Origin of the sequence: Reyranella sp. (assembly GCF_030651995.1) — a bacterium.
In the GTDB taxonomy this organism is placed as follows: Bacteria; Pseudomonadota; Alphaproteobacteria; order Reyranellales; family Reyranellaceae; genus Reyranella.
In genome coordinates this window covers 1-112538 of the sequence record NZ_JAUSBN010000054.1, presented here as the reverse complement: position 1 = coordinate 112538, position 112538 = coordinate 1, and the positions used below count along the sequence as shown (strand labels likewise).

Genomic DNA, 112538 nt, shown 5'->3' with positions numbered 1-112538 from the left:
GAAGCCCATCTCGAGCCGCTTCGCCTCGGTGAACAGCGCCGCCGTCTCGTTGGACGGCATCTCCTGCTCGAAGAAGGAATCGACCTCGGCCTGGTCCTGCATCCACCAGCGCGGAAAGAACGTGGTGAGCGTCAGCTCGGGAAACACCACGAGCTCGCAGCCCATGCGCCTGGCCTCGCGCAGATGGGCGATCAGCCGCTCCACCACGTCACGACGGGTATGGCTGCGCTGGATAGGACCCATCTGCGCCGCACCGACAGTCAACAATCGCGTCATCGTCACCTCTCGACGGCGAGTATAGCGCCTAAGGGCCGGCGCGCTTCACGTCGTTGGTGAACTCTGCCGAGCAAAAACTCCCACCCTGGAAGAGATCGCCGACCGGATCTGGTCCGATCTTTGCCTGTTCGGCCTCGGCGTGGGCGCGATGATCCTCGGCCTTGTCCTGCGGACGATAGCCGAACCGATGAGCCCGCGAATTGTCCCACCAGCCCGCCGCATTGTCGGAGGCCCCGTAGAAGATCTCGTAGCGAAGATCGGGATGGGCGAGACCGATCTGGAAGAGCTGCACGAGATCGCGCGGCGAGATCCAGATGGACAGGCGCCGCACGTCCAGAGGCACCGGCCCGACATTGCCGATGCGGAGGCAGGTCACGGCGATGCCGTGCTTGTCCGAGTAGAGCGCGCCGAGGGCTTCGCCGAACACCTTGCTGACGCCGTAACGGCTGTCGGGACGCACGGTGACATCGGTGCCGATGCGCTTCTTGCGCGGATAAAAGCCGATCGCGTGGTTGGACGAGGCGAAGATCACGCGCTTCACGCCCGCCTCGCGCGCCGCCTCGAAGACGTTGTAGCAGCCGATGATGTTGGCCTGCAGGATCTGGTCCCAGGTGCCCTCGACCGAGTGGCCGCCGAGATGGATGACGCTGTCGGCGCCCTCGAGCGCGGCGGCCACCTCATCGGGCCTGGTGAGGTCGGCCGCGACGAAGGTCTCGCCCGGCTGGAGGTCCTTGGGCTCGACCCGGTCGCTCAGTACGAGGCCGGGATAGAGCCCGGCCAGCAAAGGCCGCGTCATGGTGCCGATGCCGCCGGCAGCGCCGGTCAAGACGATGCGGCGCGGGTCCTTAGCGTCGGCCATTCCTGTTTCCTCCTGCCAGAGTTCGATAGCGGTCGAGCGAGCGCGTGAGATGATCGCGCATGGCGCGCCGCGCCTCGGCCACGTCCTTGTCCGAAATCGCCGTCACGATGCGCGCGTGTTCAACCTGGATGCGTTCGAGATAGAGCCGGCGCTCGGCCGGCGTGTCCATATCCAGCCGCACGCTCTGGCGCGGGATCACGTGGCTGCCGAGATAGGCCAGGAACCGGGGGAACTGGTCGTTGCCGGTGGCTTCGGCGATGGCGCGATGAAAGGCGAAATCCTCGGCGACGGCGCCTTCGCCGCGCTGGAGGGCGTCGTCGATCGCCCGCCACGCCGCCCGGATCGATGCAAGCTGCTTGCGGCTGGCGCGCTCGGCGGCAAGACCGGCCGCCTGAACCTCGACCGCGAGGCGCAGCTCCATGACGTTCAGGACATCGGCCAATGACGTGTCGCGCGGCGGCACGATGCGGAAGGGCCCGGCGGCGGGATCGGCGACATAGGCGCCGGAGCCGCGACGCGTCACGATCAACCCGTCGGCGCGCAGCGCCGCCACGGCTTCGCGCACCACCGTGCGACTCACGCCCAGCTCCGTCGTGAGCATCTGTTCGGTCGGCAGGCGCGTGCCCGGCGCGAGGCGACCGCCGCGTATGTCGCCGCTCAGCCGTACCATGACCTGCTCGGCGAGGTTCTTCTCGGGCTGCTTCACCGCCTACCTGGCCAGTTCCAGCATCACGTTCAGCAGCACCTGAGCGCCAGCCGCGAGGTCGGCCGCTTCCGTGTGCTCCTTCACATTGTGGCTGAGGCCCGCCACCGACGGCACGAAGATCATGGCTGTCGGGCAGAGGCGCTGCATCATCTGGGCATCGTGGCCGGCCCCCGACGGCATGCGCCGGGTGCTGAGCGACATCGCCCGGGCGTGATGCTCGACCCGGTCGACAAGGGCGGCATCGAAGATTACCGGCTCGAAGCGCGCCAGCACCTTCGCCTCGACCTCGACCCGCTCGGCCTTCGCGACCTCGGCGATGTGTGCAGCCACCCTCGCCTCGGCCTCCTTGAGCTTGGCCTCGTCGGTATTGCGCAGGTCGACCGAGAAGATCGCGCGATTGGGCACGACGTTGATGAGGTTGGGGCGCAGCGCCAGCGAGCCCACCGTGGCCACCTGGTTGCCGCCCATTTCCCAGGCGAGCTTGCGCGCGAACAGGTTGACCGATGCCGCGAGATAACCGGCGTCCCGGCGCAGGCGCATCGGCGTCGTGCCGGCATGGTTGGAGACGCCGGTCACAGTGTATTCGGTCCACGAGATGCCCTGCACGCTCTCGACGACGCCGATCCGAACCCTCTCCTCGTCGAGGATCGGGCCCTGCTCGATATGCAACTCCACGAAGGCATGCGGCTTCACCGCGCCCGGCTTTGAGGGCCCGAGATAGCCGATGCGCCGCAGCTCGTCGCCGACCGAGGCGCCGTCCTTGTCGGTTGCCGCATAGGCCTCGTCGACGCCGAGGCCGCCGACATAGACCAGGCTGCCCATCATGTCGGGCTGGAAGCGCGCGCCTTCCTCGTTGGTGAAGACGGCGACGGCGATCGGGCGGCGCGTCGCCACGCCGGCCTCGTTCAGAGCCCGCACGACCTCGAGCCCCGCCAGGACGCCATAGTTGCCGTCGTAGCGGCCGCCGGTGCGGACCGTGTCGATATGGCTGCCGGTCATCACGGGCGCGAGGTTCTCAAGGCCGGCGCGCACGCCGATCACGTTGCCGATCGCATCGACCGTCACGGCGAGGCCCAGCGCCGTCATCCAGCCCACCACCAGATCTCGGCCGGCTCTGTCCTCGTCGGTCAGCGCCAGTCGGGCGCAGCCGCCGCCCTCGATGGCGCCGAGGGAAGCCAGCTCGTCCAGGGCGCCGAGCAGGCGCCGATCATCCAGTCGCAACATGAATTCTCCCGTCGGACCAGGACCTTAGTCGTTCACGGAATTCCGGGCAAAATATCACGGCGGCTTGATCCGGATTGCCTTGCAAGCGCCGCGACCCGAGGTCACTTAGAAAGTCGATGACGCGTCTTCTGGTCCTTCTTTTCGTGCTTCTGGCCGGTCCGGCCTTTGCGCAGGCGGTCGTGACGACCGACAACGTGCGGTCCGAGCTCGTGTCCGAAGTCGCAACCGTCAAGCCCGGCGAGCCGTTCTGGGTCGGTCTGCGCCAGACGATAAGGCCCAAGTGGCATACTTACTGGAAAAATCCGGGCGACTCCGGCCTGCCGACCGAGATCACGTGGAAGCTGCCGGAGGGCGCCAAGGCCGATCCGATCGTCTGGCCGGCCCCGACCCTGTTCGAAATCGGCGGCATTACCAATTACGGCTTCAAGGACGAGTCGGTGCTGCTGGTGCGCATCACGCCGCCGGCCGATCTCGCGGGTCCGCTGACCTTGGCCGCCGACGCCAACTGGCTGGTCTGCGAGGATGTCTGCATCCCCGAAGAGGGCAAGTTCGAACTGGTGCTGCCCTCGGGCAACGCCGTAGCGCCGGCGCCGCCGGCCACGCGCACTCTGTTCGAGCAGGCGCGGCGTGCCGTGCCGACCGCCAGCCCCTGGCCTGCGCGGTATGGCCTGTCAAAGGCCGGCGATCCGACGCTGCTGGTCGAGGCCAGGGGCCTGAAACCCGACGCCATCAGCGATGTCTATTTCTTCCCGGCCGAATGGGGGCCCATCGCCACCATGGCGAGGCAGAACGCCTCGATCACCGCCGACGGCATCCGCGTTCCCCTGAAGAAGGGCGACGCCAAGACCGCGTTGCCCGCCGACCTTGCCGGAACACTGGTCCTCACCGAGAAGACGGCCGACGGCAACGTGAGGCAGGCCTTCGACCTCTCGGCCAGGCTCGATCCGGCGTTCGTGCCGGCGGCCACGGCATCTCTGGCCAACGCGGTGGGCGCCGAGCAGCTTTCGCTCGTGCAGGCGCTGCTGTTTGCGCTGCTGGGCGGCCTGATCCTGAACCTGATGCCCTGCGTCTTTCCGGTGCTGGCCATGAAGGCTGCGGCCTTCGCCCGGCTTGCCGGCCACGAGCGCAGCGAGATGCGCCGCGACGGGCTCGCCTATACCGCCGGAGTCCTCGCCTCCTTCGCCATCATGGCCGGGATCGTGATCGCGATCCGCTCGAGCGTCGGCGAGGTCAATTGGGGGTTCCAGTTCCAGTCGCCGGTCTTCTCGCTGCTGATCGCCTACCTGTTCTTCGTGGTCGGCCTCAACCTCTCGGGCGTGTTCGAGGTCGGCAGCCGGCTGGCCGGCGTCGGTCAGGGCCTCGCCTCTCGCGGCGGTACCACGGGCGCCTTCTTCACCGGCGTCCTGGCGGTGATCGTGGCAACACCCTGCACGGCGCCCTTCATGGCCGCCGCGCTGGGCTTTGCGCTCAGCCAGCCCGCACCCGCCACGATCGCGGTTCTGCTGGCCATGGGTCTCGGCCTCGCTCTGCCCTATCTCGCTCTGTCGATGACGCCCGCCCTGCAGCGGCTGATGCCGCGGCCCGGCCCGTGGATGGACCGGCTGCGCCAGTTCCTCGCTTTTCCGATGTTTGCCTCGGCCGTCTGGATGATCTGGGTGTTGACCCAGCAGACCGGCGCGGACGGCGTGCTCTACGCGCTGGGCGGCATGATCCTGATCGCCTTCGCCATCTGGCTGCTGCGGATCGGCAGCGGCGCATCGGCGGCCACGTGGCTGCGCCGCGGGCTGGCTGCCGCTTCCGTCCTGCTGGCCTTTGCCGCCACTCTCAAGCTCGACGACAGTCCCGCGACCGCCGCCTCGGCTTCGGGGGGGCCCGCCGCCGGCGTCAGCTTCGAAGGCTGGGAGCGCTTCTCGCGCGCCCGCATGGCCGAGGCCGTGGCCGCCGGCAAGCCGGTCTTCGTCGACTTCACTGCCGCCTGGTGCATTACTTGCCTGGTGAACGAGCGGGTGGCGCTCGAAACGCCGGGCAGCCGGAAGGCGTTCGAGCAGGCAGGCGTCGTCAAGCTCAAGGGCGACTGGACCAATCGCGACGCCGAGATCACCGGCGTCCTGAAGGAACTCGGCCGTGCCGGCGTGCCCCTGTACCTGTTCTGGGCGCCGGGGGCGGATCGGCCGAAGATCCTGCCGCAGGTCCTCACCGAGTCGCTGATCCTGTCGGAGTTGTCGTCAATCCAGCAAGCCAAGCGTTAGGAGGCAGTCATGTCGAAGCTGAATGTTCCCCGTCGTTCCCTGATGATCGGTGGCGCCGCGCTCGCCCTCGCCCCCGCCGCCGCTTTTGCAAGCTCGAGCCCCGATGTCGGCAAGCCCGCACCGCAGTTCACCGCCGTCGACAGCAATGGCAAGAGCTGGTCGCTGGCCGACCTCAAGGGCAAGGTCGTCGTCCTCGAGACGACGAATCACGACTGCCCCTACGTGCGCAAGCACTACACGTCCAACAACATGCAGGACCAGCAGCGCGAAGCCGCCGCAAAGGGCGTGGTCTGGCTGACCGTCGCCTCCTCGGCCACCGGCGAGCAGGGTCATGTGACGGCCACGCAGGCCAACGACCTCACCAAGAGCCGCAATGCCGCGCCCGCCGCGGTGCTGATCGACCCGCAGAGCAAGGTCGCACGCGCCTATGGCGCCACCGTGACGCCGCACATGTACATCATCGATGCCAACGGCATCCTGGTCTACAAGGGCGGCATTGACTCGATCCCCTCGTCGAGCGCGGCCGATATTCCCAAGGCGACGCAGTATGTCCGCGTGGCGCTCGACCAGGTCTTGGCCGGCAAGCCGGTGGCCGACGCCTCGACCCGCGCCTATGGCTGCTCGCTGAAGTACCCCAAGACCTCGAGCTGACGGACCGGCCATGCCGCACGACGGCTGGCATCCGCACGACGAGTCCGCCCCTCACCACCACCATCACCACGGCCCGCCGACCCGGCGGACCGTGCTGGCGGCGGCAGCCCTGCTGCCGTTCGGCAGCGCAAGCGCGCAGACGGTCGATGCCGCCCAACGCATCGCCGAGGCCGCCAATCGGTTCCTGGTATCCCTCGACGATGGGCAGCGCCGGAAGACGCTGATCGCCTTCGACTCGGGCAATCGCCTCGACTGGCACTACATTCCTCGCAGCCGCGCGGGCCTCGCCTTGGGAGAACTGCGCCCCGACCAGGCCGACGCCGCCCGCGCGCTCTTCGCCTCGGTGCTGAACCAGCGCGGTCTCGAACTGCTCGATGGCGTGCGCCTGCTCGAAGGCGTCCTGCGCGAACAGCAGGGCAGTTTCCGCGATCCCGCCCGCTACTATGTCTCGGTGTTCGGCACGCCCGGGCGCTTTCCCTGGGGCTGGCGCTTCGAGGGCCATCACCTGTCGCTGAACGTGGCGCTGCCCGCCCCCGGGCACGTCGCGGTGACGCCCTTCTTCACCGGGGCCAATCCCGCCACGGTGCGCGAGGGACCCCATCGTGGCTTCCGACTGCTGGGACCGTCTGAGGATCTCGCCCGCCAGATCATGGCAAGCCTCACCGACCCGCAGCGCCAGGCGGCGATCATCGCCAACCGCTCGTTCGGCGAGATCGTGGCCAGCCCGCAACGCGAGCGGGATCTCGGCAATCCCAGAGGCGTGGCCTTGGGCGAAATGACGGGCGCCCAGCGCACCCTGATCGAGGCATTGATGGACCGCTTCCTCGGCACGCTCGCGGCCGACCTGCTGGCCCAGCAAGAGCAGCGCGTCCGCGAGCAGGGGCTCGCCACCTTCCGCTTCGCCTGGGCGGGATCGCTGACGCCGGGCGAGGCCCATTATTTCCGGGTCCATGGTCCGGTGACGCTGATCGAGCACGACAATACCCAGAATGGCGCCAATCACGTCCACGCCGTGTGGCGCGACCTCGCCGCCGATTTCGGCCATGACGCGCTGGCCGATCACTACCGCCAGCAGAAGCACCGTTGAGTCCGGCTTACGGGGCCGGGTGGACGAGCCGGTGGATGAAGCCGAGCTTTTCGATCACCGGCGGCGACAGCACGAACGGATACACGTCCGGCTGACCCATGCCGCGGTTGAGGCTGTTCAGCGCCAGCGACAGAGGCGTCCAGCTGTCGATGAGCTGGCCGATCTCGGAAGCTCGATAGGGATCGAAGTCGACGGTGGCATCCAGCTCCTCGCCCTTGGCCAGGTGGGGCTGGGTCGACAGGCCGAAGGCCCGCGCGATTTCGAGCGTATCGACGATGTGCAGATAGTGCGCCCAGGTCTCGGCGAAGTCCTCCCACGGGTGGGAGCTCGCGTAATGGCTGACGAAGTTCGCCTGCCAGTCGGGCGGGGCGCCGTTGGCATAATGGGCCTGCAACGCCTGGGCGTATTCCTGGCTGTCGTCGCCGAAGAGGTTCCGACAGCCGTCGAGTTGGCCCCCGTTGCACACCAGCCGGTCCCAGTAGTAGTGCCCGATCTCGTGCCGGAAATGACCGAGCAAGGTCCGGTAGGGCTCGTGCATGGCGACCCGGTTCTGCTCGCGCACCGCATCGTCGGCCTCGGCCAGGGCGATGGTGATCAGCCCGTTGTCGTGACCCGTCATGACCCGCGGCGCATTGGACTGCGGCAGCTCGGCCAGGAAGTCGAAGGCCAGCCCTTCCTCCGGCGATTCGACCTTGGTCGGTACCGGTAGCTTCAGGCGCAGCAGCGAATAGAAGAGCCGGTGCTTGGCGATCTCGATCTTCTGCCAGTGGGCCAGATTGTCGGGAATGGTGAGATCGGGGATCGTCCGGTTGTGCCGGCAGGACAGGCAGAAGGTCTCGGAAGACGTGGACTCGACCAGCCAGTTGCAGGCGGCCTGCTGGGCATTCGCGCAGAAGCGGTAGAGCACGTCCGGCGAGGCAAGGGCACGCCACAACTCGCCCTCCGGCTCGAGCGCCGAAACGGTCGCGACTTCGGGGACGTATCCGAGCTTGTGTCCGCATTTCACACAGACATCGTTCTCGAAATACAGGATCTGCTGGCAGCTCTGGCATTTGAACAGTTTCATCGCGCCGGTAACGCGGAGCATGGCCGAACTGTTGCCATGTCTTCCTGCCGCAGGAAGGGGGAGGAAAGCGAGGTCGAGGAACTTTCACCCCGTCCCGGCCGTTCATGAGGCCTTACAGGGGGAGATGCGCATGAGCGCCCGGACCGGAACCGAAACTGCCGCATCTGCCGGGGAGTCCGTCGAGGCTCCCTCCGTCTTCGTTCATGGCGGCCGTGTCCTGCCCGCCGTTACCGTCGATACCTACAACGAGGAATTGCGCGACGAGGAGGGCTTCATCGGCGATCGCGCCAGTCGCCGGGCCTTCCATGCCATCCTGGCCGATTGGCGGGACCGCTTGAAGGAGCGCGGAGAGGACCCGTTCGGCGACGTGCCGATGGAGGAAATCTCGAAATCGAAGCTCGACAAGATGCTGTCCAGCGGCGACGCAGTCTCAGCGGGTCTGGTCCACACCGTCGTCGAGGAGTTCGCTGGCGAGCTGACGACGGTGATACGCCGCTTCCTCCGGCTGGACACGTGGAAGGACACGCAGCGCATCGTGATCGGCGGCGGCATGATCGGCAGCCGGATCGGCGAACTGGCGATGGGACGAACCGGCATCATGCTGGCGGCCGACGGCATCAAGATCGAACTCGCGGCCATCCAGAACGATCCCGACGAGGCCGGGCTTATCGGCGCCGTGCACCTGGCCCCGAGCTGGGTGATGGCTGGGCACGATGCCATCCTCGCGGTCGACATCGGCGGCACCAACGTGCGGGTGGGCGTTGTCGAGCTCAATTCGGGCAAGCGCGGCGACGTCGAGGAAGCAGATGTCTGGAAGCGTCAGGTCTGGCGGCATTCTGACGACGAGCCCGACCGCGACGAGGCCATCGAGAAGATCGCCGCGATGCTGAACAAGCTGATCGACCGCGCGAAACAGGAAAAGATCAAGCTCGCGCCGTTCATGGGAATCGGTTGCCCCGGCCTGATCGACGAGCACGGCTCCATCCTGAAGGGCGGCCAGAACCTGCCGGGCAACTGGGAAGGCAAGTCGTTCAACCTCGCCGCTGCCCTGTCGACTCATCTGCCCAAGATCGACGGTCACGAGATCTTCATACAGATCCACAACGACGCCGTCGTTCAGGGGCTGAGCGAAGTGCCGAACATGAAGGACGTCGAGCACTGGGGCGTCATGACGATCGGCACTGGCCTGGGCAATGCCCGGTTCACGAATCGGGAGTGACTCGGGTCCAACCGAAAGAGCCTAAAGGTCCTTCGCTTCGCTCAGGACGACAATAGGGCTGTGATCGACGCAGTGCGCCGATGCAAGGAATGTTGTCATCCCGAGCGTAAGCGAGGGACCTTTGTCTTTGCCCCTACCCCATCTGATAGCCGGGCGTGGACTTCGAGATGGCGATCTCGGACTCGTCCATGTCGTCGATGATGCCCTCGAACAACGGCGTCGTGAGATAGCGCTCGCCGGTGTCGGGCAACATGCAGAGAATGACCGAGCCGGGCGCGGCCTTCTCCGCCACCTGGAGCGCGATGGCGAAGGTCGAGCCACCGGAGATGCCGGTGAAGATGCCCTCCTTCTGCGCCAGCGCCTTGGCGCATTTGATCCCCTCGGCCCCGACGACCGGCAGCAGCTCGTCGTAATACTTCTTGTCGATCGACTCCTGCAGCACGAGCGGGATGAAGTCCGGCGTCCAGCCCTGGATCGGATGCGGTTCGAACGCGGGATGGCTGACGGCGGGTGACCCGTCGGCCGCCCGCTCCTGCGCCTTGCCGCTGCCGAGGAGCTGGGCGTTGGCGGGCTCGGTCAGGATGATCTTCGTCTCCGTCCGCTCCTGGCGCAGCACCCGCGCCACGCCGGTCACCGTGCCGCCGGTCCCGTAGCCGCTCACGAAATAGTCGAGCCGGCTGCCCTCGAAGTCGGCGAGTATCTCGCGCGCCGTCGTGGACTCGTGAATCGCGGCGTTGGCCTCGGTCTCGAACTGGTGGGCCAGGAACCAGCCGTTCGCCTTCGCGAGTTCCACCGCCTTCTGATACATGCCGAGCCCCTTCTGGGCGCGCGGCGTCAGGACGACCTTGGCGCCCAGCATGCGCATCAGCTTGCGGCGCTCGATCGAAAAACTGTCGGCCATGGTGACCACCAGCGGATAGCCCTTCTGGGCGCAGACCATGGCCAGGCCGATGCCGGTGTTGCCGCTGGTCGCCTCGACCACGGTCTGGCCAGGCTTCAGGGTGCCGTTGCGCTCGGCCGCCTCGATGATGTTGACGGCGAGGCGGTCCTTCACCGAGCCGCCGGGATTGAAGGACTCCACCTTGACGTAGATCGTGACATCCTTGGGGGCGAGGGCGTTGATGCGGATGCAGGGCGTGTCGCCAATCGTGTCGAGCACATTGTCGTAAAGCCGGCCGCGTCCCGCCGTGGTCCGGATCTTGGTGCCCATGTTCGTCTCCCTGTGCGTGGGCGCAAATTCTACGCCGGTTAGGCGTGGCCGCGAAGAACTCGATGCACAATCCGTATCGACCTCGTCCACTTCGCGCATCCATCGATAGGTTAGTCTGGCAGACGCGGCGACGGGCCGCCTGGAGTTTCGACATGAGCACGGCAGCCGCACGACCGGACATCGATGCGCCTTTCAACGACAAGAAATCGGCCTCGCCCGGCGAGACCCTTGGCCGGTTCGCCGCGCCGCGACGGTCGGTGAGCGAACGCAAGGCAGCCGGCAAGAGCCTGCGCAAGGTGGTGCCGCGAGAGAGCCACGCCACCTTTCACGAGAGCGCCGATCGACCCGATCCCGTAGCGATCCTCGAAGCGCAGAACCTGAGCCGTGCCCAGAAGCTCGTGCCGGTGCGCTTCGCGCGGATGCTGGCCTCGCCCTTCGCCTTCCTGCGCGGCTCGGCTGCGGTGATGGCCTCGGACCTCGCCACGACGCCGGTGACCGGCCTGCAGGTGAACGCCTGCGGCGACATGCATGTCTCCAACTTCGGCGTCTTCGGCTCGGCCGAGCGCGACCTGGTGTTCGCCATCAACGACTTCGACGAGGTCTTCCCCGGCGCCTGGGAGTGGGACCTCAAGCGCCTGACCGCCAGCGCCGCCGTGGCGGTGCGCTTCATGGGGGGCGACAAGCAACAGGCCTCGGACGCTGCGGCGGAAACCGTGAGGTCCTATCGCGAGCATATCGCCCGCTATGCGGAGATGGGCCATCTCGCCACCTGGTACGACAGGATCGACGAGCACGCGGTGCTCGCCGGCCTGTCGCCCCGGGCGCGCAAGAATGCGCAAAAGCTGATCGACAAGGCCCGTGCCAAGGGACACCAGCGCGTTCTCGGCAAGCTGGCCGAGCTCGTGGAGGGGGAGCATCGCATCGTCGAATCCATTCCCCTCGTGGTTCGTGAGAGCCACACCGAAGACGGGACCCCCATCGAGCAGGCGTTGGATGCGATGCTCAGTTCGTATCTCGAGTCGTTGACCTACGATCGCCGCCGCCTCCTGTCGCGCTATCGCATCGTCGATGTCGCTCGCAAGGTCGTCGGCGTCGGCAGCGTCGGCACCGGCTGCTGGGTCGTGTTGCTCATGGGCAACGACGGCGACGATCCGCTGTTCCTGCAAGTGAAGCAGGCCCAGCCGTCCGTGCTGGCGGCCTATTCCGACTACCGGATGCCGTTCGAGAATCAGGGCCGCCGCGTCGTGGTCGGCCAGCGCATGATCCAGGGATCACCCGACATCTTCCTGGGCTGGGGACAGCTGAACGACCGGGACTTCTATGTCCGCCAGCTCGCCGACATGAAGGGCGGCATCGAAATGGAGGAAGGGAACACCCGGGGCGTCGCCGGCTTCCAGGAATATTGCACGCTGTGCGGCTGGGCGCTGGCGCTGGCTCATGCGAAGTCGGGCGATGCCGCCGCCATTGCCGGCTATTGCGGCAACAGCGCGGCCCTCGACGAGGCCATCGCCAGCTTCTCCCTCGCCTATGCCCGGCAAACCGAGCGCGATCACGAAGCGCTCGACAAGGCCCGCCGCAGCGGACGTATCCGTGTCGCGTCGGAACGACTGGCCAAATAGGATCGCCGTGAAATTCTGGAGCCTGCTATGAAGCGTCGGTCGTTGATGATGGGCATGGCGGCGGCCGCCGGGGCGGTGGCGGCCGGGGGCATGGTGAGTCCGGGATTCGCACAGGCCGACGCGCTGCCTTCCTGGAACGACGGGCCCGCGAAGCGGTCGATCCTCGACTTCATCGCGCGCACGACGACCCCCGGCGGGCCGGACTGGGTGCCGGTGCCGGAGCGCATCGCCTGCTTCGACAATGACGGCACGCTGTGGACGGAGCAGCCCATCTACGTCCAGATCGCCTTCGCCGTCGATCGCGTGAAGGCACTGGCGCCGCAGCATCCCGAATGGCGCACCCTGGAGCCCTTCAGGTCGGTACTGGCCGACGACCGGGCCGCCCTGGCGGCGCTGGGCGAAAAGGGCTTCCTCGAGATCATCGCGGCGACGCATAGCGGCCTGACGACGGAGGCCTTCGCGAAGGCGGTGGCCGACTGGATCGCGACCGCCCGTCATCCGCGCTTCCAGCGGCCCTATACCGATCTCGTCTACCAGCCGATGCTCGAGCTGCTGGCCCTGCTGCGCGCCCAGCAGTTCAAGACCTTCATCGTTTCCGGCGGCGGCATCGAGTTCATGCGGCCATGGACGGAGCACGTCTACGGCATTCCGCCCGAGCAGGTCGTGGGCTCCTCGGGCGTCACCCGCTACCGGCTGCGGCCGGACGGCAGCCCGGAGCTGGTGAAAGAGGCCAAGGTCATGTTCATCGACGACGGCCCGGGCAAGCCGGAAGGAATCAACCAGTTCATCGGCCGGCGCCCTGTCTTTGCCTTCGGCAATTCCGACGGCGACAAGCAGATGCTCGAATGGACCGCGGCGGGCAGCGGCGCGCGTTTCATGGGCCTCGTACACCATACCGACGCCGTCCGCGAATACGCCTACGATCGCCCCTCCGCGGTCGGCCAGCTCGACAAGGCGTGGGACGAGGCGCTGCGCCGCCACTGGACCATCGTCGACATGAAGAACGACTGGAAGGTGATCTACCCGTTCGAGCTGCGCTGACGTCCGCGCGACCGGCTAGGGTCTTTCCGCTTCAACTTCATCCACACACCACCCTCATCCTGAGGAGCACGCCAAAGGCGTGCGTCTCGAAGGATAGGCAACAAACGTGGTGCTCGTGCCCATGCTTCGAGACGGCCCTGCGGGCCTCCTCAGCATGAGGTTGGTGGCAGGGGTGATTCTATCTCGATCGGAAAAACCCTAGAGATCGAACTCGACGAAGACCGGCCAGTGGTCGGAGGCGACGATGCCGTAGCCGATCCAGGCCCGCCTGACCTTGGGCGTCAGGTCGTGCGTAACGAAGACATGGTCGATCCGGCCTTCGCGGGGAAACGACTCCACTTCCGCCTCGCTGTTGCCAGCGGCGATCCAGGCGTCGGCCAGGTGCATCGTGGTGCCGAGGCGGCCGTAGTAGCTCGTCTCGCCGCAGACCAGCGGATACTCGGGATGGTCCGGCGTGAAGTTGAAGTCGCCGGCAAGAATGGCGGCGCGCGACACGTCGGGCCGGCGCTCCTGGAACATGAAGGTCGAGCCGGCGGCGCTGTCCCACGTCGCACCGATCCGCTCGGCATTGAGGACCGTGTCCATCAGGGCGCGGACCTGCGGCAGGCGCTGCTGCGGGCCGACATGGCTGAGATGGACGCTGTAGACGCGTAGCGGTCCGGCCGGCGTCGCGATCGACGCCTCGACGAAGCCGCGCTGCAGGTCGAAGCGGTCGACGAGCTGCGTCTTGGGCAGGAGATGGCCGCGCGCCCAGATGATCGGCCAGCGCGAAATGACCGCGTTGCCGAAGCTGCGGCGGCGATTGACGATCCGCCCGTCGGCGCCGACCTCGCTGGCGTCGGACTCCATGGCGCCGTGATACCAGTGATAGCGGTTGAGCCGGGAGGCGATCTCGGCGGTCTGGTCGGCGAAGTCGTTCTGCGGCCAGCCGGAAACGGCTTCCTGGATACAGACGATGTCGGCCTCGGCCACCGCGTCGGCGATGCGGGCGACGTCATACTGGCCGTCGGAACCGACGCCGTAGTGGATGTTGTAGGTAGAGAACAGCATGTGGCTCTACGCGGTTGATTTGATTGGACCAAGCTTACGACTGGAATTGTACCATCCCCTGTACGACAGGGACTGCGGCGTTTACCCAAGTCGTTCCCCATTCCGCAAAGGGAAGCCCTCCACTTGGCGGATGCGGCAGACGACGCGACCTGTCACAGTGGGCCAATGCTCAATTCCGCCGAGTCGCTCGCCCGCAAGATCATCCGGGACATGCATATCTATACCCGTGGCCGCCCCATGCACTGGGTGCCCATGGACACGGTCATGCGCCGCCTCGACCTGAAGGAAGACGCGGCCACCGAGGCTGCGTTCAGCCATGCGGCCTCGAGCGGCTGGCTGGAACTGAAGGACGTCCGGGGCGCCTGCCTGACCAACGCCGGCCGCCGCCTCACGAAAGTCTGACCCCAGGGCGCGGCCCGGCCCTCAGCCATACCGGTTGCGCAGCGTGCCGATGCCGTCGATGACGATCTCGACCTCCGTGCCGGCCTTCATCGGCAGCACGCCCAGCGACGTGCCGCAGGCGATGACGTCGCCCGGCACGAGGGTCATGTCCTGCGAGAGGCGGCTGACCAATTCGACCGGCGGGAAGATCATGTCGTCGACCCGATAGTTCTGGCGCTCCCGGCCGTTGACCAGAGTACGGACCGTGAGCGACGCCGGATCGAGGCCGGTCGCGACCGCCGGCCCGAAGGCGCCGAACCCATCGAAGTTCTTGGCGCGGGTCCATTGCGCGAAGGACGGATCCCGCTGCAGCAGTTCCATCGCCGTGACGTCGTTCACGCAGGTGTAGCCGAGGATATGGTCCGCGGCCTCCGCCACAGACACGCCGGAGCAGGTCCTGCCGATCACGATGCCGAGCTCGCCTTCATAGGCGACACGGCCATCGTAGGATTTCGGCACGGGGATCGCCCGGCCGTGCGCGGTGAAGCTGTTCGGCGCCTTGAGGAAGGTGAGCGGCTCGGCCGGGATCGCCCAGCCGTTCTTGTCGGCAGCGGCGCGGAAGTTGTTCCACAGCGCCACCATCTTGGTGGGTTCCGTCGGCGTCAGCCAGCTCGCGTCGGCCGCAACCACCGTCTCGCCGGTCGCCGGGCCGGGATCGAAGATCGTGCCTTCGTGCAGGCGAATGCGGTCGCCGTCGATGGCGCCGAGGCGCGCACGTCCCTCGTGCTCGATGCGGGCCCAGAGCGTCATGCCGCGTCGGGAATACGCTTGCCGGTCTGCGAATCGAACAGATGGAGATGCCCGGGATCGGCCTTGAAGCGCAGCTTCTCGCCGGGCTTGGCGAGGATGTGACCGCTCTGGCGGACGGTGACGACCTCGCTCGCCTCGCCAAATCGGCCATGCAGCAGGGTGTCGGCGCCCAGCGGCTCGGCCAGCTCGATCTCGAACTCCAGCGGACCGTCGGCCGCAGGATGCAGATGCTCGGGCCGGATTCCGACGGCGACCGGCGTGCCGTCAGCAGCCGTCGTTGCGAGACCGATCGGCAGCACGACACGGGCGGCGCCGGTGCCGGCCAGCTCGATCGCCCGGCTGCCCTCGACCACCTTGCCCGCCAGGAAGTTCATGGCCGGCGATCCGATGAAGCCCGCGACGAAGACCGAGGCCGGCCGCTCGTAGACGTCCATCGGCGTGCCGATCTGGTCGGCGACGCCCGCGTTCATGACGATCAGCCGGTCGGCCAGGGTCATCGCCTCGACCTGGTCGTGGGTGACGTAGATCGAGGTGACGTCGAGCTCGCGCTGCAGGCGCTTGATCTCGAGCCGCATCTGCACGCGCAGCTTGGCGTCGAGGTTGGACAGCGGCTCGTCGAACAGGAAGACGGCCGGCTCGCGCACGATGGCGCGGCCCATGGCGACCCTCTGGCGCTGGCCGCCCGAAAGCTGGCGCGGCTTGCGCTGCAGGAACGTACCCAGTTCGAGGATCTTGGCCGCCTTCTGGACGCGCACGTCGATCTCGGCCTTGGAGAGGCCGCGGATCTTCAGGCCATAGGCCATGTTCTCGTAGACGCTGAAATGCGGGTAGAGCGCGTAGTTCTGGAACACCATCGCGATGTCGCGATCCTTGGGCTCGAGATCGTTGACCACGCGGTCGCCGATCGCGATCGTGCCGCCGGTGATGCGCTCCAGCCCCGCCACCATGCGCAGCAGGGTGGACTTGCCGCAGCCCGAGGGGCCGACGATGACGACGAATTCGCCGTCGGCAATCTCGATGTCGACGCCGTGAATGACCTCGAGCTTTTCGTAGCTCTTCCTCACGCCGCGGAGGTGGACTTGCGCCATGGCCCTGCTTCTCTCTCGCCTACTTCTCGGTTTCGACCAGGCCGCGCACGAACTGGCGCTGCATGAACACGACGACCAGGACCGGCGGCAACATGGCGAGCATCGCCATGGCCATCAGCAGGTTCCAACTCGGCACGCCGTCGACCACGTTGGCCTGGCGCGAGACGGTCATGACCACCGTGTAATAGCTTTCCTTGGTCGTGATCAGCAGCGGCCAGAGATACTGGTTCCAGCCGTAGATGAACTGGATCACGAACAGCGCAGCGATCGAGGTCCGGCTCATCGGCAGCAGAATGTCCCAGAAGAAGCGCATCGGGGAGGCACCGTCGACCCGCGCTGCCTCGGTGAGCTCGTCGGGCACACTCAGGAAGAACTGGCGGAACAGGAAGGTCGCCGTTGCCGAGGCGATCAGCGGGATGATGAGGCCGTAGTAGGAGTCGAGCATGCCGAGCGAGGCGACGACCCCGTAGGTCGGCACGATGCGAACCTCGACGGGCAACATCAGCGTAACGAAGATCGCCCAGAAGAAATACATCCGGCCGGGGAAGCGGAAATAGACGATGGCGAAGGCCGAGGTGATCGAGATCGCGATCTTCCCGAGTGCGACGCCCAGCGCCATGATCATGCTGTTGGTCAGTGTCATCAGGACGGGAGTGTTACCGATGCGGCCATAGCCCTCGGTCAGCACCTTCGTGTAGTTCTCGATCAGATGCGGCCCCGGCAGCACCGGAATCGGCGACTGCAGCATGGTCTGCTGGCTGTGCGTCGAGGCCACAAACGTCATCCACACCGGGAAGGCGATGATGATCACGCCGATCAGCACGACGAGGTGGCTCAACAGCGTGAGGAAGGGCCGGTTCTCGACCATCAGTAGTGCACCCGGCGCTCGATGAAACGGAACTGCACGACGGTGAGCGCGATGACTACGACCATCAGGATGACCGACTGGGCCGAGGAGCCGCCGAGATCCTGGCCGCGGAAGCCGTCGTTGAAGACCTTGAACACCAGGATTTCCGTGGACTTGCCCGGTCCGCCCTTGGTCAGCGAATCGACCACGCCGAAGGTACCGAAGAAGGCGTAGATGATGTTGACCACGAGCAGGAAGAAGCCGACGGGCGAGAGCAGCGGGAAGATGATATCCCAGAAGCGCCGGCCGGGGCCCGCGCCGTCGATCGCCGCCGCCTCGATCAGCGACTTCGGGATCGACTGCAGGCCGGCCAGGAAGAACAGGAAATTGTAGCTGATCTGGTTCCACACTGCGGCGATGACCACCAGCAGCAGGGCCTGGTTTCCGTTGATCACGTAATTGAATTCGATGCCGATACCCTGGAGCATCCAGGCGATGATGCCGACCGAGGGATTGAACAGGAAGCCCCACAGGACGCCGGCGACGGCCGGCGCCACGGCGTAGGGCCAGATGAGAAAGGTCTTGTAGGCGGTGGCCCCCCGGATGATGCGGTCGGCCATCACCGCCAGCAGCAGCGAGATGCCGAGCCCGATGGCCGCCACCAGGAAGCTGAACACCACGGTGATCTGCGCCGAGTGGGCGTAGCTATTGTCCCTGAAGAGCTGGGCGAAGTTCTCGAACCAGACGAACTTGGAATTGCCGCCGAAGACATCCTCGATCAGCACCGACTGGTAGATCGCCTGGCCCGACGGCCAGAAGAAGAACACCAGCGTGATGATGATCTGGGGCCCCAACAGAAGGTAGGGCAGCCAGCGTTCGTTGAAGGTGACGCGTTTTTCCATGGCTTAGAGACGCGCCCCGCTCTCAAGTCTCCTCTCCCCCGTTCGGGGGAGAGGCTGGGTGAGGGAGCGACGCACCTCCTGTAACCCCCTCACCTAACCTCTCCCCCGAACGGGGGAGAGGAACATGAGGAAGGGCACAGACAAGGTCACCTTACTTGTTCGCCGCTTCGAAGCGCTTGAGCTGATCGTTGCCCGCCTTGACGGCGTCGTCGAGCGCGGTCTTCGCGTCCTTCTTGCCCGACCACACGTTCTCGAGCTCGCCGTCGACGATGTCGCGGATCTGCACGAAGTTGCCGATGCGCAGGCCCTTGGAATTGGCCGTCGGCGGGTTGAGCGTCAGCTCCTGGACGCCCACTTCGCGGCCCGGGAACTTCTTGTAGAAGCCTTCCTTCTCGGTCACCTCGGCGGCGGCCGTCGTGATCGGCACGTAGCCCGTCTCCTGGTGCCACTTGGCCTGCACCGGCGTGCTGGCGAGGTAGCTCATGAACTTGGCGACGCCCTTGTACTCGGCGGCCGGACGGCCCTGCAGCACCCACAGGGTGGCACCGCCGATGATCGAGTTCTGCGGCTTGGCGATGACGTCAGGCGAGTAGGGCATCATGGCGATACCGTACTTGCTCGTGCCGCCCAACGCCTTGTCGATGCCCGCGGCCGAACCGGACGAGGCGACGTGGAACACGCAGTCGCCGCCGGTGAACAGCGCCGTCGACTTGCCCTCGCGACCGCCGTAGACGAACGTCTTGTCCTTGGTCCAGTCGGCCAGCATCTGGATGAACTTGACGCGCGCGGGGTCGTTGAACTTCAGCTCGATGTCGGTGCCGCCGAAGCCGTTGTCCTTCGTGGCATACGGCAGATTGTGCCAGGCGCCGTAATTCTCGATCATGGTCCAGGTCTGCCACTGCGGCGTGAACCCGCACTTGGCGCCGGCGGCGACCGCCTTCTTGGCCATCTCGCCCAGCTCCGGCCAGGTCTTCGGCGGCGTGTTGGGATCGAGGCCCGCCTTCTGCATCAGCTCCTTGTTCCAGTAGAGAACCGGCGTCGAGGAGTTGAACGGCATCGACAGCAGCTTGCCGTCCGGCGTCGAGTAATAGCCGTAGACCGGGCCGATGAAGGCCTTGGGATCGAACGGCTCCTTGGCGTCGGCCATGAGCTGGTAGACCGGATAGACCGCGCCCTTGGCGGCCATCATGTTGGCCGTGCCGACCTCGAAGACCTGCACGATGTGCGGCGCCTGCTTGGCGCGGAAGGCGGCGATCGCGGCCGTCAGGGTCTCGGTATAGGAACCCTTGTAGACCGGGTTCACCTTGTACTCGCTCTGCGACTTGTTGAATCCGTCGACCAGAGTGTTGACGGCTTCGCCCAGGTTGCCGCCCATGGCGTGCCAGAACTGGACTTCGGTCTGCGCAAACGCGGTGGACGCGCTCGCCAGCACCGCCGCAGCCGCGACGGAAGACAGTAGAATCCGTGTCATGTCGAACAAACCTCCCAGAAATAATCCCCGGCGATGTATCGTCGGGCCGCAAGACTGCGATGTGTCTCTTTTGTTGCGGTATGATGACAGTCCACCAAGACTGCGGGGCGAATGCAACCCCAAAGGCCAATATTAAGTGAGGGCGGCCAGAATTACGTCCGGCGCGTCGCTGATGACGCACTGCACGCCCATGCCGACGAGCGCCCGGGCCACGTCGCCGTCGTTGATCGTATAGACGCTGAGCAGGTAGCCGGCCTTGCGGATCTCGAGGGCCCGGACCGCCGTCAGGCGCTTGCCGTTGGTGTTGATGCCGGCCGCCGCCACCGCTTCGGCGCGTCCCCGCCAGTCGTCCTTCACCTCATCGATCAGCAGCGCCCGCACAAATTCCGGCGCTGCCTCGAGGGCCGTGGCGAGGGACGGGTCCCTGAAGCTCGACAGCAGCGGCGCCGGCAGCGCGGCCGGCCACAGGCGGCGCAGGGTCTCGACGGTGACCCTCGCGGTCTCCGCCTCGCGGCCCTCGCACGGCTTGATCTCGACATTGCAGCCCAGGCCCAGCTCGCCGAAACAGGCGATCGCCTGCTCGAAGGTCGGCACCGACGGCGGCAGCTCGGACGCGCGCATCTCGGATGCCAGCCGGTCGACCCCGGTCGTCCGCTTGAGCGACGAATCGTGCAGGACGATCGGCACGCCGTCGGCCGTCAGCTTGACGTCGATCTCGACCCAGGCAGCCCCGCGCCGCCGGGCTTCGCGGAACGATTCCAGCGTGTTTTCCGGGGCGTAGGCCATGGCGCCGCGATGGCCGATCACTTTAGGCAGTTGCAGCATCCACGAATCCAACGCTAACTGAGCTGTCGCATAGCCTAATGTAGCGTCCCCGTTCCACTTCCATCTGCAGCCCCCCTCGATCCTTGTCGACCTTCCCCGAAAAGTTCCGCCTCGACGGCCGCACCGCGCTGATCACCGGATCGGCGCGCGGCCTGGGCTGGGAGATGGCCAGGGGCCTGGCCGAAGCCGGCGCCCGGGTGCTCCTGCACGGCCGCTCGCCGGAGCGGCTGGCGCCGCGGGTGGCCGAGCTGCGCGCCGCCGGCCGGGCGACCGATGCGGTGGTGTTCGAGATGGCCGACCGCCCCGCCATGAAGCTGGCCCTCGCCGGGGCGGGGCCGGTCGACATCCTGATTCACAATGTCGGCGAGCGTGACCGGCGGCCCTTCACCGAGATCGGGTCCGACGATTTCGCGCGCCTGGTCGACACCGACCTGTCCGCGGGTGAGGCGCTGATCCGGCTGGTCGTACCGGGCATGGTCGAGCGCGGCTGGGGACGGCTGATCCTGGTGACCTCGATCGCCGCCACGCTCGCGGCGCCCGGCGCCTCGTCCTACATCGCCGCAAAGGCCGGCCTCGAAGCGCTCGCCCGCGCGCTGGCCTCCGAACTGGGCGCCACTGGCGTCACCGCCAACGCCCTCTCGCCCGGCTTCTTCGCGACCGAAACCAACGAGGCGCTGATCCGGTCGGCCGCCGGCGAGAGGCTTCGCCTGCGCTGCCCGGCCAGGCGCTGGGCAGACCCTTCTGAAATCGCCGGCGCGGCGATCTTCCTCGCCTCTCCTGCCGCGAGCTACGTCAACGGCCATACCCTCACCGTCGACGGCGGCGTCACCTCAACCTACGTGGGCTGATGAAACTCCGACACTTCCTCCCTGGCCTGCTCACCTTCGCCTTCGCGCTGCCGGCACTGGCGGCCGGCGCCGACGCCCCGGCGATCGACGGACGCCATCTCGGCCTCGTCTGGATGATCCCGTTCGCCGGCATCCTCCTGTCGATCGCGATCATGCCGCTCGCCGCGCCGAGCTTCTGGCATCACCATTTCGGCAAGATTTCCGCCGTCTGGGCAGCGCTGATCATCATCCCGTTCGCGCTGATCCACGGTGTCCCGACCGCCGTGTACGAGGTCGTCCACCTGCTGCTGCTCGATTACATCCCCTTCATCGTGCTGCTGACGGCGCTGTTCACCGTGACCGGCGGCATCCATATCAAGGGCAACCTGCACGGTTCACCGTCGATGAACACCGCCCTGCTGGCGATCGGCACGGTGCTGGCGGGCTGGATGGGCACGACCGGGGCGTCGATGCTGCTGATCCGGCCCATGATCCGCGCCAACGACGATCGCCGGCACAAGATCCACGTCTTCGTGTTCTTCATCTTCCTGGTGTCGAACATCGGCGGCGCGCTGACACCCCTCGGCGATCCGCCGCTGTTCCTGGGCTTCCTCAAGGGCGTGAGCTTCTTCTGGACGACGACGCACCTGTTCTCGGAAATGCTGGTCTGCGCCATCGTGCTGCTGGCGTTGTTTTACGCCATCGACAGCTACTGGTACCGCAAGGAAGGCCGTCCGAAGCCCGATCCGACACCGGAAACGCCGGTGCGGATCGAGGGCGGCGTCAACATCATCCTGCTGGCGGCCATCGTCGGGGCGGTGCTGGCGAGCGGCACGTGGAAGCCCGGCATCCACTTCACGGTCTTCCACGTCACGCTCGAGTTGCAGAACGTCCTGCGCGACCTGATCCTGGTGGCGATCTGCTTCCTGTCGCTGCGATTGACGTCGCGGGCGTCCCGCCTCGACAACGGCTTCAGCTGGGCTCCCATGCTCGAAGTCGCCAAGCTGTTCGCCGGCATCTTCATTACGATCGCCCCGGCGCTGGCCATCCTGCGCGCCGGCAAGGACGGCGTCCTGGCGCCGCTGGTCGCCTTGGTGACGGGCCCCGACGGCCAGCCCAACGACATCTGGTATTTCTGGCTGACCGGCATCCTGTCGAGCTTCCTCGACAATGCACCGACCTATCTCGTCTTCTTCAACCTGGCCGGCGGCGACCCCAATGTGCTGATGGGCGCGCTCGCCAGCACGCTCGCGGCGATTTCCTGCGGCGCCGTGTTCATGGGCGCCAACAGCTATATCGGCAACGCCCCGAACTTCATGGTCAAGGCGGTGGTCGAGGAGGCCGGCATCCGAATGCCGAGCTTCTTCGGCTACATGGCGTGGTCGAGCGCCATTCTCCTGCCGCTCTTCCTGTTGCTGACCCTGATCTTCTTCTGAGAGGAAACGACAGCGGGCTTGCGCATCAATTCGGTCGTTTTGCCATCCGGATTGTCTGGCACAGTGAAAAAACGGCATTAGAATGGCTAGTGTCTGACAAAAAATAGGCGAGGACAGGGGGGCTTCGAGATATGGCGGCACTTCTCAAACTGAGTGCAGCGATCGACCGCATAACGGAATTCGTTGGGCGTTCGCTCTACTGGCTGATCCTCGTCATGGTGCTGGTCAGCACCCTGAACGCCATTTCCCGCAAGTTCCTGAACGTGAGCTCCAACGGCTGGCTCGAACTCCAGTGGTACATGTTCGCCGCCGTCTTCATGGGTTGCGCCGGCTATGCGCTCCTGCGCAAGGAGCACATCCGGATCGACATCATCGCCAGCCATCTGTCCGACCGGGCCAACCAGCGCATCGCCCTGTTCGGCCACATCTTCTTCCTCGTGCCGCTCTGCCTGATCATGATCTATTTCTGCTGGCCCTATTTCCTGGAGTCGGTGCGGATCAACGAGCATTCGAGCAATGCCGGCGGCCTGGTCCGCTGGCCGGTCAAGCTGATGATGGTCGTCGGCTTCGCCCTGCTGCTGATGCAGGGCGTTTCGGAAATCATCAAGCAGGTGGGCGTGATGCGCGGGGTCTATGTCGACCCCCGCACCGCACCGTCGACGCACTGAGGCCCGCGCCATGAAAATTCTTCGCGGGATCTTCTATCTCTTCCTCGTCTTCATCGCCGTATTGGTGGTGTCTTCCTTCTTTGCGCCGCAAAGCGTGCTCGCGGGCTGGGTCAAGGCCGAGATGGCCCCGATCATGTTCGTGTCGCTGATCTTCTTCCTGTTGCTCGGCTACCCGGTCGCCTTTTCGTTGAGCGCGCTCGGGCTGCTCTACGCGATCATCGGCATCGAGCTGGGACTGTTCACGCCCAACCTGATGCAGGCGCTGCCGAACAGGCTCTATGGCGTGATCGAGAACGAGACCCTCCTGGCGATCCCGTTCTTCACCTTCATGGGGCTGATCCTCGAACGCTCCGGCATGGCCGAAGACCTTCTCGACACGATCGGCCAGCTGTTCGGACCGTTGCCCGGCGGTCTTGCCTATGCGGTCATCTTCGTCGGCGCGCTGCTGGCGGCGACAACCGGCGTGGTGGCGGCGTCCGTGATCTCCATGGGCCTGATCTCGCTGCCGATCATGCTGCGCTACGGCTACGACCGGAAGCTCGCATCCGGCGTCATCGCAGCCTCCGGTACCCTGGCGCAGATCATTCCGCCCAGCATCGTGCTGATCGTGCTCGCGGACCAGCTCGGCCGGTCGGTCGGCGACATGTACAAGGGCGCCATCATTCCGGCCTTCGTCCTGACCGGGCTTTATGTCGGCTACGTCTTCTCCCGGACGATCTTCACGCGGGGGGTGGCGCCCGCGCTGCCGCCGGAAGCACGTCAGCTCAAGGAGGACAATGGAAGTGCTGGCTACACGTCCCTGCTGGTGCTCGTGGTCTGCGTCGTGGCCTGCAGCCTGGTGCTGGCGTACGGGCTGCACTGGGACGGTATCTGGGCCGCATCGCTGTCGGGTTTGATCGCCTATGTGCTGGCGCTTGCCAATCGCACCTTCAAGCTTGGACTGCTGAGCCGGCTGGGTCAGCAGGTGGTCATCGTGATGATGCCGCCGCTGGCGCTGATCTTCCTGGTGCTGGGCACGATCTTCATCGGCCTCGCGACTCCGACCGAGGGCGGAGCGATGGGAGCCACCGGCGCCGTGCTGATGGCGATGGCCAACCGGCGGCTGGATTTCGCCCTGCTGCGGCAGGCGATGGACGTGACGGCCAAGCTCACGGCCTTCGTCATTTTCATCCTGGTGGGCGCGCGCGTCTTCAGCCTGAGCTTCTACGGCGTGAACGGCGATCAATGGGTCGAGCACCTCCTCCTGGGATTGCCCGGCGGACCGATCGGCTTCCTCATCGTCGTGAACATCCTGATCTTCCTGCTGGCCTTCTTCCTCGATTTCTTCGAGCTGGCCTTCATCATCATTCCGCTGCTGGTCAAGCCGGCCGAAGCCCTGGGCATCGACCTGATATGGTTCGGAGTGCTGCTGGGGGTGAACATGCAGACGTCGTTCATGCATCCACCCTTCGGCTTCGCCCTGTTCTACCTGAGATCGGTCGCGCCCGAGGGAAGCTATGTCGACAAGGTGACGGGCAAGCTGATGGACGGCGTCACCACGGCGCAGATCTACTGGGGCGCGGTGCCGTTCGTGTGCATCCAGGTCGTCATGGTGGCGCTGGTCATCGCCTTTCCCGGCATGGTCACCTCGAGCCTCGACAAGGGCAACGGTGTCGATCCCAGCAAGGTGACGATCGAGATCCAGGCACCGCCATCGGTCGACGACGCCCCGCCGATCTCTTTCAAGTAGCCTCGATACGAGACCCCCGCCCGGTGAGCCGGGCGGGGCTTGCCGGCCGCGCACCCGACGACCGCAATGCGACCGATGTAACGGACAAAAAACCGCGGGATCAGCCGGAGGCTATTCTGTAGGCTACCCCTTGCCCCGGCCCCAGGCAGTCCCCCGGCCCGCCTTCTCACGCCGAGGATGCCAAGCCCATGCTCTCCCCGCTGTTCGTTCTGCTCACCGTGATTTTCTTCCGCGGAAAGGTGTCGCAACTGGCGATCGGATGACCAAGCGTCCACGAACGACCATCGAGAAGCACAGCGCGATGTTGCTTCAGCGCCTCTCGGCACCCGAGACCGCTTCGCATCTCGCAGCCAATCCCGGAAGCATGGTGCGGCTGGCGAAGGCCCTGAACGAGGGCGGCGAGAGGGAACGCGCCGCCGAACTCGCAGCCCAGGCACGCCGGCTCGCCCCCGAGGATCCTGAAATCGAGCGGATCGCGTTGCTCGTCCTGGAAGGCAGCGTGCCGGACTGGCACCACGCGATCCTCGCGGACACGGCGCGCAACTCGGCCTTCGACGCCGCCTTGCGTCGCAGCGTCGTCCCGGGTTCCCGCGTCCTCGACATCGGCGCCGGATCGGGCCTTCTCGCCCTGATGGCGGCCCGGGCGGGCGCAGCCGAGGTGGTGAGCTGCGAACTGAATCCCGCCATGGCGGCCGCCGCGACGCAGATCGTCGAGCGCAACGGCTATGCCGACCGCATCCGGATCGTGGCCAAGCATTCGCGCGACCTCGAGATTGGCACCGACCTCGCCGGCCCGGCCGACATCATCGTGTCCGAGATCGTCGCCAACAACCTGCTGGGTGAAAACATACTCGGGACGATGGAGGACGTCGTCGGGCGGCTGGGGCACCCCACCACCCGCGTGATTCCCTCGCATGGTTCCGTGCGCATCGCTCTCGCCAGCTATCGCAACCTGGCTTTCAGGCAGACGAGATCGGTCCAGGGCTTCGATCTCTCGCTGATGAACAGCTTTTCCGCGCGCATCGCGCTGTCGCCGGGCAATGAGGCGCTGGAGCTGCGGAGCGCCCCGGAGGACCTCTTCTCCTTCGATTTCAGCTCGGGCGGTCCGTTCAGCGACGATCGGGCCGCCGTCAGCCTGACCAGCACAGGTGGCACGGTAAATGGCATCGTCCAATGGTTCAGGCTGACGATGGATGCCGAAGGGGCCTACGAGAACAGGCCGGCACCCGGCGCGTCCTCATCCTGGTCCGTGATGTTCCAGCCATTGCCTTCCGTCATAGAATCACAGCCGGGCGATCGGATCGTCGTTCGAGGGGGCCGGGACCGAACGTCGGTGTGGATCTGGGTCGACCCCTCTGCCAGAGAAACGCCAATATCGGCAAGTACATAGAGGAAGGAAAGTCGCACGATGAATCCTCTGCTTTTCCTCTAGATTGGCAGGACGCCCTCCAGGTCTTCGGCAATCCCGGTATGCCCTCCCCCGATGAGGACGCCAGGCATCGAGGCGAGAAGCTGTAGAACCATTCCGTGGCCCACGCCGTAAGCGCCTTCTCCTACCGTTCCGACCGCATGTCGCCCGTCGCACTCGCGCTGGCGATCCTGCTGCATGTCCTCGTGGTGGCGGTGCTGTGGTGGCTGGCGCAGCAGAAGCCGCCGGTGCCGCCGGTCGAGGAGGCGATCACCGTCTCGTTCGAGCAGCCCAAGCCGCCGGACCCTCCCCCGCCCGAGCCGCCCCCGCAGCCGCCCGTGGCCCAGCCCCCGCAACAGGTTCCGCTCCCGCAGACGCTGCCGCCGATCATTCCCGGGGTGCGCCCGCCGGCGCCCGTCACGGGGGACCGGCCGACCCAGGCACCGCCCACCGACCAGGTGTCGAAGCAACCGCCGGCACCGCCGCCGCCGCCCGAGAGCAAGGAGGAGCCGAGTCTGCTCACCGAGCCGGAAGCCGCGCCGCCCCCGCGCGAACCGCCACTGGAGGCGCGCGTCCAGCCTCCGCCCGTGCCGGCCGAGAAGCCCACGCCGGAGCCGCCGACGGAACAGGGGCTGAAACCGGCGCCGATCCCGCCGCCGCCCCAACCGGCGGCGGCGGCGAAGCCGGCCGAACCCGTCCCGGTGCCAAAGCCTCTGCCGCAACAGCAGGCGCTCGCCTCACCGCCGAGGCCGCCTCCGCCCGCGCCGAAGCCTGAGCTGAAGCCCTCACCGCTCTCGACGGCGCCGGCACGGCGGCCGCCCTCCGCCTCCTCCGCCGAGCCGCCGTCGCAGCACCGCTTCGTCAATCCCGCGGACAGCTATGCGCGCGCCAAGGTCGCCGACAATTATCTCTCGGAGGTCCTGCGCAAGATCGTGGGCTACCGCTACCAGTCGAACACCCAGCGACGGCAGGGCGTGACGGTCGTGCGAATCGTCATCGCCCGCGACGGCCGCCTGCTCGGCGCCACCGTCATCAGCTCGAGCGGTGAACCCGAGTTCGACGAGGGCGTGCTGGCCGGCGTCCGTGCCGGCGCGCCTTACTCGCCGCTGCCCGACAACATCAAGGGCGCCAGCGCCCCCTTCGACCTGCCGCTGGTGTCGATCCGGCGGTAGCAGGCTGTTGAAACAACCTTTTTTGCAGGCACCGCGAGAAACAGCGGCCCGCCAACGGTACCATGATACCGGCTTCATGGGAGCGACATTCGATTCATTTGTTTCGTTTATTTTGTTTGTTTCGAATATGCGCCCCGCACCCCGTGGAGCCCAGCTACACAAAGGAATCAGATCAACACATCAAAGGGTATCCCTTTCGATTCCTTCTCAATTCATGACGCTCTGGACCAGGTCCTCTCCGTATCGCTTCGAACCATTCACCTCATCTGAGGAGGCTGGCCGGAAATGAATTGAATCGATTCAAGCACTTACCTCATCCTGAGGAGCGCCGCGAAGCGGCGCGTCTCGAAGGATGGGCAACAGGCAAGGTGCGCGTTCCCACCCTTCGAGACGCATCGCTGCGCGATGCTCCTCAGGGTGAGGTTATCGGGGCTGTTCATAGCCCCTTGTTTTAGCTGCATTCATTTCGAGTCAGACTCTGAGGAGGCCCAAAGGGCCGTCTCGAAGGATGGGCAACGGGCCCCTTCATTTGCTACCTCTTTTCGCGAGCGCCCGAAGCGCCCCGAAATCGCCCCTGATCAGGGCTTCCTTCTTGGCGCGCGACCAGCCTTTGATTTGCCTTTCAACCGCGATTGCATCGGTGATGTTTAGAAAATGCTCCGACCAAACTAAGACCACCGGAAGACGTTTAGAGGTATAGCCGCCGTAAGTGCCAGTATTGCGCTCCGAAAGACGTCGCTCCAGGCCTCGCCGTGCCGAGCCGACATACTAGCTGCCGTCTGAACAGCGCAGCATGTAGACGTGCGCTCCCTCCTCGTTGTCCATGGTTCCAGCCAGCTCGACCTTTGCCCATCCTTCGAGACGCGCCGCTTCACGGCGCTCCTCAGGATGAGGTAAGTGCTTGAATCGATTCAACGCAATTCCGGCCAGCCTCTGAAGAGCCGCGCAAAGCGCGGCGTCTCGAAGGATGGGCAACAGACGGGGTGCGCGTGCCCACCCTTCGAGACGCTCACTGCGCTCGCTCCTCAGGGTGAGGTCATTGTTGAGACGCTCGACTCGATTCATTCTCGCCCGGAAAAACTCCAGGCACGGGCGTTACCGCTCGTAGCCCATCAGCTCGAACGTCTCGCGGCACGATTCGTAGATGGCCTTCTTCTGCCGGTCCGTCAGGATTTCCGCGGCGGGCCGGCGATCGGCGCGCTGCACCGTCTTGGCGCGCGGCAGCTCGCCGTCGAAGCGAAGTCCGGACTTCGCCAGAACCGCATGGAACGACGCGGGCAGGTCCTCCTGCCGGATGATCTCATCGAGGGCGACCCTGCCGTCGATCGTGTAGAGGTCCCTGTTGTCGATTTCGTCGTGGGCGATCAGCTCGTCGAGCACGGCCTGGAAGTCGCCGGCGGGTCGCCCCATGAACCACATCTTGAAATAGGCCTGTGAAACCGCCTTCTCGTACGGGTGCCGTTCGATCGTCCACTTGTGGGCCTTCTGCCAGAAGGCCTCGCCGAGCATGCGGCGCGCCAGGCTCGCCGGCATGTGGTTGTAGTACTCGTTGCCCGCGTGGTTTCCCTTCATCATCTCCCGGTAGTCCGCCTCGTCGCCCCGATCGAGAATGCCCTCGTGGGGGCTCGTCGGTCCGGGCCCGATGCGGAAATTCTGCGGTCCGCGCCAGCCATGCGCCTGCCGGATCTTCTCGTCGTCGGGATGGATCGGCGTGATGATGTCGGCCTTGCCGCAAAGGCTGCTGAGCACCAGCTCGATGGCCGTGCCGGCCGTCTTTCGCGTCTTGATGAAGATGAAGCCGTGTTCGAATGATGCGATCATGCCGGGCATGCCTCTCCGCTTTTCCGTCCCCCGTGCCCAGCGCAGATCCTCCTGCCGCTCGGCGTCCGGACGAATCCGGACCTGGGCCTTCCTGCTGGCGATGCTCGCCCTTTTCCTCGTCCGGACGCAAGCGATGGCGCAGCCGAGCGCGGACAATCTCCAGAACCGGTCCAACGATCCGCTGACGCCCCGGATGGCGTTCGAGTTTCACAACTACGCCCAGCCCGTGCTCGCGGAGCGGCCGGCCAGCGGCGCCGATCAGGGATACTTTCGCTTCGTCCTGCCCCATGCCCTGTTCGGCGTAGACCAGATGATGCGCGCGTCCATGCCGGTCGTGGCCAGTGCCTGGGACCCGGAGAAGGCGGTCAACGGCGTGGGCGATTTCACGATCTTCGACCTGGCGATCTTCTATTTCGGCTCGGTGAAGACCGGTATCGGTCCGCTCCTGGTCGTACCGACGGCCAGCTCCCGCGCACTCGGTACCTCCAAGTGGCAGGCCGGGGTCGAAGCGGTCGTCAGCGCCCCCCACACCTGGGGCCTGACGACGCTCCTCGCCTCGTGGCAGCAGACGTTCGACGGCACGCTCCAGACCGTGACCGCGCAGCCGCTGCTCTTCTACAACCTCGGCGACGGGTTCTATCTGCGCTCCTCGGGCATCGCGTCGTTCGACCTCGGCAGGAATGCCGTGGTCCCGGTCGGCCTGGGACTCGGCCGCGTCTTCGAGCTTCCGAACGGCGCCAGCCTCAACACCTTCGTCGAGCCGCAATACTCGGTGATCCAGAGTGGCCCGGGCGTGCCGTCGTTCCAGGTCTTCGCCGGCGTCGTCGTCCAGCTTCCCGTCAGGCTCCGCTGACGGGACGGACGTCAGGTTTCGGCGCCCGGCGTCGAGGCAATCCTGGACAGGGCATAGGAGATGTCGTCGGTGAGGGTCGAGAGGAGTTGGAGCTCCTCCGTGTCGAACGCCTGCGGCTCCGCCGCATACATCATGAGGGCCCCCACCACCGTGCCGTGACGGCGCAGCGGCAGGGCGATGCTGGAGCGGTATCCGTGCCGCAGCGCTTCGTCGTGCCACGGCCGTGTCTTCGGATTGTTCTCGAAATCCTGGTTGACCTGGACGGCGCCCGTCTTGATCGACATGCCCAGCGGCCCGTTGCCCGTGGGCTCGTCGTTCCACGTGATATGGGCGTGGGCGAGATAGCCGTCGTCGTATCCTGCAACTGCCGGGAAGCGGAAAGTCTTGCCCGGGTCATCATTGGCAATGCCGATGGCCACCATCCGGTAGTCCCCGAATTCGACGAGAACGGTGCAGATCTGATTGAAGATCTCGGCCTCGTATCGGGCTCGCAGCAGGATGCTGGTTGCCGCCTGCAGCGAGCGCTTCACGCGCGCCAGCCGCAGAACTCCTGCTCCAGCCTCACCCGATCGCTGATGTCGACGCCTATCGCCTGACGATAGGCCTGGCCTTCGAGTTCGAAGGAGCTGATCCGCACCTCCGCGGGAAACGTGCTACCGTCCTTGCGGCGCACCACGGTACGAAATGCTTGACTCCCGGTCGCTGCCACGAACCCGGCCTGCCGATCGTCTTCGTCCGTCCGGCCAGGCGCTCTGAGGCGTTTTACGTCCATCCCCCGGAGTTCCCCGGCACTATACCCGACAGCCTTCTGCGCGGCCTCGTTGGTCTCGAGAATTCGGTCGTCCTCGTCGACTACGATGAACATGTCCTGAATGGCATGAACGAACCGCAGATTGCGTACCGTCAGGTCATGCGCTTCGTCGCGCTGGCTTCGCCAGAGCGACCAGACCAGAAATGCCGCCACCAGAATGGTGGCCCCGAACACCAGTACGATCTTCTCGGACCGGCGATCGATCGGGCGCATCACCTCGTCTTCGTCCGACTTGGCGTTCACGATCCAGGGAACGGCCTTGGCGGCATACGACGCCGCAAGGACCCTCTCACCGCGATAGTCCACGCCCTCGCGCGCACCGTCTCCCTGGCGGATCGCGGTGGCGGCCACCAGGTTCGGCGTCGACAGGGGCAGGCGGAGCCCTGCGGGCGGGACGGGGCTCTCCCAGAAACGCGGTGCAACCAGAAAGACGATGTCGTCGCCGTCCTGACGGAACAGCGTGACTTCCGATGTCGCGCTCTGTGTGGGCCAGGCCTGAATTTTCCGGAACAGGTCGACAGCCGGGTCGACCACGAGCACCACGACGAACTGGCGCGAACCGGGCGCACCGGTGCCGAGCGGTTGCGCGAATGCCATGCTGGGGCTCGGTGGCGTTCCGGCATCGAGTCGAAGCGGTCCGATCTTCAGCTTGCCGTCGCGGGCCGCTTCACGCACCAAGGGTTCGAGCTGGTCGTGATCCTTGTGACCGGGAGCGCCGCCCACCTCCACCAGCAATTTTCCATCGGCCGAGAAGAGCATGATTTCGCGCCGCTCGGGATGTCCGATCAGCATCTGATAGAACATGAGTTCAACGAACTGCCGCAGCTCCGGACCCGCCTCGATCTGGCCAAACGGCAACCCCTTGAGGGACGTGACCAGAAATCCCAGGTCGATCGCTCTTTCAGCGACCCACTGGTCGATCTGGTGCGCCTTGAGGCGGGCGATACCTTCCTGCTGGGACAACCGCTCATCGCGGAAGGCGGTGCGCAGATCGTTGTTGAGAAGGTATCCGGCACCAGCGATGCCCAAGGCAAAGGCGGCGAACACGGCCACGAGCAACCGCTTTCTGATGGCGAGGACCGCCTCGGGAGCTAGCCCCCGCCGCACACTCCTGCTCAACAAACGCTGGAAGAAGACGCCGAAGGCGATCAGGGCGATCACGAGGCCAAGTGTCAGCAGCGCTCCCCGCGAAAACAGGTCCTCCATCGCCCGCTGGAACGACGGGATCAACTCCAGCCATTCATCGACCGTGAGCATGGCCGCGAGAAGCATCAATCCGACCAGCGCCGCGAGTGAGATCGAAAAGACCCGCCGTGCAGAACCGGTTTCGACTTCCGTCCTGGACCGAGGAAGCTGCTGCTGTTTCATCGTCCCCCGAGTTGGGTGCATCTACCGTTGCCTGAACGCACCACGGAACTTGTTCCCCCCCAGTATAGACAAAGCGCCGACGGCGTCCTTGATCCAGCGCAATCATCGGGCTGACACCGATGACTCCAAGAGGGTTGGTGAATACAGAAGTAATTGCATGGTACATTTTTTCACCGACGCTGGGAATTCTTCCCGGGCGTTGTTGAGACATGGGTGACAAGCGTGACGCACTCCGAACCGGTGGCAGCGCCCGGTGGCCGAGATGCCTAGATGGTTGTGGGCCTTTGCGATCGGCTTCCTCTGCTGGAGCGCCGAGCCGGAGGCCCATGCCTTCAACATTACCCTCGACAGCAAGTCGATTCCCGGACTTTCCCCGAAGGCGCCCCTGGTCGCCCACACGCTTCGCATCACCGGCCCTTTCGGACAGGGCGATGGCGACAAGCTGCGGGTCATGCTGGCCGGCCTCAAAGCCAAGACCGCCAGGACGGCCGGTCAACCCCTGGCAACCGCCGAACTCAGCAGCAGCGGTGGCGACCTGCTCGAAGGTCTGAAGGTCGGGTACCTGTTCCGCGAGTTCGAGGTCGCCACGCTCGTGCGCAAGGGCGACATCTGCCTCTCCGCCTGCGCCATGGCGTTCCTGGGCGGTACGGCCAGCCGGCTGCCACCCACGCCCGTTCCCAGCCGCACCATCGAGATCGGCGGTCAGGTCGGCTTCCACAACTTCACGCTGGATGCCACGGCCATCCAGAACGAGACGAAGGGCGACGCCACGGCGGGAATCGCCCGCGGCTTCGGACTGGGCAGGGCCGGCGCGTCGGCGCTGATCCGCTACGCTGCCGACCTCGGCGTAGACCCGGGCTTTATCGCGCAACTGCTCGGGCGTCCGCCCGACACCTGGCTCTACATCGATACCAACGAGATGTTCCTGACGGTCGGGGCCTGCCCGAGCGGGCGCGAACCGCCGCTGGGCCGCATCGAACAGCAGGCCGTGAATATCTGCAATCACGCAAGCGGCGGGGCCAGTGTCGCCGAAGCATCCCAGGCGCGACCGACCACGGCCCGCGAGGCCAAGCGCTACCTGCTCGAGCAGGTCCAGCGGAACATCGAGAGTGTGAACATCAAGGGTCCGCTCGTCGGACAGCTCGCGGGCGTCCTTTCCTCGAAGGACGACCGGCTGATCGAAAGTGTCTATTCGGACCTGCGAGCCGCGGGGATCGCGTTGCCGGAGCCGGTGGGCCGAAGCTTCATCGTCAGCGGCTATGCCTTCGGTGAACTGCAGGCCGAGTGCCACGTGAACCTGTCGGGGGGCGAGCCCAACAAGTTCGACTTCGTCCTCATCATCAGCGGAGTGGGCCTTTCCCGCCCCCTCGCCCTCCCGCCCCCCATGTGCCCGGCCCTCTTCCGGTACGATGGCCAGGAAGTCTTCAATCCGAAACGATGAATCGATCTGACCCGGCAAGCCTCTTGGCTCTTTCCGTCTCGAATCGCCCCACCGGCCTCATCCTGAGGAGCGCCGCGACGCGGCGCGTCTCGAAGGATGGGCAACAGACGTGGTGCTCGTGCCCATGCTTCGAGACGCGCTCCTGCGGAGCGCTCCTCAGCATGAGGTGGAGTTCGGTGATTCTATCGTGCTCGGAAAGACCCTAGAGGGGCGGCAACGCTTGGGTCAGTGGACGGTCCGACAGTCGCACCAGGCCGCTGAAGGGCTCCGAGAGTTCGAGGAGCAGGAACAAGGCTGCCGCAATCGAGAAAGCAACGAGGACGAGCGCGACGATCGATGTGTGTTTGAGCGGAGAGAACAGGCAGAAGCTGACGAAGAGACACACCATCCAGGCCGCGAGAACGACGATCAGCGATGTCGGCAGATCCGGCTCCGACCGCTCGTACAGCCTGAGACGGGATTGGGCGATCTGGCCGTACAGCTGTACGGCCCGCGCCTTCAGCAACACCTGAACCTCGTTGCCCGGCACCAGGCCGAGGATCGACAGGTAGGCCTTTTCCGCCGTCGAATTTGGCTCGGCGAACCTGTTGATCGTCGGCCTCGACCACATGCGATCCACCGTCTCGGCCACGCCCACCCGCATCATCTCACGGACCGGCCGCGCCTCTTCGCCGTACAGGCGCAACGTCGCGTCGAGATTGATCACGTCGGCCGCAAGAATGCGAAGGTCGTTGCGCTGCCCTTCGTAGACGGCATAGGAGGAGCTGATCAGCAGACTGAGGACGAGGGCCGCGATGGTCGACAACAGCCCCATGCCGAGCCGCACGACATCCTTGGCCTGCTCATCCAGCAGATGGTCCGGCATGCGCCGCCGCAGGCTCACGCCCAGACCGGCGCCGGCCAGCAGGAGACAGAACACGGCAAGCGCGGACCAGAGATGAGTCAGCATTCGCGCTACTCGGGCATCCGGATCCGGCGAGAAGCGGCAGGATCCATGAGACGTGCAAGTTCGCGCGCCACGCGATCCGCAACAATATCCTCGCCGCGCTGGGTCCAGTGGCCGTCGAGCTTGCGATAGGTGCCCGGAATTCCGGCGAGGTCCGGACCGAGATCGATGAGCGGCAGTCGCTCGCGGACAGCAGCGTCGACCAATTGTCGATGCAACTCCGTGCAAAACCGGTTCCATGTATCCGTCAGGGGCCATGACTGCCAGAAACGCGCGTAGTCCGGGTCGACACTGCCGACCGGGATCGCGAAGAAGAGTATGGGCACTCCCTGTGCCTGGGCTTCGCGGTTCATCGCAGTGAGCCAGGACAGCGTCGCCGGAATATAGCCACGCCCGGCCATCTCGCGGATTTCCGCCTCGTCTCGCGGTCCCAGGATGGCACCGGTCTCCCAGTTCATCAGGATGCGCAACATCCAATCCAGCAGATACTCCTGGTCGACCGTGCCGGCAGGTTCGGCGATGTCGAGATAGGCACCATTTCCACGCCCGAGGATCTCGGCCACTTCTTCATCGGAACTCTTCGGCGGCAGCCACTTGCGCACGTAGGCGACCAGACGTTGCTGGCGTTGCTCGCGCGGCCCGCTGACGATGGCGAACAGCTGTTCCGCCTCGTCGGGAGGCGCCTGCGTTCCCGATCCGAGAAGCGATGGAAGTCTGATCCGGTTGGCCAGCAGCCAGTTGGTCCGAGGCATGACCGACGCGAGAAGGGAGCCACCCGGCGAGGCATCGACCAGACGGAGGGGACCGGGGAAGTCCTCACCGCCCAGGAGGAAGTCGTTGCCCGAGTAGACGAAGACCAGCAGGGCGTCCGGGCGCAGCCGCATGGCCACGTCGCGCAGGCGATAGAAGTATTCGCGCGGTCCGGTCGCGGAGACCCCGAAATTGATAGCCTCCAGATGCTTCTCCTCCGGGTCGAGTTTCTGCTGCACCAGCGCCGGCAGCGATTTCGGCGTGAAGCGCGATTCCACGAAGCTGTCGCCAATGAAGACGGAGCGATACACGTCCGGCGGTTTGTCGAAAGAGCGCTCGCGGTCGCGCATGCCCCAGGAGTTGTCGGGATCGGCCAGCCACGGCTGTTGCCGAAAGGGCTCCGCGAGAGTGCGAGGCTCCCAAGGCAGTCGAGGCACCATCGCCCGGGCTGGCCAGGATGGTACGAAGGCCGATGCCATCACCTCGATACCCACGAGCGTAGCGACCGTCAGAAGGGCACCGAGCACCAGCCCGAATGCCAAATGGCGTTTGCTTCTCCTGCGCACGGTCATACTGATCGCCAGTTTCCCACTTCTCCGAGATCAGACCCGAGCGCCACGCGGCGTTGGAATCGCGCCCAGCTATGGATTCTCACACTTGCGGCTCTCGTCTGCCAGCCAATACTGGCAGCAAGCCTGCCGAGGGTGAACATGACCGAAGAAGGTCTCGAACTCTTGTTCTCGGCCAGGCCACAGGCCGTTCCAAGGGGCTCATCGCCGACATGGCCTTCGACAGCAACGCCACTTGACCGAGAACCTCTTCGGCAAGCCCAAGGAGTTCAGGCGTATCGCCATGCGCGCCGACAAGACTGGCGAAAGCGTCACTGCAGCCATCTACCCCGCCGCCGCTGTGATAAGCTCCCGATGAATCTCAACAGACCCTGGTCAGACACAGAGGATCCGAAGCGGAGCGGTCCATGCCCGACGTCCACACCCAGCATCTCGCACCCTATCGGCAGATGGCGGAGCTTCTCGACACGCTTCATGTTGGCTTGTGTCTCTTCGACGAGATGGACCGGGTGCTGTTGTGGAACCATGCGTTTCTCCGGCTGTTTCCCGAGCACACGGGCCACATACGGGTGGGCGAGCCCTACCGAGACAATCTGGCTCGTTTCTATCGCGGACGACTGCACGCCACCGAACTGAACAACATCGAAGAGTACATCGCGTCGGGGATCCGGAGGCATCGGTCGCAGACGATGCCGTTCGTCTTCGAGCACCATGGCAAATGGGTCAAGGTAGCGTCGGACCCCATTCCCGGCATCGGTCGCCTGCGTGTCTGGACACCCATCGCCCGGCCCGACTCGATGCTCTCGCCCCAGTCGGGCGAGGATGCAATGATGCCCTTCCTGACCGACGATGGCGATGCCGCGATACAGAGCGATGCAGGGCACCGGATTGTCCGGGCCAACTCCAGATTTCTGCAGCTGTTCGACCTCAAATCCGAAGAAGAAGCCAGGGGACGAAGCCTGTCTTCGCTTTATGCAGACGCATGGTCTCGCCTCTCATCCGACGAAGAAGCTTCGCGACACTGGCGGCTCAGCCTTGCGGAAGCCGAACGGTTTTGTGGCAATCCCTTCCAGTTGGCCTTGCCGGGAGATCGATGGGTACGCTGCCTTCAGAAGATGATGCCAGATGGCGGCAAGCTGACAACGATGGCCGACATTTCCGATATGAAGCAACTCCAGCGCAAGCTGGAGGAGGCCAGGAACGCGGCCGAAATTGCCAACCGTGCAAAAGATCATTTCCTCGCCATCGTAAGTCACGAGTTGAGGACCCCCATGAACGGGATCCTTGGCATGCTGGATCTGCTGAATGAAGAAGAGCTCGACCAGCATCGAAGCGAGAAGGTGGAAGTCGCTCGTCAATCGGCACAGGCACTCCTTGGCCTGCTGGACGATATCCTGGCGTTCTCCCGCATGGCTTCGGGGAGGATAGAACTCGAGTGGTCCGCCACCGATCTCAGCAGTCTCATTGCAACCACGGCCCGCCTCATCGAACCGCGAGCACTGAAGAAGGGGATCACGCTTCGCTGGACAGTGTCCCCGGATGTCCCCTCCGAAGTAATGATGGATCCGGACCGGCTACGCCAGGTTCTGCTGAATGTACTGGGCAACGCCGTCAAGTTTACCGAGAAGGGCGAGGTCGTCCTGTCGGCGCGCATGGAATCCCCGCGTCCAGGCAGGCGCCCAGTCTTGCACATTGCGGTGAGCGATACCGGGATTGGCATACCGCTGACGGCCCAGCAGCGAATCTTCGAGCCTTTCGTGCAAGCTGATAGCCGTGTCGGCCGGCGCTTCGGGGGGACCGGCCTGGGGCTGGCAATCTGCCGCCAGGTTGTCGAGGCGATGGGCGGTAGCATTTCGGTCCAGAGCACAGAGGGTATTGGCAGCCGCTTTAGTGTCACCATCCCATGTGATTTGCCTGTGGACTCCAGCGCCATCGAGACACCGAAGGCAAGACGGGAGCTGCCACCGCTCAAGATTCTTGTGGTTGACGACAATGCCGTGAACCGCGAGGTCGCGAAGTTGCTTCTCGAGAAGCTGGGCGCCTCTGCCACTACCATCGCGGACGGTGCTGCTGCCGTAGTTGCAGCCAGTCAGGAGCCTTTCGATCTCATCCTGCTGGACATCGAGATGCCAGAGATGGACGGATATCAAGTTGCGCAGGCGATCCGCGATACCGCTTTGGTCAATGCAAGCACCCCTATTGTCGCCGTCACCGCACATTCGGGGGAACACTTCAGGGCATTGTCTCAGGGAGCTGGCATGCAAGGGTTCATCACCAAGCCACTCCGCCTGGCTTCTTTGGCCGATGAAATCAGCAGCGCGATTGGACTGTAGTTGAGGGCTCCGTGCTATTGGAGCCCTTCACGGCTTGAGAGAACCGAGGGGGCGTCGGAAGCAGGCGCGAACGCGCTTCAGGATGCTGGCCGGGCAGGAGGCGAGGGACATCGCTGCATCGCCACGCCCCAAGCCGGTCCCGACGTTCCAACAGCGCTTGCGAGCGAAACACAGCGCAGGACCACCCGTCTCACCCGCCTGGCCGGTCAGCCGCACCAGCGCCCTGCTCTTTGAACCAGTAGTTTATCAGACCACCCGGAAGTTCTTGAACTGCCAAGGGTCGGACTTGTCGAGGTCCTCGGGGAAGAGTTCGCCGCGGCCCTGCAGCGGGGTCCAGTCGCTGTACTTGCCGACGACCGGGCCGAGATAGGGCATGCAGATCTCGAGGTTGCGCTGGAAGTCCATCTCGTCGGCCTCGACGATGCCCTCGTTAGGATTCTCCAGCGCCCAGATGATGCCCGAGAGCACCGGCGCCACGACCTGGATCGAGGTCGCGTTGTTGTAGGGCACGAGCTTGCGCGCCTCGTGGATGTCGATCTGCGAGCCGTACCAGTAGGCGCCCTTCTTGTGGCCCATCAGCAGCACGCCCAGTTCGTCGCGGCCCGAGGTGACCTCGTCGACGATCAGGCGCTGGCGCTTCTGCTGCTTGAGGTTCTTACCCGCCAGTTCGTGCATCGACATGATCGCCTGGTCGCACGGGTGATAGGCGTAGTGCACCGTCGGGCGATAGACGGCCTTCTTGCCATCGTGGACCGTCAGGTAGTCGGCGATCGAGATCGATTCGTTGTGGGTGATGATGTAGCCGTGGAACGGCCCCTCGATCGGCGTCCAGGTCCGCACCTGGGTGAGCAGGCCCGGACGGTTCAGGTAGATCGCCGCGTCGCAGCCGAACGTGTGGCGCTTGCCGTCGGGCGGCAGCACCTTCTCGTGCGTGCCCCAGCCCATCTCGGCGGGCTGGCCGCCCTCGGAGACGAAGCCGTCGATCGACCAGGTGTTGACGAACTCGCCCACTTCCTTCGGCTTGGGCGAGACCTGCGTGTCGCGCTCGGCGATGTGGATCACCTTCACGCCCAGGCGCTGGGCGAGCTTGCCCCAGCCCTCGCGCGTGGCCGGCACCGGCGTCTTCACGCCGGTGTCGCGCGCCACGTTCATCAGCGCCTGCTTGGTGAAGTGCGAGACGAGGCCCGGATTGGCGCCATGGGCGACCACCGCCGTCGTGCCGCCCTTGTGGCGCGACTTGAGCTTCATCATCGTGTCGCGCAGCGCGTAGTTCGAGCGGCGCGAGACCGACAGGTTGGGATCGGAATAGCCGCCCGGCCAGGGCTCGATGCAGGTGTCGAGGTAGAGGACGCCCTTCTTCTGGCAGAGCTCGATCAGCGCCGTCGAGGCGACCTCGACCGAGAGATTGAGAAGGAAGTCGCCCTGGCCCAGCCGGTTGTCGAGGGTCGAGCGGACGTTGGACTCGGTCAGGCGCTTCTCGACGAACTCGACGCCGAAGCGCTCGGCCTCGTCCTCGCCGCCGCGCATGTCGTCGGTGATGATGGTGATCTGCTCGGGCTTGATGCCGATATGGCGCAGGATCAGCGGCAGCACGCCCTGGCCGATCGAGCCGAAGCCCACCATGACCAGGCGGCCCTGGAAATCGAGGTACTTTTTGGTGGAGGGCTTGCGTGCAGTCTTCTTCGCCATTTCAGCGTCCCCGTTCCCTTCGTTCAGCAGTCAGTAAAAACAGCAACGGGGCCTTTCTCAAGGCCCCGTCGTTCCGTACGCCCGAATTGTGTCAGTTCAGATGCAGACCGACTTGAGCGGCGCAAAGCCGTTGAACGCGACCGAAGAGTAGGTCGTCGTATAGGCGCCGGTCGAGAGAATCTCGACCTTGTCGCCGGGTTTGAGAGACAGGGGCATCTTGTACTCCGTCTTCTCGTAGAGGATGTCGGCCGAATCGCAGGTCGGGCCGGCCAGCACGACCGGGCCCATGCGCGTGCCCTCGCCCGGTGTGCGCAGCCGGTACTTGATGCTCTCGTCCATCGTCTCGGCCAGGCCCGAGAACTTGCCGATGTCGAGGTAGACCCAGCGCTTGCGGTCGCCCGCCGCCTTGCGCGAGACCAGCACGACCTCGCTCTGGATCACGCCGGCGTCGCCCACCATCGAACGGCCGGGCTCGATGATGACCTCGGGCATGCGGTTGCCGAAGTGGCGCACCAGCGCGCGGGTGACCGCCTCGCAATAGGCCTCGATACCGCTCACCTCGGCGCGATAGCGCGCCGGGAAGCCGCCGCCCAGGTTGACCATGCGCAGGTCGACGCCCGCCTCGGCCAGCGCGAAGAACATCTGCGAGACCTGGGCCAGCGCCTTGTCCCACTGGTCGAGGTCGGTCTGCTGGCTGCCGACATGGAAGGAGATCCCGTAGGCATCGAGGCCCCAGTCCTGCGCCTTGCGCAGCAGGTCCTTCGCCATCTCGGGCGCGCAGCCGAACTTCTTGCTGAGCGGCCATTCGGCGCCGCCGCAATCGACCAGCACCCGGCAGAACACGCGGGCGCCCGGGGCCACGCGGGCGAGCTTCTGCAGCTCCGCCTCGCTGTCGAAGGCGAACAGGCGCACGCCCTGCTGGTAGGCCCAGGCGATGTCCTTTTCCTTCTTGATCGTGTTGCCGAAGGAGACGCGGTCCATCGAGACGCCGGTTGCCTGGATCATCTCGATCTCGCCGCGGCTGGCCGTGTCGAACTTGGACCCCGCCGTGGCCAGACGAGCCAGCACCTGTGCGGCCGGGTTGGCCTTCACGGCGTAGAAGATGTGCGCCGTCGGCAGCAGCTCGCGCATGCGGCGGAAATTGTTCTCGACCACGTCGAGGTCGATCACGAGGCAGGGGGTCTCGGGCTGCTGCTCGCGCAGGTAACGGAAAATACGCTCGGTCATCGCTGGGGGGTTCCCCGTCTGGATAGTCAGCTGTCGGAAGAGATCGAACGACGACGTACGGCGCCAAGCGTGGCGCGATACGTCAGCCGATACTCGACTGAGCTAAGATCCGTTTATGCGGCTGAGCGAGGAAGGAGGCCCGAGCGAGAGTCGGGCAAATGACATAATAGCAGGGAACGCGCCCCGCGCGGTAAGCAACCATCTCAGAAGCTCCTTCCCGGACCCGGCTCGAAACCGGCACTGCCAAAAAGAACACTTTCCGTCGTTGCGTAACCACAGAGGGCCAGCGGCACGTGCGTTGGGCGTCTTGTTTGAGTGCTATCTACAACTAATCGACCTGGTTACAAGCGGAATCTGCCGCGCCTCGATAATTTCGACGGTTCGTGACGCCGGCACGACAGGCTCGCGTCAGACGCGCGGCACCGATGCCCCCGGAAGCTTGATCGATGCGGCCAGTACCGTGAGCGGGACCAGCATCACGACGGAGCCGATGAGCGCGGTGCGGACATCGAAGAAGTTGGCGATCTTCCCCCACAGCAGCGCGCCCGCCACCATGGCGCCGAAGAACACCATCTGGTGGACCGCCATGCCGCGCGCGCGCATGTAGTTGGGCAGGATCATCTGCACCGAGGCGCCGTTGTTGGCGATGAAGGTGATCCAGCAGGCGCCGTTGATGGCGACGACGGCGCCGACCACGAGCGGCGTCATGACGAGCGCCGCGACCAGGGTGGCGGCCGCTGACACGCCCATCGCCCAGATGTTGGCGCGATCGGGGCCGAGCAGCCGGTTCACCGTCGGCAGCGCGAAGGCCGCGACGACCGCACCGGTGCCGAACACGCCGTAGAGGATGCCGAAGGTGAACTCGTCGAGGCCGAGTTCGAAGCGGCCGATCACCGGCAGCAGGGTGCCCATGGCGATGCCCGGCACGAAGAAGCAGAGGCCGCGGGCGAAGATCGCACGAAGCTCGGCCGAGCCGCGGACGAAGGCGATGCCGGCGCGTGCCGCCTCCCCCAGGGTCTCGCGGCGCTGGGCGGCGCGCGCCTCGGCCGGCCGCTTCCAGGCCCGCATGGCCAGGATGACGCCGACATAGGTGAAGGCATTGATGGCGAAGAGCAGGAAGACGCCGACCAGGCCCAGCAGCAGCTGGCCGATGACCGGGCCGATGGTGCGGGCGAGGTTGAAGCCGGCGCTGTTCAGGGCGATGGCCGGGCGCAGCTGCGGGCCGCTGACGATCTCGGGCACCACGGCGTGCCAGGCCGGGGCGTTCATGGCGTTGCCCAGTCCCATGCAGAAGGACAGCGCCAGCAGGTTCCAGTGGTTGAGCTGTCCGAGGAAGGCCAGCACCGCCAGGGTCGCGGCCACGCCCATCATCCAGACCTGGCAGCCCATGATGTAGCGGCGGCGGTCGAACCGGTCGGCCAGGATGCCGGCGAAGAAGCAGAACAGGAACATCGGCAGGGTGCCGGCCGCGGCCAGCAGGGCCACGAAGATCGGCTCCTGCGTCAGGCTGGTCATTTCCCAGGCCGCCCCGGTGGTCTGCATCCAGCCGCCGACGTTGGACATCAGGTTGGCGATCCACATCGCCAGGAACGAGCGGTTGGCGAGCGGCGCGAAGGCGGAGGGCGGCTTCGGCGGCCGCGACGGCGCCGACGGGTTCACCCGGCCAGCACCTTCTCGTAGATGCGGTGGGTCTTGTAGTGCACCCCGCCGACCGAGCGGATGATGTTGTTGGTCGCCTTGTTGTCCTCGAGGATCCAGCCCAGCTCGGCCGAGGTCTTGCCCAGCCGCTTGCCGTTGGCCCGCAGGGTATCGATGGCGATCATGGCGAGGCCGGCGCCCAGCAGCGGATGGTTGCGGTACTTCTTCTTCACCCCCATCAGCGGCACCCGCGTGCTGCCGACACCGGCGATCTTGAGGCGCCACAGAAGCTTGGCGAGGTTGATGGGGCCCAGCTTGCCGCCGAACTCCGCGACCGCCTCGTAGATGTTGGTGAGCGCCACGATGAAGGCCACGCTCTCGTCATCGACGTCCACGAACACCGCGAGCTCGGGCACGATCACCGGCCCGAAGGCCTTGGAGGCATGGTCGATCTCGGCCTGGGTGAAGGGCACGAAGCCCCAGTTGTCGCTCCAGGCATCGTTGAAGATGCCGACCAGGGTGCGCACCTCGGCATCGAACATCTTCATGTTGGCCGTGCGCACCTTGACCCGGCCTTCGAGGCCACCGCGCTTCAGCAGCTTGGCGCCGATCGTCTCCGGCGCGTTCTGGACGTCGTAATCGTAGGAGAAGACGTCCTTGGCCTTCGCATAGCCGCAGGCCTCGACTCTCGCCCCGGCGTAGGGCGGATCGTAGGGCACCAGCAGGACGGGCCGGCTGTCGAACCCGTGGATCAGCAGGCCCACCTCCTCGTTCACCGAGAGGCTGAACGGGCCGGTCACGTGCTTCATGCCCTTGGTCCGCAGCCAGCTCTCGGCCGCGGCGAACAGGGCGGTAAAGATCGCCGGATCGTCCTCGGCCGCCAGGCAACCAAAATGGCCGGTGCTGTCGTTGTACCGATCGAGATGGGCGCGATCGACCTGGGCGGAGATGCGGCCGACCACCCTGCCCGCGCGCCGCGCCAGGAAGAAACGCACCTCGACATGCTCGAACAGCGGGTTCTTGCCCGGCGCAAAGGCTTCCCGGCGCTCGAGATCGAGCGGCGCGACATAGCCCTTGTGGCCGGCATAGAGGCGCTTGGGGAGCGCGATGAAGGCGTTCAGGTCGGCCTTGGACTCGACCGGGGTCACTATCGTGTCGAACGAAGCCATTGACGCCTCAGGCTGCCAGGGCGGACGGCGCGCCGCCGTTGAAGACGATGCGGCCGTCGGGTTCGCAGCCCGTGCCGTCGGCCTTGAGCGCGCGGATGTCGAGGGTGATCCGCCAGCCCGCGGTCTCGCGCTCGATGCCGATCAGGTGATAGCGCGCGCGGCCGTACTTGCTTTCCGGAGCAGCCGACGCCGAGGTGACGCCGACCACCGGGATCGCGCCCTGCGGACCCATGATGCGCGCGACTTCGCTGCGATGGTTGTGGCCGTGCAGCACGATCTCGCAGCCGACCCTGCGGATCATCGCCTGGAAGGCGGTGGCATCCGTCAGCCGCTTGAAGCGCGACTCGGTGGTGAGCGGCGGATGATGGATCAGCACGACGCGGCACAGGCCTTCCCGGCCGAGCTCGGCCAGCAGCTTTTCGGCGGCGGCGATCTGCGCCTCGCCCAGGGTGCCGGTCGCCAGCAGCGGCGGCTTCGGGACGCCGCTGTTCAGCCCGACCAGCGCCACCGGCCCGCGCCGGCGCAGGGTGGGAAACACCTTGAAGTCGGCGGCCGGCGGCTGGCCGTCGCCGGCGATGTAGGCGCCCCATTGGCCGAGGCTCTCGCGCCACTGAGTGGCGACGTAGACGTCATGGTTGCCGGGAATGACCGTCACCCGGTCGGGCGTGCCGAGGGTCGCCAGCCATCTGGACGCACGGGCGAATTCGTCGGGCAGCGAGATGTTCACGAGATCGCCGGTCAGCGCGATATGGTCGGGCTTCTGCGCCTTTATGTCGGCCACGATGCCGGCCAACGCCTCGGGGCGATGGAGCTGCACGCGATTGCGCCACCAGTTGAAGTAGCCGGTGGCGCGTTTGCCCACGAGATCGACGGCGCGCGCCTGCGGCATCGGCAGATGCGGATCGGACAGATGCGCGAGGGTGAACATGGCGGATGCGCCCCTAGCGGGCGCCGCCCACCACGCGGAGCGTGCGGTCGTCGAGGACGCCGAGCTGGCGGCCGATGCCGGTCATGACCTCGATCATGTGCTCCAGCTGTTCCTTGGTGTGCACCGCGCAGACGGAGCAACGCAGCAGCGACACGCCGTTGGGCGTCGCGGGCGGGATGGCCACGTTCACGTAGATACCGGCATCGAGCATCGCCCGCCAGAAGCCGATGGCGGTCATGGGGTCGGGCAGGTGCACGCCCACCACCGGCCCGTGCTCGGGCCCGAGCTTGAAGCCCTTGGCGGCCAGACCTTCGTAGAGCGTGGAGACGTTCGACCAGAGCTGCGTGCGCAGCTCGGGCTTGGCCTTCACGACCTTCAGCGCCTGGCGCACCGAGGCCACGATCGACGGCGGCAGCGACGCCGTGAACATGTAGGAGCGCACCGTGACGCGCAGGATGTCGAAGTCGGGATCGTCCGAGACGCAGTAGCCGCCGATCGCGCCCAGGGTCTTGGAGAAGGTGCCGACGATGAAATGGCAGTCGTCGATCACGCCGGTCGATTCGCAGAGGCCGCGGCCATTGTCGCCCAGCGCGCCCAGCGAATGGGCCTCGTCGACGATCACGTAGGCGCCGTACTTCTTGCAGACGTCGATGAACTCACGCAGCGGCGCGCTGTCGCCCAGCATCGAATAGATGCCTTCCAGCACGACCACGCGGTTGCCCGGACGGTCGCCCAGCCGGCGCAGGCGTGCATCCAGGCTGGAGGGATCGTTGTGCTTGAAGCGCACGACCTCGGCCTGCGTCATCTTGCAGGCGTCATAGATCGAGGCGTGGCTGTCGGCGTCGATCAGGAGCTGGTCGCCCTCGCCCGCAAGGGTCGAGATCAGGCCGAGATTGGCCTGGTAGCCGGTCGTGAAGACCATGCAGTGCTTCTTGCCGTAGAACTCGGCGATTTCCTGCTCGAGCGCCACGTGCTCGCTGTAGCTGCCGTTTGCGATGCGCGAGCCGGTCGTCCCGGTGCCCTCGGCACGGATCGCCTCGATGGCGGCTTCCATGCAACTCGGGTCGAAGGTCAGGCCGAAATAGTTGTTGGTGCCGACCAGCAGCATCTTGCGGCCGTTGATGATCGCTTCGGTCGGCGACAGCACCCGCTCCATACGAATCTGGAACGGGTCGTAACCGGTGGTCCGAACGTCCCGATAGGCCTCGAGCAGGCCCGCATGCCGGTCGAAAAGGCCCATGGCTAACGCCGGGCGCAGAGCTTCTGGATGGTGTCCGCGAGCTGGTCGACGGTGTGGATTTCGGCCACGACGTTCATGGGAATCGAGATGTCGAAGTGATCCTCGAGCTCCATGACCATGTCCATGATGGCGAGCGAATCGATGGTCAGGTCCTTGGCGATCACCGTGTCGCCCGTGATCGGCCGCTCGCCGGTCTGGAACGGCACCAGGTGACGACATATTTCACGAATGACTTCCCCACGCGACTGGCCGCTGACGCGGGCGCGTTCGAGGGTATCGGTCATGCCGTCGGTTTCGACGATCATTTGATGGGCAGTGCGCAAAACGCTCTCCAGCGCCCGGGGGTGGGCGGTCACCTTGTGCCAGAAACAGTGATCCCGAGTGAAATGACAAATTGTTACGCCGTGTTTCACGCGTCCTATAGCCAGTGCTTCGCGCGATACCACAAGATCGTGTCCCGGAACCCCGACCTGAGGTCGTAACGGGGCTGGAAGCCGATCGCCGCGGCCAGCCGCCGGTCAGGCGCCGACCAGTCGGGGTGGAAGATCTCGTTGACCTTCCCCCGGGTCAGGATCTGGGCGCCCGCCCCCAACGCCTGCCGCAGCTCGTTCCAGCGGGCGACACAGGCCATGACGCCGCGGGGCACGGAGAGCCGCCACGGCCGCCGGCCCAGGGCCTCGCCCGCCGCCGCGGCCATGTCGCCATAGGTGTAGGTCCGCCCATCGTCGATTTCGTAGATCGAGTTCGGGGGCGGCCGCTCGATGCTCAGGGCCAGCGCCTCGGCCAGGTCCGCGACATGGATGAGCGACAGGCGCGCCGACGGCAGGCGTGGCTGGGGCGCAATACCCGACTTAATTGCTCGGAAATATGCCAGCGTTTCGCGGTCGCCCGGCCCATACACCGCCGGCGCCCGGACGATCGCCCAGGGGCCGCTGCGGCTGGCGACGACTGCCTCACCCGCGCGCTTGCTCGCTCCGTAGGCAGAAAGCTGAGGCTCGCGGGCGGCCAGCGACGAGAGCAGGATCATGTGGGCGTCGGGCGCCAGGGCCGACAGGAGCGCCGCGCTGTCCCGGTTGACCGACAGGAAGTCCCCCGCCGCCTTCGCCTTGATCAACCCGGCGGCATGGACCACGGCGTCCGCCCCGTCGACGAGCCGGCGCAGGGCGGATTCGGAGGAGAGGTCGCCCAGCACGAGGTCGGCATCGACGCCGGCCAGCGAGGGCAGCGGCGACCAGCGGCGGACCAGCAGACGCAGACGCCAGCCGCGACGCGCGAGGGCTGCCACGAGATGCGGTCCGACGAAGCCGGTGGCCCCGGTGACGGCGACCAGCCTGCCCATGACGAGCCGTCAGGCCGCTTCGGGCTTCGGCGCGTAGTGGCCGGCGAGGTAGTTGGCCTTGGTCCGGGCGCGCGACAGCTTGCCGGACGAGGTGGTCGGCAGGCCCAGGGTCGGTGGTACGAGGGCCACGTCGCAATCGACGGCGATCGCCTCCCGTACGGCCCCCGCGACGTCGCGCGCCAGATCGCTGCGGCCCGGCTCTCCCGAAACGCGCGCCAGCACCGCCACGACCACGCGTTCGCCCTCGCCGGTATCGATCGAAAAGGCTGCCGCATCGCCGTTCTTGACGATCCGCTTGGCCTCGATCGCCCATTCGATGTCCTGCGGCCAGACGTTGCGGCCGTTGACGATGATCAGGTCCTTCGCGCGGCCGGTGACGACGATCTCGCCGTCCAGCATGTAGCCGAGGTCGCCGGTATCGAGCCAACCGTCCACCAGGACCTCGCGGCTGGCGTCGGGCTCGCCGAAGTAGCCGGGCATGATGCTGGGGCCCGACACGAAAATGCGACCGACCTCGCGATCGGCCAGCGCGGCACCGTCGGGACCACGTACTTCAAGGCGATGGCCCGGCAGCACGCGGCCGCAGATCACGAAGCGGCGCGCCCGGCTCTGGTCACCGGGGTCCGCCGCCGGCACGGCGCGCTGGGCTTCGGCCAGCGCGGTCCGGTCGACGGCATCGGTCCGCACGCCCGTGTCGTGCGGGCAGAAGGTGATGGCGAGGCAAACCTCGGCCATGCCGTAGCTCGGGATGAAGGCGGTCGCGTCGAAGCCGAACGGCTGAAAAGTCGTGGCGAAGCGTTCCAGCACGTCGGCCCGCACCATGTCGCCACCGATCCCGGCATGCCGCCAGCAACGCAGATCGAGATCGGGCGGCACCTGGGCCGCCCCGCGGCGCACCGCGAGGTCGTAGCCGAAGCTCGGACTGTAGGAGATGGTGCTGCGGTTGCGCGAGATCAGGTTCAGCCACTGCATCGGCCGGCGGGCGAAGTCGCGCGGCGTCAGGTAGTCGATCGAGAGCTGGCTGGCCAGCGGTCCCATCAGGAAGCCGATCAGCCCCATGTCGTGATAGAGCGGCAGCCAGCTTATGGCGCGATCGCCTTCGACGACGTCGAGGCCGGCCGGCCCGACCATGCCGGAGAGATTGGCCATCAGCGCGCGCTGGGTGATCTGCACGCCGTGCGGATGACGCGTGCTGCCCGACGAAAACTGGATGTAGCACAGCTCATCGCCGCCGAGCGGCCGCAGATCGACCGGTTTCTCGGGGAGCGAATGGAGCACGTCCATTCCGCCGTGGAGGCGGATGGCGGGGAATTCCCGCGCCGCGTCGGCCAGGTAGCCCGCGAGATCGTCGAGGCCGACCGCTGCGACCGCCCCGGAGGCGGCAAACTGGCGGCGCAGCTGATCGAGGTAGGCGTCCTTGCCGCCAATGCCGACCGGAATGGAGACCGGTACGGGCAGCAGCCCCGCATACTGGGCCCCGAAGAACGAGTCGAAAAAGCCGGGCCAGGTATCGGCGGTGATCAGGATGCGTTCGCCGCGCGCAAACCCGGCGCCGATCAGCTTGCGGGCGACCACATGCGCCCGGTCGCGGACCTCGCGCCACGGCAAGACCGAGAGCTGCTCGCCCTTGGCATTATAAAAGGTCACCCCCGTCTCACCCTTCGCCGCATAGTCGAGCATCGCGGGAACGGAGGCGAACCCGGCGCGATGCAGGGGCAGCGTGGAATTGCGAGTCGGCAGCAGTTTCATCGGAAGGCGGGTCTCCTAGCAGAGGGGTCGAGGCCCCTCAAGACGGCCGCCGCCGGCCGACCACCCCAAGTTGACACACCCGGACCCCGGTAAGATAGTGCCCGCCCCTCGCCAAACCCCGGAGTTTCCATCCCGGAATCGTCGGATCGGCGGGGGTTTTTGGCTTTTGAGGGAGGCTCGCTGTGATTACGGCTGTGATGCCGACGTACGGTCGCAAGGACGTCGTGTTCGAACGCGGAGAGGGTAACTATCTCTACGCGGTGGACGGCCGACGTTACCTGGACTTCACGTCCGGTATCGCCGTGAACGCGCTGGGCCACTGCCATCCCTACCTGGTCAAGGCGCTGACCGAGCAGGGTTCCAGGCTCTGGCACACGTCGAACCTGTTCCGGGTGGGCAACGGCGAGAAGCTGGCGAAGCGGCTGGTCGAGAATTCGTTCGCCGACACGATGTTCTTCTGCAACTCCGGCGCGGAAGCCATCGAGGGCGGCATCAAGCTGATCCGCAAGTATCAGTACATGAACGGCCAGCCGAAGCGGTACAAGATCATCTGCTTCCAGGCGGCGTTCCACGGCCGCCTGCTGAACGCGCTCGCCGCCACCGGCAACGAGAAGTACCTCGAAGGCTTCGGCCCGCCGGCGCCGGGCTATCTCCACGCTCCCCTGAACAACACCAACGTCGTCCGCGACATGATCGACGACGAGACCGCCGGCATCCTGGTCGAGCCGATCCAGGGCGAAGGCGGCATCCGTGCGACGACCACGCAGTTCCTGAAGGACCTGCGCGCCATTTGCGACGAGTTCGGCCTGCTGCTGTTCTACGACGAGATCCACACGGGTTTCGGCCGCACGGGCAAGCTGTGGGGCTACGACTGGTCGGGTGTGAAGCCCGATGTCGCGGCGATCGCCAAGGGCATGGGCGGCGGCTTCCCGATCGGCGCCTTCATGGCAACCGAGAAGGCGGCGGTCGGCATGGTCCCCGGCACGCACGGCTCGACCTATGGCGGCAACCCGCTGGCCACCGGCGTCGCCAATGCCGTGCTCGACGTCCTGCTGGCGCCCGGCTTCATCGAGGACGTGCGCGAAAAGGGCGAGTACCTGAAGGGCAGGCTCGAGGAACTCTGCAAGAAGCATCCCACGGTGTTCGTCGAGCAGCGCGGCACGGGTTTCCTGCAGGGCCTGCAGTGCGCCCCGTCGGTGCCGGCGGGCGACATGGTCAACAAGCTGCAGTCGCTGGGACTCCTGGTCCCGCCGGCCGGTGAGAACGTGATCCGCATCTTCCCGGCGCTGATCGCCGACAAGGCGGCACTGGACGAGGGCATCGCGATTCTCGGGCAGGCAGCGGAGTCCTTCGAGGCGGCGTCCAAGGCCGCCGGGTAGGCCCCCATGGCAACGCCCAAGCATTTCCTCGACCTCGACCAGGTCGATCCCAGGACGCTTCGCCAGATCCTCGATCACGGCAAGGCGATGAAGAAGGCACGGTCCAGCGGCGGGCACGACCAGCCGCTGGCCGGCAAGACACTCGCCATGATCTTCGAGAAGCCCTCGACGCGCACCCGCGTGTCGTTCGAGGTCGGGATGCGCGAGCTCGGCGGCCAGACGATCATGCTGGGCCGCACCGATACGCAGCTCGGCCGCGGCGAGACCATCGCCGACACCGCGCGCGTGCTCAGCCGCTACGTCGACATCATCATGATGCGCACCACCGTCGAGGAGAAGCTCCTCGAGATGGCGAAGTACGCGACCGTGCCGGTGATCAACGGGCTGACCGACAAGACCCATCCGTGCCAGCTGATGGCCGACGTCATGACCTACGAGGAGCATCGCGGTCCCATCCAGGGCAAGTCGGTGGTCTGGTCCGGCGACGGCAACAACATGGCGACGTCCTGGATCCATGCGGCGGTCCAGTTCGACTTCGAGCTGCGCATCGCCTGCCCGCCCGAACTGACACCGCCGGCCGACGTGGTCCAGTGGGCCGAGAAGTCCAGGGGCCAAATCTCGATCGGCCACGACCCGGGGTCGATGGTGAAGGACGCCGACTGCGTGGTCACCGACACCTGGGTGTCGATGGGCGACGAGGATCCCGACAGCCCGAGCGCCGCGCGACGACACAATCTGCTGCGCGCCTACCAGGTCGACGAGCGCCTGATGAAGCAGGCCAAGAAGGACGCGATCTTCATGCACTGCCTGCCCGCGCATCGCGGCGAGGAAGTGACCGCGGAGGTGATCGACGGTCCGCAGTCGGTCGTGTTCGACGAGGCCGAGAACCGCCTGCATGCCCAGAAGAGCATCCTGGCCTGGTGCCTGTCTTGAGCTCGCCATCGGGAGGACCTCCTTCCGATGACTGGGACCGCGTCCTTCCTTTCCAACTGGACGCGCTCGGCGTGCGCGGCCGGCTGGTCCGGCTGGGTCCCGCCCTGGATGAAGTGATCGAGCGCCACGGCTATCCATTGGCCGTAGCGCGGCCGCTGGCCGAGTCGATGGCGCTGTGCGCCACCCTCGCGACCTCGCTGAAGTACGACGGCATCTTCACCCTGCAGATCACCGGCGACGGGCCGATCCGCCTGCTGGTCACCGATCTCACCAGCGACGGGGCGCTGCGCGGCTATGCGCAGTTCGATTCCTGGAAGCTGGCCATCGCGCTGGGCAGCGGCAACGAGGACGTTCCCGACGGCTACATCCCCAAACTGTTCGGCCAGGGCCGCCTCACCTTCACCGTCGACCAGGGCCAGCATACCGAGCGCTACCAGGGCGTCGTGCCGCTTGAGGGCGCGACCCTCGCGGACTGCGCCCACACCTACTTCCGTCAGTCCGAGCAGCTGCCGACCGGCATCAAGATCACGGCGCGCCGCGACGAAACGGGTGACGGGCACCGCTGGCTCGCCGCCTCCCTCATGGTCCAGCAGATGCCCGAGTTCGACGCCGGCCGCGTCGACGTCGATGCCGAGCAGCGCGAGGACGACTGGCGCAAGGCCGTGATCCTGATGGCCTCGGCCACCGAGAAGGAAATGCTGGATCCGGCGCTGCCGGGCACCACCCTGCTGCACCGCCTGTTCCATCAGGAGGGTCCCAGGGTCTTCGACCGGCGGCCCTTCGAGGCGCGCTGCCGCTGCAGCCGCGAGCGCATCGACAGCGTGCTGCGCTCGATCCGGCGCGAGGAACTCGTCGACCTGCGCGACAAGACCGGCCGCGTCTCGGTGAAGTGCGAGTTCTGCTCGACCGAATACGCCTACGACGACGGCGATCTCGACCGCCTCTACGCCGCGGCGGATTAGACCTCAGTCGGCAAGCGCCTTGTCGTAGAACACCGACCATTTGACGTCGGCGTAATCGAGAACCGGACCACAGCGTGTGAAGCCGGAACGTTCATAAACTTTCCAGGCCGCGTAGTGACGGTCGCCGGTCTCCAGCACGAGACGCTTCAGCCCCTCGGCGCGCGCCATCGCCTCGATGCGGGCCACGATCTGCTCGCCGATCCGGCGGCCACGATGGCTCGGCCGCGTGTACATGCGCTTGACCTCACCGATGCCGTCGCCGTGTCGCTTCAGCGCCCCACAGGCGATCGCCACGCCGCCCTCTCGCGCGATGAAGACGGTGGTATCGTCATCGGCCATCTGCTCGACCGTCAGATGGTGGCAGTGTTCGGGCGGCGTCAGTTCCAGCAGCACGGCGTTTAGCTCGGCAACGAGCGTACGGACCTCGTCCTGCAATGGAGTCTCTGTGGCGATCTCGAGGGACATCGACGGACCTGAAGATGTTTTGCAAGTTCTGTCGTCATCCGTGCGGCACCAGTATCTGCCGAACGGTCGCCACATCCTGCAGGCGGTCGAAGCCTTCGTTCAACTCGTCAAACCCGATGCGCTGGCTGACCATGCGGTCGACCGGCAGCTTGCCCTGCTGGTAGAGCGCGATGAAGCGCGGGATGTCGCGCACCGGCACGCAGCTTCCCATGTAGGAGCCCTTGATCGTCTTCTCCTCGCTGACCAGCATGCTCTGCTTGAACGAGAAGTCGGCCACGATCGGTGACAGCCCCGCCGTCACTGTCGTGCCGCCCCAGCGGGTGACGAGATAGGCCGTCTCCATCGCCTTGATGGTGCCGGCGAGATCGAAGGCATAGTCGACACCGCCGTTGGTGAGATCGCGTACCTGCGTGACATGGTCGACGTCCTTGGCATTCACCGTGTCCGTCGCACCGAGTTGGCGGGCAAGACCGAGCTTCTCGTCGGAGAGATCGATGGCCACGATGCGACCCGCGCCCGCGAGCACCGCGCCCATCAGGCCGCTGAGACCCACGCCGCCGAGGCCGACGATGGCCACCGAACTGCCCGGCTCGATCTTGCCGGTGTTCACGACGGCGCCCACGCCCGTGACGACGGCGCAACCGAACAACGCCGCCACGTCGAGCGGCAGGCTGCGGTCGATGACCACGATCGAGCCGCGATCGACCACGGCATATTCGGCGTAGCAGGAAACGCCCGAGTGATGGTTCACCGGCTTGCCGTCCATATGGAGGCGATGATGGCCGGACAGGAGCTGGCCGGCGGCGCGCGGCGTGATCGAGCGCTCGCAGATGTAGGGACGGCCTTCGAGGCAGCGACGGCAGCGGCCGCAGCTCACGTTGAAGGTGAAGCATACATGGTCGCCCACCTTCACGTCGTGCACGCCCGCGCCCACCTCGACGATCTCGCCCGAGCCTTCATGGCCCAGCACGATCGGCACGGGGCGCGGCCGGTCGCCGTTGATCAGCGACAGGTCGGAGTGGCAGAGACCGCCGCCGCCCACCTTGACCAGGACCTCGCCCTCGCCCGGCGGATCGAGATCGACCTCGACCACATGGATGGGCTTCGACTTCGCGAAGGGGCGGGGCGCACCGCAGACCGTGAGAACGCCGGCTTTCATCTTCATGCGATTCCTCCATCGACCCGGACCAGCGATCCGGTGGTGAAACTCGACTTGCTCGACGCGAGATAGAGCGCCGCCGTCACGATTTCCTCCGGCTGGCCGCTGCGCTTCAGCGCCGCCGTCGGGTTGGCCTTGTGCTCCTCCGGCCAGGCCTTGGACACGTCGGTCAGGAAGCGGCCCGGCGAGATCGTGTTCACCCGCACCTTCGGCCCGTACTCGAAGGCGAAGGCCTCAGTGAGCGCGTTGAGTGCCGCCTTGGCGCCTGCGTAAGGCGCGATCTGCGGACGCGGGCGCAGCGCGCCGGCGCTCGAGACGTTGATGATCGAACCGCCCTCGCCCGCCGCCATACGACTGCCGACCAGCGACATCACACGGAACGGTGCCTTGAAGTTCAGCGACACGATGCGGTCGAACAGCTGTTCCGGGGTCTCCAGCGACGAAGGGGCGAGCGGCGAGGAGCCGGCATTGTTCACTAGGATGTCGATCTTCCCGAAGGCTGCGTAGGCCGCCTCTACCATGCCGTCGAGTTCCTGCCAGTTGGCGACGTTGCAGGCATAGGTTGCCGCCCTGCGGCCCATCGCCCGAACCTCGGCCGCGACCTTGTCGCAGGTCTCCAGCTTGCGGCTGGTGATGAAGACGTCGGCCCCGTGGTCGGCGAAGGCCTTCACCATCTGGTAGCCCAGCCCGCGGCTGCCGCCGGTGACGAGGGCAACCTTGCCCGTGAGATCGAAGTGGTTGGTCATGATGAACGGTCCCGTCAAAAAAGGATCATGACGGAAGCATAGCGCCAGTTCCTTGCTTAGTGGCATGTCACTTGCTTAGTCTGTCTTCGGAGCGAAACAGCAGGCCGTCATGAGCATCCACGTCGCGCTGCATCATCGGACGACCTACCGGTACGACCGACCCATCGAACTGGGGCCGCAGATCGTGCGTCTGCGTCCGGCCCCCCATAGCCGGACCCCCGTTCTTTCCTATTCGCTGAAGGTCACCCCGGCCCAGCATTTCATCAACTGGCAGCAGGATCCGCAGGGAAATCACCTGGCGCGGCTGGTGTTCCCGGAAAAGACCGATCTTTTCGAGGTCGTGGTCGACCTGGTGGCCGACATGTCGGTCATCAATCCGTTCGACTTCTTCCTGGAGCCCTCGGCCGAGACCTGGCCCTTCGCCTACGATGCCTCGCTGGCCGAGGAGATCGCGCCGTTCCGCAAGCTGGAACCGCTGGGGCCGAGACTCTCGGCCTGGCTCGCCTCGGTCGACCGCAAAGAGCAGCGCACGATCGATTTCATCGTCGGCCTGAACGCCCGCCTGCAGCGCGAGATCGGCTACATCGTCCGCCTGGAACCGGGTGTGCAGAGCTGCGAGGAGACGCTCGCCCGCGCCAAGGGATCCTGCCGCGACACCGGCTGGCTGCTGGTCATGATCCTGCGCCACCTGGGGTTTGCCGCTCGATTCGCCTCGGGTTACCTGATCCAGCTCGTGGCCGACGAGAAGCCGCTCGAAGGGCCCGAGGGTCCAACGCACGACTTCACCGACCTCCACGCCTGGTGCGAAGTCTATCTGCCGGGCGCCGGCTGGATCGGCCTCGATCCGACCTCCGGGCTGCTGACCGGCGAAGGTCACATTCCCCTCGCCTGCACGCCCGAACCATCGAGCGCGGCGCCGATCGAGGGCGCGATCGAGAAGGCCGAGGTCGAGTTCGAGCATGCGATGACGGTGACGCGCGTGCGCGAAACGCCGCGCACCACCAAGCCCTATACCGAGGAGCAATGGGCCACCCTGCTCAAGGTCGGCGAGGCGATCGAGCGCGACATCGGCAAGCATGACGTACGCCTCACCATGGGCGGCGAGCCGACCTTCGTGTCGGTCGACGACATGGACGGGCCGGAATGGAACACCCTGGCGCTCGGCCCCGAGAAGCGGCGGCTGGCGGGCGTGCTGTTCCGCAAGCTCGCGAGCCGATTCTCGACCGGACCGCTGCTGCATTTCGGCCAGGGCAAATGGTATCCCGGCGAGCAGCTGCCGCGTTGGGCGCTCGGCTGCTACTGGCGCAAGGACGGCGAGCCGGTCTGGCGGAATCCGCAGCTCTATGCGCTGGAGTCCAAGCCGGTCGGCGCCACCGTCGAGGCTGCGCACCGCTTCGCTCTCGCCTTTGCGCAACGCCTGCAGCTCGATCCCGACTATCTTTTCCCGGCCTACGAGGACACCTGGTACTATCTCTGGCGCGAACGGCGCCTGCCCAGCAACGTCGTGGTCGACGAAGCCAGGGTGAAGGATCCGCTGGAGCGCGAGCGTCTGGCCCGCGTCTTCGAAAAGGGCCTCGAAAGTTCGGTCGGCTACGTCCTGCCGGTTATTCGGGATCACAATGGGCGCGACCATGGCGGGCGCGGCAACGGGCACGGGCATGCACCACGGTGGAAGAGCGGTCCGTGGTTCCTGCGCTCCGAGAAGTGCTATCTGATTCCCGGTGATTCGCCGATCGGCTATCGCCTGCCGCTCGATTCGCTGCCCTGGGCGGCCCCCGGCGACACCGACGTCATCGTCCAGCCCGATCCGATGGCGCCGCATCCCGATCTGCCGCCGCTCGATGCTTTCCGGCGCGCGCCGGTGCTGCGCCGTCAGGAACCGGGACTCGCGGGCGATACCGCCGGCGATGCCGAAGCCCGCCGAGAGGCGTGGCGCCGGGCACTGGCCCCGAACACGGGCCTGGGCCCCGCCGTCGGCGCTTCGGCCGCCGGAATCGTGCGCACCGCAATGGCCTTCGAGCCGCGCGACGGTCATCTCCATGTCTTCATGCCGCCGACCGAGCGCATGGAGGATTATCTCGACCTGGTGACGGCGCTCGAGGACACGGCCGAGGAGCAGGACCAGCCGATCTTCATCGAAGGCTACACGCCGCCCGGCGATCCGCGGGTCCTGCACTTCAGCGTCACGCCCGACCCCGGGGTGATCGAGGTCAACATCCATCCCTCCGCGACCTGGACCGAGGTCGTCGAACGCACGGAGATCGTCTACGAGGAAGCGCGCACGACGCGGCTTGGCGCCCAGAAGTTCATGATCGACGGCCGCCACACCGGGACCGGCGGCGGCAACCATGTGGTCCTGGGCGGTCCCTCGGCCGCCGACTCGCCGATCCTGCGACGGCCCGACCTGCTGAAGAGCCTGCTGGGCTACTGGCTGAACCATCCGTCGCTCTCGTATCTCTTCTCCGGCCTGTTCATCGGCCCGACCAGCCAGCATCCGCGCGTGGACGAAGCGCGCAACGATGCGCTGCACGAGCTCGAGATCGCCTTCCGCCAGATCGCGCCGGGACGGCAGACCCCGCCGTGGCTGGTCGACCGTGTGTTCCGCAACCTGCTGGTCGACGCGACCGGCAATGCCCACCGCACAGAGTTCTGCATCGACAAGCTGTTCACGCCCGAGTCCGCCGCCGGCCGCCGGGGATTGCTGGAGCTGCGCGCCTTCGAGATGCCGCCGCACTGGCGCATGAGCGTGGCGCAGCAGGCCCTGCTGCGCGGCCTGGTCGCCAGGTTCTGGGAGCACCCCTACGAGCGGCCGCTCAGCCGCTGGGGCACCCGCCTGCACGACGATTTCATGCTGCCGCATTTCGTATGGCAGGATTTCAACGACGTGCTCTCCGATCTCGGCGAGGCGGGCTACGCATTCTCATCCCAGTGGTTCGCCCCGCATTTCGAATTCCGTTTCCCGAAGCTCGGCGAAGTGGCGCAGCGCGGCCTCGAACTCGAACTTCGGCACGCGCTCGAACCCTGGCACGTACTGGGCGAGGAGCCGGGCGGCGGCGGCACGGTCCGCTACGTCGATTCCACGGTGGAGCGACTGCAGGTCAAGGTCGCCGGGCTGAACGACCAGCGCCATGTCATTGCCTGCAACGGCTGGAAGCTGCCGCTCCGCGCCACCGGCACGGCTGGCGAATACGTCGCGGGCGTGCGCTATCGCGCCTGGCAGGCAGCGAACTCCCTGCATCCGACCATCGGCGTGCACGCGCCCCTCACCTTCGACATCCACGATTCGTGGAGCGGCCGCTCGATCGGCGGCTGTACCTACCACGTGGCCCATCCGGGTGGCCGCAACTACGACCGCATGCCGGTCAACGCCAACGAGGCCGAGGCGCGGCGGCGGGCCCGTTTCTTCGCCATCGGACATACCGGTGGAGCGTCGCCGGAACCGCGTCCGCTCGACAATCCCGAGCATCCGCTGACGCTCGACCTGCGGCGGGCCCAGAGCCTATAGTTCGCCCGCCTCACAGGCAGTCCGACCGTTCGTTTCCACTTCTGTATCCGGGCCCATGGAGTCGTTGCGCGGCCTCTCTTCCTCGCCGGCGAGCGCGTACGACGAACTGGTCACCGGCCAGAAGTCGATCCGCTATCACTGGCAAGGCATCCTGAGCGTCATCCGCTCGCTGCCCAACGGGCTCGGCGAACGGGTCGAGAGCGCGCGCCGGCAGCTCGAGGAATCGGGCGCGACCGTCAACCTGCTGGACGATCGCGGTACGGCCCGCTGGACCTTCGATCCCCTGCCGATGGTCATCACGCCCGACGAATGGGCGGGCATCGAGGCCGGCCTGATCCAGCGCGCCAAGCTGCTCGACCGGGTCCTGGCCGATGTCTACGGCCCGCAGACGCTGCTGAAACGGAAGCTGCTGCCGCCGATGCTGGTCCACGCCAACCGGCATTTCCTGCGACCCGCCCGGGTCACCGACGGCGCCGCGCCGCGACGTTACCTCGGCAACTATGCGGTCGACCTGGTGCGGCTGGGGAACGGACGCTGGCACGTCCTGGCCGACCATACCGAGCTTCCCGCGGGCGTGGGCTATGCCCTGGAGATGCGCCGCGTGCTGGCGCGCAGCCTGCCGGAGGCCTTTCGCTCCATCCCCGTCCGCCATCTCCGGCCCTTCGTCGACCGCTGGCAAGAGTCGCTGCGCTCGATGGCGCCGGCCGCCGTGTCCCAGCCCAACATGGCGGTGCTGACGCCAGGCTCGCTCTCGGCCACTTATTTCGAGCATGTCTATCTGTCGCGCGTGCTGGGCGTCCCGCTGGTCGAAGGCGGCGACATGGTCGCGCGCGACGGCCAGGTCTCGATCAAGACACTCGCCGGCCTTCGGCCCGTGCATGTGCTCTTGCGGCGGCTCGACAGCGCCTTCGCCGACCCGCTGGAAATGCGCGCCGATTCCGCGTTGGGCGTGACCGGCCTGGTGGAAGCCACTCGCAACGGCAATATCTCGCTCGCCAATGCGCTGGGATCGGGGGTCGTCGAGACGCCGGCGATCATGCCCTTCCTGGAGCGGCTGAGTGAACACCTGCTGGGCGAGAAGCTGCGGATGCCGTCGCTCGACGTATGGTGGCTGGGCGAGCCGGCGGCGCTCACCTTCGCGCTGGCCAACCTCGACCTCATGATCGTGCGCCCCTGCCTCGGCCAGGACCGCGAACCCATCGTCGTGGGCATGCTCGAACAGGCCGAGCGCGCGGCGCTGGTCGAACGCATCCGCGCCCAGCCCGGCCAGTATGTCGCGCAGTACCCCATGACGCCGTCGCTCACGCCGAAGTGGGACGGGCAGTCTCTGGTGCCGTCGGCCGTCGTGATGCGCGCCTTCGTCGTGGCCGACCACGACACCTATCACGTACTGCCGGGCGGCCTCGCCCGCGAGCCCGACGGCGACACTGCGCTGCGCTCGCTGGGCAGGCTGCACGGCACCCTGAAGGACGTATGGGTGCTGGCCGAGGATGCCGCCGACGTCCAGTTGCCGACGACCCGGCGCTTTCACCAGCTCGCCGTCGAGCGCGGCACCGCCGACCTGCAGAGCAGGGTCGCCGACAATCTCTTCTGGCTCGGCCGCTACATCGAGCGCCTCGACAACGATGCGCGTCTCCTGCGCACCACGGCGGCGCGCGTGGCGCAGGGCGCCGTCGGCCCGCGCGACGCCGTCGAACTCAAGCTGCTCGGCAGGTTGCTCGACGCAGCGAATTTGATGGATCACGCGTCGGCCCTGGCACCGCCCGAGAGCGCCCTGTTCCAACAGGGCCTGGCGGGCGTCGCGGCCGACGATCGCGGCCTCGCCACCGTGCTCGACGGCATCCAGCGACTGACCGCCACCATGCGCGATCGCTTCTCGGTCGACATGACGACGGCCGCGGGCCCTGAGATGGTCGAAGTGCGCAAGCGCCTGCTGGCGGCGCGCGGCAACCTCGATCCGCTGCTCGCCGCCCTCGACGAGATCGTGCGGTTCGTCGCCACGCTGTCGGGCCTGGCGCAGGAGAACATGACGCGCGGTACGGGCTGGCGATTCCTCGATCTCGGCCGCCGTATCGAACGCGGACTGCATGTGCTCACCGGCGCGCTCGGCCCCTTCACGCTTTCGCCGATCGACTGGGACGCCGCGATGCGCCTGGCGCTCGAACTGTGCGACAGCACCATCACCTACCGCACGCGCTATCTCGGCCAGCTGCAGCCCGCTCCCGTGCTCGACCTCGTCATCCTCGACGATGCCAATCCGCGCGGACTGGTTTTCCAGCTTCGCACCATCAAGGCGCATCTCGACTATCTGGCGCGCGCTTCGGGCGTCCGGGTCGCTGCGCTGCCCGACTCGCTGGAAGTGGACCTGGAAGCGGTGGTCCGCCAGTTCGGCGGCGACGAACAGGCGTGGCGTCATGAGGGGCTTGCGCTCGCCATGCTGCGCGATGTCGCGTCCGACACGGAACAGCAGCTCGACAGGCTCTCCGAGGCCATCACCCGCGCCTATTTCTCGCATGTGCCGGCGGCCCAGGCGGTGGGCTCCTCGGGTGGAGACTGAGCATGCAGTACCTGCTTTCGCACCGCACGACCTACACCTACGCCAGCACGGTCGACTCGGCGCACCACATCGCGCATCTGCGCGCCCGCGACTTTCCGGGCCAGACGGTTACCGCGATCGGCATCGTGACCAGCCCACTGCCGGCGCTTGCCGTTCAGCATGTCGACCATTTCGGGAATCTCATCGACATCTACCGGATCGACAAGCCGCACACGCGCTTCGACATCGAGGTGCGGGCCGAGGTCGACGTCCGCTTCCCTGAGCCGCCGGCAGCCAATTCGACACCGGCGTGGGAGAGCATACGGGACGGCTTCCTCGGAGACGGATTCCCCCAACCGGTCTCGGCCAGCGAGTTCATCTACGAGTCACCGCTGGTCCCAAACGTCGATGCGCTGCGGGCCTACGGCGCGCAGTCCTTCACGGCGGGACGTCCCATTCTGGAAGCGGCGCGTGAGCTGACTTCGCGCATCAAGTCCGACTTCGAGTATCACCCCGGCGCAACCGACATTTCGACGCCGCTCGCCGACGTCTTCGCCGGCAAGGCCGGGGTCTGCCAGGATTTCGCCCATGTGGAGATCGCGGCGCTGCGTGCCCACGGTCTCGCGGCAGGCTACGTCTCCGGGTACATCCGCACGATCCACTCCAGGGACGAGATCGCCCTGCGCGGCGCCGATGCGAGCCACGCCTGGGTGGCCGTATGGTGCGGCGAGGCTGCCGGCTGGGTCCATCTCGACCCGACCAACGACCTGATCGCGCACGAGGATCACGTCGCCGTTGCCTGGGGCCGCGACTTCTCCGACGTGAGCCCGCTGCGCGGCGTCATCCTGGGCGGCGACTCCCACTCCTATGGCGTCGCCGTGACCCTGGTCCCGACAGGCTAGTCGCCCCAGCCTATTTTCCTTGCCACCGCAAGGACCCCGACAGTATGGTCGGCGACACGGCATGTGATTCCAATGAGGCGTGGACTTGGCTGCGTTGTCGAGCACAAGGCCGCTCAATCTCTTCTATCATGACGGCTCGGACAGTGATCGCTGGCTGCCGTTCGACCGGTATCCGCGCGCCGTCATCCGCCGTCTCGTTCGCGGGCCGCGACGCATTCTTGGCCTGGAGCGCGTTTTCCTGAATCTGATGGCAGGGCTCGACAAGATCGGCGCTCCTTATCGGGTCAACGACTATCGCCATCTTCGATCGCATCCTGACGAAGTGGCGTGCGTCCTCGGCAAGCCGCATCTGCTCGACAGATTCGGCCCCACGACTCCGATCATCTTCGGTCCGGCGGTGCACAATCATCCGGTCGACGCGCCCGATCTCTTCACCGAGCACAACATTCTCGGCGTCGTGGTGGCGTGCGAGTGGCAGCGCCAGATGTTCGCCGTGAACTGGGGCGACAAGGTTCACGCCTGGCCGGTCGGCATCGATACCGACAGGTGGGTCCCGACGCCCGACAAAGACATCGACGTCCTCGTGTACGAGAAGATCCGCTGCCACCCAGAGCGCGATCGCGCCCAGGTGCGCGACCCGATCCTCGAGAGCCTCGGCAAGACCGGTCTCAAGGTCGCACGCATCGCCTATGGCCATTACCAGGAGAAAGACTTCGAAGCGCTCCTGCGAAGAACCAGGACCATGATCTTCCTGTGCGAGCACGAGACCCAGGGCATAGCGCTGCAGCAGGCCTTGTCCTGCGGCATTCCCGTTTTCGCCTGGGACCTGGGTGGCGTCTGGCAGGACACCGACTATTACCCTCATCGTGTGGTCTTCAGCCCGGTCACGTCGGCGCCCTACTGGGACGATCGCTGCGGCATGAAGTTCCAGGACGCGGCCGGCTTCGACGCCGGATTCGATGCCTTCTGGTCAGCCGCGTCGAGCGGCAGGTTCGACCCGCGGGCCTTCATCGTCGAGAACTTCACGCTCGCGGCGCGCTCCAAGGCGTTCGTCGAGCTGGTCGAAATGCTCAGCCGACGCTGAGCCGGGGCTCACGATCGACCGCCCCGCGTCCGGCAGGCGTCGGCCGTTCGCTCCGATCACAGTGGCGACGCGCTACGATGCCAGGAAGTCTTTCGTCCACTTCGTGTAGTCGCCGTCACGCGTGACGCGCTTCATCAGCTCGGCATCGGCGACGCCCTGCAAACTGGACGGCGCAACGCCCTCGCGCAGCGCCTTCAGCGTCTCGTAGGTCGCCTTCACCGCGGCGGCGAAAGGCTGGTGTCCCTGCAAGGCGATGCGCACACGGCGGGCGCCGAGATAGTCGAGATCGCTCAGCTCCGGCGTTCCGCCCCCCAGGATCAGCGGCAACCTGGTGGCGGCCGAGATCGCGTCCAGTTCGGCACGCGTTTTCACACCGACGAAGAACAGCGCATCGACCCCGGCCGCCTCGTAGGCCTGACCGCGCGCGATCGTGTCCTCGAGGCTGGTGATCTGGATGGCGCTGGTGCGACCGGCGATGCAGAGACCGGGATCCTGCCGACCGGCGCGGGCAGCCTTCATCTTGCCGACGCCCTCGGCAATCGAAACCATTCGCGGCTTGGTCGTCCCGAACGGTGTTGGCAGTTCGGTGTCCTCGATGCTCAGACCCGCGACCCCGGCGGTCTCGAGTTCCTCGACCGTACGCTTCACGTTAAGTGCATTTCCGTACCCGTGATCGGCATCGACCATGAGCGCCAGGTTGCCGGCGCGGTTGATGCGATAGGCCTGTCCGGCAAATTCGCTCAAGGTCAGCACGATCAGGTCGGGAGCGCCCAGCACGGTCATGGAGGCGACGGAGCCGGCGAACATGCCGATCTCGAAGCCCAGATCCTCGGCGATGCGGGCGGAGATCGGATCGAACACCGAACCCGGATGGAAACAGCGCTCGCCCGCGAGCAGCGCCCGGAAACGTGTCCGGCGGTCGGTCCAGTTCATGATGATCTCCCTTTGGTCGCGCTCCTCCTTAGCAAAGGAGAGGGTCGCCCTGCAGCGATGCGTTTCGACGGGCAAACGGGGTCCGGGGGAGATGCCACTGAAGCCCGATGTACCGCTGCCCGAGATTCCGACGGCCTTTCTCCATGTCGGCTGCTGGTTCCCGAGGGCCGGGGTGGTCTATTATTTCTTCGGGATTGAACCTAGGGAACAGTCGATCGCTGAGATCGACAGGGAACTGGCTCCCGCCTGATGTACTCAGACACTTGAGGAGGATGGTCCTGGATACGCTGATCCCGTCCGCCGCCGATCTCGCCGGCGACCCTGCCGTGATCTCCCGTGCCGACGCCCTGCGGCCGGCCGTCGAGGCTGCCTCCAACGATATCGAGGAGACCCGCCGGCTGCCGCCGGCGCTGCTCGACAAGCTCCATGAGGCAGGGCTGTTCCGCCTGCTGCTGCCGAGATCGTCGGACGGGATCGAGACCGATCCCGTGACCTTCTTCCATGTGATCGAGACGATCGCCCGTGGCGACGCCTCGACGGCCTGGTGTCTCAGCCAGGCCGGCGGCTGCGCCATGTCGGCGGCCTATCTCGACCTGCCGGTCGCCCGCGCGATCTTCGGCGACGATCCGCGCGCCGTGCTGGCCTGGGGCCCCGGCCCGAAGGTAAAGGCCGTCGAGTGTGAAGGCGGGTACCGCGTGACCGGCGTCTGGGCCTTCGCGTCCGGCGGCCGGCACGCCACCTGGCTGGGCGCCCATTGCCCGATCTTCAAGGCCGACGGCTCGCCGCGCCTCGACGACACCGGCCGGCAGCAGGAGCGCACCATGCTGGTGCGCACCGGCGACGTTCAATGGACAGACATCTGGAATACGGTCGGCCTGCGCGGCACCGCCAGCGACCAGTTCGCGCTCGACGACTTCTTCGTGCGCGCCGACCATTCGATCACCCGCGACTTCGAGCTCGAATGCCGCGAGAGCGGACCGCTCTACAGGATGGGCGCCGGCACCTGCTACCAGATGGGCTTCGCCGCCGTGGCCTGCGGCATCGCCCGCGGCGCGCTCGACTGCTTCCTCGACGTCGCCCGCAACAAGGTCCCGCGCGGGCTGAAGAGCCCGCTGCGCGACAATGCCGTCGTGCAATCCAACCTGGCCCAGGCCGAGGTCAATCTCCGCGCCGCCCGCGCCTTCGTGCTGCAGTCGATGGCCGGCATCTGGAAGGATCTCTCGGCCGGCAACACGATCACGGTCGAGCAGCGCATCACCATCCGCATGGCCGCGACCAACGCCATCCACAAGGCCAAGGACGCCGTCGACTTCGCCTACAATGCGGCCGGCGCTACGGCGATCTTCGAGAACCATCCGCTGGAGCGGCGGTTCCGCGACATCCATACCGTGACCCAGCAACTGCAGGGCCGGCTTTCCCATTTCGAGACCGTGGGTGCCTGGATGATGGGCGCCGACGCCGACCTCACTTTCGTCTGACCTGACCCCGGAGACCGACCATGCCGCTTGGCCCCCTTCAGCACTACACGATCGAGCCGTCTGACCTCGAAGCGACCAAGGACTTCTATTGCGACGTCCTGGGCCTCGAGAACGGCGACCGGCCGCCGCTCGGCTTCCCGGGCTACTGGCTCTATTCCGGCGGCGTGGCCACCGTGCACCTGCTGGGCGAACGCAAGCCGCGCGAGGGCATCGTCGTGCGCGGCACCGAGAAGAAGTTCGAGGACACCGGCCGCTTCGATCACATCGCCTTCGCCGCCAGCGACCTGCCCGGCGTACGCAAGCGCCTGCAGGCGAAGAACGTGAAGTTCCGCGAGCAGATCGTGCCGCGCACCGGCGCTGCGCAGATCTTCCTCTACGATCCCGACGGCGTCGGCGTGGAGCTGAACTTCCCGGCCGAAGAGGTCCAGGCGGAAGCCAGGGCTTAGACCGGGATGACTTCAAGGCAGATCAGCCAAAGACTCCGGTGCTTGAAAGCAGAGCCCGTCGTCTCGACCGGAGCGCGCAGCGCGGAGTGGAGAGACCTGCTCTCCACCAATTGCCGGCCGAGCGCAGATAAAAGATCTCTCCGCTTCGCCTCGCTGCGCTCGGCTCCGGTCGAGACGACGGAGTCTTTGACCTTCAACCACCACTCCGCGTGTGTCAGTGCTCGTCTCCCTGGATATTGAGAAAATCGAGCCCCTCGCCGGCGGGGCCGCGTTCGACGAGGCAGGCGCTTATGAACGCGTCATCGCCGTTGCCCGCGGCGAGGTCGATCCGACCGTGCCCGCCAACAGCGGCATCGCGCTGATCGCCAAGGTGCCGCGCAATGCCGCCGGCAAGGTCGAGTACGCGACCAGCGTCTTCATCCTGCGGCCGAAGGATCCGGCGCGAGGCAATGGCCGCATCCTCTACGAAGTGAACAATCGCGGCCGCAAGATGCTGTTCGGCAACATCGCCGACGGCCCGCAGGGCGTGAACGATCCGAAGACCTTGGCCGATCTCGGCAACGCCTTTCCCCTGCGCCTCGGCTACACGATCGTCTGGTCGGGCTGGGACCCGGATGCGCCCCGCGCCAACATGGGGCTTGCCCTGACGGCGCCTGTCGCAACCGACAACGGCCAGCCGATCGTGCGGACGGTTCGCGAGGAATGGGTCTCGGGCACGCGCGTCGGCGTGCTGGAAGCGTTCAAGCTCTCGCACGAGGCCGCGACGCTCGAACAGCCGCGGGCGCGCCTCACCGTGCGCGAACGCGCCGACGACGAGCCGCGCGAACTGCCCCTGAACCAGTGGTCCTTCGTCGACTCCCGCTCGATCAGGCTGCGCGAGGGCACGCAGGCGAGGCCGGGCTTCCTCTACGAATTCCACTACGAGGCGAAGAATCCCAAGGTCCAGGGGCTGGGCTTCGCAGCGACGCGCGACGTGGTGAGCTGGCTGCGCCACTCGCCCGAGGCGGTGAAGGCGACGGGCCGGCCGATGACGCATGCGCTGGCCATCGGGTTCTCCCAGGCCGGCCGCTACCTGCGCAATCACATCTCCGAAGGCTTCAACCGCGACGAACAAGGACGTCGCGTGTTCGACGGCATCCTGAGCCACATCGCCGGCGTCGGCCGCGTGTTCTTCAACACGCCTTTCGCCCAGCCGGCGCGCACCAACACCCAGCACGAGGATCACGGCTTCCCCGAGAACGAGTTCCCCTTCTCGACGGCGACGCTCGACGATCCGCTGACGGGCAAGAGCGGCTCGCTGTTCCGGGGCGACGGCAGCGATCCGCTGCTGATCGAGACCAACACCTCGACCGAATACTGGCAGAAGGGCGCGTCGCTGCTGCACACCGATCCGCTGGGTGGGCAGGACGTCGCCCTGCCGGAAAACTCGCGCGTCTACATGATTGCGGGAACGCAGCATGGCGGCCGCGCCGGCGCCACGACCGATCCCGGCCCGAACCTCAATCCGCGCAACCCGCACAATCCGATGCCGGCGGTCCGGGCCCTGCTGGTCGCCCTCGACGCATGGGTGGTATCGGGCATCGCACCACCACCCAGCCGCGTGCCGACGCTCGCTGCGGGCACGCTGGTGGAGCCCGACAAGACCGGCTTTCCCGCCGTTCCAGGCGCCGCGATCGTGCGCACCACCAACGTCGTGGCGCCGCCCGGCGACTGGGTGAGGCCCGCGGTTCCGGACAAGGCCTATCGAACCCTGGTGAGCAAGGTCGATGCCGACGGCAACGAGATCGCGGGCATCCGCCTGCCCGACATCGCCGTGCCGCTCGCCACCTACACTGGCTGGAACGAGTACAAGCCGCCCTACCCCGCCGGCGAGATCGCCGATCGTGACGGCAGCTGCCTGCCGCTGCCGCTCGACAAGGCCGCGCGCGAGGCCGCGGGCGATCCGCGGCCCTCGATCGCCGAACGCTACAGGAGCGGCCCCGACTATGTGGCCAGGGTCCAGACGGTCGTCGCGCAACTGATGGCCGACCGGCTGCTGCTGGCCGAGGACGCCGAACGCTATCTCGACCGTGCGCGTAAAGAGCCGCGCGTCGCGCCTTAACGAACAGCTTCAAGGGAGATCAGGATGGGCAAGCGAATTGCAGTCGTCGGCACGGGAGCATTGGGCGGCTATGTCGGTGGATACCTCGCGCAAGCGGGTCTCGACGTCACCCTGATCGATTTCTGGCCGGAGAACATCGAGACCATCCGCAAGAACGGGCTCGAACTCGACGGCGTGACGCCGGAAGAGAAGTTCACGGTCACCAAGGCCAAGACCATGCATCTCACCGAGATGCAGGACCTGTCGCGCCAGAAGCCGATCGACATCGCGTTCGTGTCGATGAAGTCCTACGACACCGAATGGGCGACGGCGCTGATCAAGCAGTATCTGGCACCGGACGGTTACGTCGTGTCGCTGCAGAACTGCCTGAACGAGGAGCGGATCGCGGGCGTCGTGGGCTGGGGCAAGACCGTCGGCATGGTCGCGTCGCTGATCTCGGTCGACATGTACGAGGCCGGCAAGATCCGCCGCACCGTTTCCAAGGGCGGCGACAAGCACACCGTCTTCCGCGTCGGCGAGGTCCATGGCCGCATCACCAAGAGGGTCGAAGAGCTGCGCGAGATGGTCGGCATGATCGACAGCGCCAAGACCACGACCAACCTGTGGGGCGAGCGCTGGTCGAAGCTCTGCCAGAACGGCATGAAGAACGGCGTCTCGGCCGCCACCGGCATGACCGGCACCGACTGCGATCGCAACGACGCCGTGCGCCGCTTCTCGATCAAGCTGGGTGGCGAGGCGGTGCGCGTCGGCCAGGCGCTGGGATATCACATCGAGAAGATCGGCAAGTTCGAGCCCGAACTGCTGGCCCGCGCTTCGGAGAACGACAAGGCGGCACTCGACGAGGTCGAGGCGATCCTGCGGCCCGGCTCCAACACCAACCCCAACCCGCGCGCCGACATCCAGCGCCCCTCGATGGCGCAGGATATCATCAAGGGCCGCCGCACCGAGATCGAGTTCATGAACGGCTACATTGCCGAGCGCGGCGACTATATCGGCGTGAAGGCACCGACCCACGCCAGGCTCACCGAGATCGTGAAGAAGGTCGAGCGTAAGGAGCTGGCGCCGTCCGCCGCCCTGCTCGGAGGGTAATATTCCCATCGCCCCACGGCGTAGGCACCAGGTGCTGCAGGCCGATTCGACCCTGCAGCGGTCGACCGATCTCACCATGCAGGTTCACTCGATCGATCCGCCGCACCCGTATATCCTGCGGTCGATCGAGCTGTTCGCCGGCAAGGTCGCGCCTGCATTGGGCTGGGCGCCGGAAGTCAAAGCGGGGACGAGACAAGTCGCATGACAGACGTGATCGACAGCCTGGTGGGTATCGCACCGGGCTCAAAGCTGGACGCGATCCGCGGCCAGCGCTCCGAGGCGCGCACGCACGCGCAGGCGAGTTACACTTCGCTGTTCGAGCCGAAGGACCTGGGCGGGGTCAGCGCTGACGAACGCCACGCCATCGCGTCGTTCGTCGCGGGCCTGCACGGCGAGCCGAAGACGGACGCCTTCTATGCCGCCAAGCTGCCCGCAGCCCTGCGCACCGCCATCGCGACCGAAGTCGCGGCCGCCAGGATCACGGGTCCCTACGGCCACTTTCCGAAAGGACCGCTTTCGGTCGAGGATGCGCCGGGTCCGACCTGGAAGGTGAGCGATGCCGGCCGGGCGACCCTCGGGCCGCGCCTCGCCGCCGCGTTCGAGCACACGCACATGCTGGTGTTTCATCCGCGCGATTCATCGGCGGCGTCGCTGCAGTCGCTGCTCGATGCCGGCTGGTCGACCAACGACATCGTGACGGTCTCCCAGCTCGTCTCCTTCCTGTCCTACCAGATCCGGGTCGTAGCCGGCCTGGGCGTCCTCGCGAGCACCCTATGAGCACCGACAAGACCCTGACGCCGCCGCCGCACACCGAGCCGGTGGTCTTCACGCGCGACATGCTCGATTGGCTGCCGTGGCTCGAGCCGATGGCCGAAGCCGACATGACCGAGCACCACATCAAGAGCCTGGTCGACGCGACGCGCGTGAAGTCGCCGTACTTCAGGTTGCTGGCGCGCGATCCCGACGTGCTGGAGGCCCGCACGCGGACCGACAAGGACATCTTCTACAATCCCGAGGCGGGGCTGCCGCGCGCCGAGCGCGAGCTGGCGGCGGCGGCAACGTCGCGCCTGAACGGCTGCATCTACTGCGCCTCCGTCCATGCCCGCTTCGCCGCGACTTATTCGAAGAGGGTCGACGACGTGCAGCGCCTGCTCGACGAAGGCGTGGAGGCCAAGCTCGATGAGCGCTGGGAAGCGATCGTCGCCGCGTCGGTGGCGCTGACCGCCCTGCCGATGACCTTCGGCAAGCACCATGTCGAGCGCCTGCGCAAGGTCGGCCTCGACGATGCCGCAATCGCCGACCTGGTCGGCGCGGCCTCGTTCTTCAACTGGGCCAACCGCCTGATGCTCTCGCTCGGCGTGCCGGCGACGCAGCCGAAGTAACTCTGTCATCTCGACCGGAGCCTCGCGCAGCGAGGCGGAGCGGAGAGATCTTCTTCCAACGATTTTCCGGCTTTTGGTGGAGAGAAGGTCTCTCCACTTCGCGCTGCGCGCTCCGGTCGAGACGACGGACATCCTTCACAAAAAACGCCCGGCGGATCGCTCCGCCGGGCGTTTCGATGTCAGGCCGCCCTCAGTAGGGCAGGCCGTAATAGCCCGGGTTGCCCCAAACGCCCCAATCCATGTCGTTGTCGACGGCATTGTCCATGCCGGTCGGGCTGTAGGGATCGTCCTGGAAGTTAGCGCGCATCGCGGTGGTCATCATCTGCTTCGACGCCTCCTTGATGTAGGCGTTGTAATTGTCCTGCGTGCCCATGTAGAGGCAGCCGCACATCGTCGGGTCGGCGTACACCCACACCGGCTTGCCGTTGTAGGTCTTCCGCACGAGCTTGTGCGGCGGCAGCTGCTTGAACGAAGCGGCCTGGCCGGGCGTCTTGAGCGAGACGACCTTGAAGCCCGAGTCCTGCAGCATGTCGCGCTTCGACTCGGTCTTGGGAGTGTAGCCGTGACAGGCCGACAACAGGCCGCCGACCGCCAGGATGGCGAGTATGGACCTCACAGGCTTCATCACGTCCCCCACTGTTACCGTCAGGCAGCCGCCTTGAGGCCCGCCTTTGCATCCTCTTTGATCATGTCCGCGCCCTTCTCGGCAACCATGATCGTGGGTGCATTGGTGTTGCCCGAGGGAACCGTCGGCATGATCGAGGCATCGATCACCCGCAGCCCGGCGATCCCGTGGACCCGCAGCCGGTCGTCCACCACGGCCATCGGATCGGAGCCCATCTTGCAGGTCCCGACCACGTGATAGGTCGTCTGGCCGTTGCCGCGGGCGAAGCTCAGCCACTCGTCGTAGCTCTGAACCTTGTCGCCGGGATTGTTCTCGAAGGCGATGTACTTCGACATCGACGGATGCGAGACGATCTTGCGGGCGATCTGCATGCCGGCGACCGTGGCGTCGCGGTCGATCTGGGCCGACAGGAAGTTCGGCCGGATGGCCGGCGCGCTGCCCGGGATCGCCGACTTGATGTGGATCGAGCCGCGCGAGTCGGGCCGGCACTGGCCGATGACCACGGTCATGCCGGGCTCGCGCTCGAGATCGCGCTTCTGCGCCGTATCGTAGCTGGCATGCGCCATGTGGAACTGCATGTCGGGGGAGTCGAGGCCCGGCCGGGTGCGCACGAAGCCGTAGACGACGCCGGCGGTGAGCGCGAGCACGCCGCGGCCGGTCGTGTAGTAGCGCACCACCTCCTTCACGAGGTTGATGCCGCGCGTGCGCTCGTTCAGCGTGATCGGCAGCTTCACGCGCCAGTTCATGCGCGGCGCGAAGTGGTCGCCGTAATTCTCGCCGACGCCCTTCAGCTCGTGTTTCACCTCGATGCCGTGGCTGCGCAGCAGCTCCGGCTGACCGATGCCGGAATGCTCGAGCACGCCGGGTGACTGCACGGCGCCGCACGAGACGATGACCTCGCGCCCGCAACGTGCCTCCTTCGCCTGGCCGTGCACGCTGTAGGAGACGCCGACACAGCGCTTGCCCTCGAGGATCAGCTTTTTGACCAGCGCATCGGTCTCGATGGTCAGGTTCGAACGCGAGCGGATGGGATCGAGGAAGGCGCGCGCCGTCGACTGGCGTTTGCCGTTCTTCATCGTCACCTGGAAGTAGCCGAAGCCCTCCTGGTTGCCGTTGTTATAGTCGGCGTTCTTCGGATAGCCGGTGGCCTCGGCCGCATCGATGAAGGCATCGCACAGCTCGTGCGTGTCGCACATCTGCGCGACGTTCAGCGGACCGCCCCGGCCGCGGCTATCGTCGCCGCCCGGCTCGTAGTTCTCGGACTTCCTGAAGTACGGCAGGACCTGCGAATAGGACCAGCCGCGGTTGCCGAACTGCCCCCACGTGTCGTAGTCGAGCGGCTGGCCGCGCACGTAAAGCATGCCGTTGATCGAGCTCGAGCCGCCGAGCGTGCGGCCGCGCGGACAGGGAATGCTGCGTCCGGCCACGCCCTCTTCCGGCTCCATCTGGAAGTTCCAGTTGAATTTTTCATGGTTCAGCAGCTTCGTGAAGCCCGCCGGGATGTCGATCCACATCGACTTGTCGGGCGGCCCGGCTTCCAGCAGCAGGACCTTGACGTTGGCATCCTCGGTGAGGCGATTGGCCAGCACGCAGCCGGCGGACCCGCCGCCCACGATGATGTAATCCCAATTGGCCATAGCGTTTCTGTCTCCCTTTTCGGGAGACAGTCTAGCGCGTCTGTAACGCGGCGCGACCCCAGTTCACGCTCCTCTCCGCCTACGAAGCGAAGGAGAGGGGCTTTTCATCTAGCGCAGGTGGCAGGAAACCTGATGCCCCGGCGCTATTTCGCGCAGCGGTGGCGCTTCCACCTTGCAGCGCGCCACCGCATAGGGACAGCGCGTATGGAAATGACACCCCGACGGCGGCTTCACGGGGCTGGGCACGTCGCCCTGGAGCACGATCTTCTTCCGCTTGATGGCGGGATCCGGCACCGGGACGGCGGCCAGCAGGGCTTCCGTATAGGGGTGCTGGGCGTTGGTGAAGATCGACCGCGTGTCGGCATATTCGACGATGCGGCCGAGATACATCACGGCGATCTGGTGGCTGATATGCTCGACCACCGCGAGATTGTGCGAGATGAACAGGTAGGAGAGCCGACGCTCCGCCTGCAGTTCCATCAGGAGGTTGATGACCTGCGCCTGGATGGAAACGTCGAGCGCCGAGACCGGCTCGTCGCCCACGATCAGCTTCGGTCCCAGCGCCAGGGCACGTGCGATGCCGATGCGCTGCCGCTGCCCGCCCGAGAACTGGTGCGGATAGTTGCTCATCTGCGCCGGACGGAGACCGACACGGGCGAACAGCGCGGACACCTGCTCCTGGCGTTCCTTGGCGTTGGCAACGCCATGGACCAGCAACGGCTCGCCCACGATGTCGCCTGCGGTCATGCGCGGATTGAGGGACGAGAATGGGTCCTGGAAGATGATCTGCATCTGCCGCCGGTAGGGCCGCAGCTCGCCCTTCGAGAGGCCCATGATCTCCTTGCCTTCGACCTTGATCGATCCCGAGGTCGGCTCGACCAGGCGCATGGCGGCACGGCCGGCTGTGGTCTTGCCGCAGCCCGACTCGCCCACCAAGCCGAGCGTCTCGCCGGCCCCTACGGTGAAGGTGACGCCATCCACGGCATAGACCTGACCGACGGTGCGGCGCAGCAGGCCCTTCTTTACCGGGAAGTGCTTCTTGAGGTCCTTGACCTCGATGACGGGGGGATTTGCGCTAACCATGTGTGTGCCAGCAGGCGGCCCAGTGACCGGGCTGCTTCTCCTCATAGGCTGGACGTTCGCTGCGACACTTCTCGTCCGCCCTGCTGCAGCGGGGCGCGAAGGCGCAGCCGGGCGGCAGGTCGAACAGCGGCGGCACGATGCCGGGAATTTCCTGCAGGCGCTCGTTGGTGCGATCGGTCTGCCCGCGCATCAGGTCGAGACGCGGGATCGAATTCATGAGGCCGACCGTGTAGGGGTGAAGCGGCTTGGCGAACAGCTCGCCCACGGTCGCTTCCTCGACCTTGCGGCCGGCATACATGACGATGACCCGGTGCGCGGTCTCGGCCACGACGCCGAGATCGTGCGTGATCAGGAGGACCGCCGCGCTGAACTCGCGCTGCAGCTCGACGATCAGTTCCAGGATCTGCGCCTGGATGGTGACGTCGAGCGCGGTCGTCGGCTCGTCGGCGATCAGCACCTTGGGATTGCAGGCCAGCGCCATGGCGATCATCGCGCGCTGGCGCATTCCGCCCGAGAGCTGGTGCGGATACTCCTTTGCGCGCTGCACCGGCTCGGGGATGCGGACCAGCTCCAGCATCTCGATCGCCCGCTTCATCGCCTGCCTGCGGTCCATGTCGCGATGCAGGATCAACGCCTCGGAGATCTGCTTGCCGATCGTCATCACCGGGTTGAGCGACGTCATCGGCTCCTGGAAGATCATCGAGATCTCGTTACCGCGCACGTCGCGCATCTCCTCCTCGGAGATCTTGAGCAGGTCGCGGCCGGCCAGCTTGATCGAGCCCGACACGATGCGCCCGGGCGGGTCGGGGATCAGCCGCATCAGCGAGAGCGCGGTCATGCTCTTGCCGCAGCCGGATTCACCGACGATGGCCAGCGTCTCGCCCGCGGCGACTTCGAAGTCGACGCCATCGACCGCCTTGACGATTCCCTGGCGCGTATAAAACCACGTGCCGAGATCCGACACTTCAAGAAGAGAACTCATGTACGCTGTCTCGGGTCGAGGATGTCACGCAGGGCGTCGCCCAGCAGGTTGGTGCCGAACACCGTGAGGCTGATGGCGACACCGGGGAAAATCACGAGCCACGGCGCCGTGCGGACGTATTCCGCCGCCGATTCCGAGAGCATGCGGCCCCATGACGGATAGGGCTCCGGGATGCCGAGGCCCAGGAAGGAGAGCGACGCCTCGGTCAGGATCGCCGAACCGAGCTGGGCCGTGCCGAGCACGATCAGCGGCGCCAGCGTGTTGGGCAGGACGTGCCGGACGGCGATGCGGATTTCCCCCATGCCGATGGCCCGGGCGGCCTCGACGAAGGGCTGCTCGCGCAGCGACAGGGTACTCGACCGCACGACGCGGGCCACGCTGGGCACCAGCGGGATCGCGATCGCGATGATCGTGTTCTCCAGCGACGGCCCAAGGGACGCGGCCATGACCAGCGCCATCACCAGAAGCGGCAGCGACTGCATGATGTCCATCAGGCGCTGGGTCGCGAGGTCGAGCCAGCCGCCGATGAAGCCTGACATCAGGCCGATGACCACGCCCAGGATGCCGCCCAGCAGGGTGGCGCCGACGGCGACGGCGAGCGAAATGCGCGCGCCGTAGACGATGCGGCTGAACATGTCGCGGCCCATGAAGTCCGCGCCCAGCCAGTAGGTGCCCCCCGGTGCGGCCAGGGAGGCCCGCGAGTTGGTCGACAGCGGATCGTGCGGTGCGATGACGTTGGCGAACAACGCGGTCAGCACGAAGAGCAGCACCAGGATCGCGCCCACCGCACCCAGCGGATAGCGCCGGGTGAGGAAGCCTGCCTGGCTCCAGAAGCCCGATACGTTGGCGCCGGCCTTGGCGAGCGCGGCATCATGGTCGATGACAGCCATGGGTGCCCTCAGTCCGCGTACTTGATGCGAGGGTCGAGTGCCATATAGGCCATGTCGACCAGGAAATTGACGACGACCACGCAGAAGGCGATCAGCATCACCAGGTTCTGCACGATCGGGTAGTCGCGCCACAGGATGGCCTCGACGAGGAAGCGTGCCACGCCCGGAATGTTGAACACCGTCTCGGTCACGATCAGGCCGCCGACGAGAAACGCCGCCTCGATGCCGATGATGGTGACGACCGGCAGCAGCGCGTTGCGAAGCGCATGCACGTAGTTGACCGTGGTCTGGGACGCGCCCTTGGAGCGCGCCGTCCGGATGTAATCCTGCCGCAGCACCTCGAGCATGGACGATCTCGTCAGGCGCATGATCAGAGCCGAACTTCGAAATCCGACGGCGGCCGCCGGAATGCTGAGCAACAGCATCTCGTCGATGAAACTTCGTGGCTCGTTCGTGTAGATCGGGATCATGCCGAACCACTGGACCGACGCCATCAGGATCAGCAGGCCGAGCCAGAAGGAGGGAAGCGACAGTCCACTCAGGCTGATGAGGCGCAGCAGATAGTCGATCGCCGAATTCTGCCGGACGGCGCTGATGACGCCGAGCGGCAAGCCAAGGATGACCGAGTAGAAGAGCGCCAGGCCCGCGAGCTTGGCGCTGATCGGGATGCGCGGTGCGATTTCCTCGAGGGCCGGCCGCTCCGACACGTAGGCGAAGCCCAGGTCGCCGCGCGCCAGACCGCCGATCCACTGCAGGTACTGATCGAAGATCGGCCGATCGAGGCCGAGCTCGGCCGCGATCTTGGCCTTCTCCTTGGGATCGGCGATGCCCGCCGAATCCACAAGTATGTCGGCAATGTTGCCGGGCACCAGGCGCAGCATGACGAAGATGAGCACCGACATCCCGAAGAGAGTCAGAACCATCAACAGTACGCGGCGGGTAAGATACGCTCCCATCCTCGTCGTGCCTCCGTACGCCTAGGCGTTACTTGTCGAGCCAGACGTCTTCGAGACGCCAGCCGTTGTAGATGCTGTTGTGCTGCAGGACGACGTTCTTCACGGCCGGCGCCCAGCAGGTGTTCGAGACGCCATGCACGATCGGCGGACGCGCCCCGTCCTTGAGCAGCGCCTGCTCGATCTTCGTCACCATGGCCTTGCGCTTGTTCAAGTCAGTCATGGCCGACTGCTCATCGATCATCTTGTCGATCTCGGGGTTCTTGTACGCCGTGTAGTTGCGGTCCGACGTGCTGTAGAAGTTTTCGTAGAACACGCCGTCCGGATCGTCGAGGCCGGCGCCGGTCAGGTTGAGACCGACCTGATAGTTCTTCTGCTGGATCTTGTTGTACCAGATCGTGGTGTCGATCGGCTCCAGCTCCGCCTCGATGTAGATCTGCTTCAGCTGGTCGATGAGGATGACGGCCGGATCGCGATAGATGGCGATGTTGCGCGTCGCCACCTTGATCTTGAGCGGCTTGTCGGGGCCGTAGCCCAGTTCCTTCATGAGGCCGCGCGCGACCTCGCGGTTCTTCTCGATGTCCGGCCCGAAGCCGGGAAGCTTCTGCAGCTCGTCCTGAGTCATGCCCCAGACGCCGGCCGGCGGCGGCAGCATGGTCGCACCGCGCAGGTCGTTGCCCTGGCTCAGGATGTCGCTGAACGGCTTGCGGTCGAGCGAATAGACCAGCGCCTCGCGCAGCTTGGGATTGTCGAACGGCGGCGCGTCGCGGTTGATAAGCAGGTTGGTGTGGACGTTGGTCGGCCGCGCCTCGCAGATCGCGTCCGCCTTCTGGGCCTTCACGTCCTTCAGCAGCGGGAAGGTGATGTCGGAATCGAAGGTGAGATCGTATTCGCCGGCGACAAAGCCCAGCACGCGGGTGCTGCGGTTTGGCACGATCTTGAACTCGATGGCGTCGAGGTAGGGGCGGTCCTTCTTCCAGTAGTCGGGATTGCGCACCAGCTTGATCGCCTCGTTGCGCTTGAAGTCCGCGACCTTGAACGGCCCGGTACCGATCGGCTTGGAGCGCATCGTGCGCGAGTCGACGTGACACGGATAGACCGGCGAGTAGCCGGCCGCCAGCATCGACAGGAACGATGGCTGTTCGCGCGCGAGGGTGAAGGTCACCTCGTTGTCGCCGTTGGTCGTGATCTCCTTCACGTTCTTGTACCAGACCTTGCGCGGGTTCTTGCGGATCATCTCCTGCTTTTCGTCAATCCCACTCAGGGCGTCCCACGTGCACTTCACGTCCTTGGACGAGAAGGGCTTGCCGTCATGCCACTTCACGCCGCTGCGCAGCTTGAAGGTGAGCTTCGTCTTGTCGGCGTTCCACGACCAGCTCTCGGCCAGTTCGGGCACGATCTTGTCGGGACTGTTGATCTTCTCCTTCGGGTCGAAAAACACGAGATTGTTGAAGACCGACATGAACGGCATGTTCACCGAGATCGTCGCTTCCTCGTGCACCGAGGCACTCGGCGGATTGTCGCGATGGGACACACGAAGTGTCCCGCCCTGCTTCTGCGCGAAGGCAGGAGCGGCGATGACCACGGCGGCCGCAAGGCCGCCGGCAATGATTGCCAGACGATTTCTCATTCTCATCCTCCCAGAGGTCGCGCTCGTTGGCGCGCTTGTTCTTCCCCGTTAGCTCTAGGCTATCACATCGTGTGAGTTGGCCAAGCCTTAAAGCGCCGGACCCTTAAGTTCTATCTGGTTCCCTTCCGGATCATGGAAATAGACCGAGGGTCCGGTGCCTTCGGCGCCATAGCGTTCGACGGTTTCGCCGACCGATATCCCAAACGGCGCGAGTTGCGTGACGATGGCGTCACGATCGAACGGCTCGATGCGAAAGCAGAGGTGATCCATGTTCGCAACGACCGGGCCCTGCGTTTCGCTATGCACGAGATCGAGCATCGAGGAACCGGCGCGCATCTGAACGAGGTTCAGCCGCTCGATACGCCGCTCCTCGCGGAATCCCAGCGCCTGTTCGTAGAACCGCACCATGCCGGCCAGATCACGCACACGCAGCACGACATGGTCGATCCGTTCGACTTTAAAGGTCATGGCGAATAGCCTCCTCCGGGCAAGAACAAACCCATGGAGGAGAGAATGGCGTTTGCAGTCAATGCCGCCAAGGCGCGCCTGAAGAAGAACGAACTGTCCATCGGCATCGGCATCCGGCTGGTCCGCAACGTCGACATCGTGAAGGTCATGAAGGCCGCGGGCTTCGACTGGCTGTTCATCGACCTCGAGCACGGATCGATGTCGATCGAGACGGCGTGCGAGATCGCCATCGCCGCGCAGGACTCAGGCATCGCCCCGATCGTGCGCGTACCGTATGGCGAACTCACCATGGCGACGAGGGTGCTGGACGGCGGCGCGCTGGGCATCGTCGTCCCGCATGTCGATACACCGGAGGAGGCGAAGGAGATCGCCGACAAGCTCCGCTATCCGCCGCGCGGCCACCGCTCTGTGGGCGGCGGCCAGGCGCAGTTCGACTACGAGCCGATGCCGCTGGGCGAGATGACGACGAAGTCGGACGAGAACACGCTGATCGTGGTGATGATCGAGACGCCCAAGGCGGTCGAGAATGCCGAGGCGATCGCGGCGGTGCCGGGCATCGACTGCCTGCTCGTGGGATCGAGCGACCTGTCGATGGAAATGGGCATCCCCGGCGACACCGGCAATCCGAAGGTCCAGGCCGCGGTCGACAAGGTCATCGCCGCCTGCCGCAAGCACGGCAAATGGCCCGGCATGGGCGGCGCCTACACCGAAGAGCTGCTCAAGCTCTACACCGACAAGGGCATGAAGTTCCTGCTGTCCGGCAACGATCTGCCGATGCTGACCGGCGCTGCCCGTGCGCACCAGGCGAAGGTGCGGGCGTTTCAGAAGTGACAGCAGGGCCGTCATCCCAAGCTTAGCGAGGATCTTTGTCTTTTCTGCACCGGGCGGGCTATCGCGCCTCGGAAGGCGCTGTCGCCCGCCCGCGCGTATGAACGCGCGTTAACGCTTCCCTTCGATCTCGATTTCGACGAGGTGCGGCTTGCCGGACTTGAAGGCGGCCTCGACGGCGGCCTTGATGTCGTCGGCCTTGGCGACGTAGGTGCCGGCGACGCCCATGCCCTTGGCGAGATCGACGAAGCCCATGGTCGGGCCGGTCAGGTCCATGTGCATATAGGGCTTGTTCGACTTCACGTCGAAGCGCTGGCGATAGGCGTCGATGTTGTGCTTCAGCACGCGATACTCGCGGTTCGCGAGGATCACGAAAACGATCGGCAGCTCGTGATGTGCCGCCGTCCACAGCGCCTGGATCGAGTACATCGACGAGCCGTCGCCCGACAGGCACAGGATCGGCCGCTTCGTCTCGGCCACCGCAACGCCGATGGCGCCGGCCAGCCCCTGGCCGATGCCGCCGCCGCGGCCGCTGTAATAGTCGCCCGGTCTCTTGAAGGTGAAGGTCTTGAAGAGGTCGAGGTTGGCGGTGATCGTCTCGTCGACCACGACGACATCCTTCGGCGAGCCCGCGCGGATCTCCGCCATGGCGCGGGCCATCGAGGTCGGCGTGCGCGACCAGGCCTTTTCGACACGCGCTTTCTGAGCCGCATCGTCGGCCGCCTTGCGCGCCTTCATCTCTTCGTTGCGCTTGGATGCCGCCGCCGCATCGACGCCGGTCAGGGCCGCGTCGAGCGCCTCCAGTGCCACACCGGCATCGGCGACCACGCCGGCATCGAGCGCGAAATTGTAGGCGAGCCGCGAGGCGCCGGCCTCGATCTGCAGCACCTTGGTGCCGGCGGCGAATGGCGAACCCGGCGCGTACCAGACTTCCTCGAAGAAGGGCCCGCCCACCATCAGCACGAGATCGCTGTCGGCCAGCTGCCTGGCCACGCCAGGCGCATCGAAGGCCAGCGTGCCGCGATAGGCCGGATGATCGGTCGGGAAGGAATTCCGCCCGCGCAGCCCCTCGAACCAGACCGAGGCGCCCAGCTTCTCGACCAGCTTGACCAGCGTCCTGTCAGCGCCGGCGCGGGCGATATCGTCGCCGGCCACGATGGTCGGGCTCTTCGCGGCCGCCAGCAGCTTGGCCATGGCGGCGATGCCCGCCGGATCGGGGCGGGTCGCGGTATAGGAATGGCCGGGCCGCCCCGCCGGAATGGAGGTCTCCTGCTCCATCACGTCGATCGGCAGCGCCACGAACACAGGACCGGCCGGCGCTTCGTTGGCGATCTTGAAGGCGCGCTGCAGGATCGGGCCCAGCTCGTCAGCCCGCTCGACCTGCACGCTCCACTTCGTCACGGGCGCAGCGATGGCGGCGAGGTCGTGGCCCAGGATCGGATCGCGCAGACGCATGCGCGTGTCCTGCTGGCCGGCCGTCACCACCATGGGCGAGTTGTTCTTCAGAGCACTGTAGATCGCGCCGATCGCATTGCCGAGGCCCGGCGCCACATGCAGGTTCACGAAGGCAGTCTTGCCGCTGGCCTGCGCGTAGAAGTTGGCCGCGCCGGTCGCGACGCCTTCATGCAGGTGCACGATGTACTGGAGCTGCGGATAGTCGAGCAGGGAATCGAGCAGCGGACTTTCGGTCGTGCCGGGGTTGCCGAAGATCCGGTCGACCCCGTGATTGATCAGCGTGTCCAACAGAACCTGACGTCCGCGCATTCCATACTCTCCCTTTGACTTTCCCTGGTCCGGCCGCGCCGTTCGCCCGTCCGGATCGGCAACTCCCCGCATAGTACCGGGGCTTGAGCGCCCATGGCATCCGGAGATGGCCACCGGCGGCCGTCCAGTTCCTCCCCGTGATACGACAGGCCGCAGAGGCACGGCAGTTCATTCAACGGGGCCACCCTGCTAAGGAAATGCGTGGAGGGTCGGAAGCACGGCATGGATGGTATTGTCGAGCGGCATTCGCCGGGCCTGGACGAACTCGAGACGGCCGCGCGCCACGACCTGGCGCGGTTGAACTATCCGCCGGCCAACTGGGTGCCGGAGAAGACCGGCCCCGACGGCCGCCGCGTACTCGACGTTCTGATCGTCGGCGCCGGCATGTGCGGTCAGACCGTCGGTTGGGGCCTGCTGCGCGAGGGCATCCGCAACATCCGCGTGATCGAGCGCAACACCCACGGCCATGAAGGGCCGTGGAACACCACGGCGCGCATGCCGATCCTGCGCTCGCCCAAGCATCTCACCGGCCCCGACCTCGGCGTGCCGTCGCTCACCTTCCGCGCTTGGTACGAGGCCCAGCACGGCGCCGAGGGCTGGGAGAAGCTCTACAAGATCGCACGGCTCGACTGGCTCTCCTATCTCCTGTGGGTGCGCAGGGTCGTCGACCTGAAGGTCGAGAACGGGGTGTCGTTGCTCGGGATCGAGCCCGCCGGCGACTTCCTGCAGGCGAGCCTGTCGACCGGCGAAACGGTGCTGGCGCGCAAGATCGTGCTGGCCAACGGCCGCGACGGATCGGGTGGCTTCCGCTGGCCGTCGTTCCCCTCGTTCGACCCCGCGGATCCCGCCCGCGCCGGCCGCGTCTTCCACACGCTGGAAGAGATCGATTTCACGCAGCTGAAGGGCAAGCGCCTCGGAATCCTGGGCGTGCTCGCGACGGCGATCGACAATGCCTGCACGGCGCTGGAAGCCGGTGCGCGCGAGGCGATCTGCTATGCGCGGCGGCCGCACCTGCCCCAGGTCAACAAGTCGAAGGGCGTCTCCTTCCCCGGCTTCCAGCGCGGCCAGGGCATGCTGGACGATGACTGGCGCTGGAAGATCTACACCTACATGCTGGCGGCCGGCTCACCACCGCCGCACGAATCTGTGCTGCGGGCGCAGAAGCTGCCGGGCTTCGCCTTCCGCTTCGCCGAGCCGTGGCTCGACATGATCGTCGACGCGGACGGCGTCACCGTGAAGACGACCAAGGGGACGGAACGCTTCGATGCGGTCCTGCTGGGCACCGGCTTCGACATCGATCTCGCGCGGCGCCCGGAACTGGGACCGTTCGCCGCCAACGCGACCCTGTGGGGCGACCGCCGTACGCCGGCGGACGCCAGCGCCAACGCCGAGGCGGCACGTTATCCCTATCTCGGTCCGGGCTTCGAGCTGATCGAGAAGGTGCCCGGCCGCACACCGCACATGGGCGACATCCACCTCTTCAACTGGGGCAGCATCCTGAGCCACGGCGCGCTCTCCGGCGACATTCCCGGCCTGTTCGTCGGCTCGACACGCCTCGTGCAGTCGATCTCGCACGCGCTGTTCCGCGACGACGTCGAGACGCACGTACGGAACATGTATGCACAGGAAGATCCGGAGCTCGCGCCGACCGACTATTTCGTGCCGCGCGACCGGCGATCCGGCACACTCTGAGGGGGGAAGAAACATGCAGGCGGATTATGTCGTCGTCGGCGCGGGATCGGCCGGCTGCACGGTCGCGGCGCGCCTCAGCGAGACCGGCGCGACGGTGATCCTGCTGGAGGCCGGCCCCAGCGACTGGCATCCCATGATCCACATCCCGGCCGGCATACGCTCGCTGATCCGCAATCCGCTGGTGAACTGGAACTACACGACCGAGCCGGAGAAGGGCTCGGGCGACCGCCGCATCGAGTGGCCGCGCGGCCGCACCCTGGGCGGCTCGAGCTCGATCAACGGCATGCTCTATGTGCGCGGCGCGCCGGCCGATTTCGACGGCTGGGCCCAGATGGGCTGCCGCGGCTGGAGCTACGACGACGTGCTGCCCTACTTCATGAAGTCCGAGCAGTACGTGCAGGGCGGCGACAATGAGGTACGCGGCCAGGACGGCCCCCTCAAGGTCGAGGACTATCGCACCATCCTGCCCCTCACTCATCGTTTCGTTGAAGGCGCCCAGCAGGCCGGCTTCCCGTTCAATCCCGACCTCAACGGCAAGACGCGTCACGGCGTCGGCTATTCGCAGATGACCCGTCGCGGACGGTGGCGCGGTTCGACGGCGCAGACCTATCTCCGCGAGGCACGCAGCCGTCCCAACCTGCGGGTCGAGACGAACGCCCAGGGCGGCAAGCTGATGTTCGAGGGCAAGCGCTGCGTCGGCGTCACCTTCCAGCGTGGCGGCAAGCTCACCGAGGTACGGGCCAACCGCGAGGTCATCGTCTCGGGCGGCGCCGTCAACTCACCGCACATCCTGCAGATCTCCGGTGTGGGGCCGGCGGCGCACCTGCAGTCGCTCGGCCTCCCGGTGGTGCACGACCTGCCTGGCGTCGGATCGAACCTGATCGACCACTACGTCGTGCGAGTCGTGCATCGCGTGAAGGGTGTCGAAACGGTCAACGAGGTCTCGCGCTTTCCGCGCGTGCTGCCGGAGATCCTGCGCTTTGCCTTCACCGGCCGCGGCGCCCTCACCTTCGGCGTGACGACGGCGCAGGTCTTCTGCGATAGCCGCGAGGGCCTGGCCTCCCCCGACCTGCAGCTGCTGTTCACACCCGGCAGCTCGCATCCGCTGAAGTTCGGGCAGCTCGACGAACGGCCCGGCATGAGCTGCGTCGTCTGCGTCGTGAAACCCGACAGCCGCGGCACGATCATGGCGGCCTCGTCCGACCCCTTCGCGCGCCCGCACATCAAGCCGAACTATCTCACCACGCACACCGACGAGCTGGCCCTGCTGGGCGGCTTTCGACACACCCGCCGCATCTTCGCGGCGGCGGCGCTCTCCCAGCACAGTGAAGGCGAGATCCAGCCCGGCCCCGATGTGAAGACCGACGCCGACCTGCTGGCCTATGCCCGCCGCGCCGGCAACACGCTCTATCATCCGGTCGGCACCTGCCGGATGGGCGAGGATCCGCGCGCCGTCGTCGATTCGCGCCTGCGCGTACACGGCCTCCAGGGTCTGCGGGTGATCGATGCCTCGGTGATGCCGACGCTGACCACCGGCAACACCAATGCGCCCACCATCATGATCGGCGAGAAGGGCGCGACGATGATCCGCGAGGATGCGCGCTGAGCCGCACAGAGAAAACGCATCGTGGCGCCGAACAGGATTCTGCGCACTGTGATCGCCTCGAAGTTCGCTACGATGCCGATGCAAGAAACGGGGAAATGACATGGGTTACATGACTGACGAGCGCCGCATGATCCAGGAGACGGCGCGCGCCTTCGTCATGAAGGAAGTGCTGCCGGTCGCCAACAAGCTCGATCCGGAAAAGGGCGACATCCCGCCCGAGCTGATCCAGAAGCTGGCCGACATGGGTTATTTCGGCATCGTGATCCCCGAGCAGTATGGCGGCCTGGGCCTCGGCGTCTTCGAATACTGCCTCATCACCGAGGAGCTGGCGCGCGGCTGGATGAGCGTGGCCTCCATCATCGCGCGCGGAAACGGCCTCAGCGCCGGGCGCGGCATGACCGAGGAACAGCGGGCCGTCTTCCTGCCCCGCGCCGCCCGCGGCGAATTTCTGGGCGCCGCGGCCATGTCGGAGCCCAACGTGGGATCCGATCTCGGCAGCATCGCCTGCCGGGCGCGCCGGGACGGCGACGATTGGGTGATCACCGGCAACAAGTACTGGTGCACCTTCGCCGACGGCGCCGACTACATCATGCTGGTGGCCCGCACCTCCGACGCGCCCGATCCCAAGCGCAAGCATGTCGGCCTCTCCTCCTTCCTGATCGAGAAGCCCCGGGGCACGCTGCCGCCGGGCGTGAAGGGCGCGCCGATTCCCAAGATCGGTTACTTCGGCTGGAAGACCTGGGAACTGGCCTTCGACGAATGCCGGCTGCCCGGCTCGGCGCTGATCGGCGAGGAAGGCCGCGCCTTCTACTACATCTCGGCCGGGCTCGAGCGCGCCCGCGCCCATACGGCGGCCCGCGCCATCGGCCTCGCCCGCGGCGCGCTGGAGGACGCCACCGCCTATGCGCAGGAGCGCCGCCAGTTCGGCCAGGCGATCGGCGACTTCCAGAACACGCGCTTCCGCCTCGCCCGCATGGCGACCGAGATCGAGGCGTCGCGCCAGCTCATGTATTTCGTCTGCGACGAGATCGACCAGAAGCGGCGCTGTGACAAGGAGGCGGCGATGGTGAAGTTCCACGCTTCCGAAATGGCCGAGAAGGTCACCTCCGAGGCGCTGCAGGTGTTCGGCGGTGCCGGCTACACGACGCTTCATGCCGTCGAGCGCTACTGGCGCGACGCACGCCTCACCAAGATCTTCGAGGGCACCTCGGAGATCCAGCAGCGCATCATCTCCGATCACCTGCTCGGCAAGCAGCAGGCCTGACATGGACGTCGACGCCTTCATCGAAACCGCCCCCGCCCTGCGCTTCGCCTTCTCCATCAAGGCCAGGGTCGGGCCGGTGCAGGATCTTGGCCAGACCGCGCGCGGCCATCGCCGCATCATCGACATCCTGGGCGGGGAGGTGCGGGGCCCCCGGCTGGACGGCGAGATCCTGCCGGGCGGCGCGGACTGGCAGATCGTGCGGCCCGACGGCACGATCGAGGTGGTGGCGCGCTACACGATTCGCAGCAAGGCTGGCGCGCTAATCTACGTCCAGAACGAGGGCCTGCGCGTTGCGAGTCCGGAAATTCTGGAGCGCATGTCGAAGGGCGAGCTGCTGCCACCCGGCAGCTACCACTTCCGCACGGCGCCACGTTTCGAGACATCGGAGCCGACCCTCAAGTGGCTGGAGCGCGCGATTTTCGTCGGGGTCGCCACCCGCGCGCCGGACCGTGTCGCGATCGGCTTCCACGAGGTGCTGTAAACAAGAGAGACCCGTCGTCTCGACCGAAGCGCCCCCTCGCAAGCCCTCGGGGCAGGCTCCGCCGCGAAGTGGAGAGACCTTTTATCGACGACAAGCCGGCGATTCGCAGAGAGAAGATCTCTCCACTCCGCCTCGCTGCGCGAGGCTCCGGTCGAGATGACGGGCTCTCCATTAGAAATCATCTCGCCTTAGCGTTGCTTCTTGCGGCAGGCCGCCGCAACGCGAGGCGCGATCAGCGCCGCGAACCGGGCGGAGCCCGTCGGCGAGAAATGCTCGCCGTCCCAGAAATCGGCGGCCTCGAACTGCGTCTCGTCGACCGCGACATAGGTGTCACCCAGCGACGCGGCTTCGCGCTGCAGGATGCCGGTCAACCGCGAAAGCAGCGCCCGCAGGTCGCCGACCCTGACGAAGGGCGCCCACAGGCTGCCGCGCCAGCTCGCCGCTTCGAGCGAGGCGTGATCGAACACCTCACCGATCCAGATGGTGGCGATGCCGCGCTGACGGTTGATCGCCGAGATCGTCCGGACGTTGCGCGTGAAGATCGCCTCCAGCGCCGGATCGGGATCGCCGCTCAGCTGCCCTTCCGGCTGAGGCGGACGGGCGGTATCGAAGGCGAAGGCCGCCAGCCGGCCGAGAAGGCGCAGCAGAGGCGAGGCCGATGGAAGCAGCCGTTCCACCCGCCGCACTTCCAGGGCATCGATCAGCAGCGGCGTCTGGTAGTCGGCAAAGCCCGGGTCGAGACTGCGGATGTGCGCGCTGGTGACATCGCCTCCTCCCACGAGATAGACGGCACAATCGGGCTGGACGCCGAAGGCCGGCTGATAGAACGCCGTCCGGATCACGATCTGGACCGTGCTGTTGGACGTGACGCCATGGTTCAGCACGGCGAACCGCTCGCCACCCAACAGGGCCTCCAGTCGTTCCGGCCAGGTCTCGCCGTCGCGAACGGCGAGATCCTCGGTCGTCGAGCCACCGAAGACGGCAACGACCGTCTTGTCGCGCAGCTCCCCGGACGAGCGCTCCCGACCGCGCAATCCTTGCGAATTGACATGGTACTTCCCGGAGTCTCCCGCCGAGGTCGGCACGTTGGTGGCTTGCAGAAGGGGATGCCAGGTCCTGATCACCTCGCGCGGCCGGTCGGAGGGCAGCAGGTCACTCTTCGCCAGGTCGTGGCGGGTCAGGGCGACCGATCCGAGGCCCAGGCCCAGTTCGATCGCCGCGAGTGACACCACCACCATCGTGATGCGCGGCCAGCGCGCGCAGACGATGCCGAGCCCGAGCAGGATCGCGACGTAAGCGAAATACCAGCTGCGCGGCGAACCCGGCGCCAGCTCGGACGCGAGCTGGTAACGCCACACGACGGCACCCGCCACCACCGCCAGCACCAGCGAGACCAGGATCGCAATCATCCGCTCGAAGCGACGGGGCTTCGCCAACCCGACGTGATGTGAAACCCAGCGGAGCATCTGCCCGCGGGAAATATCACGCCGCCGCGGGCCTCACAAAAGGCGGCGGTTCAGCGGCCCAGCAGGTTGGCGCGGACCTTCGCCCAGAAGCCGGGGTCGCGGGGTGCCGAACGGCTGACCGCCGCCACCTTGCGGTAGAGGTCGCCCAGAGACCGCTGGCTTGCGTCGGCCCGGAGCCTGGTGCCGTCGGGACCGGGCTCCAGGGTCAGCTCGCGCGTATGGAAGACTTCCAGTCCCGGCCGATGGCCGATGCTGACCACCGAGGTTTCCGGCAGCTCCTCGATCAGGAGAGTCATGACGTTCTCCTGCCCGGCTTCGTCGAGCGCCGAGGTGGCCTCGTCCATGAAGATCCAGGCGGGCTTGTGGACCAGAACGCGGGCGAAGGCCACGCGCTGCTGCTCGCCGCCGGACAGGATGTGGTCCCAGCGCTCGGTCTCGTCGAGTCGGTCACGGAGGTGATCGAGGCCGACCTTGTGCAGCATGTCCTTCAGCACCTCGTCGCTGATGCCCTCCTCCGGCTCAGCCGGATAGAGCATCGCGTCGCGCAACGTGCCCAACGGGAAATAGGGCTTCTGCGGCATGAAGGTGATGGCGCCGGTCGGCAGATGGATGGCCCCCCTGCCCCACGGCCAAACGCCGGCAACCGCCCGCATGATCGTACTCTTGCCGCTGCCCGACTGGCCGCGGATCAGCACCCGCTCGGCGCGCTGGATCTCGACCTCGGCTTCCGCCACCAGCATCTTGCCGTTGGGGCGGGCTACGCCCAGATCGCGCATCACCAGCTTGTCGGACTTGCCCGCCGGATGAACCACGATCCGCGCCTCGTCAGGCGCCTCGCTGCTGTCCTCGAGGTCGGTCAGCGCCACGTGCAGGTGCACCACGCGATCGGTCGAGGCGCGCCACTCGGCGAACTTGGGGAAATTGTCGATCAGCCACGACAGCGCCCACTGCACGCTGGAGAAGGCCTGCGCCGTCTGCATCAGGCCGCCCAGCGCGATCTCGCCGCCGAGATAGCGCGGCAGGGCGACGATCAGCGGCACGATGGGCGCGAGATAGGCCAGCGAGCTGGTGAGCAGGGAGAGGCTTCCCTGGCCGCGCGTCTGGACGTTCCAGGCCGACCGCAGGTCGGAGAGCGAGCTGCGCAAGCGTTCGCGCTCGTCCTCCTCGCCACGCATCAGCGCAATGCCTTCGGCATGCTCGCGCGCCCGCGTCAGCCCCGACCGAAAGTCGGCCTCGCGACTCTGGCGGACATTGCCGGCATGAATCAGGCCGCGGCCGAGAAAATAGGTGAGCAGCGAGCCGACCAGCGCGTAGGCCACGGCAGCCCACACCATGTAGCCCGGCAGGTCGAATTCCAGGTCGAACAGCCGGATCGGCATCGTGCCCGACAGGACCCACAGCACGCTGAGAAAAGTGACGAGTTGCAGCACGCACTGCAGGATGCTCTGCGCGAACTCGACCGCAAGCTCGGTCGAGACGCGGATATCCTCGGCGATGCGCCCATCGGGATTGTCGACTTCGTCGGCCAGCATGCCGAGCTGGTACTGGCGGCCGCCGTTCAGCCAGCGCAGCAGCGTGACGTGCGACAGCCAGGAGCGCCAGTTGATCTGGAGTCGCCGCTTGACGTGCAACTGGATCGCCACCGCGACGCCCGCGGAGGCGACGATGGCCGCCAGTATCCAGAGCAGCCGCATGAGCTCGACGACGTCACGCTTGTCGAGTGCGTTGAAGAAATCCCTGTTCCAGATGTTCAGCCACAGCGCGATGCCGACATTCGCGACGCCGAGCAACACGAGACCGCCGGTGAGCATCCACGCGACGGCACGGTATCCCGGGGCCGTCCAGTATCCACTGGCGACGGCCGCGAAGGCACGTACGGAACTGTGCGGTGTGTCCAATCAGTCGCGGAAGCCCGGATCGATCCGGTCGAGCTTCCGCAGGAGCGCCGGCCAGTCCAGCAGGCCGAACGGCCGGCGGGTCTTCGGCTGGTAATTCACGTAGGTCGCGTCGACTACGTCGGCCGGGACGTCGATCAGCTTGGTGTTGCACGACATGGCCGCGATTTGCGTCTTGCAGCTCAGCTCCAGCCGGTGCATGGCGTTGAACGCCTCGGGTATCGTCGCGCCGGTCGTCAGCAGACCGTGGTTGCGCAGGATCATCGCGTTGTTGTCGCCCAGGCTCTTCACAAGAGCCTCGCGGGCGGCGAGATCGAGGACCACGCCGTCGAAATCGTGATAGCTGATTCTGGCGAAGCGCATCGAGGTCTGCGTGTTGGGCAGCAGGCCGCATTCCATCGTCGAGACCGCCATGCCGGGCCAGGTATGGGTGTGGATCACGCAGCCGACATCGGGCTTGGCCATGTGAATGGCGCTGTGGATCACGAAGCCGGCGCGGTTGACGCCGTAGTCCAGGCCGCCATTGAACTCCGGCTTGGCCAGGATGTTGCCCTCGTGGTCGATCTTCAGGAGGCTCGAAGCGGTGATCTCTTCGTACAGCAATCCGTAGGCATTGATCAGGAAGGCGTCATGCTCGCCCGGCACCCGCACCGAGATGTGGTTCGCGATCAGGTCGGACATGCCGTACAGGTCGATCAACCGGTAACAGGCCGCGAGGTCGACACGCGCCTGCCATTCCTCCGGCGAGACGTTGGACCGAAGATCGGCAACCTTTGAAGTCTTGAGGGCGTGCACGGCCATGAAAACACTCCAGGAATGAATCGGTTCCGGAAGCTAGACCCGGCCTCTGCGATCGTCCATCGACCGCTCAAATCAGCCCGCGCGCTGCGAGATAGGCGCCCAGCGCCAGAAGGCCCGAGAAGAACCACAACCGGAATGTCGCGGGCGACAGCCGCGCACGGACGGCCTGGCCCAGTCGCATGCCCAGCAACGCCACAGCGACGCCGGCGACCGACGGCCAGGCCAACTCCAGACTGAGGCCGGCGCTGCCCATCAGGGTGACAGCCAACGCCAGCGTCGAGACGGTGAAGGACAGCCCGAGCGCCTGCACCAGCTCATCCTTTGTGAGACCGATCGCCTGGAGATAGGGCACCGCCGGAATGACGAAGACGCCGGTCGCGGCCGTGATGGCGCCCGTGCTCGCCCCGGCGAGCGGGCCCATCCACCTTTCTGCACCGGTCGGCACGGTGAGCTTCAGAGCCGCCAGTCCGGACACGGCATAGGCCATCAACGCAATACCGAGCGCCAGTGTGCCATACGGCCCGCCGAGCCCCGACAGGAAGGCGGCGCCCGCCCACGTGCCGAGGCAGACCCCGAGGTTCAGGGGCCAGAGCCGTCGCAGGAGTGGCCTGAAATGCGGCCCGTCCAGCATCTGCCAGACATTGGTGACCAGGGACGGCAGGATCAGCAGCGCCGCAGCCTCGACGGGTGACAGGACCACGGCCAGCAGACCCATCGAGATGGTGGGAAGCCCCAGTCCGATGACGCCCTTGGCAAAACCGGCCAGGGAGAAGACCGCGAGGACGAAAGCCAGGATCGACAGCTCCATGACCCACCCTTGCCGCCCGCTGGACCCTTCGCAATGCGGAGAATACGGCGTATGCCTTTGGACATGACGAAGGCTGATGGAGCTTGTCCTTGCGCTTCGATTTCACCGACCTGCGGCTTTTCCTGCATGTGACGCAAACCGGCAGCATCACCCGCGGCGCCGAGCGGGCGCACCTGGCCCTTGCCTCGGCCAGTGCGCGCATTCGCGGCATGGAGGACCTGCTCGGCGTTCCCTTGCTGAAGCGCGGCCGGCGGGGTGTCGAACCGACCGATGCGGGACGCAGCCTGCTCGACCATGCCCGCATCGTACTGCAGCAGATCGAGACCATGCGCGGCGATCTCGGCGCCTATTCGCGCGGCCTGAAGGGAAGGGTCCGGATCCTGGCCAACACCTCGGCGCTCTCGGAGCATCTGCCCGCGCTGCTGGCCGACTTCCTCGCCGCCAACCCGACGGTCGACATCGATCTCGAGGATCGCGAGAGTCCGGCGATCGGCGCCGCCATCGCCGCGGGCGATGCCGACATCGGCATCGGATCGCAGGCCGCGCTGGTCCCGGGACTGGAGAGCCACCCCTTCCGGACCGATCGTCTGGTGCTGGCCGTGCCGGCCGGGCATCCCCTGGCAGGCAAGCGACAGACCGGCTTTGCCGAGCTGCTCGACCTCGATTTCGTGGGCCTGCCGCGCGGCACCGCGCTCGACGAGCATCTCGCCATGCAGGCCGCCCGCCTCGGCCGCGCCCTGCGGCTGCGCGTCCGGGTCAACAGCCTCGACACCGTCTGCTCGATGGTGGCGGCGGGCGTCGGCGTCGGGATCGTGCCGGAAGCGACCGCCTTGCGCTGCCGTCGCGCCCTGCCGCTCGCGACGCTGCGCCTCGCTGAGACCTGGTCGATGCGCGAGCTCGCTCTGTACGTGCGCGACTCACGGCGTCTTCCGAAGCCGGCGCGGCGGCTCTTCGAAGCCCTGCGCGCAGCGGGCGAACCGTCCGCTACCAGCGCAACAGGCGGTGCCCGACGGCAGCGCCCAGAAGAACGACCGGGATCGCCGCCAGCGAATACCAGGTGAGGACGAAAAGCGGCGAATCGTCGAAGCAGTGGAAGGCATAGATCAGCGCGGCGGCGGCCGCCGCCAGTGCGCCGCAGGCTGCGCCGGCAAGCGCGGGAGAGGCCGGCGCCGTGCGACGCATCGCGAGCAGCAGAGCCATCAGAGGCGCGAGCGCAAAGAGCGGGATGGCCGTCAGGCACACGAGGGCATTGCTGCCGACCAGCCGCGCCTCCCAGGTTCCGGCAGGGAGCACTGCGAGTTCGGTCCCCAGCGCCGCCGCCGCGATGAGGGGAACCGGCAGCACGGCCCACCGCCACCGCGCGGTGGTCACCGGCCGCGCCATCGCGAGGCATGCGACGGAGGCGGCCATCAGCGCCGCCAGGACCAGCACGAGCTTGGCATCGAAGCGCCAGGTCGCGAGAGCCGCCGCAAGGTCGACACGCGGCCCGAACTCGAGGGCGAAGATCACGAGCGACACCAGCGCTCCCGCCAGCACGGCCCGGCTCACGGAGCGTCCGAGCGGCCTCGCCGACCCGGCCCGGTCGGCAACCAGGGATGCCACGAGCTGCTCGGTCTTCATGTCCTGTCCTTGCGATAGGCATCGGCCAGCGCGCGAAGGGCGCGATGCAGCGTCACCCGGATCGCGCCTTCGCTCATGCCCATCCTCACCCCGACGTCCTTCGCGCTCTGCCCCTCGATGGAAATGCCTTCCACGATTCGGCGCTGGCGCTCGGGCAGACTGGCCAGCATCTGCCGCGCGTCGAGGGCGCTTCCCTCCTCCGCAGCCGCAGGCGCGGCAAGCGTGTCGGAATGGTCGTCGATGTCGACATGATCGGCGAAGCCGCGGCGGCGCAGATGATCGACCAGCTTGTGGCGCGCGATGGCCCGCAGCCAGGGCTGCAGGGGCTGCGTCTCATCCCAGGTGTCGCGCTTCAGATGCATGGCCAGCAAAGTCTCCTGGACGATGTCCTCACAATCCGCGTTCGGCCGACCGGCTGCCGCCAGGCCGCGCGATGCCACCCCACGGAGCCAGGCCGCGACGAGGAGCAGCAGACGGCGATAGGCCTCGTCATCCCCCTTCCGGGCCGCCCGCATGAGTGCGGAGAGATCTTCCGGATCGGACAACGAGCCCACTCTTCACGCATTCGTGTTGATTTGCCGAAACATTACAGGCGCTTCCGACAAAAAAGAAGGCGGAGCACCTGTAACGCCGACGCGGCTGCGCCCGAATGATCCTTTGCGAGCCGAGATTGGCTCGAGAGCCAAGGAGGATTTGTCCATGATCAATCGTACCACCACGGTAGCCCTCGCCGCCGCCGTCGCCGCCGCCGCCCTGATGTCGTCCGGCGCCAACGCGCAGACCGCAAACGCCGACAAGGAAAAGTGCTACGGCGTCTCGATGGCGGGCAAGAACGACTGCGCCGCGACCGGCAGCAATTCCTGCGCCGGCACGTCGAAGGCCGACTACGACGCCAAGGCCTGGAAGTACGTCGCCAAGGGGTCCTGCGCCAAGATGGAAGTGACCCTCAAGGACGGCAAGAAGCGCATGGGCACGCTCGCCCCGATGTAAGGAAGACGCGTCGTGACGGCGGACCGCCTGCTTCGTGCCGGTGCCGGGCTGAAGCCCGAACACCAGCGGCACATCCTCGAAGCCCGACCCGATGTCGGCTGGTTCGAGGTGCATGCCGAGAACTACATGGGAGCCGGCGGTCCGCCGCATCACTTCCTGGAGCGCGTACGCGCGCTCTATCCGCTGTCGGTGCATGGCGTGGGCCTGTCGATCGGATCGGCCAACGGCATGGCGCCGGGTCATCTCGGGCGCCTGAAGTCGGTGGTGGACCGCTATCAACCTTTCATCGTGTCGGAGCATCTCGCTTGGTCGACGCATGAGGGGACTTTCCTGAACGACCTGCTGCCCCTTCCCTATACGGAAGCCACCCTGTCGCTGGTGGCACGCCACGTCGACGAGGCCCAGACGGTACTCGGAAGCCGCATCCTCATCGAGAATCCCTCGACCTATCTCCGCTTCGACGGGGAAGAAATGCCGGAGACGGATTTCCTGCGGGCGCTTGCCCGACGCAGCGGCTGCGGCCTGCTGCTCGACGTCAACAACGTCGTCGTCTCCGCAGCCAATCACGGCTTCGATCCCCGCGCCTATCTCGATTGCTTCCCGCATGAGCATGTCGGCGAGATCCATCTCGCCGGTCACGCCGTGCTGGAGAGCGACGGCGACGCCCTGTACGTCGATACCCACGACCGGACGATCTCTACGGAGGTCTGGTCTCTCTTTCGGGATGTGATCGCACGCCGGGGCGTGAGTCCCACGCTGATCGAGTGGGACTCCGACGTGCCGGCCTGGCTCGACCTCGAGGCCGAAGTCCACCAGGCCCAGTCGATTCTGCAGACGGCCGGAGGCCTCGATGCCCGCGCAGCCTGACGGCAACGGTCTCGCCGACCTGCAGCACCGCTTTGCCCATGCCGTCCTTCAGGCCCCTCTGGAGGTGCCCGACGGCATCCGTCACGACGTCAGGCCGACGCGCGAGCGACGATTCGGCGTCTACCGCAACAACGTGAAGGCCAGCCTGGCCGCCGCCCTGGCGGCACGGTTCCCCGTCGTGGAGCGCCTGGTCGGCGAGGAATTCTTCACCGCCATGGCGCTGGTCTTCATCGAGCAGCATCCGCCGCGGTCGCCCGTCCTCGCCGAGTATGGCGCCGCCTTCGCGAGCTTCCTGGAGGAGTTCGATCCCGCCGCAGACCTGCCCTATCTGCCCGACATCGCCCGGCTGGAATGGTCGCGCTACGTCGCATTCCACAGCGCCGATGCCAGCGCGGCCGATATCGGCCGGCTCGCGGAGCTGCCTCCGGAAGCGCTTGGCTCCGTCAGACTCGGCCTGCATCCCGCCATGGCCGTCATCGCCTCGCCGTGGCCCATCGTCTCTGTCTGGAGCACCAATACCCATGACGCGACGCCCGAGGCGCCGGCAGCCGACTGGACGGGCGAGACGGCGCTGGTGACGCGGCCACATCTCGACGTTCTCGTCCAACGGCTTCCGCCGGGCGCCGACCTGCTGGTGGCCGAACTGGCGCAAGGGATTGCGTTGGGCGCCGCCGCCGATGCGGCGTCGCGCGCCCACGACGGTTTCGACCTCGCAACGGCGCTGGCGACGTTGTTCGGTGCCGGCGCCATCACAACCCTGTCCCAAGGATCGTCTTCATGATCGCTCTGCTCTCGCGTCTCGACGCTCTGCTGGCACGCATCCCGCACGAGTTGCTCGCCCTCCTCGCCCGCCTTTCCGTCGGCACGATCTTCCTGCGCTCGGGGCTGCTGAAGCTCGACGGCTGGGCCGACGGCACGACTCTCACCCTGTTTCGCGAAGAGTATATGCTGCCGCTCCTCTCGCCCGAGTTGGCATCCTACCTGGCGACGGGAGCGGAACTCAGCCTGCCGTTCCTGCTCTTCCTCGGCCTGTTCACGCGGCCGGCGGCGCTCGCCCTGCTGGGCATGACCCTGGTGATCCAGATCTTCGTCTATCCCAACGCCTTCGACACGCATGGGGTCTGGGCCGTGGCGCTGCTCTACCTCGCCAAGTTCGGGCCGGGCAGGCTGGCGCTCGACTGGCTCCTCTTCGAGCGGGCGATGCCTAACGCTTACGGACGGGCTTGAGATCGGAGACGATCGGATAGGCCGTCGTCGACTTCACGCGCTCCATCGAGAAGCGCGACGTCACGTTCTTGAGCGGCATCGTGTCGATCAGCTTCTTGTAGAAAGTGTCGTAGGCCTGCATGTCGGGAACCGCGACCCTCAGCATGTAATCGATGTCGCCCGCCATGCGGTGGAACTCCATCACCTCGGGCATGGCCGTGACGGTACTGGCGAACTTGGAGAGCCAGGCCGAGGAATGGTCGCCGGTCTCGATCGACACGAACACCGTCAACCCCATGCCGATCGCCTCGGGCGAGATCAGCGCCACCCGCTTCAGGATGACGCCGGACTTTTCCAGTCGCTGGATGCGCTTCCAGCAGGGGCTTTGCGAGAGGCCGACGCGATGGGCGATCTGCGCCAGCGAAAGGCTCGCATCCTCCTGGAGGAGCGCGACGATCTTCTTGTCGATGGCATCCATGTTCATCAATCCGTCAACGCGATGCCGCCAGTCTAGACCGGAAGCGACTCCAGGCGCACCGTCGCACCCAGCCGCTCTGTTAGCACGATGGCGAGCGCCTCGACGTCGCCATCCACCCGGCCGGCATGGTTCACCAGCCGCGGCGGGGCGTCGTCGAACCAGGACAGGCGCCATGCGCCGGCCTCACACATCAGCGAGCCCACGACGCGCCCCTGCGCGGAGATCGTCCAGAGGGCAGGCTCTTCGTAGGCCGCCTGCAACAGGCGCGCCGCCCGGGCGACGAGGGTGCTGGCAAGGCTGAGCATGCCTTGACTGTACGGGCGTGTTCGCGCCCGCTGCAATGAAACGGTCGGTCGAATCCGGCAACGATGACGGCAGGAATGACTTCACAGATCGCCAAACGGAGAAAATTAAACTCCGGCCCGACGAACGCCTAGAGTCCTTCCGAGTGGGATCGAAAAATACACCACAACCTCATGCTGAGGAGCGCTCCACAGGAGCGCGTCTCGAAGCATGGGCACGAGCATCGCGTCTGCTGCCCACCCTTCGAGACGGCCGCTTCGCGACCTCCTGAGAGTCTGACTCGAAGTGAATGCAGCTAAACTAAGAGGCTATGAACAGCCCCGATAACCTCACCCTGAGGAGCATCGCGCAGCGATGCGTCTCGAAGGGTGGGAACGCGCACCTTGCCTGTTGCCCATCCTTCGAGACGCGCCGCTTCGCGGCGCTCCTCAGGATGAGATAAGTGCTTGAATTGATTCAATTCATTTCCGGCCAGCCTCTCAGGGTGAGGTGGACGGGTCCATGTGAGACGGGAAGCCTCTAAGGCCGGACGGCCGGCGTTTCCAGCTTCAGTCCCCGGGCGCGCTGCATGAGATAGAGTTCCAGCGCGACATATTCCGGCGCATCGAGCGGCCAGGCCTCGGCGCGGATGCCGACAAGGCAGTTGCGCAGGCGGCGCTTCAGGGAGCCCAGCGCCTGCCACTCCAGGCGATAGATCGGATAGCCGGTGGGATGGGCCTCCGGAATGACGATGCCCGCCAGCTTCTTGCCGGCATTGTCGTCATGGCAGATCGCGCAGGACAGGTTGAGCTGGCCCTGGCGGAGGCGATAGATCTCGGCGCCCTCCCGGCGAAAGGCATCGAGGCGCGGGTCATAGGGCGGCGCGATCTGCAGGTCGCGCGACTGGTGCGCGACATACACGGCGAGCGCCAGCAGGTCGCGATTCTCCGGCGGCAGAGGCTCGGCCTTCTGATGCTCGGTGCGGCAGAGGTTGATGCGGCCCTCGAGATCGACCGGACGGTCACTGCCCTGCGGGATCGCGGGATAGCGCGCGGCCACGCCCTTCATGCTGACGGCGGCGTCGCCATGGCAATCGGCGCAGGATTTGTCGGCTGCCCCGACCGCCCTGTTCCAGAGCTGGCCGCCGAGCTGGACGAACAGCATGCCGGGATTGGCCGTATCGTCGTCCTGCATCTTCTGCAGGGCCTCGCCCATGTCCTGGTAGCCGGACCGCCGCTTGTCCGCGCCAACTTGCGCGGCCGCATAGGATGCGGCGAACACCAGCGCCAAGCCGATGACGAGCAGCCGCGCGGTCATTCGACGGCGATGTCGACCCGCTGCTCGGCGGCGAAGCCCTCGTCGCCGGTCCAGCGCAGGACCACCGTGCCGCTCTCCTTCGCCTCGGCGAAGAAAGACACGAATGGATTGGCGGCGATCGCCGGCGACATGTCCATCGTGAAGATTTCGGCGCCGTTCCAGGTCGCGGTGAATCGCTCGATGATGTTGCGCGGGATGATGCGGCCGTTCGGACCGGGCCGGAAGCCGGTCTCCATCGGGTGCATGATCAGCGCCTTGATCTCGATGGCGGCGCCGCGCTTGGCGGTCTTCGGAGCGTTCACCAGGATGTTCGACATCAGGGCGATTCCTCGAGACAGGCAGCCAGGGTCACGATCACATCGGCGCCGGCACTCAGGAATTTACCGTCGCTGGTTTCGACGATGGCCACGATCCGCTGGCTGTCGCCGAGCTTGATGCGCGTGCCGATGACGGCCTTGCCGCTGCGCGGGCCGAGGCGCGCGGAGAAGACGTTGGGCTGCGGGTTTTTCTCGTTAAAGACGTGGATCGCCTTCACATGGTCGGCTTCGGTCATCGGACTGTCGACCGACACGGTGAGCGGTACGGTGCTGCCGTTCTCGACAAGCGGCGGGACGTCGAGCTTGACCCGGCCTTCGGTCGGCGTAGCCGTCCCGACGACCTTGCGGATGGCCTCGGCCATGGCATCGGGGGTCGCCGTCGCGGGCGAGAGCGGCACGAGAACGACGGCAGCCGTGCCGGCAAGGAAGAGACGTCGATCCATTCAATCCCTCAACGTGACGAGATAGGCCACGACATCCTCGACCTGGGCGGCGGTGAGAATCGTCCTGCCCTCGAAGTTGCGGGCAACCCGGTGCAAGCCCTCGATGCGATAGTAGGCGGGCATGATCGTGTCGGCATTGAGACGCGACCCGTCGACGATGCGCAGGCGCAGCTGTCCTTCCGACCAGCGCGACCCCGCGCCGGCGAGGCTGGGCGCCAGGTCGCCCTGGAAGCGCTCCTCGGTAATCGGTCCCGAATGGCAGAGCAGGCAGAGGCCGACGCTGCGGCTGGCAACGATCGCCCGGCCGCGCGCCGCATCGCCCGGCCGGCCGGTGAGCGAGCGGGGGATCGAATCGTCGACGATCTGCGGCACGACGGGAGGAGCAGGCTGCTGGGCCACCGCGGGACCAGCGACGAACGCGAGGGCGAGGAGGACCAGGACCCGCATCGCATCAGCCGAAGGTCTCGGCGGCAATGGTGCGGAACCAACTCGACGCATAGAGCGCCTCCTGGCCCCGCAGGCCACCTACGGCTTCGAGCGGGCTGGTGCCGCCGGCACCGGGAATGTCGGTGAGCCGGCCCTTGTCGGGACGATAGACGCCGGCGATCGAGATTCCGTAGTCGGCCGCGACGAGACTGTAGCAGGTGTTGATCAGGATCGGATCCTGCGGCTTCTCGCCGGCCAGCAGCTTCACGATCGCCGAGGCACAGACCTTGGCCTGGGCATTGGCCGCGAAGGCCGACTTGGGCATGCCGCCCATGATCGCCGCATCGCCCAGCACATGGATGTTGGGGCGCAGGGTTGATTCGAAGGCGACCGGCTCGACCGGGCACCAGCCGGTGCGATCGGCAACGCCGGCTTGCGCCGCAATGGCGCCGGCCTTCTGCGGCGGGATCACGTTGGCGACGGAAGCCTTGTGGCTCGCGAACTCGGTCGTGAGCGTGAGCGTCGCGGGATCGACCGCCGTCACCTTGCCGCCCTGGCTGAGCGGCACCCACTCGATCATGCCCGGGTAGAGTTCGGCCCAGCCGTTCTGGAACAGGCGCTGCTTGGAGAAGGCGTCCTTGGAATCGAGCAGCAGGAGCTTCGACTTCGGCTTCCATATCTTGAGCCAGTAGGCGATCAGGCTCGCGCGCTCGTAGGGTCCGGGCGGACAGCGGAAGGGATTGGCCGGCGCCGACAGGACGACCAGCCCGCCATCATCCATCGCCTGCAACTGCCGGCGCAGCAGCACGGTCTGCGCCCCCGCCTTCCAGGCATGCGGCATCTTCTCGGCCGCGGCCTCGTCGTAGCCGGGGAGGGCGCCCCAGTTGAAGTCGATGCCGGGAGACATGACCAGCCGGTCGTAAGCAAGCCTGTTGCCGTCGGCCAGGGCCACGGTCTTCGCCTCGGCATCGACCGCGGTCGCGCTCGTCTCCGCGATCGTAACGCCGGCCGCCTTGATGCCGTCGTAACGGAACTGCTGCTGGTCGATCTCGCGCAGGTTCGCGAGCACCGAATTGCTGAACGGGCACGAGGTATAGACGGGACTTGGCTCGACCAGCGTGACGTCGAGCGCGGGCTGCAGCGCCTTCAGGGTGCGCGCCGCCGTGGCGCCGCCGAAGCCGCCGCCGATCACCACGACCCTGGCCTTGCCCTGCGCCGAAACGACGGCCGGCGCGAGGCCGGCCGCGGCGCTGATCTTCAGGAAATGACGGCGCGTCGCCATGCCCGCTGTGTCCCTACTCCGGCTGCGCGGCAAACCAGGCCGCGATGGCTTCAGTCTGCCGGTCGTCGAATCCCTTGGCGATGCGGCCCATCACGCTCGAGGGCCAGGCGCCGCTGCGATAGTCGCTCATCAAGGTGACGATGTCCGGGGCCTTGCGGCCGGCAATGCGCGGGATCACCGAATCCGACACTTTCTTCGACGCGTGACAGCCGGTGCAGGAGCTGGCGCCCGGCGGCGCATCGGCCGCCGTTGCCGGACCGGCCAGCAGGATCATGCTGGTCAGGCCCGGCAGCAGCGCTCGATGCATCAGGCGCCTTTCTTCAGGTCGCTGTTCATCAGCGGCAGGTTGCGCACCCTCTTGCCTGTCGCCTTGGCGATGGCGTTCAGGACGGCAGGCGCTGCCACGGCGATGGTCGGCTCGCCGACGCCGCCCCAGAAGTCGTTGGTCGGCACGAGCACCGTTTCGACGTCGGGCATCTCGTCGATGCGCATCACGTTGTACGTGTCGAAGTTGGTCTGCTCGACCACCCCGTCCTTCACGGTGATCTCGCCGTACAGGGCAGCCGACAGGCCATAGACGAACGAGCCCGCGACCTGGCGGTCGATCTGCGCCGGATTGACCACGTGGCCGGGATTGGTGGCCGCCGTGATCTTGTGGATCTTGAGCTGCCCGTCGGGGCTCACCGAGACCTCGGCGACGCCGGCGACGTAGCTGCCATAGCCCATGACCTGCGAGATGCCGTGGAAGCGGCCCTCGGGCAGCGGCTTGCCGTAGCCCGCTCTGTCGCAGGCGGCCTTCAGCACCGCCGCCCATTTCGGCTTCAGGTACTTGAGGCGGTAGGCGAGCGGATCCTGGCCCGCTGCCGCCGCCAGCTCGTCGATGAAGCATTCCATGTAGACGGCGTTCTGGTTCACGTTCACGCCGCGCCAGAAGCCGGCCGTGATGTGCGGGTTGCGCATGGCGTGGTCGATCATCAGGTTCGGGATGTCGTAGCCATACGCCGCCTCGACGCCGGACGCCATGAGGCCCTGAAAGGCGATCGGGTCCATGCCGTTCACCAGGTTCTGCGGCAGCAGCGAGGCCAGGATCGACTGGCCGGAGATGCGCACGTGCAGTCCGACCAGGTTCCCCTGGGCGTCGAGACCGGCCGTCATCTTGGCCATCGTCGTGGGATGGTACTGGCAGTGCGTCATGTCCTCTTCGCGCGACCAGATCAGCTTGATCGGCGTGCCGGGCATCTCCTTGGCCGCGAGCACGGCCTGACGCACATAGTCCGACCGGCCGCGCCGGCCGAAGCCGCCGCCCAGCATCAGCTTGTAGACCTCGCACTTGGCGATCGGCAGGCCAGCCGCTTCCGACGCGGCGGCAAGAGCCGCCTCGCCGTTCTGCGTGCCGCACCAGACCTCGCACCTGTCGGCCGTGTAGCGCGCCGTGGCGTTCATCGGCTCCATGGTGACATGATGCTGATAGGGGAAGCTGTAGACGGCCTCGACTTTCTTGGCCGCGCCGTCGATCGCCTTCTGGGCGTCGCCCGCCTTGTTGCCGACGAAGGCTTCCTTGGCGTCGAGACCCTCCTTGAGCATGGCGTTGATCGTCGCGGTCGAGACCTTGCCGAGATCGCCGATGTCCCAGTTGGTCGTGACGGCCTCGAGTGCCGTCCTGGCCTGCCAGTAGGTGTCGGCCACCACCACGACGGCGTTGCCGTCGATGGCGAAGATCTTCTTCACGCCCGGCATCTTCTCGGCCTTGCTGGCATCGAAGTCCTTGAGCTTGCCGCCGATCACCGGGCAGGCGCGCACAGTGGCGTTGAGCATGCCTGGCATCGTGTGATCCATGCCATAGATCTGCTTGCCCGTGACCTTGTCGACCGTGTCGAGCCGCTTCAGCGGCTTGCCGGCGACCTTCCAGTCCTTGGGGTCCTTGAGCTTCACTTCCTTGGGCGGCTCGAGCTGGGCCGCTGCGGCCGCGAGGGCGCCATAGGTCAGCGTCTTGCCCGATCCCTTGTGCGTGACGGTGCTGTTGGCCGCGCTGCACTCCGCAGACGGCACGTTCCACTGCTTGGCCGCGGCCGCGATCAGCATCTCGCGCGCGATGGCGCCGCCTTCGCGGACATACTGCTGGCTTTCGCGAATGCCGCGGCTGCCGCCGGTCGAGAAGTTCCTCCAGACGCGGTTGCGCTTCAGGTTCTCGCCGGGCGTCGGATATTCCCAGGTGACCTTGTTCCAGTCGCACTCCAGTTCCTCGGCCACGAGCTGGCAGAGGCCGGTGAGCGTGCCCTGGCCCATTTCGGAGCGGGCGATGCGGATGACCACCTTGTCGTCGGGATGGATGACCACCCAGGCGTTCAGTTCCTTGACGGCCTGAGCATGCGCCACGCTTTCGTCGAAGGGCAGGTGGAAGCCGAGCGAGAAACCGCCGGCGACGGCGGCGCCGCTGACCAGGAAGCCGCGACGGCCGAGAGATGTCTGGATCGTCATGATGCGTCCCTCCCCTTAGGCCTTGGCGGCGGCGTGGATCGCGGCGCGGACCTGCTGGTAGGTGCCGCAACGGCAGATGTTGGTCATCGCCTCGTCGATGTCGGCATCGGTCGGATTCGGCTTGGCCGCGAGCAGCGCCGTCGCCGCCATCACCATGCCGCTCTGGCAGTAGCCGCACTGGGGTACGTCGAGCTCGACCCAGGCCTTCTGGATCTTGTTCAGCACGCCGTTCTCGGCCAGCGCTTCGATGGTGACGACCTTCTGGGTGCCGACAGCGTTCACCGGTACGCTGCACGAACGCACCGGCGCACCATCGATATGGACCGTGCAGGAGCCGCATTGTGCGATACCGCAGGCATACTTGGTGCCCGTCAGACCCAGTTGTTCACGCAGCACCCAGAGCAGTGGAGTATCCGGATCGGCATTGTAGTCGACCGCCTTGCCGTTGACATTGAGGACAGCCATCCCAGCCTCCCGTTGTTCAGGAAATATGGAAACAGCGTAGCCCAGCGAGGGCGCGACCGCCCAAGCAACCGTCCGCTCTCACGGAGGTGTGATGGCCTCGCTGACCATCAACAATTGTTGCGGGTCCGTATCGCTCGCGAACTACAGTTTGGGTGGCGGATAATAGGGGCGATCGCCGAGCGCCTGCACGCGCTTCCAGAACTCCGGACCCGAGGCCTTGCCAACCTCGTCGAGGTCCGCCGCCTGGCGCCACAGGCTCCACGAGTCGGGGTGCAGGCGACTTGCCTCCGCCATCTGCAGGTCGCCTTCGGCGACGCGGCCATTGGCGCGCAGCCACAGCCCCAGCCGGAAGCGCGCCCGCGCCTCCGCAATCTCGGGCGTGACCTTCGGCAGGCCTGCGCGCGCCTGGTCGGCCGGCAAGGCATGCGCCCCGGTGGCGACCCAGGCGCGCACCGCATCGAGATAGGCCTGCCGCGCCGCCAGGCGGTCTGCCTGGTCCTCGGGAGTCATCGTGCGCGTCGCGAGGTCCATGCGCCGGAAGTGATCGGTCGACCCGGCCGTCTCGGGCGGGCGTACGATCCGGCCCTGTTCGTCGATCCAGATCGCCTGCGGGACGTTCACGAGATTGTAGAGATCCTCGAGCCGATGATCGGCGTCGATCAGTTGCCAGTAGGACGATGCGGCCTGGTCGATCCACGGACGCGCATGTTCGGCACCGCGGCTTTCCTCCGCCACGGCCACGACCATGAACCCCTTGTCCTTCAGTTCTTCGTAGAGGGCCTGCCACACGGGCAAGTCAAAACGGCAGCCTCACCAACTGGCCCATGTCGCGAGGAAGACCTTTCGGCCGCGCAGCTGCGACAGAGAACGCGGCATGCCGTCGAGATCCGGCAGGGTGAAGTCGGGCGCCTCGAGACCTTCGAGCGCGGCATTGCGCTCCTCGGCCGGCGCCCCCAATGCCCACACGTCGCGCGCCTCGCTGGCGATCACGGGGCCACCCAGCTTCTTCCAGAAGGCTTCGAGGTCGACTTCGTTGGGCGCGAGCGCGGAAGCGGGCAGCGGCACGCACAGATCGGCACGACACATGCCCTCGGGCTTCAGAGTCCAGCCCGTGACCCGCTCGGCATCGACGGGACTCATCCAGAGGCCGTCATGCGCGGCGACGTCGTGCTCGCCCGTGGGCGTGAGGATCTTCGTCATCGCGGCCTCCCGTTCCAAATCACTTAGGTGTCGAGATCGTCACTTCCTTCGAGGTGATGAACTCCAGCAGCACGGGCACACCCTTCTGGGTCTGCTCGATGCCGCGCTTGATCGCCGGGATGATGTCCTCCGGCCGGGTGATGCGCTCGCCATAGCCGCCGAAGGCGCGTGCCATGGCGGCATAGTCGCCGGAAATGTCGGTCGAGCGGTACTTCTCGGTCGACACCTTCATGATGTGCAGCTCGATCGCCATCGAGAAGTTGTTGAGCAGGATCGACATGATCGGAATGCGCTCGCGCACCGCCGTCTCGAAGTCCATGCCGGTGAAGCCGATGGCCGCGTCGCCCCAGACATTGATGCAGAGCTTGTCGGGGCAGGCGAGCTTGGCGCCCATGGCGAGGCCGAGCCCATAGCCCAGCTGCGTGGTCTTGCCCCAGCCGATATAGGTGTGCGGCGCCGTCGTCTTCCAGAACGGCGAGAGCTGGTCGCGCGGGCTGCCGGCGTCGTGGGTGATGATCGTGTTGGCCTTGTCGACCGTGTGCTGCAGGTCCCACAGAACGCGATAGGGATTGAGCGGCGCCTCGTTGTTGGTGAGCTTGGGCATCCACTCGTCGAGCCACGCGTCGGCGATCGGCTTGATCTCCGCCACGACCGGCGCGGCGTCGCGCTTCTTGCCCCCGACCAGCTTGCTGCACTCGTCGATCATGGCGCGGAGCGCGAGCTTGGCATCGCCGATCAGGCCGTACTGGCAGCGAACGTCCTTGTTGAGATGGTTGGGGTCGAGCGTGGTGTGGATCACCGTCTTGCCCTTCGGCATCGAGATACCGAAGTTGGTCTCGGTGAAGGAGCAGCCGATGCCGAACAGCACGTCGCACTTGTCGAGGAAGTGGCGGACCTGCCTCGGATAGGCACGGCCGCCGGAGCCCAGCGACAGCGGGTGGGTTTCGTCGAAGCTGCTCTTGCCCTGCAGCGAGGTGCAGACGGGAATCGCCAGCAGCTCGGCCAGTTCCTTCAGCTCGTCATAGGCCTCGGCCCAGTGCACGCCGTGGCCGGCATAGATGACCGGGCGCTTGGCCTCGACCAGCACCCTGGCGGCTTCCTTCACGGCCGCCGGATCGGGACCGTAGCGCGTCGGCTTGATCGGCTCGTAGGTCAGCGGATCGGGCGCGTCCTCGCCATTGGCCTCGGCCGGGAACTCGATGATGACCGGCGAGCCGCGGCCGTTGCGCAGCAGGCTGAAGGCCCGGCGCATGACGTTCTCGATGTCGGCGCCCGAGGTGATCGGCTCGGCATGCTTGGCGACATGCGCCATGGTGATGGTGGAGTTGAAGTTCGGCGGCACATGGGCGATGCGGCGCGGGTAGCCCGCCGGGATGACCAGCAGCGGCACCGATTCGCCGTAGGCCTGCGCCACGCCGCCATAGGCGTTCTCCGAGCCCGGGCCGCTCTGCATGCAGAACACGCCCATCTTGCGGCCCTTGGTCATGCGCGACATGGCGTCGGCCATGTGCAGGCCGATGCGCTCCTGGCGCACGATGATCGGCCGGATGTCGATCGCGGCACAGTGTTCGATCAGATGGTTGACGGGATAGGCGAAGAGATACTCGACCCCCTCGCGCTTCAGGATTTCCGCGACTGCCGGGCCGGTCTTCATCTTCGTTTCTCCCTTTGGCCGGGGGCGCGCCACTTCAGTGGCGCGCCCCAGCGCTTCTTACTTGTTGAGTTCCTTCATCGCGCTGTCGAGGCCGCCCAGGGTGAGCGGGAACATGCGGTTGCTCGTCAGCTGCTGCAGCAGCTGGATCGACGGCGTGTAGCTCCAGTGCCGTTCCGGCACCGGATTCAGCCATGCCATGCTGCGGTAGGTGTCGGCCACGCGCTGGATCCAGACCTGGCCCGCTTCCTCGTTCCAGTGCTCCACCGAGCCGCCGGGATAGGCGATCTCGTAGGGGCTCATCGAGGCGTCGCCGACGAACAGCACCTTGTAGTCGGGCGGATAGGTATGGAGCATCTGCGCCGTCGAGAAGGTGTCGACGTGACGGCGGCGATTGTCCTTCCACAGCTTCTCGTAGAGGCAGTTGTGGAAGTAGAAGAATTCGAGGTGCTTGAACTCCGAACGGGCCGCCGAGAACAGCTCCTCGCAGACCCGGATATGTGCATCCATCGAGCCGCCGATGTCGAACAGGATCAGCAGCTTCACCTTGTTGCGACGCTCCGGCACCATCTTGATGTCGAGATAGCCGGCATTGCGCGCCGTCGAGCGGATCGTGTCGGGCATGTCGAGCTCGACCTCGGCCCCCTCGCGCGCGAACTTGCGCAGGCGGCGCAGCGCGATCTTGATGTTGCGCGTGCCGATCTCGACCGTGTCGTCGAGGTTCTTGTACTCGCGCTTGTCCCACACCTTGACGGCGCGGCCCTCGCGGCCCTTGTCCTGGCCGATACGCACGCCCTCGGGATTGAAGCCGTAGGCGCCGAACGGCGAGGTGCCGGCGGTACCGATCCACTTGCTGCCGCCCTGGTGCCGCTTCTGCTGCTCCTCGAGACGCTTCTTCAGCGTCTCCATGAGCTTCTCCCAGCCGCCCATCGACTCGATCTGCTTCTTCTCCTCCTCGGTGAGAAGCTTCTCGGCCAGCTTGCGCAGCCATTCCTCGGGGATCTCGGCGGCGACGCCCTCGGGGGGCAGCGCCTCGAGCCCCTTGAAGACGGTGCCGAACACGCGGTCGAACTTGTCGAGGTTGCGCTCGTCCTTCACCAGCGCGGCGCGCGACAGATAGTAGAAGTCGTCGACGCTGTAGTCGGCGACACCCTTGTCCATCGCATCCATCAGGGAAAGATATTCCTTGATGGAGACCGGCAGCTTGGCGTTGCGCAGCTCGAGGAAGAAGTTGATGAACATCGCGTTCTCCTCTCAGCAGTGATTACTGGCGCTGCTCCCGCCGCGCCATGAAGGCCAGACGCTCGAACAGGTGCACGTCCTGTTCGTTCTTGAGCAGCGCGCCGTGCAGCGGCGGAATGAGCTGCTTGGAGTCCTTGGAGCGCAGCGACTCCGGCGACATGTCCTCGACCATCAGCAGCTTCAGCCAGTCGAGCAGTTCGGAGGTCGACGGCTTCTTCTTGAGGCCCGGCACTTCGCGGATGTCGTAGAACACGTTCAGCGCCTCGCGCAGCAGGTTGCGCTGCAGGTCGGGGAAGTGGACGTCGACGATCTGCGTCATCGTCTCGCGATCGGGGAAACGGATGTAGTGGAAGAAGCAGCGGCGCAGGAAGGCGTCCGGCAGTTCCTTCTCGTTGTTCGAGGTGATCATGACGATCGGGCGCTCGGTCGCCTTGATGGTCTGCTGCGTCTCGTAGACGTAGAATTCCATGCGATCCAGTTCCTGCAGCAGATCGTTCGGGAACTCGATGTCGGCCTTGTCGATCTCGTCGATCAGCAGGATGGGGCGGACCGGGGCGGTGAAGCCCTCCCAGAGCTTGCCCTTCTTGATGTAGTTGGCGATGTCCTTCACGCGCTCGTCGCCCAGCTGGCTGTCGCGCAGGCGCGAGACCGCGTCGTACTCGTAGAGGCCCTGCTGCGCCTTGGTGGTCGACTTGATGTGCCACTCGATGATCGGAGCGTTGAGCGCCTTGGCGACTTCATGTGCCAGAACGGTCTTGCCGGTGCCAGGCTCGCCCTTGATGAGCAGCGGACGCTGCAGCGCGATCGCCGCGTTCACCGCCACGCGCAGGTCGTCGCTGGCAACGTAAGAGTCGGTACCGGTAAATTTCATGGTGCAAAATCCAAATTTCACTGTGGTTAAAGCCACCCTAGAGGGGTGGTTTCAGGCCAGCAAGGCCGCGCAAGCGGTCAGCCGCCTGCGCGGACGATGAAATAGACCAAAGCGGCACAGGCGAGCAGGACAGACATCGCAAGGCGGCTCGATGCGAAGGCGAGCCGCGGTGCGGGCGCGCCTGGCTCGACCGCCTGGTCGATGCGCTTGCGGCCGGTGATCATGGGACCGATCAGATTGTGCCTCTTCAAGACGAGGTAAAGCACGACGGCCGCAACGTGGACCGCCACCAGGATGAGCAGCACGTTGATCCACCAGGCATGGAAATCGGTAGCCCGCTCGACCCACTTGTCGGAGACCTTGAGGGCGAGCGGCCCGTTGACCATGCCGGTGTCGGTGTCGGCGGTGAACAATCCGGTCACGACCTGGGCCAGGACGGCGAAGATCAGGACGAGGACCATCGCACCCCCCAGCGGATTGTGCCCGACGTCGCGCGGACCCTCCTTGCGGAAGAAGTGTGCGACATGGGTAAAGGCCGCCGCTGGACCCTTCAGGAAGCTGGAGAAGCGCGCGGTGGTGCTGCCGACGAAGCCCCAGGCGAGGCGGAAGAACAGAAGGGTCAGGATGGCGTAACCCGACCAGAAATGGAGCTGCATCCAGTCACCGCCGGCCCGGCCGCTGAAGTACGAGGTCGCCATCAGGGCCACGAGCACCCAGTGGAACAAACGGACGGGCACGTCCCAGACGAGGATCTTGTCGTTCTTGCCGGCCATCGGTCATCATCTCCTTGAGGGCCCAGAATAGCCGAGTCAGCATGGCTGTAGGCAAGGACCAGGCCGAGGGCACCACACGCAGTCGTGATGGATCGTGGCCTACCTGGCCGTTCGCTTTCCGCGCCAACCTCTGCAACATTGCGGTCGTCGATGAGGTATAAATTGCCCGTCGACCGTGAGAATCAAAGGGGATGGGCCTATGAGGAAGACTTTGGTGGTGGCGTTGGTCGGCGCATTGGCGGCCGGGGCGATGGTGGGCGGCGCGACGATCGCGATGGCTCAGGGCGACGTGATCGCTCAGCGCAAGGACAACCGCAAGCAGACCGCCGCCGCGATGCGCGCTATCAAGGCGATCGTCGACGCCAAGGGCCCGACCGCGGGCGCCGTCGAGCAGGCCGCAAAGCTCAAGACGCTGGAAGCGTCTTTCTTGAAGATGTTCCCCGCCGGCTCCGACAAGGGCGAGACCCGTGCGCTTCCGGCCGTGTGGACCGACTGGGCGGGCTTCGAAGCCGCCAGCAAGGCGGCGAACGTGGCTTACGACAAGCTCGCTGTGGCAGCCGGGTCAGGCAATGCCGAGGCGCTCGCGACAGCCTTTGCCGACACCGGCAAGACCTGCGGCGCCTGCCACCAGAAGTTCCAGGCGAAGGCCAACTAGCCTAACCGCCCCGACCGACATGAAGGGAGGCGGACTTCCGCCTCCCTTTCTTTGTCTCAGGCCGCTGCCGGTGACGAACCCGGTCCGGTGAGCGCCTGCTGCACGATCGCCTCGGCCGTGAAGCGCCAGGCCCGCGACGCGTGCATCGGCGACAGACGCTGTCGCTCCCGCATGTTCATCCAGCTATCGAGACCGAAAGTCCGATCGAGCGAATCGAGCGCATGGCCGCGCGCGACCGGATCGAGCGCGTCGAGTTCGACGGCGAACCACGCAGCAATTCGCTCGCGTAGAATGCCGCGCAGATGCGCCAGACCGGCGCCAACGGCCGGCGCCGCACGTCGGACGCGCTCCGCGAAGTGCCAGACCGGCAGCCATTCCTCGAAGAGTTGAGCGCGATCCGAAACCAGAAGCGCGATGCGGCTGGCAAGCGGTACCGCGCTGTCCACCTGTCGGTCCGGTCCGAAGGCGCGGCTGACGGCGAGTTCGAAGGCGGCGGCATAGAGATCGGAAAGACGGATGAAATGCTGGAAGAGCGTGCGGCTCGAGAGGCCGGCGATGGTTGCAATGGCACCCGACGTCGGCTCGACATCGCCCGCCTGGATGAGATCCAGGGTCGCCCGGATCAGGGATTGCCGAACTCGCTGGTCTCGTACGATGCGTTCGTCTTGCGAGCGCGACACATCAACCGCGAATCCGACAATCTTCATTGGAAACCAATCGAAAGAGAATTGCTCCAGTCGATCGACTCTAACACCCGCTGATTTCCAGGTAACTTGCAAAAATGCATATCACATGGATTTGAGAACCCCAAAACACTGCATTTTTCATACTATAGATAGGCGTTTTTGGGTGATCTGACGTTGCAGAGATCCAGCAATTACTATCCCCTGCAGGGCAAGCCGGCATTCTCTGCAGATTCCAGCGAGATGATCGTGAAACTCGAAAATACGAAAGGCCGATCGCTTGGGGGCGACCGGCCTTCCTTATAAGCCCGCCTGGGTGTGGGGTAATCGAAGCCTTGGGGTGTGTGGGAAGGGGCTTCGATTGAGCGGCTTGGGAGGCCGCCGGCGGGCTGTCTGTATTACTCTGTGGGCACTCTAACACGGGTTTCACACCGGGTTAGTTGCAATATTGCATATCTCCCTTCGAAGGCCCGGTCAAAAAGCCAACAATTCCGGAACATGCCCCCTTCCAGATAAACAGAAAAGGTAATGCAGGAAACGCGCAGGAATATTCCGGCAGCTCCAAATCCTGACAAGTCTTCATGACATTGGGAGCGGCACCTCGGAAACGAGGCGGCGATGACCTCCGAACTCGCTGCAATACCCAGCCCCTTAGGCCAGTTCCTCAATTTCAGAAAGAACCGGCCGCAGGTGTTCGAGAAAGCGCTCGGGATCCTCACTCATCGGAAAGTGCCCAAGGCCCGGCATGATCGTGCACCGGGCCCCCGGCACCAGGGCGGCAACCTCCTCGGTCTCGGCAGGCGAGCACGAATAGTCATATTCACCGGTCAGCAGGAACAGCGGACAACGGCGGGCATCGATCGTGGCGATGCGTTGGCGAAGGTCGCCGTCGACCTTGTAGAAATGGAGATCGCCTTTGAAGACGCCGGGGCCACCCTGCATGTAGTGCCAGAGGGTTTCCCAGCGATGGACAGCCGGCGCGTCCGGCCCGACGAGCCCCGAAACGATGCCGGCGCACACTTCGCCGCCGTGGACATCGGCATGATGGAGCCAGTCGGTATCGTAGTAGGGCGCTACATGCGCCGACGCCTGCAGGCCGACCAGCGCGCGGAACCGATCGGCATGGGTCGCGGCCAGGTTCAGCACGACGCGACCGCCGATCGAACAGCCCATCACCACCGGACGCTGCAACGACAGCGCGTCGGCGAAGGCCACCACGAACCCGGTATAGAAATCCCGTGTCAGCCGGTATTCCTCGCGCTCGAACCCTTGCGGCGGCGAAGATTTGCCATGCCAGGGCATGTCGAAGGCGAGCACGCGGAAACGGCGCGTGATTTCGGGGTCGGCCAGCAAATGGCGGAACTGCCGGTTGTCGGCGCCGGCGGTGTGCAGGCAGACGAGGGGAATGCCGGTTTCGGGCCCGGCCTCCTCGAAGTAGACGCGATGGGGAACGCCGTCGATGGCAAGCCGAACGTAACGGCCCACCATCGGATCCAGAGCCGGTGCCATGGTCAGATCGCTCCCGGCAGCCGGCGCGGCAGCGCCAGCAGGTCCTTGAAGTATTGCAGGTTCTGCAGAAGCGGCCGGAGGTCGCCATCGAACGACGCTGCACCGCGCTTGGTCAGTG

General features: G+C 66.1%; 103 protein-coding genes and 2 pseudogenes (1 of these 105 running past the window's edge). 41 read left to right on the top strand and 64 right to left on the bottom strand.

Going from position 1 to position 112538, the window contains the following annotated elements:
* The 4 genes in view from Q7V45_RS16540 to Q7V45_RS16525 are tightly spaced (at most 28 nt apart) and all read right to left on the bottom strand, a layout consistent with a single transcriptional unit that may run on beyond the window.
* Positions 1 to 276 carry the 5' end (the start) of an N-carbamoyl-D-amino-acid hydrolase gene (locus Q7V45_RS16540; protein ID WP_304854004.1) on the bottom strand. Its footprint begins 660 nt before the window's first position, so the window shows 276 of its 936 coding nt (coding positions 1-276); it begins with the start codon at positions 274 to 276; its stop codon lies beyond the left edge, outside the window.
* Between the two features lie 28 nt (positions 277 to 304).
* A complete protein-coding gene (locus tag Q7V45_RS16535; RefSeq protein ID WP_304854003.1) occupies positions 305 to 1135 on the bottom strand; it encodes an NAD(P)-dependent oxidoreductase in 831 nt (276 codons plus the stop codon).
* A complete protein-coding gene (locus Q7V45_RS16530; RefSeq protein WP_304854002.1) occupies positions 1122 to 1841 on the bottom strand; it encodes a FadR/GntR family transcriptional regulator in 720 nt (239 codons plus the stop codon). The genes Q7V45_RS16535 and Q7V45_RS16530 overlap by 14 nt, the downstream gene beginning before the upstream one ends.
* 3 nt (positions 1842 to 1844) lie before the next feature.
* Positions 1845 to 3065, bottom strand: coding sequence for a Zn-dependent hydrolase (locus tag Q7V45_RS16525; RefSeq protein WP_304854000.1), 1221 nt, complete (start codon positions 3063 to 3065; stop codon positions 1845 to 1847).
* A 116-nt stretch (positions 3066 to 3181) separates the two neighbouring features.
* Between Q7V45_RS16525 and Q7V45_RS16520 the strand changes: the two genes are divergently transcribed.
* Genes Q7V45_RS16520 through Q7V45_RS16510 form a run of 3 tightly spaced genes read left to right on the top strand, consistent with a single transcriptional unit; the run spans position 3182 to position 7052 of the window.
* A complete protein-coding gene (locus tag Q7V45_RS16520) occupies positions 3182 to 5314 on the top strand; it encodes a protein-disulfide reductase DsbD (RefSeq protein ID WP_304853999.1) in 2133 nt (710 codons plus the stop codon).
* A 9-nt stretch (positions 5315 to 5323) separates the two neighbouring features.
* The gene (locus Q7V45_RS16515) at positions 5324 to 5965 is read left to right on the top strand and encodes a thioredoxin family protein (protein ID WP_304853997.1); all 642 of its coding nucleotides are present in this window, start codon (positions 5324 to 5326) and stop codon (positions 5963 to 5965) included.
* Between the two features lie 10 nt (positions 5966 to 5975).
* Positions 5976 to 7052, top strand: a complete 1077-nt coding sequence (locus Q7V45_RS16510; protein WP_304853996.1) for a DUF3500 domain-containing protein — start codon at positions 5976 to 5978, stop codon at positions 7050 to 7052.
* Between the two features lie 7 nt (positions 7053 to 7059).
* Here the strand turns inward: Q7V45_RS16510 and Q7V45_RS16505 are convergent, their stop codons facing one another.
* The gene (locus tag Q7V45_RS16505) at positions 7060 to 8118 is read right to left on the bottom strand and encodes a putative zinc-binding metallopeptidase (RefSeq protein ID WP_304854101.1); all 1059 of its coding nucleotides are present in this window, start codon (positions 8116 to 8118) and stop codon (positions 7060 to 7062) included.
* Positions 8119 to 8248: 130 nt separating this feature from the next.
* Here Q7V45_RS16505 and Q7V45_RS16500 point away from each other — a divergent pair, with 130 nt between their 5' ends.
* Positions 8249 to 9337, top strand: a complete 1089-nt coding sequence (locus Q7V45_RS16500) for an ROK family protein (protein ID WP_304853995.1) — start codon at positions 8249 to 8251, stop codon at positions 9335 to 9337.
* A gap of 133 nt (positions 9338 to 9470) precedes the next feature.
* Here Q7V45_RS16500 and cysK read toward each other — a convergent pair whose 3' ends face one another.
* Positions 9471 to 10547 carry a cysteine synthase A gene (cysK, locus tag Q7V45_RS16495; protein WP_304853993.1) on the bottom strand — a complete coding sequence of 359 codons (1077 nt, stop codon included), beginning with the start codon at positions 10545 to 10547 and terminating at the stop codon, positions 9471 to 9473.
* Positions 10548 to 10699: 152 nt separating this feature from the next.
* On the opposite strand from cysK, the gene Q7V45_RS16490 reads away from it, so the two are divergent.
* Together Q7V45_RS16490 and Q7V45_RS16485 are read left to right on the top strand one after the other, a co-directional pair.
* Positions 10700 to 12166, top strand: a complete 1467-nt coding sequence (locus tag Q7V45_RS16490) for a DUF2252 domain-containing protein (protein WP_304853992.1) — start codon at positions 10700 to 10702, stop codon at positions 12164 to 12166.
* A 54-nt stretch (positions 12167 to 12220) separates the two neighbouring features.
* On the top strand, positions 12221 to 13207 hold the full coding sequence (locus tag Q7V45_RS16485; RefSeq protein ID WP_304854099.1) for an HAD family phosphatase: 987 nt from the start codon (positions 12221 to 12223) through the stop codon (positions 13205 to 13207).
* Between the two features lie 198 nt (positions 13208 to 13405).
* Here Q7V45_RS16485 and Q7V45_RS16480 read toward each other — a convergent pair whose 3' ends face one another.
* On the bottom strand, positions 13406 to 14257 hold the full coding sequence (locus Q7V45_RS16480; RefSeq protein WP_304853991.1) for an endonuclease/exonuclease/phosphatase family protein: 852 nt from the start codon (positions 14255 to 14257) through the stop codon (positions 13406 to 13408).
* 165 nt (positions 14258 to 14422) lie between these two features.
* Between Q7V45_RS16480 and Q7V45_RS16475 the strand changes: the two genes are divergently transcribed.
* On the top strand, positions 14423 to 14659 hold the full coding sequence (locus Q7V45_RS16475; RefSeq protein ID WP_304853989.1) for a hypothetical protein: 237 nt from the start codon (positions 14423 to 14425) through the stop codon (positions 14657 to 14659).
* Between the two features lie 21 nt (positions 14660 to 14680).
* Here Q7V45_RS16475 and Q7V45_RS16470 read toward each other — a convergent pair whose 3' ends face one another.
* The 6 genes from Q7V45_RS16470 to Q7V45_RS16445 all read right to left on the bottom strand — a co-directional run bounded on the left by Q7V45_RS16470 (position 14681) and on the right by Q7V45_RS16445 (position 20581).
* The gene (locus Q7V45_RS16470) at positions 14681 to 15448 is read right to left on the bottom strand and encodes a fumarylacetoacetate hydrolase family protein (protein WP_304853988.1); all 768 of its coding nucleotides are present in this window, start codon (positions 15446 to 15448) and stop codon (positions 14681 to 14683) included.
* Complete coding sequence (locus Q7V45_RS16465; protein ID WP_304853987.1) at positions 15445 to 16536, bottom strand: sn-glycerol-3-phosphate import ATP-binding protein UgpC; 1092 nt, start codon at positions 16534 to 16536, stop codon at positions 15445 to 15447. Before Q7V45_RS16465 ends, Q7V45_RS16470 begins: the two co-directional genes overlap by 4 nt.
* 19 nt (positions 16537 to 16555) lie before the next feature.
* A complete protein-coding gene (gene ugpE / locus Q7V45_RS16460; protein ID WP_304853985.1) occupies positions 16556 to 17404 on the bottom strand; it encodes a sn-glycerol-3-phosphate ABC transporter permease UgpE in 849 nt (282 codons plus the stop codon).
* On the bottom strand, positions 17404 to 18285 hold the full coding sequence (gene ugpA / locus Q7V45_RS16455) for a sn-glycerol-3-phosphate ABC transporter permease UgpA (RefSeq protein WP_304853983.1): 882 nt from the start codon (positions 18283 to 18285) through the stop codon (positions 17404 to 17406). The genes ugpE and ugpA overlap by 1 nt, the downstream gene beginning before the upstream one ends.
* A 151-nt stretch (positions 18286 to 18436) precedes the next feature.
* Complete coding sequence (gene ugpB / locus Q7V45_RS16450; protein WP_304853981.1) at positions 18437 to 19756, bottom strand: sn-glycerol-3-phosphate ABC transporter substrate-binding protein UgpB; 1320 nt, start codon at positions 19754 to 19756, stop codon at positions 18437 to 18439.
* Between the two features lie 132 nt (positions 19757 to 19888).
* Entirely contained in the window at positions 19889 to 20581 is a 693-nt protein-coding gene (locus Q7V45_RS16445) for a glycerophosphodiester phosphodiesterase family protein (RefSeq protein ID WP_304853979.1), read from the bottom strand.
* Positions 20582 to 20664: 83 nt separating this feature from the next.
* Between Q7V45_RS16445 and Q7V45_RS16440 the strand changes: the two genes are divergently transcribed.
* From Q7V45_RS16440 to Q7V45_RS16415, 6 genes are all read left to right on the top strand, one after another.
* The gene (locus tag Q7V45_RS16440; RefSeq protein ID WP_304853978.1) at positions 20665 to 21429 is read left to right on the top strand and encodes an SDR family oxidoreductase; all 765 of its coding nucleotides are present in this window, start codon (positions 20665 to 20667) and stop codon (positions 21427 to 21429) included.
* On the top strand, positions 21429 to 22844 hold the full coding sequence (locus tag Q7V45_RS16435) for a sodium:proton antiporter (RefSeq protein ID WP_304853977.1): 1416 nt from the start codon (positions 21429 to 21431) through the stop codon (positions 22842 to 22844). Before Q7V45_RS16440 ends, Q7V45_RS16435 begins: the two co-directional genes overlap by 1 nt.
* A 131-nt stretch (positions 22845 to 22975) precedes the next feature.
* Positions 22976 to 23512, top strand: coding sequence for a TRAP transporter small permease subunit (locus Q7V45_RS16430; protein ID WP_304853975.1), 537 nt, complete (start codon positions 22976 to 22978; stop codon positions 23510 to 23512).
* Between the two features lie 121 nt (positions 23513 to 23633).
* Positions 23634 to 25241, top strand: coding sequence for a TRAP transporter large permease subunit (locus Q7V45_RS16425; protein WP_304854097.1), 1608 nt, complete (start codon positions 23634 to 23636; stop codon positions 25239 to 25241).
* 364 nt (positions 25242 to 25605) lie between these two features.
* Positions 25606 to 26631 carry a 50S ribosomal protein L11 methyltransferase gene (locus Q7V45_RS16420; RefSeq protein ID WP_304853973.1) on the top strand — a complete coding sequence of 342 codons (1026 nt, stop codon included), beginning with the start codon at positions 25606 to 25608 and terminating at the stop codon, positions 26629 to 26631.
* A gap of 137 nt (positions 26632 to 26768) precedes the next feature.
* A complete protein-coding gene (locus Q7V45_RS16415; RefSeq protein ID WP_304853971.1) occupies positions 26769 to 27821 on the top strand; it encodes a TonB family protein in 1053 nt (350 codons plus the stop codon).
* Positions 27822 to 28346: 525 nt separating this feature from the next.
* On the opposite strand, the pseudogene Q7V45_RS16410 reads toward Q7V45_RS16415, so the two are convergent.
* Together Q7V45_RS16410 and Q7V45_RS16405 are read right to left on the bottom strand one after the other, a co-directional pair.
* Positions 28347 to 28646: pseudogene (locus Q7V45_RS16410) on the bottom strand (GIY-YIG nuclease family protein).
* A gap of 270 nt (positions 28647 to 28916) precedes the next feature.
* Entirely contained in the window at positions 28917 to 29642 is a 726-nt protein-coding gene (locus tag Q7V45_RS16405; protein ID WP_304853970.1) for a hypothetical protein, read from the bottom strand.
* Between the two features lie 133 nt (positions 29643 to 29775).
* Between Q7V45_RS16405 and Q7V45_RS16400 the strand changes: the two genes are divergently transcribed.
* Complete coding sequence (locus Q7V45_RS16400) at positions 29776 to 30495, top strand: hypothetical protein (protein ID WP_304853969.1); 720 nt, start codon at positions 29776 to 29778, stop codon at positions 30493 to 30495.
* Positions 30496 to 30506: 11 nt separating this feature from the next.
* Here the strand turns inward: Q7V45_RS16400 and Q7V45_RS16395 are convergent, their stop codons facing one another.
* Positions 30507 to 31025, bottom strand: a complete 519-nt coding sequence (locus Q7V45_RS16395; RefSeq protein ID WP_304853967.1) for a GAF domain-containing protein — start codon at positions 31023 to 31025, stop codon at positions 30507 to 30509.
* Entirely contained in the window at positions 31022 to 32674 is a 1653-nt protein-coding gene (locus Q7V45_RS16390) for a PAS domain S-box protein (protein ID WP_304853965.1), read from the bottom strand. The genes Q7V45_RS16395 and Q7V45_RS16390 overlap by 4 nt, the downstream gene beginning before the upstream one ends.
* A gap of 262 nt (positions 32675 to 32936) precedes the next feature.
* Between Q7V45_RS16390 and Q7V45_RS16385 the strand changes: the two genes are divergently transcribed.
* Positions 32937 to 34115, top strand: coding sequence for a hypothetical protein (locus Q7V45_RS16385; protein ID WP_304853963.1), 1179 nt, complete (start codon positions 32937 to 32939; stop codon positions 34113 to 34115).
* 202 nt (positions 34116 to 34317) lie between these two features.
* On the opposite strand, the gene Q7V45_RS16380 is transcribed toward Q7V45_RS16385, so the two are convergent.
* Positions 34318 to 34980, bottom strand: a complete 663-nt coding sequence (locus Q7V45_RS16380) for a hypothetical protein (RefSeq protein WP_304853961.1) — start codon at positions 34978 to 34980, stop codon at positions 34318 to 34320.
* 89 nt (positions 34981 to 35069) lie between these two features.
* Positions 35070 to 36383, bottom strand: a complete 1314-nt coding sequence (locus Q7V45_RS16375) for a hypothetical protein (RefSeq protein WP_304853959.1) — start codon at positions 36381 to 36383, stop codon at positions 35070 to 35072.
* A gap of 404 nt (positions 36384 to 36787) precedes the next feature.
* On the opposite strand from Q7V45_RS16375, the gene Q7V45_RS16370 reads away from it, so the two are divergent.
* Positions 36788 to 38713 (top strand): ATP-binding protein, encoded by a 1926-nt coding sequence (locus tag Q7V45_RS16370; RefSeq protein WP_304853957.1) that lies wholly within the window; start codon positions 36788 to 36790, stop codon positions 38711 to 38713.
* A 246-nt stretch (positions 38714 to 38959) separates the two neighbouring features.
* Here Q7V45_RS16370 and Q7V45_RS16365 read toward each other — a convergent pair whose 3' ends face one another.
* The 9 genes from Q7V45_RS16365 to Q7V45_RS16325 all read right to left on the bottom strand — a co-directional run bounded on the left by Q7V45_RS16365 (position 38960) and on the right by Q7V45_RS16325 (position 49692).
* On the bottom strand, positions 38960 to 40402 hold the full coding sequence (locus tag Q7V45_RS16365; protein ID WP_304853955.1) for a homospermidine synthase: 1443 nt from the start codon (positions 40400 to 40402) through the stop codon (positions 38960 to 38962).
* Between the two features lie 96 nt (positions 40403 to 40498).
* Entirely contained in the window at positions 40499 to 41629 is a 1131-nt protein-coding gene (locus Q7V45_RS16360) for a type III PLP-dependent enzyme (protein ID WP_304853953.1), read from the bottom strand.
* Positions 41630 to 42037: 408 nt separating this feature from the next.
* Complete coding sequence (locus tag Q7V45_RS16355) at positions 42038 to 43288, bottom strand: MFS transporter (protein WP_304853952.1); 1251 nt, start codon at positions 43286 to 43288, stop codon at positions 42038 to 42040.
* Positions 43285 to 44436 (bottom strand): dATP pyrophosphohydrolase, encoded by a 1152-nt coding sequence (locus Q7V45_RS16350; protein ID WP_304853951.1) that lies wholly within the window; start codon positions 44434 to 44436, stop codon positions 43285 to 43287. The genes Q7V45_RS16355 and Q7V45_RS16350 overlap by 4 nt, the downstream gene beginning before the upstream one ends.
* 7 nt (positions 44437 to 44443) lie before the next feature.
* A complete protein-coding gene (locus Q7V45_RS16345) occupies positions 44444 to 45364 on the bottom strand; it encodes a metallophosphoesterase (RefSeq protein WP_304853949.1) in 921 nt (306 codons plus the stop codon).
* A 13-nt stretch (positions 45365 to 45377) separates the two neighbouring features.
* Entirely contained in the window at positions 45378 to 46604 is a 1227-nt protein-coding gene (locus tag Q7V45_RS16340; RefSeq protein WP_304853947.1) for an aminotransferase class I/II-fold pyridoxal phosphate-dependent enzyme, read from the bottom strand.
* 2 nt (positions 46605 to 46606) lie between these two features.
* Entirely contained in the window at positions 46607 to 46888 is a 282-nt protein-coding gene (locus Q7V45_RS16335; protein WP_304853946.1) for an acyl carrier protein, read from the bottom strand.
* Positions 46889 to 47022: 134 nt separating this feature from the next.
* A complete protein-coding gene (locus Q7V45_RS16330; RefSeq protein ID WP_304853944.1) occupies positions 47023 to 47943 on the bottom strand; it encodes an NAD(P)-dependent oxidoreductase in 921 nt (306 codons plus the stop codon).
* Positions 47944 to 47952: 9 nt separating this feature from the next.
* The gene (locus Q7V45_RS16325) at positions 47953 to 49692 is read right to left on the bottom strand and encodes a fatty acyl-AMP ligase (protein ID WP_304853942.1); all 1740 of its coding nucleotides are present in this window, start codon (positions 49690 to 49692) and stop codon (positions 47953 to 47955) included.
* Positions 49693 to 49874: 182 nt separating this feature from the next.
* On the opposite strand from Q7V45_RS16325, the gene Q7V45_RS16320 reads away from it, so the two are divergent.
* From Q7V45_RS16320 to Q7V45_RS16310, 3 genes are read left to right on the top strand one after another with little or no spacing between them, the layout of a single operon-like run.
* Positions 49875 to 51071, top strand: coding sequence for an aspartate aminotransferase family protein (locus tag Q7V45_RS16320; protein WP_304853941.1), 1197 nt, complete (start codon positions 49875 to 49877; stop codon positions 51069 to 51071).
* Between the two features lie 6 nt (positions 51072 to 51077).
* On the top strand, positions 51078 to 52004 hold the full coding sequence (gene argF, locus Q7V45_RS16315) for an ornithine carbamoyltransferase (protein WP_304853940.1): 927 nt from the start codon (positions 51078 to 51080) through the stop codon (positions 52002 to 52004).
* The gene (locus Q7V45_RS16310; RefSeq protein ID WP_304853938.1) at positions 51992 to 52966 is read left to right on the top strand and encodes an Hsp33 family molecular chaperone HslO; all 975 of its coding nucleotides are present in this window, start codon (positions 51992 to 51994) and stop codon (positions 52964 to 52966) included. The genes argF and Q7V45_RS16310 overlap by 13 nt, the downstream gene beginning before the upstream one ends.
* Before the next feature lie 3 nt (positions 52967 to 52969).
* Here Q7V45_RS16310 and Q7V45_RS16305 read toward each other — a convergent pair whose 3' ends face one another.
* The 3 genes from Q7V45_RS16305 to Q7V45_RS16295 are packed head-to-tail and all read right to left on the bottom strand — an operon-like array spanning position 52970 to position 55336.
* A complete protein-coding gene (locus tag Q7V45_RS16305) occupies positions 52970 to 53431 on the bottom strand; it encodes a GNAT family N-acetyltransferase (protein ID WP_304853937.1) in 462 nt (153 codons plus the stop codon).
* A 34-nt stretch (positions 53432 to 53465) separates the two neighbouring features.
* A complete protein-coding gene (locus Q7V45_RS16300) occupies positions 53466 to 54596 on the bottom strand; it encodes a zinc-binding dehydrogenase (RefSeq protein ID WP_304853935.1) in 1131 nt (376 codons plus the stop codon).
* A complete protein-coding gene (locus Q7V45_RS16295) occupies positions 54593 to 55336 on the bottom strand; it encodes an SDR family NAD(P)-dependent oxidoreductase (protein WP_304853934.1) in 744 nt (247 codons plus the stop codon). The genes Q7V45_RS16300 and Q7V45_RS16295 overlap by 4 nt, the downstream gene beginning before the upstream one ends.
* A 109-nt stretch (positions 55337 to 55445) precedes the next feature.
* On the opposite strand from Q7V45_RS16295, the gene Q7V45_RS16290 reads away from it, so the two are divergent.
* The 4 genes from Q7V45_RS16290 (at position 55446) to Q7V45_RS16275 (ending at position 63363) form a co-directional block, all read left to right on the top strand.
* Positions 55446 to 58841: a DUF2126 domain-containing protein gene (locus Q7V45_RS16290; RefSeq protein ID WP_304853933.1), complete on the top strand. Its 3396-nt coding sequence runs from the start codon at positions 55446 to 55448 to the stop codon at positions 58839 to 58841.
* 55 nt (positions 58842 to 58896) lie between these two features.
* Positions 58897 to 61398: a circularly permuted type 2 ATP-grasp protein gene (locus Q7V45_RS16285; RefSeq protein ID WP_304853932.1), complete on the top strand. Its 2502-nt coding sequence runs from the start codon at positions 58897 to 58899 to the stop codon at positions 61396 to 61398.
* A 2-nt stretch (positions 61399 to 61400) separates the two neighbouring features.
* Positions 61401 to 62279, top strand: coding sequence for a transglutaminase family protein (locus Q7V45_RS16280; RefSeq protein ID WP_304853931.1), 879 nt, complete (start codon positions 61401 to 61403; stop codon positions 62277 to 62279).
* A gap of 85 nt (positions 62280 to 62364) precedes the next feature.
* Positions 62365 to 63363 carry a glycosyltransferase family 1 protein gene (locus Q7V45_RS16275; protein WP_304853929.1) on the top strand — a complete coding sequence of 333 codons (999 nt, stop codon included), beginning with the start codon at positions 62365 to 62367 and terminating at the stop codon, positions 63361 to 63363.
* Positions 63364 to 63435: 72 nt separating this feature from the next.
* Here the strand turns inward: Q7V45_RS16275 and Q7V45_RS16270 are convergent, their stop codons facing one another.
* On the bottom strand, positions 63436 to 64296 hold the full coding sequence (locus Q7V45_RS16270; RefSeq protein ID WP_304853928.1) for an oxaloacetate decarboxylase: 861 nt from the start codon (positions 64294 to 64296) through the stop codon (positions 63436 to 63438).
* 272 nt (positions 64297 to 64568) lie between these two features.
* Between Q7V45_RS16270 and Q7V45_RS16265 the strand changes: the two genes are divergently transcribed.
* The 7 genes and pseudogenes from Q7V45_RS16265 (at position 64569) to Q7V45_RS16235 (ending at position 70792) form a co-directional block, all read left to right on the top strand.
* Complete coding sequence (locus Q7V45_RS16265; protein WP_304853926.1) at positions 64569 to 65774, top strand: acyl-CoA dehydrogenase family protein; 1206 nt, start codon at positions 64569 to 64571, stop codon at positions 65772 to 65774.
* Positions 65775 to 65794: 20 nt separating this feature from the next.
* Entirely contained in the window at positions 65795 to 66220 is a 426-nt protein-coding gene (locus tag Q7V45_RS16260; protein WP_304853923.1) for a VOC family protein, read from the top strand.
* Positions 66221 to 66437: 217 nt separating this feature from the next.
* Positions 66438 to 68321 carry an alpha/beta hydrolase domain-containing protein gene (locus tag Q7V45_RS16255; RefSeq protein ID WP_304853921.1) on the top strand — a complete coding sequence of 628 codons (1884 nt, stop codon included), beginning with the start codon at positions 66438 to 66440 and terminating at the stop codon, positions 68319 to 68321.
* Between the two features lie 24 nt (positions 68322 to 68345).
* Positions 68346 to 69410: a ketopantoate reductase family protein gene (locus tag Q7V45_RS16250; RefSeq protein WP_304853919.1), complete on the top strand. Its 1065-nt coding sequence runs from the start codon at positions 68346 to 68348 to the stop codon at positions 69408 to 69410.
* 34 nt (positions 69411 to 69444) lie between these two features.
* Positions 69445 to 69615, top strand: a pseudogene (locus tag Q7V45_RS16245) (putative FMN-dependent luciferase-like monooxygenase); the annotation flags it as partial.
* The gene (locus Q7V45_RS16240; protein ID WP_304853917.1) at positions 69612 to 70187 is read left to right on the top strand and encodes a CMD domain protein; all 576 of its coding nucleotides are present in this window, start codon (positions 69612 to 69614) and stop codon (positions 70185 to 70187) included. The pseudogene Q7V45_RS16245 and the gene Q7V45_RS16240, both read left to right, overlap by 4 nt.
* On the top strand, positions 70184 to 70792 hold the full coding sequence (locus Q7V45_RS16235; RefSeq protein ID WP_304853915.1) for an alkylhydroperoxidase domain protein: 609 nt from the start codon (positions 70184 to 70186) through the stop codon (positions 70790 to 70792). The genes Q7V45_RS16240 and Q7V45_RS16235 overlap by 4 nt, the downstream gene beginning before the upstream one ends.
* Before the next feature lie 190 nt (positions 70793 to 70982).
* Here Q7V45_RS16235 and Q7V45_RS16230 read toward each other — a convergent pair whose 3' ends face one another.
* The 8 genes from Q7V45_RS16230 to Q7V45_RS16195 form a co-directional block, all read right to left on the bottom strand.
* Positions 70983 to 71417 (bottom strand): hypothetical protein, encoded by a 435-nt coding sequence (locus Q7V45_RS16230; protein WP_304853914.1) that lies wholly within the window; start codon positions 71415 to 71417, stop codon positions 70983 to 70985.
* Between the two features lie 20 nt (positions 71418 to 71437).
* Positions 71438 to 73054 carry a GMC family oxidoreductase gene (locus Q7V45_RS16225; RefSeq protein ID WP_304853913.1) on the bottom strand — a complete coding sequence of 539 codons (1617 nt, stop codon included), beginning with the start codon at positions 73052 to 73054 and terminating at the stop codon, positions 71438 to 71440.
* A gap of 108 nt (positions 73055 to 73162) precedes the next feature.
* Positions 73163 to 74137 carry an ABC transporter ATP-binding protein gene (locus tag Q7V45_RS16220; protein ID WP_304853912.1) on the bottom strand — a complete coding sequence of 325 codons (975 nt, stop codon included), beginning with the start codon at positions 74135 to 74137 and terminating at the stop codon, positions 73163 to 73165.
* A complete protein-coding gene (locus tag Q7V45_RS16215; protein ID WP_304853911.1) occupies positions 74130 to 75119 on the bottom strand; it encodes an ABC transporter ATP-binding protein in 990 nt (329 codons plus the stop codon). Before Q7V45_RS16215 ends, Q7V45_RS16220 begins: the two co-directional genes overlap by 8 nt.
* Positions 75116 to 76009 (bottom strand): ABC transporter permease, encoded by an 894-nt coding sequence (locus tag Q7V45_RS16210; RefSeq protein WP_304853909.1) that lies wholly within the window; start codon positions 76007 to 76009, stop codon positions 75116 to 75118. Before Q7V45_RS16210 ends, Q7V45_RS16215 begins: the two co-directional genes overlap by 4 nt.
* 8 nt (positions 76010 to 76017) lie before the next feature.
* Positions 76018 to 76965 carry an ABC transporter permease gene (locus Q7V45_RS16205; protein WP_304853907.1) on the bottom strand — a complete coding sequence of 316 codons (948 nt, stop codon included), beginning with the start codon at positions 76963 to 76965 and terminating at the stop codon, positions 76018 to 76020.
* Positions 76966 to 76993: 28 nt separating this feature from the next.
* Positions 76994 to 78592, bottom strand: coding sequence for an ABC transporter substrate-binding protein (locus Q7V45_RS16200; RefSeq protein ID WP_304853905.1), 1599 nt, complete (start codon positions 78590 to 78592; stop codon positions 76994 to 76996).
* An 87-nt stretch (positions 78593 to 78679) separates the two neighbouring features.
* A complete protein-coding gene (locus tag Q7V45_RS16195; RefSeq protein WP_304853903.1) occupies positions 78680 to 79060 on the bottom strand; it encodes a VOC family protein in 381 nt (126 codons plus the stop codon).
* A gap of 45 nt (positions 79061 to 79105) precedes the next feature.
* Here Q7V45_RS16195 and Q7V45_RS16190 point away from each other — a divergent pair, with 45 nt between their 5' ends.
* On the top strand, positions 79106 to 79891 hold the full coding sequence (locus tag Q7V45_RS16190; protein ID WP_304853901.1) for an HpcH/HpaI aldolase/citrate lyase family protein: 786 nt from the start codon (positions 79106 to 79108) through the stop codon (positions 79889 to 79891).
* Positions 79892 to 79999: 108 nt separating this feature from the next.
* On the opposite strand, the gene Q7V45_RS16185 is transcribed toward Q7V45_RS16190, so the two are convergent.
* Positions 80000 to 81652 carry a thiamine pyrophosphate-binding protein gene (locus Q7V45_RS16185; RefSeq protein ID WP_304853899.1) on the bottom strand — a complete coding sequence of 551 codons (1653 nt, stop codon included), beginning with the start codon at positions 81650 to 81652 and terminating at the stop codon, positions 80000 to 80002.
* 222 nt (positions 81653 to 81874) lie between these two features.
* On the opposite strand from Q7V45_RS16185, the gene Q7V45_RS16180 reads away from it, so the two are divergent.
* From Q7V45_RS16180 to Q7V45_RS16165, 4 genes are all read left to right on the top strand, one after another.
* Positions 81875 to 83344: an FAD/NAD(P)-binding protein gene (locus tag Q7V45_RS16180; RefSeq protein ID WP_304853897.1), complete on the top strand. Its 1470-nt coding sequence runs from the start codon at positions 81875 to 81877 to the stop codon at positions 83342 to 83344.
* A gap of 13 nt (positions 83345 to 83357) precedes the next feature.
* Positions 83358 to 84950, top strand: coding sequence for a GMC family oxidoreductase (locus Q7V45_RS16175; RefSeq protein ID WP_304853895.1), 1593 nt, complete (start codon positions 83358 to 83360; stop codon positions 84948 to 84950).
* A 100-nt stretch (positions 84951 to 85050) separates the two neighbouring features.
* Positions 85051 to 86214 (top strand): acyl-CoA dehydrogenase family protein, encoded by a 1164-nt coding sequence (locus tag Q7V45_RS16170; RefSeq protein ID WP_304853893.1) that lies wholly within the window; start codon positions 85051 to 85053, stop codon positions 86212 to 86214.
* A gap of 1 nt (position 86215) precedes the next feature.
* Positions 86216 to 86695: a DUF3237 domain-containing protein gene (locus tag Q7V45_RS16165; protein WP_304853892.1), complete on the top strand. Its 480-nt coding sequence runs from the start codon at positions 86216 to 86218 to the stop codon at positions 86693 to 86695.
* A gap of 188 nt (positions 86696 to 86883) precedes the next feature.
* Here Q7V45_RS16165 and Q7V45_RS16160 read toward each other — a convergent pair whose 3' ends face one another.
* The 4 genes from Q7V45_RS16160 to Q7V45_RS16145 form a co-directional block, all read right to left on the bottom strand.
* Positions 86884 to 88131 (bottom strand): hypothetical protein, encoded by a 1248-nt coding sequence (locus Q7V45_RS16160; RefSeq protein WP_304853890.1) that lies wholly within the window; start codon positions 88129 to 88131, stop codon positions 86884 to 86886.
* 80 nt (positions 88132 to 88211) lie between these two features.
* Positions 88212 to 90059: an ABC transporter ATP-binding protein/permease gene (locus tag Q7V45_RS16155; RefSeq protein WP_304853888.1), complete on the bottom strand. Its 1848-nt coding sequence runs from the start codon at positions 90057 to 90059 to the stop codon at positions 88212 to 88214.
* A complete protein-coding gene (locus Q7V45_RS16150) occupies positions 90060 to 90857 on the bottom strand; it encodes a class II aldolase/adducin family protein (protein WP_304853887.1) in 798 nt (265 codons plus the stop codon).
* Positions 90858 to 90924: 67 nt separating this feature from the next.
* A complete protein-coding gene (locus tag Q7V45_RS16145; protein WP_304853886.1) occupies positions 90925 to 91665 on the bottom strand; it encodes a sulfite exporter TauE/SafE family protein in 741 nt (246 codons plus the stop codon).
* Positions 91666 to 91754: 89 nt separating this feature from the next.
* On the opposite strand from Q7V45_RS16145, the gene Q7V45_RS16140 reads away from it, so the two are divergent.
* Entirely contained in the window at positions 91755 to 92726 is a 972-nt protein-coding gene (locus tag Q7V45_RS16140; protein WP_304853885.1) for a LysR substrate-binding domain-containing protein, read from the top strand.
* On the opposite strand, the gene Q7V45_RS16135 is transcribed toward Q7V45_RS16140, so the two are convergent.
* Positions 92650 to 93285, bottom strand: coding sequence for a DUF1109 domain-containing protein (locus tag Q7V45_RS16135; protein WP_304853883.1), 636 nt, complete (start codon positions 93283 to 93285; stop codon positions 92650 to 92652). The genes Q7V45_RS16140 and Q7V45_RS16135 overlap by 77 nt on opposite strands.
* The gene (locus Q7V45_RS16130) at positions 93282 to 93839 is read right to left on the bottom strand and encodes a sigma-70 family RNA polymerase sigma factor (protein ID WP_370692613.1); all 558 of its coding nucleotides are present in this window, start codon (positions 93837 to 93839) and stop codon (positions 93282 to 93284) included. Before Q7V45_RS16130 ends, Q7V45_RS16135 begins: the two co-directional genes overlap by 4 nt.
* A gap of 145 nt (positions 93840 to 93984) precedes the next feature.
* Between Q7V45_RS16130 and Q7V45_RS16125 the strand changes: the two genes are divergently transcribed.
* The 4 genes from Q7V45_RS16125 to Q7V45_RS16110 are packed head-to-tail and all read left to right on the top strand — an operon-like array spanning position 93985 to position 96369.
* Positions 93985 to 94275 carry a DUF2282 domain-containing protein gene (locus tag Q7V45_RS16125; RefSeq protein ID WP_304853880.1) on the top strand — a complete coding sequence of 97 codons (291 nt, stop codon included), beginning with the start codon at positions 93985 to 93987 and terminating at the stop codon, positions 94273 to 94275.
* A 12-nt stretch (positions 94276 to 94287) separates the two neighbouring features.
* Complete coding sequence (locus Q7V45_RS16120; RefSeq protein WP_304853878.1) at positions 94288 to 95142, top strand: DUF692 domain-containing protein; 855 nt, start codon at positions 94288 to 94290, stop codon at positions 95140 to 95142.
* Complete coding sequence (locus Q7V45_RS16115) at positions 95126 to 95923, top strand: DNA-binding domain-containing protein (protein ID WP_304853877.1); 798 nt, start codon at positions 95126 to 95128, stop codon at positions 95921 to 95923. The genes Q7V45_RS16120 and Q7V45_RS16115 overlap by 17 nt, the downstream gene beginning before the upstream one ends.
* Positions 95920 to 96369 carry a DoxX family protein gene (locus Q7V45_RS16110; RefSeq protein WP_304853876.1) on the top strand — a complete coding sequence of 150 codons (450 nt, stop codon included), beginning with the start codon at positions 95920 to 95922 and terminating at the stop codon, positions 96367 to 96369. Before Q7V45_RS16115 ends, Q7V45_RS16110 begins: the two co-directional genes overlap by 4 nt.
* Here the strand turns inward: Q7V45_RS16110 and Q7V45_RS16105 are convergent.
* The 15 genes from Q7V45_RS16105 to Q7V45_RS16035 all read right to left on the bottom strand — a co-directional run bounded on the left by Q7V45_RS16105 (position 96347) and on the right by Q7V45_RS16035 (position 109573).
* Positions 96347 to 96826, bottom strand: a complete 480-nt coding sequence (locus Q7V45_RS16105) for an Lrp/AsnC family transcriptional regulator (protein WP_304853875.1) — start codon at positions 96824 to 96826, stop codon at positions 96347 to 96349. The two genes, Q7V45_RS16110 and Q7V45_RS16105, sit on opposite strands and share 23 nt — an antisense overlap.
* Before the next feature lie 32 nt (positions 96827 to 96858).
* The gene (locus Q7V45_RS16100) at positions 96859 to 97131 is read right to left on the bottom strand and encodes a hypothetical protein (RefSeq protein ID WP_304853874.1); all 273 of its coding nucleotides are present in this window, start codon (positions 97129 to 97131) and stop codon (positions 96859 to 96861) included.
* A 517-nt stretch (positions 97132 to 97648) separates the two neighbouring features.
* A complete protein-coding gene (gene soxA / locus Q7V45_RS16095) occupies positions 97649 to 98425 on the bottom strand; it encodes a sulfur oxidation c-type cytochrome SoxA (protein WP_304853872.1) in 777 nt (258 codons plus the stop codon).
* Positions 98422 to 98742, bottom strand: a complete 321-nt coding sequence (gene soxZ, locus Q7V45_RS16090; protein ID WP_304853870.1) for a thiosulfate oxidation carrier complex protein SoxZ — start codon at positions 98740 to 98742, stop codon at positions 98422 to 98424. Before soxZ ends, soxA begins: the two co-directional genes overlap by 4 nt.
* Entirely contained in the window at positions 98742 to 99185 is a 444-nt protein-coding gene (locus Q7V45_RS16085) for a SoxY-related AACIE arm protein (protein WP_304853869.1), read from the bottom strand. The genes soxZ and Q7V45_RS16085 overlap by 1 nt, the downstream gene beginning before the upstream one ends.
* Entirely contained in the window at positions 99186 to 99632 is a 447-nt protein-coding gene (gene soxX / locus Q7V45_RS16080) for a sulfur oxidation c-type cytochrome SoxX (RefSeq protein ID WP_304853868.1), read from the bottom strand.
* Between the two features lie 4 nt (positions 99633 to 99636).
* Positions 99637 to 100893, bottom strand: coding sequence for an NAD(P)/FAD-dependent oxidoreductase (locus Q7V45_RS16075; protein ID WP_304853867.1), 1257 nt, complete (start codon positions 100891 to 100893; stop codon positions 99637 to 99639).
* 13 nt (positions 100894 to 100906) lie between these two features.
* Positions 100907 to 101200 (bottom strand): cytochrome C, encoded by a 294-nt coding sequence (locus tag Q7V45_RS16070; RefSeq protein ID WP_304853866.1) that lies wholly within the window; start codon positions 101198 to 101200, stop codon positions 100907 to 100909.
* Complete coding sequence (locus tag Q7V45_RS16065) at positions 101200 to 103371, bottom strand: xanthine dehydrogenase family protein molybdopterin-binding subunit (protein ID WP_304853865.1); 2172 nt, start codon at positions 103369 to 103371, stop codon at positions 101200 to 101202. Before Q7V45_RS16065 ends, Q7V45_RS16070 begins: the two co-directional genes overlap by 1 nt.
* Before the next feature lie 15 nt (positions 103372 to 103386).
* Positions 103387 to 103836: a (2Fe-2S)-binding protein gene (locus Q7V45_RS16060; protein ID WP_304853864.1), complete on the bottom strand. Its 450-nt coding sequence runs from the start codon at positions 103834 to 103836 to the stop codon at positions 103387 to 103389.
* Positions 103837 to 103977: 141 nt separating this feature from the next.
* Positions 103978 to 105036: a TlpA disulfide reductase family protein gene (locus Q7V45_RS16055; RefSeq protein WP_304853863.1), complete on the bottom strand. Its 1059-nt coding sequence runs from the start codon at positions 105034 to 105036 to the stop codon at positions 103978 to 103980.
* Positions 105037 to 105055: 19 nt separating this feature from the next.
* A complete protein-coding gene (locus Q7V45_RS16050; RefSeq protein ID WP_304853862.1) occupies positions 105056 to 106690 on the bottom strand; it encodes a thiamine pyrophosphate-requiring protein in 1635 nt (544 codons plus the stop codon).
* Positions 106691 to 106747: 57 nt separating this feature from the next.
* Positions 106748 to 107929: a VWA domain-containing protein gene (locus tag Q7V45_RS16045; RefSeq protein ID WP_304853861.1), complete on the bottom strand. Its 1182-nt coding sequence runs from the start codon at positions 107927 to 107929 to the stop codon at positions 106748 to 106750.
* A 22-nt stretch (positions 107930 to 107951) separates the two neighbouring features.
* The gene (locus tag Q7V45_RS16040) at positions 107952 to 108800 is read right to left on the bottom strand and encodes a MoxR family ATPase (RefSeq protein WP_304853860.1); all 849 of its coding nucleotides are present in this window, start codon (positions 108798 to 108800) and stop codon (positions 107952 to 107954) included.
* 77 nt (positions 108801 to 108877) lie between these two features.
* Positions 108878 to 109573 (bottom strand): cytochrome b/b6 domain-containing protein, encoded by a 696-nt coding sequence (locus Q7V45_RS16035; RefSeq protein ID WP_304853859.1) that lies wholly within the window; start codon positions 109571 to 109573, stop codon positions 108878 to 108880.
* Positions 109574 to 109772: 199 nt separating this feature from the next.
* On the opposite strand from Q7V45_RS16035, the gene Q7V45_RS16030 reads away from it, so the two are divergent.
* Positions 109773 to 110228, top strand: coding sequence for a cytochrome c (locus Q7V45_RS16030; RefSeq protein ID WP_304853857.1), 456 nt, complete (start codon positions 109773 to 109775; stop codon positions 110226 to 110228).
* Between the two features lie 56 nt (positions 110229 to 110284).
* Here Q7V45_RS16030 and Q7V45_RS16025 read toward each other — a convergent pair whose 3' ends face one another.
* Both Q7V45_RS16025 and Q7V45_RS16020 read right to left on the bottom strand, forming a co-directional pair.
* Entirely contained in the window at positions 110285 to 110935 is a 651-nt protein-coding gene (locus tag Q7V45_RS16025) for a TetR/AcrR family transcriptional regulator (RefSeq protein WP_304853856.1), read from the bottom strand.
* A gap of 627 nt (positions 110936 to 111562) precedes the next feature.
* Positions 111563 to 112420 carry an alpha/beta fold hydrolase gene (locus tag Q7V45_RS16020; RefSeq protein ID WP_304853854.1) on the bottom strand — a complete coding sequence of 286 codons (858 nt, stop codon included), beginning with the start codon at positions 112418 to 112420 and terminating at the stop codon, positions 111563 to 111565.
* Positions 112421 to 112538 lie beyond the last annotated feature (118 nt).

Excerpts from the sequence above, each read along its gene's own strand:
- Q7V45_RS16535 (WP_304854003.1), bottom strand. The coding sequence starts at position 1,135 with ATGGCCGACGCTAAGGACCCGCGCCGCATCGTCTTGACCGGCGCTGCC.
- Q7V45_RS16525 (WP_304854000.1), bottom strand. The coding sequence starts at position 3,065 with ATGTTGCGACTGGATGATCGGCGCCTGCTCGGCGCCCTGGACGAGCTG.
- Q7V45_RS16520 (WP_304853999.1), top strand. The coding sequence starts at position 3,182 with ATGACGCGTCTTCTGGTCCTTCTTTTCGTGCTTCTGGCCGGTCCGGCC.
- Q7V45_RS16515 (WP_304853997.1), top strand. The coding sequence starts at position 5,324 with ATGTCGAAGCTGAATGTTCCCCGTCGTTCCCTGATGATCGGTGGCGCC.
- Q7V45_RS16510 (WP_304853996.1), top strand. The coding sequence starts at position 5,976 with ATGCCGCACGACGGCTGGCATCCGCACGACGAGTCCGCCCCTCACCAC.
- Q7V45_RS16505 (WP_304854101.1), bottom strand. The coding sequence starts at position 8,118 with ATGAAACTGTTCAAATGCCAGAGCTGCCAGCAGATCCTGTATTTCGAG.
- Q7V45_RS16500 (WP_304853995.1), top strand. The coding sequence starts at position 8,249 with ATGAGCGCCCGGACCGGAACCGAAACTGCCGCATCTGCCGGGGAGTCC.
- cysK (WP_304853993.1), bottom strand. The coding sequence starts at position 10,547 with ATGGGCACCAAGATCCGGACCACGGCGGGACGCGGCCGGCTTTACGAC.
- Q7V45_RS16490 (WP_304853992.1), top strand. The coding sequence starts at position 10,700 with ATGAGCACGGCAGCCGCACGACCGGACATCGATGCGCCTTTCAACGAC.
- Q7V45_RS16485 (WP_304854099.1), top strand. The coding sequence starts at position 12,221 with ATGGCGGCGGCCGCCGGGGCGGTGGCGGCCGGGGGCATGGTGAGTCCG.
- Q7V45_RS16480 (WP_304853991.1), bottom strand. The coding sequence starts at position 14,257 with ATGCTGTTCTCTACCTACAACATCCACTACGGCGTCGGTTCCGACGGC.
- Q7V45_RS16475 (WP_304853989.1), top strand. The coding sequence starts at position 14,423 with ATGCTCAATTCCGCCGAGTCGCTCGCCCGCAAGATCATCCGGGACATG.
- Q7V45_RS16470 (WP_304853988.1), bottom strand. The coding sequence starts at position 15,448 with ATGACGCTCTGGGCCCGCATCGAGCACGAGGGACGTGCGCGCCTCGGC.
- Q7V45_RS16465 (WP_304853987.1), bottom strand. The coding sequence starts at position 16,536 with ATGGCGCAAGTCCACCTCCGCGGCGTGAGGAAGAGCTACGAAAAGCTC.
- ugpE (WP_304853985.1), bottom strand. The coding sequence starts at position 17,404 with ATGGTCGAGAACCGGCCCTTCCTCACGCTGTTGAGCCACCTCGTCGTG.
- ugpA (WP_304853983.1), bottom strand. The coding sequence starts at position 18,285 with ATGGAAAAACGCGTCACCTTCAACGAACGCTGGCTGCCCTACCTTCTG.
- ugpB (WP_304853981.1), bottom strand. The coding sequence starts at position 19,756 with ATGACACGGATTCTACTGTCTTCCGTCGCGGCTGCGGCGGTGCTGGCG.
- Q7V45_RS16445 (WP_304853979.1), bottom strand. The coding sequence starts at position 20,581 with ATGCTGCAACTGCCTAAAGTGATCGGCCATCGCGGCGCCATGGCCTAC.
- Q7V45_RS16435 (WP_304853977.1), top strand. The coding sequence starts at position 21,429 with ATGAAACTCCGACACTTCCTCCCTGGCCTGCTCACCTTCGCCTTCGCG.
- Q7V45_RS16430 (WP_304853975.1), top strand. The coding sequence starts at position 22,976 with ATGGCGGCACTTCTCAAACTGAGTGCAGCGATCGACCGCATAACGGAA.
- Q7V45_RS16425 (WP_304854097.1), top strand. The coding sequence starts at position 23,634 with ATGGCCCCGATCATGTTCGTGTCGCTGATCTTCTTCCTGTTGCTCGGC.
- Q7V45_RS16420 (WP_304853973.1), top strand. The coding sequence starts at position 25,606 with ATGGTGCGGCTGGCGAAGGCCCTGAACGAGGGCGGCGAGAGGGAACGC.
- Q7V45_RS16405 (WP_304853970.1), bottom strand. The coding sequence starts at position 29,642 with ATGATCGCATCATTCGAACACGGCTTCATCTTCATCAAGACGCGAAAG.
- Q7V45_RS16400 (WP_304853969.1), top strand. The coding sequence starts at position 29,776 with ATGGCGCAGCCGAGCGCGGACAATCTCCAGAACCGGTCCAACGATCCG.
- Q7V45_RS16390 (WP_304853965.1), bottom strand. The coding sequence starts at position 32,674 with ATGAAACAGCAGCAGCTTCCTCGGTCCAGGACGGAAGTCGAAACCGGT.
- Q7V45_RS16385 (WP_304853963.1), top strand. The coding sequence starts at position 32,937 with ATGCCTAGATGGTTGTGGGCCTTTGCGATCGGCTTCCTCTGCTGGAGC.
- Q7V45_RS16380 (WP_304853961.1), bottom strand. The coding sequence starts at position 34,980 with ATGCCGGACCATCTGCTGGATGAGCAGGCCAAGGATGTCGTGCGGCTC.
- Q7V45_RS16375 (WP_304853959.1), bottom strand. The coding sequence starts at position 36,383 with ATGACCGTGCGCAGGAGAAGCAAACGCCATTTGGCATTCGGGCTGGTG.
- Q7V45_RS16370 (WP_304853957.1), top strand. The coding sequence starts at position 36,788 with ATGCCCGACGTCCACACCCAGCATCTCGCACCCTATCGGCAGATGGCG.
- Q7V45_RS16365 (WP_304853955.1), bottom strand. The coding sequence starts at position 40,402 with ATGGCGAAGAAGACTGCACGCAAGCCCTCCACCAAAAAGTACCTCGAT.
- Q7V45_RS16360 (WP_304853953.1), bottom strand. The coding sequence starts at position 41,629 with ATGACCGAGCGTATTTTCCGTTACCTGCGCGAGCAGCAGCCCGAGACC.
- Q7V45_RS16350 (WP_304853951.1), bottom strand. The coding sequence starts at position 44,436 with ATGGCTTCGTTCGACACGATAGTGACCCCGGTCGAGTCCAAGGCCGAC.
- Q7V45_RS16345 (WP_304853949.1), bottom strand. The coding sequence starts at position 45,364 with ATGTTCACCCTCGCGCATCTGTCCGATCCGCATCTGCCGATGCCGCAG.
- Q7V45_RS16340 (WP_304853947.1), bottom strand. The coding sequence starts at position 46,604 with ATGGGCCTTTTCGACCGGCATGCGGGCCTGCTCGAGGCCTATCGGGAC.
- Q7V45_RS16335 (WP_304853946.1), bottom strand. The coding sequence starts at position 46,888 with ATGACCGATACCCTCGAACGCGCCCGCGTCAGCGGCCAGTCGCGTGGG.
- Q7V45_RS16330 (WP_304853944.1), bottom strand. The coding sequence starts at position 47,943 with ATGGGCAGGCTGGTCGCCGTCACCGGGGCCACCGGCTTCGTCGGACCG.
- Q7V45_RS16325 (WP_304853942.1), bottom strand. The coding sequence starts at position 49,692 with ATGAAACTGCTGCCGACTCGCAATTCCACGCTGCCCCTGCATCGCGCC.
- argF (WP_304853940.1), top strand. The coding sequence starts at position 51,078 with ATGGCAACGCCCAAGCATTTCCTCGACCTCGACCAGGTCGATCCCAGG.
- Q7V45_RS16305 (WP_304853937.1), bottom strand. The coding sequence starts at position 53,431 with ATGTCCCTCGAGATCGCCACAGAGACTCCATTGCAGGACGAGGTCCGT.
- Q7V45_RS16300 (WP_304853935.1), bottom strand. The coding sequence starts at position 54,596 with ATGAAGATGAAAGCCGGCGTTCTCACGGTCTGCGGTGCGCCCCGCCCC.
- Q7V45_RS16295 (WP_304853934.1), bottom strand. The coding sequence starts at position 55,336 with ATGACCAACCACTTCGATCTCACGGGCAAGGTTGCCCTCGTCACCGGC.
- Q7V45_RS16290 (WP_304853933.1), top strand. The coding sequence starts at position 55,446 with ATGAGCATCCACGTCGCGCTGCATCATCGGACGACCTACCGGTACGAC.
- Q7V45_RS16285 (WP_304853932.1), top strand. The coding sequence starts at position 58,897 with ATGGAGTCGTTGCGCGGCCTCTCTTCCTCGCCGGCGAGCGCGTACGAC.
- Q7V45_RS16280 (WP_304853931.1), top strand. The coding sequence starts at position 61,401 with ATGCAGTACCTGCTTTCGCACCGCACGACCTACACCTACGCCAGCACG.
- Q7V45_RS16270 (WP_304853928.1), bottom strand. The coding sequence starts at position 64,296 with ATGAACTGGACCGACCGCCGGACACGTTTCCGGGCGCTGCTCGCGGGC.
- Q7V45_RS16265 (WP_304853926.1), top strand. The coding sequence starts at position 64,569 with ATGGTCCTGGATACGCTGATCCCGTCCGCCGCCGATCTCGCCGGCGAC.
- Q7V45_RS16260 (WP_304853923.1), top strand. The coding sequence starts at position 65,795 with ATGCCGCTTGGCCCCCTTCAGCACTACACGATCGAGCCGTCTGACCTC.
- Q7V45_RS16250 (WP_304853919.1), top strand. The coding sequence starts at position 68,346 with ATGGGCAAGCGAATTGCAGTCGTCGGCACGGGAGCATTGGGCGGCTAT.
- Q7V45_RS16240 (WP_304853917.1), top strand. The coding sequence starts at position 69,612 with ATGACAGACGTGATCGACAGCCTGGTGGGTATCGCACCGGGCTCAAAG.
- Q7V45_RS16235 (WP_304853915.1), top strand. The coding sequence starts at position 70,184 with ATGAGCACCGACAAGACCCTGACGCCGCCGCCGCACACCGAGCCGGTG.
- Q7V45_RS16230 (WP_304853914.1), bottom strand. The coding sequence starts at position 71,417 with ATGAAGCCTGTGAGGTCCATACTCGCCATCCTGGCGGTCGGCGGCCTG.
- Q7V45_RS16225 (WP_304853913.1), bottom strand. The coding sequence starts at position 73,054 with ATGGCCAATTGGGATTACATCATCGTGGGCGGCGGGTCCGCCGGCTGC.
- Q7V45_RS16220 (WP_304853912.1), bottom strand. The coding sequence starts at position 74,137 with ATGGTTAGCGCAAATCCCCCCGTCATCGAGGTCAAGGACCTCAAGAAG.
- Q7V45_RS16215 (WP_304853911.1), bottom strand. The coding sequence starts at position 75,119 with ATGAGTTCTCTTCTTGAAGTGTCGGATCTCGGCACGTGGTTTTATACG.
- Q7V45_RS16210 (WP_304853909.1), bottom strand. The coding sequence starts at position 76,009 with ATGGCTGTCATCGACCATGATGCCGCGCTCGCCAAGGCCGGCGCCAAC.
- Q7V45_RS16205 (WP_304853907.1), bottom strand. The coding sequence starts at position 76,965 with ATGGGAGCGTATCTTACCCGCCGCGTACTGTTGATGGTTCTGACTCTC.
- Q7V45_RS16200 (WP_304853905.1), bottom strand. The coding sequence starts at position 78,592 with ATGAGAAATCGTCTGGCAATCATTGCCGGCGGCCTTGCGGCCGCCGTG.
- Q7V45_RS16195 (WP_304853903.1), bottom strand. The coding sequence starts at position 79,060 with ATGACCTTTAAAGTCGAACGGATCGACCATGTCGTGCTGCGTGTGCGT.
- Q7V45_RS16190 (WP_304853901.1), top strand. The coding sequence starts at position 79,106 with ATGGCGTTTGCAGTCAATGCCGCCAAGGCGCGCCTGAAGAAGAACGAA.
- Q7V45_RS16185 (WP_304853899.1), bottom strand. The coding sequence starts at position 81,652 with ATGCGCGGACGTCAGGTTCTGTTGGACACGCTGATCAATCACGGGGTC.
- Q7V45_RS16180 (WP_304853897.1), top strand. The coding sequence starts at position 81,875 with ATGGATGGTATTGTCGAGCGGCATTCGCCGGGCCTGGACGAACTCGAG.
- Q7V45_RS16175 (WP_304853895.1), top strand. The coding sequence starts at position 83,358 with ATGCAGGCGGATTATGTCGTCGTCGGCGCGGGATCGGCCGGCTGCACG.
- Q7V45_RS16170 (WP_304853893.1), top strand. The coding sequence starts at position 85,051 with ATGGGTTACATGACTGACGAGCGCCGCATGATCCAGGAGACGGCGCGC.
- Q7V45_RS16165 (WP_304853892.1), top strand. The coding sequence starts at position 86,216 with ATGGACGTCGACGCCTTCATCGAAACCGCCCCCGCCCTGCGCTTCGCC.
- Q7V45_RS16150 (WP_304853887.1), bottom strand. The coding sequence starts at position 90,857 with ATGGCCGTGCACGCCCTCAAGACTTCAAAGGTTGCCGATCTTCGGTCC.
- Q7V45_RS16145 (WP_304853886.1), bottom strand. The coding sequence starts at position 91,665 with ATGGAGCTGTCGATCCTGGCTTTCGTCCTCGCGGTCTTCTCCCTGGCC.
- Q7V45_RS16135 (WP_304853883.1), bottom strand. The coding sequence starts at position 93,285 with ATGAAGACCGAGCAGCTCGTGGCATCCCTGGTTGCCGACCGGGCCGGG.
- Q7V45_RS16125 (WP_304853880.1), top strand. The coding sequence starts at position 93,985 with ATGATCAATCGTACCACCACGGTAGCCCTCGCCGCCGCCGTCGCCGCC.
- Q7V45_RS16115 (WP_304853877.1), top strand. The coding sequence starts at position 95,126 with ATGCCCGCGCAGCCTGACGGCAACGGTCTCGCCGACCTGCAGCACCGC.
- Q7V45_RS16110 (WP_304853876.1), top strand. The coding sequence starts at position 95,920 with ATGATCGCTCTGCTCTCGCGTCTCGACGCTCTGCTGGCACGCATCCCG.
- Q7V45_RS16105 (WP_304853875.1), bottom strand. The coding sequence starts at position 96,826 with ATGGATGCCATCGACAAGAAGATCGTCGCGCTCCTCCAGGAGGATGCG.
- Q7V45_RS16100 (WP_304853874.1), bottom strand. The coding sequence starts at position 97,131 with ATGCTCAGCCTTGCCAGCACCCTCGTCGCCCGGGCGGCGCGCCTGTTG.
- soxA (WP_304853872.1), bottom strand. The coding sequence starts at position 98,425 with ATGACCGCGCGGCTGCTCGTCATCGGCTTGGCGCTGGTGTTCGCCGCA.
- soxZ (WP_304853870.1), bottom strand. The coding sequence starts at position 98,742 with ATGTCGAACATCCTGGTGAACGCTCCGAAGACCGCCAAGCGCGGCGCC.
- Q7V45_RS16085 (WP_304853869.1), bottom strand. The coding sequence starts at position 99,185 with ATGGATCGACGTCTCTTCCTTGCCGGCACGGCTGCCGTCGTTCTCGTG.
- soxX (WP_304853868.1), bottom strand. The coding sequence starts at position 99,632 with ATGCGGGTCCTGGTCCTCCTCGCCCTCGCGTTCGTCGCTGGTCCCGCG.
- Q7V45_RS16075 (WP_304853867.1), bottom strand. The coding sequence starts at position 100,893 with ATGGCGACGCGCCGTCATTTCCTGAAGATCAGCGCCGCGGCCGGCCTC.
- Q7V45_RS16070 (WP_304853866.1), bottom strand. The coding sequence starts at position 101,200 with ATGCATCGAGCGCTGCTGCCGGGCCTGACCAGCATGATCCTGCTGGCC.
- Q7V45_RS16065 (WP_304853865.1), bottom strand. The coding sequence starts at position 103,371 with ATGACGATCCAGACATCTCTCGGCCGTCGCGGCTTCCTGGTCAGCGGC.
- Q7V45_RS16060 (WP_304853864.1), bottom strand. The coding sequence starts at position 103,836 with ATGGCTGTCCTCAATGTCAACGGCAAGGCGGTCGACTACAATGCCGAT.
- Q7V45_RS16050 (WP_304853862.1), bottom strand. The coding sequence starts at position 106,690 with ATGAAGACCGGCCCGGCAGTCGCGGAAATCCTGAAGCGCGAGGGGGTC.
- Q7V45_RS16045 (WP_304853861.1), bottom strand. The coding sequence starts at position 107,929 with ATGTTCATCAACTTCTTCCTCGAGCTGCGCAACGCCAAGCTGCCGGTC.
- Q7V45_RS16040 (WP_304853860.1), bottom strand. The coding sequence starts at position 108,800 with ATGAAATTTACCGGTACCGACTCTTACGTTGCCAGCGACGACCTGCGC.
- Q7V45_RS16035 (WP_304853859.1), bottom strand. The coding sequence starts at position 109,573 with ATGGCCGGCAAGAACGACAAGATCCTCGTCTGGGACGTGCCCGTCCGT.
- Q7V45_RS16030 (WP_304853857.1), top strand. The coding sequence starts at position 109,773 with ATGAGGAAGACTTTGGTGGTGGCGTTGGTCGGCGCATTGGCGGCCGGG.
- Q7V45_RS16025 (WP_304853856.1), bottom strand. The coding sequence starts at position 110,935 with ATGAAGATTGTCGGATTCGCGGTTGATGTGTCGCGCTCGCAAGACGAA.
- Q7V45_RS16020 (WP_304853854.1), bottom strand. The coding sequence starts at position 112,420 with ATGGCACCGGCTCTGGATCCGATGGTGGGCCGTTACGTTCGGCTTGCC.